Genomic DNA, 102,210 nt, shown 5'->3' with positions numbered 1-102,210 from the left:
CGCCATCCCGCCGAGCATACAGGCCTCGGAAGAACCAATGGTGTTGGTGCCAACGGCCTGGCCGTTTTTCGGTGCAGGCGCGTGCCACAGGTCAGCAACCATATTTACACAGCGCAGGTCGATGGCTGCGGATTGCGGATATTCTTCTTTGTCGATCCAGTTTTTATTGATCGACAGGTCCATCAATTTATGGACATTTTCGTCGTCCCAGGTCTGGCAAAAAGTTGCCAGGTTCTGACGAGCGTTACCGTCGAGAAATAATTCATCATTGATAATTTGAAATGCGACATCATCACGCATTTCATGCAGCGGAAAATGTTTCGATTCAGCGATGGTGGAAATAGATTTTGTACCAAAACGTGAATCGAGAAGTTCCGACCTTAAATCCGTTACTTGCTTCTTATCCATTTCAAACTCCTTAAAATGATTGGATCGCAATAAAAAAGTAGGATTTATCGATAAAGTAAGCAAGCTCAATGGTCTGGGTTTTAAATAACAAAATCCTAATCTTGTTTGGTTTTTGACAATAATTGCATTATGTTTTTTTAAGTAAAAACAAAAGGATGAGAAATATACTAATGATAATTTCGATCTTTTTAGCGTTATTTTAATGTGTTTTTTACCTGCCGTTATTATCACGTAAAAATTAGCCAATAAAATATCATTATTAGTTAGTGGTTAATTTTTTGAACGTTTTTAAAGATTATCGAATAAAAAAGAGATAATTACCAGAATCCCCGCCAACATTGTTGACGGGGTAATTTGTTATTTCGGCAGTAATACTACGATATAGGTAACAGCGTGAAGGAGTTGTTGCCCTGGATGTAAACTGATTTTTACCCTACGTGTCATATGGACGTTCACTTATTATCTTTGAAGGCCAGGCAAGATAACGTCAATACGGCGTTGGGGATCGTTTACACGCCAACTTCCGAAACTGATAAGTCTTCCTTTTAATTAATAGTGTAAAATTCAGGTATAACTCTGACAGGAGGAAATATGCGTAAATACATCACCAGCAGCGAATGGGCGCTTTTCTTTAATGCTATAACGGGTACGCGAAATGAAATCCGTGATAAAGCATTGCTACATATAACTTACATTCATGGACTTCGCGTCAGTGAGTTGATAGACCTTAGACTGGGAGATCTTGATATGACTGAAAAAATTGTTTTTATTAGGCGTCTGAAAAATGGATTATCAACTTCACATCCATTACAGCCAGAAACAATAGAATTATTGCAACGCTGGTTCCTGATTAGAAAAAGATACGCTAAAGGTAGTCAGGATGATTATCTTTTTCTGTCAAGCCATGGAAAAAAAATTTCCAGACAATGGATTTATAAACTCTGCGCACGATATAGTCAGCGTGCGGGTCTGAGAATTAAGGTTCATCCGCACATGTTGCGTCATGCCTGTGGTTATGCTCTTGCTAATCAGGGACTGGATACCCGTCTGATTCAGGATTATCTGGGTCACAGGAACATTCATCATACTGTACTGTATACGGCCAGTAATCCAGGTCGTTTTCATCGGGTCTGGCGCAGTTAAATTTTTACGCAAGGAGTGAGGAATTGCATATCCATAATATTTTTATTATCTGTTCTGTGAAATAGTGTATATATAGGTCCTCTTTTTAAAACACATTTATTAATACACAGCGCCCCCATGGCATCATATATATGAAAATCAAAAATCTCTTTGTATGTCCCAGTAAATTTCTGGCTGGCATATAAACCATCAGGAAGAAGTGTCTCTGGCAGGGAAAAACTGTTTATTTCTTTAAAAGTATAAATTAATTCAGAATCTGTTTCTCTGGAGGGTATCATTTCACCTGAAATCATAAAATCAGACATTTCATTAACAGGATCATAAATTGATACTATGGACTGAAAAAGGTTACGGTTATAAATAAAATGATCGCCGCTCTGGGTATGGATAAAGTCCATTCCCAGATTCACAGGCATTTTAAGGTTTGGAACAGAAGGATGATTGCCCTCAGCTATCTCAATCATTCTGAATTTTGTGCACAGTGTGGTTCTGTACAATACGGGCTGGGCATACTGCATATCCCAGGCATCCGCATTGCGATACTGTACTGGTGACACCTTGAACTGTTGCCTGAAAGCACGGGAAAAAGCCTGGGGCGAACTGAACTCATACATTAGTGATATATCTGTTATCCGGCGACTGGTATGACGCAAAAGTAAAGCGGCAAGTGTTAGTTTTCTGCGACGTATGTATTGCGCCACACTGATCCCCGTTACATCCTGAAACAGTTTGTACAACCAGCGTTCTGAATAGCCTGAACGTTCAGCAAGAACTTTTACTGACAGTGAGCTGTTCAGATTCCCTTCGATAATTCCCGCCAGTTGCTGGATTAAATTCATTTGCTATACCTGTGGGTCCATGCCAGTTGACTGTTCTTAAGAGCAATCGGTGTTTTATTCTGCTTTCCTGACTTTAGCACGTTTAGCCATAGCCTGATGGGGTCATCGTGTCACTCTTGAATGCTCTGTTTCATCTGACCGGAGCCATTAATGTCTTCCCGAAAATTTCTTACTCACCATGAAGTCAGCCTTTTGATACAGGCGGTGCTGAAGGGGCGCCACCCGGAACGTGATGCCTGCATGATTCTTCTTGCTTTTATCCACGGACTCAGGGTCAGCGAAATGCTTTCGTTACGTCTTGCTGACCTTGAGCTCGAGTCCCGAAAACTGTGCGTCCAGCGCCTGAAAAACGGCTTCAGCACCGTGCATCCCTTACTGACTGAAGAAGTACAATGTATCAGGAACTGGCTCAAAGCCCGGGAAACTATGAAATTACCTACAACAGAAGAAGAGAGGGACTGGCTGTTTATTTCCAGATCAGGGCGTCCGCTTACCCGTCAACGATTTTATAACTTGCTGGCTGAAGCAGGAAGAAATGCCGGGCTGGCTGTTGCTGTCCATCCACATATGCTGAGACATGGGTGTGGTTACGCGTTGGCTGATAACGGCATCGATACACGCCTGATTCAGGATTACCTGGGACACCGGAATATCAGGCATACGGTGATTTATACAGCTTCAAATTCGGCCCGCTTTGAACGGTTATGGAAGCCGTCAAAAAGGGCGAAAAAGCAACTTTTTGACCCAAACTGTAAACTGCCTGTATTGCGGTTGCAAATGTTAAAAAACACATGTTATGCAAACAACAATTAATTAAAGATCATTTGATTTAAATCAATAAAACCCCCGAATCAATTCCCTTCTGTAACAATATGGCATTGATGTCTGTCAGTTTTCTAAATTTTCCAAAACTCCATCAATAGTATAAATAGCCAAAAATATCACATAACTAAGAAAATAAAACCAGACAAAAACAAAAATTTAGTTTTTTAATCCAATGTTGTCAAAATGGGTCATTTTGACAACAACAGATCCTCTTCTTGTGCACCTGTACTGCGCGTTACTCAGCACTGATAACCCGACACAAGCGGCAACAGATGTCTGTTGTCATTATTGGGGGGAGGGATGTCAGTGCTTCTTAATTCATACTTCTGACGGAGAGATATTCAGGTGGCGGGTATGCCTGAGAGACGCAGACGAATAAAGAGACATTTTTTCTGTCCTGAGTGTGTTCAGGACATGCAGGCTCGACCACTGTATATCATCGTGACCTTCTGGGGGATGCGAACCGGCAGGTTACTGACAGTTGAGGCGGTCAGCCGGGAGTTTCATATTCCCCAGAGAACAGCAAAAGATATTCTGTATTACATTGAGCACGAGGGACGAAACCATATCCGCTGCAGGCGCTTTATACAGAACGAACCGACAACGGGACGAAGACGCGCCCTGCGGATCCTGGATATACAGGATCCGCAGGAAATCCCGGCCAGTTCAGGAGCAAAACTGGATGTTCAGTTGGAACCTGTTGCCCCCGCAGCAAAGCAGTCACTCAGGCCACAGACAAAATTTCAGAAACTACGTCAGTGGATGGTATCGAGAAAACAGAATGAACAGGCTCCTCAGGAGCTGACAGAATACGGATGAAACAGATATTTTTGATGAGTCAGTGTCAGTACACCCGCCTCGGGCTTTTTGCAGTGATGGAAAGTGCCGGGCAACATGCTGTTCAGGTTATTTCCGTGGAAACACCGGAGCAGATTGTGTCGCATATTCTGTCTGACAGACACCTCCCCGGGAAACAGCGTGTCATTGTGGTAGATCTCACCTGCCATGAGTCATCAGTGACTGTGAGGGCGCTGTGGTTTTTGTGGAATCTGTCAGTCATTTATTCTGAACGCCACGAACTGAGAGGGACTCCATGCATTTTAATTGGCCATCAGGGAGGGCAGAATAATATCAGATATCCTTTTACCTGGATTTCTCCGTCACAAAGCTTTCATCAATTGAAAAATATTTTTCTGCGCATTCTGGCCGTGCCTTCTCGCTATATAAGTAGTGGGTATAGATTTCAGCGTTTAAGTGCTAATGAGCGACATGTGATAAATGCACTTCTTGGCGGTGAAACTGTAAGTGATATTGCAAAGCGTATGCAGATACATTACAGCAATGTGTGTTACTACCGACAAAAGGCGATATTTAAAATCGGTCTGAGAAACCGGAATGATATTGCATGGATTATGAACAGGACGTTTTTGTAAGCGCTGTAACAGTACGTACTGACCGGATACACTTCCGAAATTGATAAGTCTTTCCGCACGTAAACTGTAAACTAACTCCTGCGCGTAGCCGGAAGTAATGCAGAGAGCATTTCATCGGCAACGACTAAAGTCGTTTTAACTATAATGGAATGCGCGAGGTATGACATCGTGAGAATGTCATATGTGAACTCATCTCTGCTATTACAGAAGAATATCAGAACCGTGCGATGGGTGTTACTCATCATAAGAAAGACACTTCAGTTATATTTTTAGCGTACTCATCGTGCTTTTCAACGCTTATATATTTTTGAAGGTGAAAATATGTCAACGCTGAAGAATACATTTTTTATCCCTCCGCCTGATACGCCAACGCAGGCAGGGCCTGAAAATATTTTTTATGACTTTAATGATGGTGCACGTGTATTGCTTCCTGAAGGGAAATGGCACGTGCGTCTGCTGGATGCGGATTCAGAAAATATTCTTTTCTGCTGCGATGTGGATAAAGGCTGGGTAACCAGCAGTAAGAAATATTTCGTGCGCTTTCGCATTCAGGTATTCCGTCAGGGGGAAGAAACGCCTCTGCTGGATGAAACCCTGAAATTAAAAGACCGGCCTGTACTGATTTCATTCCCGACCGGGACGCTGGGCGATTTGCTCGGCTGGTTTCCTTATGCGGAACGCTTCAAGTCCCTGCATAAGTGCCGTCTGGAATGCACGATGTCGCAGGACATTATTGATCTGCTGGCGCCTCAGTATCCGCAGATACAGTTTTCCACGCCGGATAAGCCGCGCACGGTGGCGCCTTATGCCACGTATCGCGTGGGGCTTTATTTCGGTGGCGATACAAACAATCAGCCGGTGGATTTTCGCAAGGTCGGTTTCCACCGTTCTGCAGGCTACATTCTGGGCGTTGACCCGCGTGAAGCCCCCGTCCGGCTTGACCTGTCCGCGCCCCGGGTTATCCAGGAGCCTTATGTGTGCATCGCCACACAGTCCACCTGTCAGGCGAAATACTGGAACAACGGCACTGGCTGGAGTGAGGTCATCGCACACCTGAAATCACTGGGTTACCGGGTGCTGTGCATTGACCGGGACGCCCACTATGGCCAGGGCTTTGTCTGGAATCACATCCCGTGGGGAGCCGAAGACTTTACCGGCAAGCTACCGCTGCAGGAGAGGGTGAACCTGCTGCGGCATGCCAGTTTCTTCATCGGCCTGCCAAGCGGTCTGTCATGGCTGGCCTGGGCTACCGGTATTCCGGTGGTGCTGATAAGTGGCTTCAGCCTGCCCAACAGCGAGTTTTATACCCCATGGCGGGTATTTAACTCCCATGGTTGCTACGGGTGCTGGGACGATACATCGCTGAATTTTGACCACCACGATTTTCTGTGGTGTCCGAGACATAAAAACACTGACCGGCAATTTGAATGTACTCGGCTGATAACTGGCGCTCAGGTCAATGGCGTCATCAATAAACTTCACCGTTCTTTAACTGAACAGGGTGTTGAGGACACTCTGGAGAAAGGAGTAAGCAATGAATAAGGTTTATAACACTGTCTGGAATGAATCCACAGGGATGTGGGTCGTTACCTCAGAACTGACCCGTAAAGGAGGTCAGCGCCCCCGGCAAATCAAGCGTACCGTGCTGGCAGGGCTGATTGCCGGCCTGCTTCTGCCATCACAGCCTGCGCTGGCGGCAGTCTATGACAATCAGACAATTGGAAGTGGTGGAACAAGTACGACGCTGAATATCTTCAGTGGTAGCAGTGCCACGGGTACTGTTATTAACAATAGCGGCTATTTGTGGATCGATACTGGCGGCAGTGCCACGAGTACCACTATTAACAGTGGCGGGAAGCAGTATGTCTCCACGGGTGCTATCGCTACTGACACTACCGTTCACAGCGGTGGTGAGTTGATGGTTTACACCGGAGGTAGCGCTGTTAATGTTATTCAGAACAGCGGCGGTATTATTGCAGCGAACACCAGTTCTATCCTCAACGGTAACAATACTAACGGCAGCTTCAGTGTTGCAGGAGGCAGTGCAAGCAATATGCTACTGGAGAATGGTGGTTATCTCAGGGTATTAAATGGGCATCAAGCCAAAGATACGACCCTAAACAGCGGTGGGAGTCTGCTTGTCGAGAATGGTGGCAGTGTCATGAATACCACCATTAACAGAAGTGGGCAGCAGTTCGTCTCGGGCGGCGGCAGTGCCACGAACACCACAATTAACGGTGGAAACCAGCATGTTTCCAGCGGCGCCAGTGCCACGAACACCACAATTAACGGTGGAAACCAGCATGTTTCCAGCGGCGCCAGTGCCACGAGTACCACTATTAACAGTGGGGTGCAGCGTGTTAATAGTGGCGGCAGCGTGACCGCTACAATAGTCAACGGTGGGTATCAGGCTGTCTACGGCAGTGCTACTGACACCACCATTAACAACGGAGGTGAGCAGGCTGTCTCCAGTGGCGGAAGCGTAACGAACACCATCATTAACAGCGATGGATTCCAGACTGTTTACAGCGGCGGTAGCGCCACTGGCACTACCATTCATAGCGGTGGTTCGTTGGTGGTGTTCTCTGGTGGGAGTGCTGTTGCAATTACTCAGAACAGCGGCGGCGCCATTAGCACTGACACTGACTCTTTCATGAATGGCACCAATGCTAAGGGTAGCTTCAGTATTGCCGCAGGCAGTGCCAGCAATATGCTGCTTGAGAACGGAGGCTCCCTTACGGTAGTCAGCGGACATAAGGCCAGTGATACGACGGTCGGCCAAGGCGGGGATATGTATATTAAGTCAGGCGCCAGCGCTACCGATACGACAGTTGACAATGGTATTCAGACTGTTGACGGGACAGTAGAGAATACCACCGTTTACGGCGGAACCCAGACTGTCAATGTCGGAGGGAGTGCCATTAACACTATCCTTAACCGAGCCCTGCAGTTCGTTAGTGGCATTGCAGATAAGACAATTCTCAATGATGATGCTAAACAGGCGATCTATGCAGGAGGAGTCGCCAGTAACACCACCGTTAACAGTAATTCTACCCAGACCATCTGGGCTGGTGCCAAAGCTACTGATTCAATCCTGAACACTGGCGGAAGTCAGGAAATTCTTACCAATGGTAGTGCAACCGGTACGACGATTGATGGTGGTCTCCAGAAGGTTAACGGTAGTGCAGACAATACCACTCTTAATGGAGGATATCAGGTGGTCTCTGCGGGAGGCGGCGCGAGTAACACCATTGTAAATGGAGGGGTGCAGCAAATTAAGTCAGGCGGCAGTGCCGCTGCTACTGTTCTGAATAGTAACGGAAGCCAGAATGTTTTTGCAGGCGGCAACGTCACCGGTACGACGATCGAGGGTGGCGTTCAGAATGTCAGCGGGAGCGCAGATAACACTACCATTAACGACGGCACCCAGATTGTCTGTACAGGAGGAACGGTTACTAACACTACTGTCAGCACTGGTGTTCAGGAGGTTCGTTCCGGGGGTACTGCAAGTGACACTACCCTTAACAATAAAGGTACTCAGAAGGTTTACGAAGGCGGTAGCGTGATCCGCACCACGATCAACAGTGGCGGTGTGCTGCAGGTGAGTGCCGGCGGTTCTGCCTCGCTGGTTACACAGAAAAGTGGGGGAGCAGTCGTAACTAATACCAGCGCCGTTATGGACGGGACTAACCAGAACGGCAGCTTCAGTATTGCCGCAGGCAGTGCCAGCAATATGTTGCTTGAGAATGGTGGTTCTCTCGCTGTACTCAATGGGCATCAGGCCACAGGTACCACTATTAACAGTGGTGGAGATGTGATAGTCGAGGGCATCGCTACTGGAACAACCATTAACAGCAATGGCTTACTGCATGTATCCAGCGGCGGTAGTGTCACTGGCACCATCGTTAATAACGGTGGCCGCGAGAATATCAATTCAGACGGCAGTGCTACGAGCACTACCCTTAACAGTGGTGGTGTCCAGGCTGTCTCCAGCGGCGGTGTTGCTACGAGCACCCTCGTTAACAACGGAGGCGTCCAATATGTCTACAGCGGCGGCAATGCGTTGAACGCCTCTGTTAATGACGGTGGGCGTCAGTTTGTCTCCAAAGGCGGTATTGCCATGGCAACTTCTGTTAATAGCGGCGGTCGCCAGTATGTCCGTATCGGCGGCAGTGCCACGGACACCGTAATTAACAATACTGGGCGCCAGTTTATCTCCAGCGGCGGCAGTACCACTAACACTACAATTAATTCCGGTGGGGGGCAGTATCTCTACGCCGGAAATGCCACGAAAACTACAGTTAACAACGGCGGACGCCAGTACGTCTCCAGTGGCGGCAGTGCCACTGACACAATCGTTAACAGTGGTGGACGTCAGCATGTTTACATCGACGGTAATGTCACAGAAACGATTATTACAAGCGGTGGCATGCTGCAGGTTGAGGCCGGTGGTTCAGCCTCTAAGGTTACCCAGAACATTGGCGGGGCAGTAGTCACCAATACCAGTGCATTCCTGAGTGGTATCAACGATAAAGGCAGTTTCAGTATCGCTGGCGGCAGTGCAGCCAATATGCTGCTGGAAAACGGTGGATACCTGACGGTGTTTGACGGTCATCAGGCCAGCGATACGATGGTTGGCAGTGACGGTACGCTGGATGTCCGCAGCGGCGGTGTGCTCTTTGGTACCACCACCTTGACTGATAAAGGGACGCTAGTCGGTGACGTTGTGACAAATGAAGGGGACCTGTATTTCCTCAACAACAGTGCTGCGACTTTCGCAGGCACCCTGACGGGGACCGGTACCCTGACGCAGGAAGGCGGTAGTACCCGTTTCAGCGGCCTGTTGTCTCAGGACGGTGGGATTTTCCTTAAGAGTGGCGGGGCCATGACGATGGATGCCCTTCAGGCGAACGCTAATGTGACGACACAGTCAGGTACCACCCTGACGCTGGATAACGGGACCATCCTGACAGGGAACTTTGCGGGAGACAACACCGGTGCAGGTGACATGGCGGTTAAAGGTGCTTCTGTCTGGCATCTCGATGGTGACTCCACTGTCGGCGCATTAACGCTGGATAACGGGACCGTTGATTTCCGTCCGTCAGCAACCACGCGTCTGACGCCAGCCTTCCAGGCGGTGTCGCTGGCGCTCGGGAGCCTGTCGGGTAGCGGGACGTTCCGGATGAACACGGATATCGCATCACATACCGGAGATATGCTGAATGTCGCGGGTAATGCCAGCGGTAACTTTGTGCTGGATATCAAAAACACCGGTCTGGAGCCAGTATCTGCTGGTGCGCCGCTTCAGGTGGTGCAAACAGGTGGCGGTGATGCTGCGTTTACCCTGAAAGGCGGGAAAGTCGATGCCGGTACCTGGGAATACGGCCTGAGCAAGGAAAATACCAACTGGTATCTGAAGGTTGATACTCCGCCTCCGGTTACTCCGCCGACTAACCCGGATGCAGGTAACCCAGGTACAGGTAACCCTGACGCAGGTAAGCCAGATGCAGGTACATCGTCGTCTCCGGTGCGTCGCACAACAAAATCGGCCGACGCAGTACTGGGCATGGCGACAGCACCGGCATACGTCTTCAACAGCGAGCTGGATAATCTGCGTTTCCGTCATGGTGATGTGATGCAGAATACCCGTGCACCAGGGGGCGTATGGGGCCGTTATACCGGGTCAGACAACCGCATTAGCGGCGGGGCCAGCTCGGGCTATACCCTGACCCAGAACGGTTTCGAAACCGGCGCCGATATGGTCTTTGACCTGAGTGACAGCAGTTTAGCGGTAGGTACTTTCTTCTCTTACAGCGACAACAGCATTAAACATGCCCGTGGAGGAAAGAGTAAAGTCGACAGCACCGGTGGTGGTCTGTACGCGACCTGGTTTGATAATGACGGCTACTACGTGGACGGTGTGCTGAAATACAACCGCTTTAATAATGAGCTGCGTACCTGGATGAGTGACGGCACGGCGGTGAAGGGCGATTACAGCCAGAACGGTTTCGGCGGTAGCCTCGAAGCGGGCAGAACCTTCAGTCTGAATGAGAATGCATGGGCGCAGCCATACGTGCGGACAACTGCATTCAGGGCGGATGAGAAGGATATTCACCTGAATAACGGTATGAAGGCCAAAGTCGGTGCGACCAAATCTCTGCAGGCTGAGGCTGGTGTGAAGCTGGGGATGACCCTTGACGTTGCAGGAAAAGAGGTCAAACCGTACCTGTCGGCGGCGGTGAATCATGAATTTTCGGACAACAACAAAGTCCGTATCAATGACACCTACGACTTCAGGAACGACATCTCCGGGACGACCGGGAAATACGGACTGGGTGTCAGTGCGCAACTGACCCCAAATGCTGGCGTCTGGGCTGAGGCTCGTTATGAAAACGGTAAACATACTGAGTCTCCGGTCACAGGCAGTGTCGGGTTCCGTTTTAATTTCTGAGACGTGTCCTGAACAGAGCAGGGATTAAACCATGCGGTGCGGGCGGAAGTTAAAAGGCTTCCGCCCGCGTTTAAATACTTGCTGCCAGAATTCGTAAAAAAATTTCACGGCCTGTAGCGATGCAAAGTAATATCTGAGGGGATAAAACAAGGGTAAACAGGTTTCCATGTCCATTAGAACTACTGGCTCAAAAAATATTCATCTCTCGATGCAGAATAAATTACCATTTGGGTTGGGTGATACTACGTAAGTGTGAAATTATTTAAAATGTTAATGTTTTTTTATCCTTTCGGTGTTTCTATATTTTAATGGTGGTAATTTGTATTTTTTAGAGAAAATCCGAGTAAAAGTCTGTTGTGAATCGAATCCATATTTATAGGCGATGCTCATCACAGACTCATTAGTCTCGACAAGATCTTTAGCTGCAAGACCAAGTTTTTTATCTTTGATATATTTCCCAAGGCTAACTTTTTTATCTGTACAAAAATCCGCTGAAGATGCCACTTAGAGTATCCAGCCCGCGTAGCAACATCGTCTATCTTCAGCGGTTTATGTATGTTTGAATCAATCCATTGAGTTACCTCATCGATAATATCTTCTGTTCTGGAGATAAGACGACGCTAACTATAAGAGGGCTGTGACATATATTGTTCAAAATGCTAATTACTTACTTGTAGATTTCAGCAACCCCGTGCAATCGGTTATTCCCCGCGGTTGACAGAATTTTGAATGATGTTGCTCCTTGATCATCAGCTTTACGAGAAAGCGCATTCGATAATTCATCAAGCGTCAGGGCATTACTGGCTGAGACTACACCAATCTTTTCTTTGCCATCTGCATGACGAATCTCCTCAGCAGCAGATGCAGTATTTACCGAAATGAATCCCATGAATAATGCAGTAATTAGTAGTGCTTTCATATCTGATACCTGTTTTAAACGATGTATTTGGAAGGTGACGAATATCAGAAGGAGCTTCCTCCTTCTTGATCTGTAAATATACAGTTCTAAGCTGTCATAAGACTGACTGTCATATGACAACGTTGTCAGATTTTTGAGTTTTTCGAATACAGATTCAGGTCGTTAATAATGCACTCAGGTTCTTCAGTAAGGGGCATATTGTCTATATCGAAAACCCCATCATTTTTTTGGGGATTATCACTCTGCAGCTCTGCAAACAGAGGGGTGAGATCCTGCTGTGCTTCTCCTTGCTCTGCGACCAGTTCGAACGTTTTATTTTTAGCCGCATCATTGCTCAAGGCCGTTACCAGTACCCGGGCGATTTGTTCCCGGGAGATAACACCATCTTCCGGCGTTCCCGCATGGCGTCTATCCCCCTGAAGCATGACGATTCTGTGCTCATCATCATTGTTGTAATCAAACCAGCCGGGTCTGACGATAGTGTAGATATGCCCACTGGCTCTGACCAGGCGTTCAGAGCGTCTCTTCCAGTCATGAACTTCAGTACGTTGATTCCAGCTACTGAGCCGCTCAGTAACGCCAATCGTTGTCATCAGGGCGATGCGAACAGGTGTATCCCTGAATATTCGCAAAATGTTACGTACACCGCCGTAATCTATCGCTCTGGCACCAATACGTCCCTGACCATCGGAGCCGAGTGTAAAAATGATGGCATCAATATCTTTCGGTAAATCGGTGAGTGTTTCAGGTATTGAAACATCCCCATAGAAAATATCTGTTCCACGAGGGAGTAACTTGATTTTCCGCCGATTCCTGACCAGAGCCACGGGCTGATGGCCCATTGCAATAGCAGTATTCACAACATGAATACCAATGCTTCCTGTTGCGCCAGCAACGAGTATTTTCATGATAAACCTTCTGATAATTCAGCCTTATATTTGATACAGCCAGAGAATATCAATTATCATTATTGCCAGTAACGAGGCTAAAATGATTGTGTCTATGAACACCCTTCATGAATGCGCTTTGAAGGGAATGCTTCTACAAGGAAATCGTCAATGCTTAAAGAAAACTTCAACGAACTGCAAATCTTTCTTGTGGTGGCAAGAGAGCGAAGTTTTACCAAAGCAGCGAGCAAACTCGGCGTCTCTCAGTCTGCACTTAGCCATGCAATGAAGGCACTGGAGGAAAGGTTAAATATCCGTCTCTTAACCCGAACTACCCGTAGCGTGGCCCCCACGGAAGCAGGGGAGAGAATAATTGCCTGTCTTGAGCCACGTATAGATGAGCTTGAGCGCGAGCTGGAATCACTTATCCAACTGAATGGCACGCCCTCCGGGAATATTCGTTTATCAGCCGGGGAACATGCTGCGCGCAGTCTGGTCTGGCCGAAGCTAAAACCGTTCCTCAGGGAATATCCCGAAATCAATGTCGAACTGGTGGTGGATAACGGTTTTGTCGATATTGTTGAAGGTCGTTTTGATGCCGGGATCCGTCTGGGTGAAAGTGTGGATAAGGATATGATTGCAGTGCGAATTGGGCCTGATATGCGGATGGCTATGGTGGGAGCGCCGGCGTATTTTGCTGCAAACCCTGCGCCTGAAACGCCTCACGAACTCCAAAATCATCGCTGCATCAATATGCGTCTGCCAACTGCCGGTGGACTTTATCACTGGGAGTTTGAACGCGAAGGGAAACCGTTACGGGTCAGAGTTGATGGGCAACTGACGTTTAATCTGCTGCCAGAAAGAATTGATGCCGCATTATCAGGATTTGGTATTGCCTGTGTTCCCGAAGACGTGATTCAGGATTATGTAAAGTCAGGCGAGCTTATTCAGGTTTTACAGGAGTGGTGTCCAACTTTTCCCGGATATTACCTTTACTATCCCAGCCGTAAGCAGCATCCGCCTGCTTTTGCGCTGTTGATTGATGCACTTCGCTATTCAGAGTAAAGGGCCCGCTTTTTGCTGTGGGCCCGTTTAGGTATTAACGGCATACGCATGCCTGGTATGGCTATTGCAGATTTTTCTCTTTCAAAAACCGACTCACCAAATCAGCGATCTGCACATTATTCAGGTCGGAAAACGGGAAGTGGGTATTACCTCTGATTCCAGCCTCAGGCAGATGCGTCACCGTCACATCCCCACCATGCTTGTTAACCACGTCACGCCACTTACGCGCCATTGCCAGCCGTACTCGCCAGCTGTCCTGTGCGGGCATAGCTACAGGTTTATCCGGTATGTTATCGCCGTAAATAATCAAAATCGGGATTTTAGTCAGCGCCATAAACTGTTCCATTGGCACTGGTTCACCCTTCAGCGTGTCGAACGCACTTGGCATAGGGGCAGGGAGTTCTTTTTCCGGGAACACAAAACCGCTGCCTGGCTCGAAGGCGACAATGGCTTTGACCTTGTTGTTTTTCATCGCGGTATACCAGCCTGGTCCACCACCCTGAGAGTGAGTAAAGAGGATTGCCGGGCCTGATTTATCCACTACGGCAGACATTGCATCAGAGATGACATTGACATCAAATGGTCCTGTATTCGGAGTCATCTGGCGGAAATACTGATTTAGTGCCTCTTTGTCGTGGGAAAACTGGACGCCTTTAAAATACTCTGGCCACACGCCAATACGGAACTGGTTAAACCACATCTGCTCATCAGGTTTTGGTGTAACCGTACCTTCTACAGTGGTACGTCCGGCATCACCCCGACGTGGCTGATCGACAATATACGTGGAGAATCCGCGGCGCAGGAATATGTTCTGGAACCCTTCACGACCATCTGGCGTACTTTCCCAGGTACGAGAAGACTGGCCCGCGCCATGCAGCATAACTATGGGATATTTATGCGGATTCTCCGGTATTTGATAGAACACCGACGCATGATCGCCATGATAAGTTTGACCTGCAGAGTCCAGCGGCTTTTTCGCGTCAAATGTTCCCGGGGCGGTGATGATGGTGCCTCCGGCAGAAAAACTTCCTTGCTCCTGAATGACCAATGGTTCGGCGTATACAGACTGCGCCCCCAGGCCACCTGCCATCATGCAAATGGCCAGCATTTTTAAGACCGTTTTCAAAATTACATCCTCTGTTATGGTTGCCGTTTAATCATATCTGAGTTGCCAGCGTTAATTATTTCGCCCCCTTGATTGCCTTTATTTGGCGGATTCATAAATGCGGAGGATGAATCACGTATGTGCACTGACCAGGGGGGAGTCTGCATGACGACCGTCTCTATTTGTTCCCAAACGCTTTTTGCAGTGCCTCTTCAGCTCTTGTGGCTGCATCATTGTCGCCATGTTCACGCAGAACCTGTGCTAGAGCAGGTCGCCGGATTATATGCCCAACGCCTGGCTGAACACGGATATATTACCATCGCCGCCGATGCTGCTTATCAGGGGGCCAGCGGAGGGCTGCCACGTAACGTAGACAAACCTGCGAATCGTATTGAAGATATCCACGGCATGGCTGATTTTATCAGCCAGTATCCCGGTGTTGATAGCACCCGTATTGGTTTGTTGGGGATTTGCGGGGGAGGAGGGTATTCACTTGCTGCCGCCGAGACGGACAAACGATTCAAATCGATTGCAACCATTAGCATGTTTAATTCAGGACTGGTACAGCGCAATGGTATGCAGGATTCACAGCTGGATACTATTCAGCAACGTCTTCAGCAGGCTTCAGATGCACGAGCTCAGGAAGTAGCCGGTGGCGAAGTGCTTTACTCCGGTGATGCCAACCTGACTGATGAACAGATCGCTAAATTACCTTTTGCGTTATATCGCCAGGGCTACGAGTACTACTGGAAAACCCACGCGCATCCAAACTCAACGTTTAAATACACCACAAGCAGTCTGTTAGACTTGATGAACTTTGACGTGACGGACCATATCAACCTGATCAATAAACCACTGCTAATGATTGCCGGTTCAAAAGCGGATACGCTCTATATGACTAAAGATGCGTTCGCTAAAGCTACCGGTACGAAGGACAAAGAACTCTTCCTGATCGATGGTGCTACCCACATTGAGACATATTGGGTGCCTGAATACGTTGACCAGGCGACGCAAAAGTTAGACGTTTTCTTCCATAAGAATATCTAGTTACCCTCCAGGCGATCCCCAGCCGTACAGGCTGGGGGATATCCATCAGCTGTACCCACTGTCCACTTGGCGAGGTAGTTAAAAAATCGAAAGAGAGCTCCAGCATTCTGGGGAATCAAGATTCCGACAATAGGGTAGTAATTTGCTGACTCTACGAGGCGAGACGTGGGTGTAAGACGTTGTTGATCCAACCCAATTCGTCATTTAACATAATATACATTATGCGCACCAACATTGTAACTACAATATTCTAATGTCACTTTTAACCCATTTAGTGATGTCACTTTTTATGGCATAAAGGATCAAGCCTTTGTGCCATGGAGACATCAGGATGCTAGTGACCATGTCAGATAAAGAACTGCACAGGATTAATGTCATTCAGTCAGTTGTAGAAAAGCGCATGCGCCGTCGTGACGCTGCACACCAACTTGCTCTGACCGAACGTCAGACGCAGCGTCTGATGAATCGCTTTCGTGAGTCTGGCGCTGCAGGACTGGCAAACCTTCGGCGTGGACGCCCCGGTAATCACAGGCTTCCTGAGTCACTTAAGCTGCGTGTTCTTTCTTTACTTCACGATCACTACAGCGACTTTGGACCCACACTTGCCGCAGAAAAATTGCGCGAACGCCATAACATCATGGTGTCTGTTGAAACGCTCAGAAAATGGATGACGGCTGATGGACTCTGGGTTCCATACTCACGTCGCAGGCCTCGTGTTCACCAACCCAGATACCGGCGTGACTGTCTCGGAGAACTTGTTCAGATCGATGGGTCCCCGCATGACTGGTTTGAAGGACGTGCGCCGAAATGCTGCCTGCTCGTCTTTATTGATGACGCTACTGGCCGCCTGATGCACCTGCGCTTTGGTGAGACTGAATCAGCCTTTGATTACATGATGGCCACTCGTGAGTATCTTGAGCAACACGGCAAACCCCTGGCGTTTTACAGTGATAAGCACGGTATTTTCAGGGTCAATAATGGTGGTTCTACCACGACCGGTGTTACGCAATTTGGCCGTGTACTTTCTGAACTGGGGATCGGGCTGATTTGTGCCAACAGTCCACAGGCTAAAGGTCGAGTGGAGCGAGCAAATCAGACACTTCAGGACAGGCTTATCAAGGAAATGCGCCTCGAAGGCATCAGCAGCATCGAGGAAGCCAATGCCTGGCTGGATACCTTCATTGCTGACTTCAATCGTCGCTTCGCAAGACCAGCAAAATACCCCAAAGATCTGCACCGACCCGTGGCTGAAAGCAACGAAGAGCTGGATGATATTTTTGCCTGGCAGGAATCACGTAAGCTGTCGAAAACGCTGACGTTCCGTTACGATAAGATGATATATCTTGTTGAACCTACAGAAGAAAATACCAGAATTGCGGGCGAAAAGATCACAGTTTACGATTACCCGGACGGCACTTTGGCATTTAAATACGGCTACCGTTCACTCAATTATCAGGTCTTCGACAAACTGGAATGCATCGACCAGGGGCAAATCGTTGATAACAAGCGGCTTGGTGCCGTACTGAAACTGGCTCAGGATAAGATGGATGATCTGGAGCGGGCTGGGAAGCGGGACCGAAGTAAAAAGATGCCCAAAAGACGGGCACAGGCCCGGGTTCAGGAGCAACTCAGGGCCATTAACCCGGTACTGGCTAATCCTGAAGAGTTCCGGGCCAGTTTGAAACGCTAGCCCCCTGCTCTGTTTGGACTTTTTATCTGTGCTTTCATGTCACTTCAGGTGACATTTAAAACTGGTTAAAACAGGTGACTTTTTAATCTTGCAATAACAAACATAAACAAAGGGAAAATCCAGTCTTTAGCGGTCATGATTGTCCTGCTCATTAACCACGATCAAAACCCTCATCTCACTTAATTCCGTATTCTCGGCTTAACCGACCGTGCAACCTCAACACATTGGTTTCAATTGCCGTCACCACATTCTCCGAAAAATCTGCCGGTAATGAAGTCTTCACGTTATCCAGTGCTGCGGGAGTCATTCTGGCAAAGTCACTCAGGATTTCATGCATCTGCACTTCCGGGAATTTCAGCGCCTTTGCTGTCGCCAAAAAATGTCGCGGATAAATTTTATCGATTGCCGTTTTTCTGCCTTTGGATGCGTTAAGCCCCATTGCCAGTTTGAGATCGCTGATGTGTATTCCCGCGCCACCCAATACCGGAAATGCTGAAATGATGTCGTAAAATGGCGTGAGTCGATAACTACCACCGGCCTGGATAAAAACCGAAAAATTTTTCGCATGGCCGTCCGTCGCGCCAATCAACCACTGGAATACCTGGAATTTCATAAAATCATAACGATCGCGAAGCGCCTCGCTGGACCCCATTAAAAACGCCATGATCCGCGCGATGCCTGGGCCTCCGTCAGATTCATATTTCACCGATGAAGGTAAACCGAATGTCTGACACATATCCTCCTGTGGCAAGCGAAGTAAAACCGTTCGTTCAGTACTCCAGCGCCTGTCAAAGCGTTCGACCGCTAACGCGCGCACTCTACCCGCTTTTATGATTTCTGCGTCCGGAACATTCAACCCGAGTTCTTTCGCCAGCAGCAGACAGTAATATTCATTATCCACGCTTTGACTGAGATCGAGCGTCGCGTTGGGCTGCCTGATTTCACCAATCGGTAATTTAATGATATGCGTCGTCGGCGTTATTCCTTTCGGAATGCACCAGTCATTGCCCATTCTGAGCAGCGCGGTCTTCTCCTGCGCGCCAGCAACCGAGATGCGAAAGTCATTTTCTTCTCTAATCATGCCTAGCGGAATATCTGCTTTATAAGCCGTTAATACTTCTTCAAGTCTGGCGTCAGTAAGCTTTTCCCATGCCATTATCGGGTGCGTTACGGTTTCATCTTCTGGTAATAACGTCACGGCGCCAACGCTGTCTCGCCCTATTTCTGACAATAAATCAAACGGTTGTCTGGATTTAGCATGATAACGTTTAACGATCCGGTCGCGTACAACCGGGCTATCGGGTAACAAGTTATCGAAGAAGTTAAACACGGCATCAGAGGTGATATTCCCCCTCTGCAATGGCAGCGATAGCGACAACGGCCTGGCATAACGGTTGGCTAACCACTCCGGCGCATACCTAAAAGTGTGCGCGCCATTGGCCAACTTCGTTAACTCGCCTACCCGCTGGTTGTTCATCCAAGTGACAAGTTTAGGCATTACCACTCCAGATCTTGCTGTTCTGTTGATTCTGGCGCAGCGTTTTTCGTGTCGCATAGCGTCATTGAGAGTTCAAGTGACTGTAATATCTTAAAAAATGTCGTCAGCGTGGTGTTATCGGGATTATTCTCGAAATTCGAAATCGTCGCCTGCTTAATGCCGATTTTTTTCGCCAGCTCGCTCTGCGTCCAGCCATTTTGCTGACGAACCAGTTTCATTGCATTCGCTAATTGCGTTGGGCTATAGATCATCGGAAAGCTTATCATGCCATACGTCCACAGAAAGTTTATCCGCTTAAGGGGATATTGTCAGTTTTATCCCTTAGTGAGGATAAAGTCAATCTGTAAACACATTTTATCCGCTATACGGGATAAATGCTGCGATATCCGCGATCGAGGATAAAAGGGAGAATTTAAAAAACGGCGCTGATGCGCCGGTTGAAAAGAAATAGGAATACCGATACTCAAAAATTAACAGCCACGGTTATCAGGATGTGACTGTCAATAAAACTATAACCCAGGCGCTTTCCATAACGATGTCGTCAGTCCGTGATCAACCAGCCCCAGTTGATCCTGATATACAGCCTGCCACTTATCGCGTGAATCTTGATAAAGTTCATGCTTTTCCGGGTCTGGTGTATGCGTTCGTTCCCAGCGTACAAGACGTTCTCCAGTTTCTGCCATTGATGAATAAATCCCGGCACCGACGCCAGCGGCAATGGCACATCCTAATGCGGTGGCTTCTTTGACCACCGGAATATTAACGGGTAATCCCGCGACATCAGCGAGAATTTGACTCCATAATTTCCCTTTTGAACCTCCGCCTGCAAAGACCAACGATGTAGGATGAATATTCGAAAAATCAGTAATTTGCTGCAAGTTACACGCGGATACAATCGTCGCATTTTCTTCCAGCGCACGGAACAATGTCGCTTTGTTACATTTATCCGGGTCAATGGACAAGTTAATAAAGGAAGGCGCAGCGTGATACCAGGTTTTAAAGCGCATTCTGTCGGAGAATATCGGCATCACGCCCCACGACCCAGGCGGCACCCGACTGGCCATCTCTTCCAGCAGCGTATAGGTGTCGATACCTAAACGTTCGGCAATCAGTTTTTCTTCGGCACAAAAGGCATCGCGGAACCAGCGCATGGTGAGTCCGGTAAAAAAACTAATAGATTCAGCTTGTACCATGCCAGGAATAACATGGGGATTAACGCGCACGTTCATTTCTGGATCGGTCACTGGTGCAGCTAAGTTCACTACTTGCTGCCAGAATGTGCCGCCAAGAACAGCGGTTTGTGCCGGACGCACAACGCCTAATCCAAGGCAACCGAGTTGCACGTCCCCTCCTCCCACGACCACCGGAGTGCCAGCCTTCAGGCCGCAAAGTTCCGCAGCTTGTGAACTTACCACGCCCAGCAATGTGCCGGTTTCTTTGACAGGAGAAAGAATATCAGCCCGCAGTCCGGCCATACCCAGCAATGCAGGTTTCCAGTCACGGGTGGTTAGATCAAGAAGTCCCGTGGTGCCTGCGTTAGACGGATCGACCGCCAGCTCCCCACTTAACATATAGGCCAGCCAGTCGCTGATCATGGTGATGGTCGACGCTTGTCGGTAGATATCAGAACGATGGTGCGCCAGCCAAAGTAATCTGGGAATGGCGCTTAAAGCCAACGTTTGTCCGGTCGCGCGATACACTTCGTTTTCAAAGGTATTGTTATGCAGTTCTTTTAGTTCGCTGACTTCCCGCGCCGCTCTGGCATCTACATTGGCGCAGGCCCAGATCGGTGTTCCTTCATTGTTATATAAAACAATGCCTTCGCGCATCGAACATGCCGAAACAGCAGCAATATATTCCGGCGCGATACCAGAATTATGTAACGCCTGGCGCATACATTCGCACGCCAGTTGCCAGTTCTTATTCAGATCAAATTCCATTGAACCGGGAACGTCAGGTACTGCCAGATGCCGCCACTCCGCCTGTCCTACCGCGATTTGATTGCCTTCCAGGTCGAAAATCACAGCCCGAATACTTCCGGTGCCTGCGTCCAGCGCCATCAGGTAATGCTTTGATTCTGAAGGGGTAAAGAGTCGAGCCATTAGATTGTCCTCGGCTTAAGCGTTCTGTCTGTTCCTCTATACGTTCTCCATCGTTCCCGGTAATAAGGTGATGCTAAATTAACCACGTAAAATCGCAGCGGCAGTATCCTGGTCGGTAACCAGCGCGTTGATGTAGCCGCCTTTCATCGCAGCGGCGATCGCTTCGGCTTTATTTTCGCCCCCTGCGACACCTACTCTAATTGGAATGGTTGTCATCGCGGTTAAAGGTAAGCCAATCAGTTCGTTATGTATTTTGATATCCGTGACAACGTCACCTTTAGCGTCAAAAAAGTAACCTAAAATATCGCCAATGGCCCCTTTTCGACCAATCATTAACTGTTCGCCCTGGCTGATATAACCGGAGCGAATAATCGTCGCATCCTCTTTTTGATTCACGGCGCCAATGCCGACAATTGCCACATCCGCAGCTTGCGCGGCTAACAGGACATCTTTGACGCAGTTTTCATTTTTGAGCGTTCGGGCAATTTCAGCCGAAGATGCCCGTAATGGCGCCGGAATGATGTTGACGCTGCACGCTGCGTTAAGTTGCCCGATACCTGTCATATAAGAGCCGACGCCACCGGAGAGCGTGACCAGGCGGATTTGCTGTGACGAAATAAAACCACTTAAGCGTTGCAGCGTGTTCATCGTTGCCTCGCCAAAGCCAATCGCCAGCATTTGCTGTGGCTGGAGCAATCCCATCAACATATGCGCTGCGCCGATTCCTAAGCGCCCGCCGACATCTGCATCTGCGAGTCCAGGGATCACCCGCACATGCTGTAATGAAAACTGGCGACGTAATTGCGTTTCATATTCCAGACAGCCTTCAAAGCGAGAATTAATCTGCACGCGAATAATGCCGGACTGATGCCCTTTCTCCAGTAACCGCGACACTTTCAAACGCGTTAGCCCTAGGCGATCGCTAATCTCGCTCTGGGTCAGCCCGTCGTGATAGTAAAACCACGCGATCCGCGCGACCTGTTCTTCTTCGCACATTCCCTGTTCTGAAATTACCGAATCGTTGATTGTCATAATTCATTCTTCACTTTGAACATATTTAAATCTTTAATGCAATTGTTCAGTTATTGCGCGCTTATATCTGTGATAGCCACCACAGTTTGGTCAAACAGCAATGAACAAACGCAACCATAAAAATCAAAATAGCATAAATTGTGATCTATTCGTCGGAAATATGTGCAATGCCCACCTAAGGTTATGAACAAATTAAAAGTAGAAACACATTTGTTCAAAACTCACCTGCAAAACTGAACGGGGGAAATATGCAAACGAGTGATACCCGCGCGTTACCGCTACTTTGCGCCCGCTCGGTTTATAAACAGTATTCAGGGGTTAATGTCCTGAAAGGCATCGATTTTACGTTGCATCAGGGGGAAGCCCACGCCCTGCTCGGCGGTAACGGTGCGGGTAAATCGACGCTAATGAAAATCATCGCCGGTATTACCCCTGCTGATAGCGGTACGCTGGAGATTGGTGGCAACAACTACACCAGATTAACGCCAGTTCATGCTCATCAGTTGGGTATTTATCTCGTTCCCCAGGAACCGCTGCTTTTCCCAAACCTGTCGATAAAAGAAAACATCCTGTTTGGGCTGGCAAAAAAACAGCTCTCCATGCAAAAGATGAACAACTTGCTGGCGGCTCTGGGCTGCCAGTTTGATCTCCATAGTCTGGCGGGCTCACTGGATGTTGCCGACCGACAAATGGTGGAAATCCTGCGCGGTCTGATGCGCGATTCGCAAATTCTTATTCTCGATGAACCTACAGCGTCGCTTACCCCTGCGGAAACCGAACGCTTGTTTGGCCGTTTGCGGGAACTACTCGCCACTGGTGTGGGTATTGTTTTTATCTCACATAAGCTGCCGGAAATTCGCCAGATTGCCGATCGTATTAGCGTGATGCGCGACGGAACTATTGCGTTAAGTGGCAAAACCAGCGAGCTGTCTACCGACGACATCATTCAGGCCATTACGCCAGCAACGCGGGAAAAATCCCTCTCAGCCAGTCAAAAGTTATGGCTGGAGTTGCCCGGTAATCGCCCACAACATGCAGCCGGAACATCGGTACTGGCGCTGGAAAATCTGACTGGCGAAGGTTTTATGAATATCAGTTTTACGCTGAATGCCGGAGAAATTCTTGGTCTGGCTGGGCTAGTGGGGGCCGGGCGCACTGAACTGGCAGAAACGTTGTATGGTCTGCGGCCTTTTCGTGGCGGGCGCATCATATTGAATGGTAAAGAGATCAATAAATTATCTACCGGAGAACGTTTGCATCGCGGTCTGGTTTATCTACCAGAAGATCGCCAGTCCTCAGGATTGAATCTCGATGCTTCGCTGGCGTGGAACGTCTGCGCCCTCACCCATAATCAACGCGGATTCTGGGCAAAAACCGCGAAAGATAACGCCACACTGGAACGATATCGTCGCGCGCTGAATATTAAATTTAACCAACCGGAACAAGCTGCACGGACATTATCCGGTGGCAACCAGCAAAAAATCCTGATTGCCAAATGTCTGGAAGCTTCGCCGCAAGTATTGATTGTTGATGAGCCGACGCGCGGCGTGGATGTCTCGGCGCGTAATGATATCTACCAGCTGTTGCGCAGCATCGCCGCACAAAATGTGGCTGTGCTGCTTATCTCCTCCGATCTGGAAGAGATCGAACTGATGGCTGACCGCGTGTATGTGATGCATCAGGGTGAAATTACCCACTCGGCACTGACCGGGCGCGATATTAATGTCGAGACTATTATGCGCGTTGCCTTCGGCGATAGTCAGCGTCAGGAGGCGTCATGCTGAAGTTTATTCAGAACAACCGTGAAATCACGGCACTGCTGGCGGTGGTGCTGCTGTTTGTATTACCCGGTTTTCTCGACCGTCAGTATTTAAGTCTGCAAACGCTGACCATGGTTTATAGCAGCGCACAAATCCTGATCCTGCTGGCAATGGGTGCGACGCTGGTGATGCTGACGCGCAATATTGATGTTTCGGTAGGCTCAATTACGGGTATGTGCGCGGTGCTGTTGGGGATATTACTGAACGCGGGGTATTCACTGCCGGTAGCTTGTGTCGCGACGCTACTGCTCGGCTTGCTCGCGGGATTTTTCAACGGTGTCCTGGTCGCGTGGCTAAAGATCCCAGCCATTGTCGCCACGCTCGGTACATTAGGGTTGTACAGAGGCATCATGTTGCTATGGACTGGCGGTAAATGGATTGAAGGATTACCCGCCGAACTGAAACAACTCTCCGCCCCGCTACTGTTTGGCGTTTCCGCGATTGGTTGGTTGACGATAATTCTGGTGGCATTTATGGCCTGGCTGCTGGCGAAGACGGCGTTTGGACGCAGTTTTTATGCCACGGGCGATAATTTGCAGGGCGCTCGTCAACTGGGCGTTCGTACGGAAGCCATTAGGATTGTGGCATTTTCGTTGAACGGCTGCATGGCGGCACTGGCGGGGATTGTGTTTGCTTCGCAGATTGGTTTTATCCCCAACCAGACCGGTACCGGGCTGGAGATGAAAGCGATTGCAGCCTGCGTGCTGGGCGGCATTAGTTTGCTCGGCGGTTCCGGTGCGATCATCGGTGCGGTACTCGGTGCCTGGTTCCTGACGCAGATCGATAGCGTACTGGTGCTGTTGCGCATTCCGGCATGGTGGAATGATTTTATCGCGGGCCTCGTGCTGCTGGCGGTGCTGGTGTTTGATGGACGCCTGCGTTGTGCGCTGGAACGTAATCTACGGCGGCAAAAATATGCCCGCTTTATGACGCCACCGCCATCCGTTAAACCCGCTTCGTCAGGTAAAAAACGGGAGGCCGTGTAATGCGTATTCGCTACGGTTGGGAACTGGCCCTTGCCGCACTGCTCGTTATTGAGATTGTCGCATTTGGTGCAATTAACCCACGGATGTTAGATCTCAATATGTTGCTGTTCAGCACCAGTGACTTTATCTGCATTGGCATTGTCGCCCTACCGCTGACGATGGTGATTGTCAGTGGCGGGATCGATATTTCGTTTGGTTCGACCATCGGCTTGTGCGCCATTGCATTGGGCGTACTGTTTCAAAGTGGTGTGCCGATGCCGCTGGCGATTCTTCTGACTTTACTGCTCGGCGCATTGTGCGGGCTGATTAACGCCGGATTAATTATCTATACCAAAGTTAACCCGCTGGTGATTACGCTTGGCACGCTGTATCTGTTTGCCGGAAGCGCTCTGCTGCTTTCCGGGATGGCCGGAGCGACGGGGTACGAAGGTATTGGTGGATTCCCGATGGCGTTTACAGATTTCGCTAACCTGGATGTGCTGGGACTCCCCGTTCCGCTGATTATCTTCCTGATATGTCTCCTCGTTTTCTGGCTGTGGCTGCATAAAACCCATGCCGGACGTAACGTGTTTTTGATTGGGCAAAGCCCGCGCGTGGCGGTTTATAGCGCGATTCCAGTTAACCGCACCTTATGTGCGCTCTATGCCATGACGGGGCTGGCGTCTGCGGTCGCCGCTGTGCTGCTGGTGTCGTATTTTGGTTCAGCACGTTCCGATCTCGGTGCGTCGTTTCTGATGCCCGCCATCACCGCCGTGGTGCTTGGCGGTGCCAATATTTATGGTGGTTCCGGTTCCATTATCGGCACCGCCATTGCGGTTTTATTAGTGGGATATTTGCAACAAGGTTTGCAAATGGCAGGAGTGCCAAATCAGGTGTCCAGCGCCCTTTCCGGTGCGCTACTTATCGTCGTTGTCGTAGGTCGTTCCGTTAGCCTGCATCGCCAGCAAATTAAAGAGTGGCTGGCGCGTCGGGCCAATAACCCATTGCCATAAAGGATATCTTCATGACACTTCATCGCCTTAAGAAAATCGCCTTACTTAGCGCCTTTGGTATTGCCGCAATCTCTATGAATGTGCAGGCCGCAGAGCGTATTGCATTTATTCCCAAACTGGTTGGCGTGGGATTTTTTACCAGCGGTGGCAACGGCGCACAACAAGCGGGTAAAGAGCTGGGCGTTGATGTGACCTACGATGGGCCAACAGAACCCAGTGTTTCTGGTCAGGTACAGTTGATTAATAACTTCGTCAATCAGGGATATAACGCCATTATCGTTTCTGCGGTTTCGCCAGATGGTTTATGCCCGGCACTGAAACGCGCCATGCAACGTGGGGTGAAAGTACTTACCTGGGATTCTGACACCAAACCGGAGTGCCGTTCTTACTACATTAATCAGGGAACGCCCGCCCAGTTGGGAGGTATGTTGGTGGATATGGCGGCGCGCCAGGTAAATAAAGACAAAGCCAAAGTCGCGTTTTTCTACTCCAGCCCCACCGTTACGGACCAAAACCAGTGGGTGAAAGAAGCGAAAGCGAAAATCGCCAAAGAGCATCCTGGCTGGGAAATTGTCACTACGCAGTTTGGCTATAACGATGCCACTAAATCGTTACAAACCGCAGAAGGCATATTAAAAGCGTATAGCGATCTCGACGCCATTATCGCTCCGGATGCCAACGCCCTGCCCGCCGCCGCGCAAGCCGCTGAAAACCTGAAAAATGACAAAGTTGCGATTGTGGGATTCAGTACACCAAATGTGATGCGCCCGTATGTAGAGCGCGGCACGGTGAAAGAATTTGGTCTGTGGGATGTGGTTCAGCAAGGCAAAATTTCAGTTTATGTCGCGGATGCATTATTGAAAAAGGATCAATGAAAACGGGCGACAAGCTGGATATTCAGGGCGTAGGTCAGGTTGAAGTCTCGCCAAACAGCGTTCAGGGCTATGACTACGAAGCGGATGGTAATGGCATCGTACTGTTACCAGAGCGCGTGGTTTTCAATAAAGAAAATATCGGCAAATACGATTTCTGATGTGCATTACTTAACCGGAGTAAGTTATGGCAGATTTAGACGATATTAAAGATGGTAAAGATTTTCGCACCGATCAACCGCAACAAAATATCCCTTTTACCCTGAAAGGTTGCGGTGCGCTGGATTGGGGAATGCAGTCTCGTTTATCGCGGATATTTAATCCGAAAACGGGTAAAACCGTGATGCTGGCCTTTGATCATGGTTATTTTCAGGGGCCGACTACCGGACTTGAACGCATCGATATAAATATCGCCCCGCTGTTTGAACATGCCGATGTATTAATGTGTACGCGCGGTATTTTGCGCAGCGTAGTCCCCCCGGCGACCAATAAGCCGGTGGTACTGCGGGCGTCAGGTGCGAACTCTATTCTGGCGGAATTAAGCAATGAAGCCGTGGCGTTATCGATGGATGACGCCGTGCGCCTGAACAGTTGCGCGGTGGCGGCGCAGGTTTATATCGGCAGCGAATATGAACACCAGTCGATCAAAAATATTATTCAGCTGGTCGATGCCGGAATGAAAGTGGGAATGCCGACCATGGCAGTCACTGGCGTGGGCAAAGATATGGTGCGCGATCAGCGTTATTTCTCGCTCGCGACCCGAATCGCCGCTGAAATGGGGGCGCAAATTATCAAAACCTATTATGTCGATAAAGGTTTTGAACGGATTGTTGCCGGATGTCCGGTACCCATTGTTATTGCTGGCGGTAAAAAATTACCAGAGCGCGAGGCGCTGGAAATGTGCTGGCAGGCTATCGATCAGGGCGCATCTGGTGTGGATATGGGGCGAAATATTTTCCAGTCTGACCATCCGGTGGCGATGATGAAAGCCGTACAGGCGGTGGTACACCATAACGAAACGGCTGATCGGGCATATGAACTCTATCTGAGTGAAAAACAGTAACTGCGGATTTAAGGAGAAGAATCATGCACGTCACACTGGTTGAAATTAACGTTCATGAAGACAAGGTTGACGAGTTTATCGAGGTCTTTCGCCAGAACCACCTGGGCTCGGTACAGGAAGAAGGTAATTTGCGCTTCGATGTCTTACAGGACCCGGAAGTGAATTCGCGCTTTTATATTTACGAAGCCTATAAAGATGAAGACGCAGTGGCGTTCCATAAAACCACGCCCCACTACAAAACCTGTGTCGCGAAACTGGAACCGCTAATGACCGGGCCGCGTAAAAAACGCGTGTTCAATGGGTTGATGCCGTGAGGCGAATTCATCAGTTTTATCTACAATTGGGGTAACGCGCTGACGGGAGTAAAAAAATGTCTGACTGGAACCCCTCTTTATATCTGCACTTTGCCGCTGAACGATCGCGTCCGGCGGTGGAGCTGCTTGCCAGAGTGCCGTTGGAAAATGTCGAATACGTTGCCGATCTTGGCTGTGGCCCAGGTAACAGCACCGCCCTGCTGCATCAACGTTGGCCTGCGACCAGGATAACGGGCATCGACTCGTCTCCGGCGATGATTGCCGAAGCGCGCAGTGCTTTGCCGGACTGCCAGTTTGTGGAAGCAGATATCCGCAACTGGCAACCTAAACAGGCACTGGATCTGATTTTCGCTAATGCCTCATTGCAATGGCTGCCCGACCACTACGAATTGTTTCCTCATCTGGTTTCGTTACTTAATCTCCATGGTGTGTTGGCAGTACAGATGCCAGATAACTGGCTGGAGCCGACCCATGTGCTGATGCGCGAAGTCGCCTGGGAACAAAATTATCCGGATCGCGGGCGTGAGCCGCTGGCTGGCGTTCATGCTTACTACGATATTTTGAGCGAAGCCGGATGCGAGATTGATATCTGGCGAACCACTTACTATCACCAGATGCCGTCGCACCAGGCGATTATCGATTGGGTGACCGCAACCGGATTACGTCCGTGGTTGCAGGATCTGACTGAGAGCGAACAGCAGCATTTTCTTACACGCTACCATCAGATGCTGGAAGAGCAGTATCCACTGCAAGAGAACGGACAGATACTGCTGGCATTCCCGCGACTGTTTATTGTTGCCCGACGTACGGAGTAATTATCACGTCAGCTGGTAATGGCGATCGGGAAGAATTTTTGCTGGAATTTCTGCTTCATCGTTCATCTGTAACAGGTCAATTTCAATAGCGTTGCAGATGGCATCCAGCGGTAAATCATTGTTTTCAGTACCGAACGGATCTTCCAATTCTTCCGCCAGACAATCCAGCGAAATAAAAGTGTAGGAAATCAGCACAGAGATAAAAGGCGTCATGTAATGCAGGTCCACGACCAGCGCGAACGGCAGCATGATACAAAACAGATAAACGGTACGATGCAAAATCAGGGTGTAGGCAAAGGGAATTGGCGTATAGGCAATGCGCTCGCAGCCTGCCAGAACCGCTGAAATATCATTAAGCCGATCGTTGAGGCTAATAAACAGAATATCTGAAAGTTGTCCATTGCGGCGCTGAACCGCCAACCACTCCCCCATTATCAACAAGATACGGTTAGCTGGAGAGTTCGAAGCCAGTACACGCTGAAGATCTTCGGCATTGAGATAATGTGCCAGCACTTCCGCCTGTGGTTGTTTGCGTAACGTCATGCGTAAACAGTGGGCGAAGGCGATTTGCAGTCGGGCAAACTCCCTTACCCTTGCCGAATCCGGCAATGTCGTTTTTACCTCACGCAATAATGACCGTGAAGCAATCATCAACTGCCCCCAAAGTTTGCGTGCTTCAACATAACGGGCGTAACCAGCGTTATTACGAAACCCCAGAAAGATGGCGATGGCGACACCAAGAATGCTGAACGGTGCGAGGGTGAATTTGATGCCCAGATGCGTGTACCAGGGCAGCATGAAAATAACAGCGATAGAAAAGAGAAAATTGAGTAGTAAGCGCGAGGATATCTTGGATAATACTGAACCGTGCCAGACAAAAATACGGCGCAGCCAGTGTTGTTGTGGACGAACAATCATGGTTATCTTCAGGCGTGGAAAAGTCACCCTATTAAACGTGATTACGATCACATTCTCAAGACAGTACTTACAAATTACCTACAAGACTACAACATTTACAGGTGCTACATATGGCACCTGGTTATGATAATTAGCATATAGGATGTTGTAACTAAAATAGCTAAATAAGAAACCCGGTCGAAACCGGGTTCAGATAACGAAGCTATTTAGCACAACGGACGTACAGCTTCGCGCATCCCTTTTTCCAGAATGGAATCCAGGTCATTAGCAACCAGTTCGACCAGGCCAGGCACTTGCGTCAGGTCCTGTTCCCAGTGGTCTTTTTCTGCCAGCACAATAGCGACCAGCTCCTGGGTGTCGATGATACGGTCACGATGCTGGCTCCAGAGTTGCTGATAACGTTCCAGCCAGTGGGCATCATCCTGTACCGGATACGCTTCCCCGTTACGTTCTCCACGATAGAATGCAATCAATGCCGCTAGCGCGAAGGTCAGTCGGGCCGGAAGTTTACCGTTCGCCTTCTGTCCTGCCAGCAACTGCGGCAGAATTCGGGTACGGAACTTGGTCATACCGTTGAGCGCGATGGAAAGCAGCTGATGCTTAATGTACGGGTTACGGAAACGCCCGGTGACTGCACTGGCGAAAGATTCCAGTTCATCACGAGGCAAATCCAGTACCGGAATAATTTCTTCGTAGATGGCTTTCTCAACGAATGCGCAAATTTCAGCATCGTTCATTGCTTCGCCTACAGTATCCAGCCCTGCCTGGAACGCAACTGGCACCAACGCCGTATGCGCACCGTTCAGGATTGCAACCTTACGCTCTTTGTATGGCTTAATATCATCTACAATCAATACGTTGAGCGGATATTTGTCCAGACGTAGTTCTGAAGCTAAAGATTTCGGCCCCTGAATTACAAACAGGTAAAAGTGTTCAGCGGTATCGAGGAAACCATCGTGATACCCCAGTTCTTCTTCCAGTTTCGCCACTTCATCACGCGGATAACCGGTAACGATACGGTCCACCAGCGTTGAACAGAAGCTGTTAGCCTGATCCAGCCATTGAATAAATGCTTCTGGTAGCGCCCACTCCTGCGCGTAGCGCAGAACCAGTTCACGCAGCGCATCGCCGTTATAGTCGATCAGTTCACACGGGATGATGATCCAACCTTTATCCAGCGCACCGTTGAAATGGCTAAAACGTTCGAACAACAGGCGAGTCAGTTTTGCCGGATAGCTTACCGCTGGCGCGTCATCAAATTTGTCGCCTGCATGGTAGCTGATACCTGCTTCGGTGGTGTTAGAGAAAACAAAGCGCATTTCCGGGTTGTGCGCCAGTTTCAGGAATTCATCGTATTCACTGTAGACGCTGATTTCACGATTAACAGAACGAATCAGACGCGCATCGCTAACCGCTTCGCCCTTCTCATTCAAACCACGAATGATGGTGGTGTACAGACCATCCTGAGTGCTCAGTGACGGCGGGAATGAAGTTTCAATCGGACGAACTACGACCACACCAGAATTCAGATCGGTGTGCTCATTCAGGAGATCAATTTGCCAGTCGACAAAGGCACGCAGGAAGTTACCTTCACCAAACTGAATGATACGTTCTGGATACTGTGCACCGGGAAAATCGCGACGATTTAGTGTTTTCACAATGGGTTCCCTTTTGATTAGTCATACAACCTGTTTGAATTGGTACGACAGGTTAGCAAACTTTGATACGCTGAACCCCTGTTTTGATCAACTCGCGGCGAACAATTCACGTTTTTTGGCGAAAAATGTGCTGTTGGTCAAGGTTCCGGAAAGTGAAAGCTTGTAATCATGATTCCTGGTAAAAATGGGAAATGACAAAATTGGTAGAACAAATCAGATGTTCACCGCCGAAAAATCACAACCTGTCAGACAACTTCCTCGCCATAATGCATAGTGCTGGTACGATTTCGCCCGTCTTTTTTCGAGCGATAAAGACAAGTATCGGCTTCTACCATCAGTTTGTTGAAATCATCGATTAACGTACGAAATGTTGCACTTCCACTTCCGACACCAATGCTAACCGTCAAATAAAGCGTTTTTTGTTGCCAGATAAACGGTTGCATTTCTACGCCTTTACGGATTTTTTCCGCCATCAGCAGACCATCCACAGGATTCACTGAAGGCACTGCAACAGCAAATTCTTCGCCGCCCATCCGCGCCACCAGCCCTTTATCACCAACTATCTTCTGTATATGCCGGGCAAACACGCTTAAAACTTTATCGCCACATTCATGACCATAGTTGTCGTTTATGCTTTTGAAATAGTCGATATCAAGCAGCATCACCGTCAGATGTTGTGTCTGTTGTAGTGACGGATTTTTTAACGCCTCAAAAAGACCTGAGCGCGAGTAAACCTGGGTGAGAAAATCAAAATCGGCACGCAGAGAAACTTGCTTAACCAGCGAATTAATTGCCGCCACGCTAAAGGAAACCATGATTGGGCAAATTGCCATGGTAGCAATCCCCAGACGAGCGGAGAACATTTGTGGGATAGAGAACAGCGAACCGACGGCGATATCTATCACCGAATTTGCCACCAGCACGATTTCCACCGCTCCCGTCAAAAAAGTCAGCAAACACGTTACCTGCGGGGTATAGCGTACCGCACACCAGATCAATGCAGGCAATGGGAACGCCAGACTCCCCGCACCGCCAATCACTACCGAGGCAATGACCGATACAATGAGCGCAATAAACGGCATCATCTGCTCTGCTTTAAAGCGTGGCAACGCCCTGGGGATCGCCAGCGTCAACATACACGGAACAATTAACACGCCCGTCGAAAACTGTTCGCTAAACCAGTCAGCAAGTAAGGGCCAGAAATCCAGACTATCAATACTTACTGAACCAACCGCCCCGACAATTGCGCATAATAATGCGGCTATAAGGCAATAATTAAACAAGCGTAAGGCACTTACTGGCTCATACTTATTTTTCCCCAGTCGCTTATCCCTCACCACTAACCGAGCCACGGTCACAATAAACATCATATTAGACAAGTTGATGACCAGTGAAACTAAACCCCATTCGGTAGTCATCGCATCATAAGCCATCATCGCTACGTAACTGATTGCATAGTAATGCAGTCGATTGAGCCAGACATACCGGGCAAAAACCCCTGCCATCACACCATTCAGCGGCCAGAAGAGAGAGAGTTCATGAACCAGACGTAACTCTGCACCAACAAAATAGAACAGCGTGGTTAGCGCAAAAATCGCGATGCTATTACGTAGCAAATGGCCTTCCAGGAACAAATGGAAAGTTGAGATGGGGTGTACACGCATTAATTATCTGTCCATACAATTGCAGGCTGCAATTATTTTAACGCAATAAGTAAATTCTCATAAAGGATAGCATGTTCACTGGCAGCGGTGACAAATAAAGATATTAATCCGATATGGCTTTGTCGAAATCTGACATTCTTATGGCTGATTCATCTGAATAACCAGCCAGTGGTAGATAACCGTCACAATATAACGTTGTTGTTCCTCACTTAACGAAACACCCTGCGGAATGTTGTGCCACTTAGCCAGACAGCCGCGACAACATGTTGCTGTAGCATGCTGGGCAATAAACACCGGATGCCCGCGCATGGGAGTTTGCTTGCCATCGTTCGCCGGTAAGGCCGGGGCAAGACGTTTAGCGACAAAATCCGCCGCATGTTGTTCGATAACCGGCGCGCCCTTCTCCAGACAATACTGACGCTCCTTCACGCCTAAACGAAAGCGGGAGCGAAATTTTGAACGGGATAAACGCGCGAAGAGTGGATCAAGAGACTGCATTAGTAAACCGAGCGTCCTAATTGTTTCGTCAATTGTTCAAGTACTGCAATACCGGCAAGAGAGTTACCTGCGTCATCCAGTTCCGGACTCCAGACCGCAATGGCCATTTCATGTGGGACGATCGCCACAATACCGCCACCAACGCCAGATTTCGCCGGAAGTCCCACCCGCCAGGCAAACTCGCCCGCGTTCTGGTACATACCACTGGTTGCCATCAGCGCGTTAATTTGTCGCGCCTGCATTGGCGTCACCACGGGCTCATCGATATGAATAGCCTTCCCCTGATTTGCCAGAAAGACAAACGTTCGGGCCAGCTCAACGCAGCTCATTTTTAGTGCACAGTAGTGAAAGTAGTTTTGCAGTACTGTTGTCACATCATGATGGAAATTGCCAAACGACTTCATCAGCCAGGCTATCGCCGCATTTCTCGCAGAATGCTCGAACTCTGAACGCGCTACCACCGTATCGTAGGCAATATCAGACACACCGCTTAGTCCACGCACCACTTCCAGCATACGTTGCCGTGGGGCGCTTAATCGCCCTTGCAGCATGTCGCAGACCACCAGCGCACCGGCATTAATAAAAGGATTTCGTGGAATACCCTGCTCCATTTCAAGTTGCACCAGAGAATTGAATGGCGATCCCGACGGATCTTTGCCTACACGTTGCCAAATCTCTTCTTCGGAGTAATGACGCATTGCAACAACGAGGCTGAGCACTTTGGAAATAGACTGAATTGAAAAACGCTCTTGCGCGTCTCCGGCCTGAAAAAGCTGCCCGTCAACGGTACAGATAGCAATGCCCAGTCGGGAACCCTCTACCGTTGCCAGTGCCGGAATATAATCCGCGACTTTCCCCTGACCAATTAGCGGACGTACTTGCCGCAAAATGTTTTCTAAAATTGCATTATCCATGGCGACTGCCACTCTCTGCTCCTTGCTCGCAGGTCTGAAAAGACCTGCGAGTATAACAGAGCTAAATATGTGACGTCAGATCCGGTCTTTCCATACCGTCTGGATATTACAGAACTCATGTAACCCAAAATGGGAAAGTTCACGACCAAAGCCGCTCTTCTTCACACCGCCAAACGCTACCCGTGCATCACTGGCGCTGAAACCATTGATAAACACCCCTCCACATTCCAGACGTGCTGCCATTTGTTTCGCCAGTGCTTCATCAGAGGTAATAATGGTTGCAGAAAGTCCAAACTCGCTGTCATTAGCCAGTTTAAGCGCATGTTCAGCATCTTTCGCAATGGTGATTGCCGCGACGGGTCCAAACAATTCTTCACGAAACGCGATCATTTCTGGCGTGACGTCTGCCAGAACCGTTGCCGGATAGTAGTTTCCTGCGCCTGCTACCTTTTCCCCTCCGAGTAACAGACGGGCGCCCTGTGCCAGTGATTTTTCAACCTGATGATGTAGCTCATCACGCAAATCGAAACGCGCCATCGGTCCGAGGTCGTTATCCTCATGACTCGGATCGCCCATTTTCAACGCCGATACCGCCGCCACAAAACGTTCGGTAAATGCAGAGGCAATCCCCTCTTCGATGATAAAGCGTTTTGCTGCTGCACAAACCTGCCCGGTATTCTGATAACGTCCGGCAACCGCGGCTTTCACGGCCAGGTCCAGATCGGCATCGTTAAGCACAATAAATGGGTCGGAACCGCCCAGTTCAAGCACACATTTTTTCAGCGCCGCCCCAGCCTGCGCGCCAATGGCTGCTCCCGCACGGACACTTCCGGTGACTGTAACCGCAGCAATGCGCGGGTCTTTAATCATCTGGCTTACACCGTCATTGTCGGCATTCAACCAGCCATATACGCCTTGTGGGATACCTGCATCGTTAAAGACCTGAGCAATTAACTGTGCACAGCCCATCACATTTGGCGCATGCTTAAGCAAATAACCGTTGCCTGCCAGGATAATGGGAACAGCCCCTCGCATCACCTGCCATAACGGAAAGTTCCACGGCATAATCGCCAGGATCGTCCCCATAGGACGATATTCAATAACCGCTTGCTGATTTTCTACCTGCGTAGGTTCGCTCTTCAGCATTGCCGGGCCATGCTCTGCATACCAGTCGCACAAGTTTGCCGATTTCGCCACTTCGGCACGCGCCTGTTTGATCGGTTTCCCCATTTCTCGAGTGATCATTTGCGCCATCTCTTCGCTACGGGCGCGCAAAGCCTTACCGAGATCACGCAGTTTTTCTGCGCGATAATCTACGTTTGTTACGCGCCAGTCGCGAAAGCCTGCCGCCGCGAGCCGAAGTGCGTGTTCAATATCGTCAGCGCCAGCCCACGGCAGTGCAGAAAGTTGTTCGCCATTGGCTGGATTTATTGAAATAGCATGGGTAAGCGGAGTAATGGTCATCCGGGTATCTCCTTCGTGAGTTATGGTGTGAAGATACGCAGATTTACTCTTTCGTGAAAATGAATAATATTAAGTCACTTATTCACGAATCGAGAATGTTATGGATCTGACCCAACTGGAGATGTTTAACGCCGTTGCCGAGGCTGGCAGCATTACCCAGGCGGCAGCAAAAGTGCATCGTGTGCCATCTAACCTGACTACCCGTATCCGCCAGCTGGAAACAGAACTCGGCGTTGAACTGTTTATTCGCGAGAATCAGCGTTTACGTCTCTCTCCTGCCGGGCATAATTTTTTGCGCTATAGCCAACAAATTCTCGCGTTGGTCGACGAAGCGCGAAATGTTGTTGCTGGCGATGAGCCACAAGGCTTGTTTTCTCTCGGTTCGCTGGAAAGCACCGCAGCGGTACGCATCCCAGCTACACTGGCAGAATTTAACCGTCGTTATCCTAAAATTCAGTTTTCCCTTTCCACTGGCCCTTCCGGAACTATGCTGGACGGTGTACTTGAGGGAAAACTGAATGCGGCATTTATTGATGGTCCGATTAACCATACCGCCATTGACGGGATGCCGGTGTACCGCGAGGAGTTGATGATCGTTACGCCGCAAGGACATACTCCCGTTACCCGCGCCAGTCAGGTTAATGGTTGTAATATCTATGCCTTCCGCGCTAACTGCTCGTATCGCCGCCACTTTGAGAGCTGGTTTCATGCCGACGGCGCAGCGCCGGGGACAATTCATGAGATGGAGTCATATCACGGTATGCTGGCCTGTGTAATCGCCGGAGCGGGAATTGCGCTTATTCCTCGTTCTATGCTGGAAAGTATGCCGGGGCATCATCAGGTTGAAGCCTGGCCATTAGGTGAGCAATGGCGTTGGTTAACGACATGGCTGGTCTGGCGTCGTGGCGCGAAGACTCGTCAGCTTGAGGCGTTTATTGAACTGCTTGACACATCGCTGGAACAGCATGAAGCGGCAAAATGAGATGTAGATCACAAAGTCATTGTATTCACATCATTAACCGTTTTAAGATCATTTCATCACCTTTTTGCAACCCACCCGATAATCTGTTATGACAACAAACACTGTTTCCCGCAAAGTGGCGTGGCTACGGGTAGTTACGCTGGCAGTAGCCGCCTTCATCTTCAATACTACCGAATTTGTCCCTGTTGGCTTGCTTTCTGACATTGCGCAAAGTTTTCACATGCAAACTGCTCAAGTCGGCATCATGTTGACCATTTATGCATGGGTAGTAGCGCTAATGTCATTGCCTTTTATGCTAATGACCAGTCAGGTTGAACGCCGCAAATTGCTGATCTGCCTGTTTGTGGTGTTTATTGCCAGCCATGTGCTGTCATTTTTATCGTGGAGCTTTACCGTTCTGGTGATCAGTCGAATCGGCGTTGCTTTCGCACATGCTATTTTCTGGTCGATAACGGCGTCTCTGGCGATTCGCATGGCGCCAGCAGGTAAACGAGCGCAGGCGTTGAGTTTAATCGCTACCGGTACAGCACTGGCAATGGTATTAGGTTTACCCATTGGTCGAATTGTGGGGCAATATTTCGGCTGGCGAACGACGTTTTTTGCCATTGGTATTGGAGCGCTTATCACCCTGCTCTGCCTGATTAAGTTACTTCCATTACTCCCCAGCGAGCATTCCGGGTCGTTGAAAAGTCTTCCGCAGCTGTTCCGCCGCCCGGCATTGATGAGCATTTATTTGTTGACGGTAGTGGTGGTTACCGCGCATTACACGGCATACAGCTATATCGAGCCTTTTGTGCAAAACGTAGCGGGGTTCAGCGCCAATTTTGCCACCGCATTGCTGTTAATGCTCGGAGGCGCAGGCATCATTGGTAGCCTGATTTTCGGCAAACTCGGCAATCAGTATGCGTCTACGCTGGTGAGTGCGGCAATTGCGTTATTGCTGGTGTGCCTGGCGCTACTGTTACCTGCGGCGAACAGTGAGATGCACCTCGGCGTACTGAGCGTTTTCTGGGGGATTGCGATGATGATCATCGGCCTTGGGATGCAGGTAAAAGTGCTGGCGCTGGCACCGGATGCTACCGACGTTGCGATGGCGCTATTTTCGGGAATATTTAATATTGGTATCGGCGCCGGGGCGCTGGTGGGTAATCAGGTGAGTCTTCACTGGTCGATGTCGATGATTGGCTATGTTGGCGCGGTGCCTGCTCTCGCTGCGTTAATATGGTCAATTGTCATATTCCGCCGCTGGCCAGTGAAACTCGAAGAACAGACACAATAGTTGAAAGGCCCATTCGGGCCTTTTTTAATGGTACGTTTTAATGATTTCCAGGATGCCGTTAATAATAAACTGCACCCCCATACACACCAGTAAGAAGCCCATCAGGCGGGAGATCGCTTCAATTCCCCCCTTGCCCACCAGCCGCATAATTGCGCCAGAGCTACGTAGGCTTCCCCACAAAATGACCGCAACCAGAAAAAAGATCAGCGGCGGCGCAACCATCAGAACCCAGTCTGCGAAGGTTGAACTCTGACGTACTGTGGACGCCGAACTGATGATCATCGCAATGGTCCCCGGTCCGGCGGTACTTGGCATTGCCAGTGGAACAAAGGCGATGTTGGCACTGGGTTCATCTTCCAGCTCTTCGGATTTGCTTTTCGCCTCTGGTGAGTCAATCGCTTTTTGCTGGGGGAAGAGCATACGGAAACCAATAAACGCGACAATTAAGCCGCCAGCAATACGCAGACCGGGAATCGAAATCCCGAATGTGTCCATCACCAGTTGTCCGGCATAGTACGCCACCATCAAGATGGCAAAAACATATACCGAGGCCATTAATGACTGACGATTACGTTCGGCGGTGTTCATGTTACCCGCAAGCCCGAGAAACAACGCTACGGTAGTTAACGGGTTAGCTAACGGCAATAACACCACCAGCCCCAGGCCTATCGCTTTAAACAAATCTAACATTGGTGGTTGTCATCCTGTGTCGCTAGTTATCTGCGAAAAGTATAAAGGGTAAACAAGGAGAAAGTTTCACTCTTTAACTAATCTTGCAGCACACTGCGCAATACTTGAACCGATTTAGCAAATCGTGGCATCGAGGGATTCATTCGTTTGACTTATACTTGCCTGGGCAATATTATCCCCTGCAACTAATTACTTGCCAGGGCAACCATTGTGAAAAGTACCAGCGACCTGTTCAATGAAATCATCCCATTAGGTCGCTTAATCCATATGGTTAATCAGAAGAAAGACCGTCTGCTTAACGATTATCTGTCACCGCTCGATATCACCGCGGCACAGTTTAAGGTGCTCTGCTCTATCCGCTGCGCGGCGTGCATTACTCCCGTTGAGCTGAAAAAAGTCCTTTCGGTTGACCTTGGCGCGCTGACCCGCATGTTGGATCGCCTGGTTTGCAAAGGCTGGATTGAGCGGTTGCCGAACCCGAATGACAAGCGTGGCGTGTTGGTGAAACTTACCAGCAGCGGCGCGGCAATATGTGAACAATGCCATCAATTAGTTGGCCAGGACCTGCATCAAGAATTAACAAAAAACCTGACGGCGGACGAAGTGGCAACGCTTGAGCATTTGCTTAAGAAAGTCCTGCCGTAAACAAAAAAAGAGGTATGACGATGTCCAGACGCAATACTGACGCTATTACCATTCATAGCATTTTGGACTGGATCGAGGACAACCTGGAATCACCACTGTCACTGGAAAAAGTGTCAGAGCGTTCAGGTTATTCCAAATGGCACCTGCAACGGATGTTTAAAAAAGAAACCGGCCATTCATTAGGTCAATACATCCGCAGCCGTAAGATGACAGAAATCGCGCAAAAGCTGAAAGAAAGCAACGAGCCAATCCTCTATCTGGCAGAACGTTATGGTTTCGAGTCACAGCAAACGCTGACTCGCACCTTCAAAAATTACTTTGATGTTCCGCCACATAAATATCGGATGACCAATATGCAGTGCGAGTCGCGGTATTTGCATCCATTGAATCATTACAACAGTTAATAAAAATGTGACAACGTCACTGAGGCAATCATGAAACCACTTTTATCCGCAATGGTAACCGCGCTTATTCTCTTTTCCGCGCAGAGCTTTGCGGAGCAAACCTCGCAACCGGTCGTTACTTCCTGTGGCGATGTGGTGATTGTTCCCCCATCGCAGGAACAACCACCGTTCGATTTAAATCACATGGGTACAGGCAGTGACAAATCGGATGCGCTGGGCGTGCCCTATTATAACCAACACGCCATGTAGTTTATTCAGGCCCCGGCATATCGGGGCTTGTTAGCCTCTCACCTTCACCGCTTTACGCCACCGCAAACCAAACACATTGATATACAGTCCGGTCATAATAAGCACGGCACCTAAGAATTGCAGACCTGTTAGGCGTTCATCCAGCAGTAACGCTGCACTTGCCAGACCGACTACCGGCACCAGTAATGATAATGGTGCGACACGCCATGTTTCATAGCGTCCAAGCAGCGTACCCCAGATCCCATAACCAACTATCGTCGCCACAAATGCCAGATACATCAACGCCAGAATGGTGGTCATGTCGATAGTGACCAGACTGTGAATCATTGTTTCCGAGCCATCGAGAATGAGCGAGGCGACAAAAAACGGGATTATAGGGATTAATGCGCTCCAGACGACCAGAGACATCACTGCCGGACGGGATGAATGAGACATGATCTTTTTATTGAAGATATTGCCACTCGCCCAACTAAATGCCGCCGCCAGGGTCAAAATAAAACCGAGCATCGCCACATGCTGACCGTTAAAGCTATCTTCGATTAACACCAGTACGCCAAAAATCGCTAACGCAATCCCCGCCAGTTGCTTACCGTGCAGTCGTTCGCCAAAAGTAAAAGCACCAAGCACGATAGTAAAAAACGCCTGAGCCTGTAAGACCAGCGAGGCTAGTCCTGCCGGCATACCGAAGTTAATGGCGCAAAAGAGAAAGGCAAACTGCGCAAAACTGATGGTTAAACCATACCCCAGCAGTAAATTCAGCGGTACTTTTGGCCGCGCCACGAAAAAGATTGCCGGGAAGGCGACCAGCATAAAGCGTAAACCGGCCAGCATCAGCGGTGGCATGTTATGGAGCCCCACTTTGATGACCACAAAATTAAGCCCCCATACAACGACGACTAATAGCGCCAACAACCCATCTTTCCGCGACATTTTCCCGCCTCTGAATTTTCATTTTTTGTCAGCAATCAACTTAGCTGAATTTACTTTTCTTTAACAGTTCATTCGTTAATCACCGTTTACCACGGCATTAATGGCAAATAAGTCGCTATACTTCGGATTTTTGCCATGCTATTTCTTTACATCTCAAAAACAAAACATAACGAAATGCATTGTCGGACAGCCAAATGAACTTATCTCTGAGACGCTCTACTTGCGCCCTTCTCGCCTCGTCGTTGTTATTAACTATCGGACGCGGCGCTACGCTGCCATTTATGACTATTTACTTGAGTCGCCAGTACAGCCTGGGTGTCGATCTCATTGGTTATGCGATGACAATTGCGCTCACTATTGGCGTCGTTTTTAGCCTCGGTTTTGGTATCCTGGCGGATAAGTTCGACAAGAAACGCTATATGTTACTGGCAATTACGGCCTTCGCCAGCGGTTTTATCGCCATTCCCCTGGTGGACAGCGTCACACTGGTGGTACTTTTTTTCGCACTCATCAACTGTGCCTATTCCGTTTTTGCCACTGTATTGAAAGCCTGGTTTGCCGACAATCTTTCATCTACCAGCAAAACGAAGATCTTCTCGATCAACTACACCATGCTCAACATTGGCTGGACCGTCGGCCCACCACTCGGCACCCTGTTAGTCATGCAGAGCATCAATCTGCCCTTTTGGCTGGCAGCTATCTGCTCTGCGTTTCCCATGTTATTCATTCAAATTTGGGTAAAGCGCAGCGAGAAAATCATCGCCACAGAAACAGGCAGCGTCTGGTCGCCAAAGGTTTTGTTACGGGATAAAGCACTGCTGTGGTTCACCTGCTCTGCCTTTCTGGCTTCTTTCGTGAGCGGTGCCTTTGCCTCTTGTATCTCGCAATATGTGATGGTCATAGCGGATAGTGGTTTTGCTGAAAAAGTGGTCGCAGTGGTCCTGCCTGTTAATGCCGTGATGGTGGTTACGTTGCAGTATTCCGTTGGGCGACGAATTAACCCGACCAACATCCGCGCGCTGATGACGGTAGGCACACTCTGTTTTGTCGTCGGTCTGGTCGGTTTTATTTTTTCCGGAAACAGCCTGCTATTATGGGGAATTTCAGCCGCGGTATTTACTGTTGGTGAAATTATTTATGCTCCCGGTGAGTATATGTTGATTGACCATATTGCGCCGCCTGGAATGAAAGCCAGCTATTTTTCCGCTCAGTCATTAGGCTGGTTGGGTGCAGCGGTAAATCCATTAGTGAGTGGTGTGGTACTGACCACTCTCCCGTGTTCCTCGCTGTTTATCATCCTGGCGGTAGTCATCATTGCCGCATGGGCGCTGATGTTAAAAGGTATTAACGCCAGACCCCAGGGGCAGCCAGCACTCTGTTGACATTCGTGCCGTGCCACTGCTGGCACGGCTTTGCTAATCATTTTGCTAATCATTATTTTGAGGCAAAGGCATAGTCTTCCCTCGCCGAGCGGGTAAATATGAGTCCGCGCACTTTTTTGAGACGTTTTGAGGCGTTAACCGGCATGACGCCCGCCCGCTGGCTGCTCAATTAGCGCTTAATACGAGTACAGGATTATCTGCAAAATTCGGCTTTTAACATCGATAAAATTGCCGAGCTGACGGTTTTTGGCAATTCAGCGTTATTGCGTCATCACTTTCACCAACGTTTTTTATTATCCCCTTCGCAATATCGTAAAAACAGTCGCTCCCCATCACAATAACCGCCTGATTCAGCCTTTGTTTAGGTAATATCTGCTAATATCTTTCTCATTGAGATGAAAATTAAGGTAAGCGAGGAAACGCACTACACAATAAACGGAGGAAAATAATGTTGGGTAATATGAATGTTTTTATAGCTGTTCTGGGAATAATTTTATTTTCTGGCTTTCTGGCCGCATATTTCAGCTACAAATGGGATGACTAATGAACGGAGATAATCCCTCACCTAACCGGCCCCTTGTTACAGTTGCGTGCAAGGGGCCTGATTTTTTGACGGCGAAAAAAAAACCGCCAGTAAACCGGCGGTGAATGCTTGCATGGATCGATTTGTGTTTTGCTTTTACGCTATCAGGCATTTCTCTGCGCTGGTAACGGTTCTTTGACACAGTAGCATTATTTTTCTCAATGAATGTTAAACAGAGCTTAAACTCGGGCAATCACGTTTTGTTCGTCAATAAACATGCAGCGATTTCTTCCGGTCTGCTTGCCTTCGTACATTGCTCTGTCAGCCCTTCCAATAACCACATCCAACGGTTCTTCAGGAAATGCGCGGCTCACGCCAGCGGTCACTGTTATTGGGATATGTCCGCCAGGATGCGCTATGGCATGGTTATCGACTAACTGACAAATACGTAGCCCAGCACGACACGCCTCATCATCATTTTGCGCTTTGATGATAATAATAAACTCTTCACCACCATAGCGATAAACCGTATCGTAGTCACGGGTCCAACCGGCTAAGTAAGTCGCCAGGGTTCGTAATACCACATCACCGATTAAATGCCCGTAGGTATCATTAACCAATTTAAATCGGTCTATATCCAGCAGCATTAAATAAAGATTTAATGGTTCAGCATTACGTAATTGATGATCAAAGGATTCATCAAGTACCCGACGACCAGGTAATCCCGTCAATACATCCATATTGCTACGAATAGTCAGCAAATAAATTTTGTAATCTGTTAATGCTGCGGTAAAAGAAAGCAACCCTTCTTGAAATTCGTCAAAATGAGCGTCCTGCCAGCGATTTTCAACAATAGCCAGCATTAATTCCCGACCACAGTTATGCATATGTTGATGGACAGAATCTATTAGCCGAACGTAAGGTAATTCATCGTTATCGAGTGGCCCCAGATGATCAATCCACCGACCAAACTGGCACAGCCCATAAGAATGGCTATCCGTTATTTCTGGCTTACTGGCATCTCTCGCGACCACGCTATGAAACATACTCACCAGCCATTGGTAGTGGGCATCGATAGCCTTATTGAGATTTAACAAGATGGCATCGATTTCCGTTGTCTTCTTGATCATTGCCACTCCTTTTTCACAGTTCCTTGTGCGCTTTATTCTAACTGGAGAAAAGAAAACTTACGTCAATATTTTAATAGAAATCCTAATCCGGAAGTGTTGTTAAAGATAACATTGTGATTTAGAACTAAATTGCCAGAGAAAAAAGTGTTTAACTCTGTAACTGCCTCTGCACTTTAGCTGGTAAAACGCAGATAAACAGCCAAAACAACAAAAGCCCAGTGACCCAACATATTGGGCCATAAGGCTAATTTATTTTTATGACTATTTCTGCAGATGAGTGACCCATACGACTGCTGGGGAGCTTTTTTTATCCAGACTCCCGCTAATGTTGATCATCTGGTCAGGCTGAACTTCTCGCCCATCAAAGACAGCGGCAGGAATAACAACATTAACTTCACCGCTCTTATCGCGGAAAACGTAACGGTCTTCTCCCTGATGAGAAATCAAATTACCCCGTAATGAAACTGAAGCGCCATCATGCATCGTTTTCGCGAAATCAACGGTCATTTTTTTCGCATCGTCGGTTCCGCGATAGCCATCTTCTATTGCATGCGGCGGCGGTGGCGCCGCATCCTGTTTTAAACCACCCTGTTCATCTGCCAACGCATAAGGCATGACAAGAAAACTCGCTAATATAATAGCCTGAAATTTCATACTGACTCCTTAATGGCCTTTAGTTTAACTTATTAAGTCTGGTTGTTGTTTTGTGAAATGGCCACTAAGAATTAGTCTAATTATCATAACTCGGTTAAAATCAGCCGATTAAAACCTAAAATTTATTGAGTGATGATAATTATCATCAACAACATAATATTGCAGAATAAATAATAAACTTAAGATAATTCCCCGACCACAGGTTATTATCGATAAAAATTTACAACGACATTAATTTGTAAGCCGGATTGCAATCAATCCGACTCACTCTTGCAAAATTATACGTTCAAGCCGCGATGTTGCAGCATCGGTGTAATCTGTGGTGCCTTACCTCGCCATTGGCGATACAGGTGTTCTAAATCTTCGCTATTACCTTTGGAAAGGATAGCGTCGCGAAAACGTTGCCCATTTTCACGCGTTAAACCGCCTTCCTCGACAAACCATTGATAACCATCGTCTGCCAGCATTTGCGTCCACAGATACGCGTAGTAACCCGCCGCATATCCGCCACCAAAAATGTGAGCGAAATAACTGCTGCGATAACGCGGCGGTACCGCGGGAAGATCCATGTTTTCCGCCGCCAGCGCCCGAAGTTCGAAATCGTTCACGTCGTGGCGTGCTTCATTCTCTTCCAGACAATGCCAGCGCATATCAAGAAGCGCAGCGCTAAGTAACTCGCTCATCTCGTAGCCTTTATTGAACAGGCTGGCATTGCGCATTTTCTGTTGTAACTCTTCCGGCATGGTTTCTCCGGTTTGGTAATGCCTCGCATAGCGAGAGAATACCTGCGGATTTGTCGCCCAGTGTTCGTTGATTTGTGAAGGGAACTCGACGAAATCACGCGGCGTGTTGGTGCCAGAAAGCGTCGCATAACGTTGGCTGGCAAACAGGCCGTGCAGCGTATGACCAAATTCATGGAATAAGGTTATAACATCGTCCCACAATAACAATGCAGGTTCGCCTGTCGTTGGTTTCTGATAATTGCAAACATTGTAAATAACGGGACGTGTGTCATTAAGCGTAGATTGCTCAACAAAATTCCCCATCCACGCGCCGCCGCTTTTGGAATCACGAGCAAAGAAATCACCGTAAAATAGCGCAAGACCGACTCCGTTATGGTCAAATATTTCCCATACGCGCACATCCGGGTGATAGACCGGTATATCAAAGCGCTCGACAAATTTAATGCCGAAAAGCTGATTTGCAGTCCAGAATACCCCCTCATTCAACACTGTGTTCAATTCGAAATAAGGCTTGAGCTGCGCTTCATCGAGATCGAATTTCTCGCGTCTTACCTGCTCGGCATAAAATGCCCAGTCCCACGGCTGGACGCTAAATCCGCCTTGCTGCTTTTCGATAACCGCCTGAATAGACGCCAGTTCATCGTCTGCTCGCTTACGCGCGGCCGGGACAATTTCACGCATGAAGTTAAGTGCTGCTTCGGGGGTTTTTGCCATCTGGTCGGCGATTTTCCACGCAGCATAATGAGGGAAACCAAGCAGTTTCGCCTGCTGCGCGCGGATCTCCACCAGCCGTTGAATAATGGCACGGGTATCGTTAGCGTCTTTTTTTTCTGCCCGAGTCCAGCCCGCAGTGAACAGTTTTTCACGCGTCGCGCGATCGCGCAGTTCGGCAAGCGCCGGTTGCTGGGTGGTATTCAGCAGTGGGATAAGCCACTTGTTATCCAGACCTTTCTCACGCGCTGCATCCGCCGCCAGGGCAATATCTTGCTCACTCATCCCGGCCAGTTGCCCAATATCGTCAACCACCAGCCCACCGGATTTGTTCGCCGCTAATAACCGCTGGTTAAACTGACTGATAAGGGTCGCCGCCTCTGTATTCAGCACTTTTAATTTTGCTTTGTCGGCCTCTGCAAGTTTGGCCCCGGCAAGAACAAAACGTTGATGAATCACCTCGACCAGTCGAATAGATTCGCTATCAAGACGCAGAGATTCACGGCGCTGCCAGATGGCATCGACCCGAGCGAACAATTCGCCGTTCAGGTAAATGTCATTAGCCAGTTCTGCAAGTTCTGCCGAGAACTGTTCATCAAGACGCTGTAATTCATCGTTGGTATGCGCCGAGGTCATAGCGAAGAAGACGCTAGTCACACGTGTGAGTAATTCCCCGCTCTTTTCAAGAGCCAGAATAGTATTAGTAAAATCGGGCGTCTGTGGGTTTAACGCTATCGCTTCTATCTCAACCCGCTTTTGCCGCATCCCCTCGTCGAATGCCGGGCGATAGTGATGATTTGCAATCTGATCAAAATGGGGCGCCATATAAGGCAGCGTGCTCTGCGTAAGAAAAGGATTCGTCGTTGACATTTTCTACTCCTGAAAACGAGGTGTTCCATAGCGTAGGCTTACTGATAACGGAGTGCAATGTTGCAAACCAGTATTACCCGCTCTTAAGCATCACGTGCTATGTTAGTGACACACAAAAGCGTTGAGGAACAGTGAGATGATCGTTTTAGTAACTGGAGCAACGGCAGGTTTTGGTGAATGCATTACTCGTCGTTTTATTCAACAAGGGCATAAAGTTATCGCCACTGGTCGTCGTCAGGAGCGGTTGCAGGAGTTAAAAGACGAGCTGGGCGATAATCTGTATATTGTCCAACTGGACGTCCGTAACCGCGCCGCCATTGAAGAAATGCTGGCATTGCTTCCTGCCGAGTGGAGTGACATTGATATTCTGGTGAACAATGCTGGACTGGCGCTGGGTATGGAACCTGCACATAAAGCGAGCGTTGAAGACTGGGAAACCATGATTGATACCAACAATAAGGGCCTCGTGTATATGACGCGCGCAGTCCTGCCTGGCATGGTTGAGCGCAATCGTGGTCACATTATTAACATTGGTTCAACGGCGGGTAGCTGGCCATATGCAGGTGGCAACGTCTACGGCGCGACAAAAGCGTTTGTTCGTCAGTTCAGCCTGAATCTACGCACAGATCTGCACGGTACGGCAGTACGTGTCACAGACATCGAACCAGGGCTGGTGGGTGGCACCGAATTTTCCAATGTCCGCTTTAAAGGCGATGACGGCAAAGCAGAAAAAACCTATCAAAATACCGTTGCACTGACGCCAGAAGATGTCAGTGAAGCCGTCTGGTGGGTAGCCACTCTCCCCGCTCACGTTAACATCAATACCCTGGAAATGATGCCGGTTACCCAAAGCTATGCCGGGTTGAATGTCCATCGGCATTAATTTTTATACCCGGCCTCACCGCCGGGTTATTGCTTGTCACAAAAAAGTGGTAGACTCTTGCAGTTAACCCACTCAAAAGCAATAACGAATGACCGTCGAAACACAACTTAATCCCACACAGCCTGTCAATCAGCAAATTTACCGTATTCTTCGCCGCGACATTGTGCATTGTCTGATTGCACCAGGTACGCCATTGTCGGAAAAAGAAGTTTCTGTTCGTTTCAATGTGTCACGCCAGCCGGTTCGCGAAGCCTTCATTAAACTGGCTGAAAACGGCCTGATTCAAATTCGCCCGCAGCGTGGCAGCTACGTCAATAAAATATCCATGACCCAGGTTCGCAATGGCAGTTTTATTCGACAGGCCATTGAGTGTGCGGTGGCACGGCGGGCAGCGAGCATGATCACTGAAAGCCAGTGCTACCAACTTGAGCAAAATCTTCACCAGCAACGCATTGCCATTGAGCGCAAACAACTAGATGATTTTTTTGAACTTGATGACAACTTCCATCAACTCCTTACCGATATTGCTGACTGTCAGCTCGCGTGGGACACCATTGAAAACCTGAAAGCGACCGTTGACCGGGTGCGCTACATGAGTTTTGACCACGTTTCGCCGCCGGAAATGCTGCTTCGCCAGCACATGGATATTTTCTCTGCGCTGCAAACACATGATGGTGACGCCGTTGAAAAGGCAATGGCATTGCACTTGCAGGAGATTAGCGAGTCCGTACAGCTAATACGCCAGGAAAATAGCGACTGGTTCAGCGAAGAGTAATTCTTTTCCTCTCATCCCATTCGGGGTGAGAGTTCATCCCCTTCTTCTGGTTTATGCAAGCATCAAAAAAGATGTGAACTTGATCATAAACAAAAAAAAATTCACTCGACAGGAGTATTTATATTGCGCCCGTTACGTGGGCTTCGACTGTAAATCAGAAAGGAGAAAACACCTATGACGACCTACGATCGTAACCGTAACGCAATCACTACTGGCAGCCGTGTTATGGTTAGCGGCACCGGTCACACTGGCAAGATCCTGTCGATTGATACTGAAGGTCTGACCGCAGAGCAAATCCGCCGCGGTAAAACCGTAGTAGTTGAAGGTTGTGATGAAAAACTCGCACCTCTGGACCTGATTCGTCTCGGCATGAACTAAGCGTGTGAATGCCGCCATCGGCGGCATTGCTGTCACTTATCACTTCACCGCATATTTCGCCACGGTCGCTTTCGCACCATGCGCTAATAAAGACAAATACGCTTCCGTCACCTTTGCAGTGAACAACGCATTGTTCGGCAAATCATCACCAAATATCGCATTAATCGCCATCAAGGACTGCACGCGCACTTGCCCTTCTGCACTACTTTGCACGGCCTTCTGAATGGTCGGTAATAACGGGTCGCTGATTTCGATGGGATTACCCTGCTCATCAACACCGCCGACATATCGCATCCAACCAGCGACGCCAAGCGCCAACAAATCGAACGCGCTGCCCTGTTTCAGATGCCAGCGAATGGAATCCAGCATGCGCTGTGGGAGTTTCTGACTGCCATCCATCGCAATCTGCCAGGTTCGATGGCGTAACGCTGGATTACTGTAGCGTTCAATCAGTCGATCCGCATAATTTTGCAGATCCACGCCCTGCACTTTCAGCGTCGGCGCCTGTTCCTGCAACATCAAGGCATGTGCCGCACGGCGATAATTTTCATCTTCCATGCAGTCGTTAATATGCTGATATCCGGCCAGATAGCCCAGATACGCCAGGAATGAGTGGCTGCCATTGAGCATACGCAGTTTCATCTCTTCATAAGGCAGCACATCGCTGACCAGTTCAGCACCTGCTTTTTGCCATTCCGGACGTCCGGCAACAAAGTTATCTTCAATAACCCACTGACGGAACGGTTCACAGGCAACACCTGCTGGATCGCGCATGCCGGTAAGGTGCTCAATTTTATTCAGCGTTTCTGCCGTCACCGCCGGAACAATGCGATCAACCATTGTCGAAGGAAAAGTCACGTTTTCGACAATCCATTGCGCCAGTTCTGTATCGACTGCATGCGCGTAAGAAGTGACAACGTCACGCATCACATGACCATTTTCCGGCATATTGTCGCACGACATTACCGTAAATGCCGGTAAGCCTGCGGCCTTGCGCCGGGTCAGCGCCTCCACAATAACCCCTGCTGCCGTTTTCGGCTGGTGGGGATTATTTAGATCGTCAACGATCATCGGGTGATCCAGCATTAACTGCCCAGTCGCCGGAGAGTGAAAATAGCCTTTCTCTGTAATAGTCAGAGAAACAATTGCAATTTGCGGTTCGCACATGGCAGCAAGCACAGCTTCTAAACCGTCTATTTGCACGTGCAACGCTTTTTTCACTACCCCCACAACACGAGCGGTCCAGGCATCGGCCGACATTTCCGCAACGGTATAGAGATTATCTTGCTGTTTTAGATCGGCGATTTGTTGTTCACCGCCAATCAGGTTCACTTCATAGTAGCCCCAATCGCTGTGATGCTGGGCAGCCAGGATATCGGCATACACGCCCTGATGCGCGCGATGAAATGCGCCAAAACCTAGATGAACAATTTTGGGCGCCAGGTTATTACGATCATAAACAGGGAGTGTCGCTTTTGCTGATAACAAATTATTTCCCATGACAATTCCTTTAATTTCAATATGGCAAGCTGAATGGTTTGTTATATGAATAAAAAATCCCTCCTCACTAAGAGAAGGGATTCTGGATTTACAGACTTGTTGAAGGTTGCGCAGCTCTTACAACGCGCGGTTGATCTTCTGCCGCATCTTCCAGCGCACTCAAATCGCGGTCTTTAACTTCTGGCATTTTCAGCGCGGAGATTAAACCGATAACAGAATAAGCCATAATCATTATCGCAATCGGATACCAGGATTCAGTCATGGTGCAGAAAATACCCGCCAGGATAGGACCGAAACCTGAGGCAATAAGACCACCAATTTCTTTAGAAATTGCCATCCGGGTAAAGCGGTTTTTACAGCCGAACATCTCTGCCATGGTAATGTTTTCCAGGGCAAATAATCCCAACACCGCACAGTTATGAATCACAATCAACGCAACCATGATGGTGCTCGGGGCATAGCTTTTATCGACGATAATAGACAGCATTGGCCACGCCAGCACAATGGCTGAAGTATTCATAATAATGTAGGGAATACGACGACCAATTTTATCGGACAACCATCCCAGGAATGGAATAGTCATAAAACCGATAATTGAGCTGATCATTAAGGCATCTGTCGGAATCGCTTTATTAAACAGCAACGTCTGTACTAAATAACCTGCAAGGAAAGTTTGAATCAGGCCGGAGTTTCCTGCTTGCCCAAAACGAAGACCCGTTGCCAGCCAAAAAGATTTGCTCTGGAACATACTACCAGAAGGCACAGCTTTTGGCGCAGGTTGCTGACTGTCATTAACCTTCTCAAATACCGGGCTTTCTTTCAGGTTCATACGCAGCCAGATAGCAAAGACCATTACTACCACACTCGCCAGGAACGGTATACGCCATCCCCATGCCAGCAGTTCTTCTTTACTGAGAATAAAGAACATAAAGGCCCAGATTGCCGTTGCGCTCAAGGTTCCGCAGTTCGTTCCCATCGCGACGAACGAGGAGATAATTCCGCGCTTTCCTTTCGGTGCATATTCAGCAAGCATAGTACCTGCACCAGAAATTTCCGCGCCGGCTCCCAACCCCTGAATAATACGCAGCGTCACCAGCAAGATTGGCGCAAAAACACCAATCTGCGCATAGGTCGGCAACACGCCAATTAGGGTGGTACAGATCCCCATCATGGTGATGGTAATAAAGAGTACTTTTTTACGCCCTATTCTGTCGCCCATTTTGCCGAAAATAAATGCTCCGACAATACGTGCCACATAGCCTGCACCGTAGGTTCCCATTGCCAGAATTAACGCCATCGCGGTTGATGATTCCGGGAAAAATATTTCATGAAACACTAACGCTGCGCCGAGCGAATATAGCTGAAAATCCATGAATTCAAGCGCAGTCCCCAACCATCCCGACACTGCTGCTTTCACCAAATCCTTAGTGCTTCTTTCGTGTTTTTCTATTGTCATAATAGATATCTCTAAATAAGAGGTAAGATGCGTACTACTTACTCGCTGTTATTGGTATTATTCAGAAAAAGTGAGTAAGACTTTGCAGCAATGTTTTTGATCCTGTTCAAATAAACTTATGGCATCAGCAACATGCTGAAAATCAAACGTGTGGGTAATTAATTTTTCTGGTTTAATTAACCCTTTGCTTAACCAGTCGATCACGACCGGGAATTTGTTAGCATTTAACCGGGATGAGAAAATAGAAAGTTCTTTTCCGGTAATTCCCTGCTGAATGACTTCAGACGGTTCACTGGAGAAGCCCATTAACACAATACGTGCCGCTGGAGAAGCCAATGTAACCGCTTCTTTCAAAATTGACGGATGGCAAGCAGCATCAATAATTAATGTTGGCTTGATTCCTTTTTCAGCGAATATTTCACCAAGCGGAGTCTGACCATTATTAATCGCCCAATCCGCCCCGCTCTCTTTCGCTTTTTCCAGTCGTTCATCAATGCGATCGGCAACAATCACGTTTTTGACGTTATAAACACCCTTTAATACCTGAACAATAGTCAGGCCAATCGGACCTGCGCCATAAACCAGCACGGTGTCATCTTCAGTAGGTTTACCGTGTCCGGTTACGTTCGCCGCAATGGTAAAGGGCTCGATCATTACCGCAAATTTATCTGCCACTGCATCGGGGATTTTCCACGCATTTTTTGCCGGAACAACGGCATATTCACTGAAACCACCGTCAGCGTGAACACCTAATACAGCTAGCATTGTACAAACATTCGGTTTACCAATTGAGCACGGATAGCAATGCCCACAGCTCACTACCGGATCTACCGCAACACGTTCACCGATCCGGCTGTTTTCAATACCTTCGCCGACGGCATCAATCACGCCAAAAAATTCGTGGCCAATGACGCGCGGATATTTTGCAAACGGATTATGACCGCGATAAATATGGCTATCAGAGCCACAAATCCCAGCCAGTTTCACTTTTACCCGTACTTCACCCGCAGACGGGTTGGGTATTTCACGTTCGATAATTGCCAGTTGATTTGGTTTTTCAATTAAAATACTTTTCATTATTTTTCTCCTTACCAGTTCCACAGCGTGCCATCTTCCAGACGTGCGACTGGCAGATAAGCGGGTTCGTAGGGGTATTTTGCTGCCAGCTTTTCATCAAACTCGATGCCAAGACCCGGTTTGTCGCCCGGATGCATATAGCCGTTATCGAAAGTCCAGTTATGCGGGAAGACTTCGAGCATTTGTTCTGAATAGCCCATATATTCCTGAACACCGAAATTCGGCACCCACAGATCAAAGTGCAGCGCCGCAGCCATGCAGACAGGCGACAAATCAGAAGGACCGTGTGAGCCAGTGCGTACCTGATACAGGGATGCGAAATCAGCGATCCGACGCATACCGGTGATGCCACCCGCATGAGTCAGCGTAGTGCGGATATAGTCGATGAGTTGTTCTTCTATCAGTTGTTTGCAGTCCCAAATGCTATTGAAGACTTCACCCACCGCAATTGGCGTGACGGTGTGTTGGCGAATGAGGCGGAAACACTCCTGGTTTTCCGCAGGCGTCGGGTCTTCCATCCAGAACATGCGATAATCTTCAATGCTTTTACCAAAACGCGCCGCTTCAATAGGCGTTAAACGATGGTGCATGTCATGCAGCAGATGTTCATCAAAACCAAACTTGTTACGTACCGCGTCGAACAGTTTTGGCATGAAGTCGAGATATTTTTCCGTCGACCACAACTGCTCCTCCGGCCACTGCCCTTTTGTCGCAGGTTCATAAGCCAAACCTTTGCCTTTGGACATGCCATAGGTGGTCTTCATACCTGGAATGCCGCACTGTACGCGGATGGCTTTGAACCCCAGTTCCTGATGACGAGCATAATCATCCAGTGCCTCATCAATGGAGTGACCGGTTGTGTGACAATAAACCATAACCCCTTCGCGAGACGCGCCACCCAGTAACTGATAAAGCGGCATGTTGGCGGCTTTGGCTTTAATGTCCCACAGCGCCATATCAACAGCCGAAATGGCCGACATGGTGACTGGACCGCGACGCCAGTACGCCCCTTTATAGAAAAACTGCCAGATATCTTCGATACGGTGAGCATCGCGGCCTATAAGCTGCGGACAAAGGTGATCTTGCAGATAAGACGCAACGGAAAGCTCGCGTCCATTCAGTGTGGCATCGCCAAGACCGGTAATACCGTCCTCGGTGGTGATTTTTAAGGTGACGAAATTACGCCCCGGACAGGTAACAAAAACTTCAGCCCTTACGATCTTCATGTTCGATTCCTTGCATCGCTTGTCGTGATGCATGAAATCTACGCAACCGAGCTACTACCATACAAGTATAAATGTTGGAAAAGGGAAGCGTGATCACAAAAATAAGCGCGTATTTGCGCCGTGAATAAATCTAAAAAAAGCCAGACTTTGCTGTTATCCTGGACACCGGGTAGAGCATATCTTATTAATAATAAAAGACATTGGTCATTCCCGACAAAATCAAGCTCGTCCCCAGCCAGCAACAATAATCAACATCCCACATAGCGCGACCAATGCTCCAGTCCAGTCGTAGAGACTGAGTTTTACGCCATCCACAACCCGCAGCCACAGCAGCGCCGTGCAAACATAAACGCCACCATAAGCTGCATACACTCGCCCACTGGCCGCCGGATGCAATGTTAACAGCCAGACGAAAAGCGCCAGGGAAATCCCCGCCGGAACCAGCAGCCATACGCTGGCGTTCCGTTTAAGCCATAGCCAGGGCAGGAAGCATCCGACAATTTCACACAAGGCGGTAGCAAAAAACAGTAACGTTGTTTTAATCATCTTTGTCACTCATTGACATCATGTATATTTATGGCTCGACATAATATCATCACCCTATACATCCTTCTGGTACGTTTTGCGTTCGCAGTGGATCGTGTAAAATCCCCTTTAAACATTCATGTAAGGAATGAATCATGAATATTACTTTCTGCAAACGGCTCGGACTGCTCGCTTTTCTGCTACCTTGCGCACTGGCATTTAGCGCAACGACTCATGCAGAAACCAATAAACTGGTGATTGAGTCTGGCGACAGCGCACAGAGTCGCCAACAGGCGACAATGCAAAAAGAGCAATGGAATGAAACTCGCAATCTGCGTCAAAAAGTCAATAAACGCACCGAGAAAGAATGGGATAAGGTTGACGCCGCATTCGATAGCCGCGATAAATGCGAACAAAGTGCCAACATTAATGCCTACTGGGAACCGAATACTTTACGTTGCCTGGACCGTCGTACTGGCCGCGTAATTACCCCCTAACCTGTTATTGATATAAGGAATGTAAGGACACGTTATGACAAGCGCCCACAGTGTTAAGCTACGTCCGCTGGAGCGTGAAGATTTACGCTATGTGCATCAACTCGACAATAACGCCAGTGTGATGCGTTACTGGTTTGAGGAACCCTACGAAGCCTTTGTTGAACTCTCTGATCTGTACGATAAACATATTCACGATCAGAGTGAGCGTCGTTTCGTGGTGGAGTGCGATGGTAAAAAAGCGGGTCTGGTGGAACTGGTTGAAATTAACCATGTCCACCGCCGCGCAGAATTTCAGATAATCATCTCCCCGGAATACCAGGGTAAAGGTCTGGCAACACGCGCAGCAAAATTAGCAATGGATTATGGCTTCACTGTTCTTAATCTCTATAAGCTGTATCTGATTGTCGATAAAGAAAATGAAAAAGCGATTCACATTTACCGTAAGCTCGGTTTTACGGTCGAAGGTGAACTGATGCATGAATTCTTTATTAATGGTCAATATCGCAATGCCATTCGCATGTGTATATTCCAGCATCAGTATCTGGCGGAACATAAAACGCCGGGTCAGGCAATGCTGAAGCCGACCGCGCAATAGCGTTAATAATAATCAATGGTATTTTTGATAGTGTAAACCCGTTCGACGGCGGGTTTTTCCGCTTCATCAACAATGATCAATTGGCAGTCCACCGGATTGGCGTGACTGTCATATTCACAGCTTTGCTTAACATTACCAACTTGTTGATTATTCAGTAAAGTAACTGCCGTGTAATCGAGTTTTTTGATCGGATCAGGTGACGGTGTTGCAGTGACTGATAACGTTTTGTCGTTGCTTACTGTGGTTTTACCCAGCGGATAGCCCTGTTCATCATACCTATAATCCACCTTCATCTGTTTACTGCTGGCTTTAACTACAAAGCCATTATCATCGGTTTCCCAACTCACTCCGGCGGAAGGTAATTCTGCTAACTGACATTTACCCTGTAAACGTACTTTTTTCTCCAGTGTCTGCGCGTCACGGTAATAATTCGCATCCAGCACTAAGGCAACCACGGTATTATTTTCCAGATCCAATAATTCAAGCGAATCGAAGCAACCTTCTTCCGATAAGCTGCCTGAAACACGTTTCGTCACTTCCCCTTGTTCATTCATCAATGTCTGGGTGAAATCTTTAACCGGACCACGCAGCGGATCAAAATCAAATTCATTAGAGAAACTGGCCATCTCTGGCGTAAAAGAAAACGTCACTTCTGCGCGATCGCATCCTGTAAGCATTATCGCGAGCAAACATGGCAGTAATTTGAAATTCACTTTAGTCACCAGACAGTCGAGATTATTATCAATCATAGTAGTAAATACAGTAATTTACACGTGAAATGCTATGCTTAGTGAGTAATATTCATTTAAGGAGCCAATGATGAAAATCTCAACTTATTGCGCCGCGCTACTGCTCACAATTGCCTCACCCGCCGTGCTGGCCGCGCCAGATTCTTGTGAACGGATAAAGAGCGATATTTCACAGCGTATTATCAATAACGGTGTGCCAGAAAGTAGCTTTACTTTAAGTATTGTGCCAAATGATCAGATCGATCAACCTGACACCAGGGTGGTTGGCCATTGTGCCAATGATACTCATAAAATTCTCTATGACCGCACCACCAGCGGTAACAATTCTGCCCCTGCACAACCGACTCAAGATGGCGCGCCTGCCGAACCGCAGTAAAAAGTATGATGGACGCTGGCGCGTCTTATCAGGTCTACATACTGCAACGTGCTTGTGTCTCATACCGGGCGGTGAGATGATCGGGCGAGCGCGATTTTATGGCCTGCATATGACGGTAGGAATGGCCGTCGCAGGTTAACAACTTGGTGCGGGGCAAGCCGCACGTTTCAGGATGATAAGAATGACGCATTTTTCACAACAAGATAATTTTTCTGTCGCGGCGCGTGTGCTGGGGGCGCTGTTTTATTACGCCCCAGAAAGCGAGGAAGCCGCGCCTCTGGTTTCTGCAATGACCAGCGATGGCTGGGAAACTCAGTGGCCTCTGCCGCAAACTTCTTTAGTGCCGCTGGTAACGGCTTTTCAGCAACAGAGTGAAGAGTCGCGTACGCAGGCCTGGCAGCGTTTATTCGTTGGCCCGTGGGCGTTGCCGTCCCCGCCGTGGGGATCGGTCTGGTTGGATCGTGAATCGGTACTGTTTGGCGATTCGACGTTGGCGCTTCGTCAATGGATGCGCGAAAAAGGCATTCAGTTTGAGATGAAGCAAAACGAACCTGAAGATCATTTTGGTTCCTTGCTACTGATGGCGGCCTGGCTGGCGGAGAGCGGTCGTCAGACTGAGTGCGAAGAGTTGCTGGCGTGGCATCTTTTACCGTGGTCGACGCGCTTTCTCGAGGTGTTTATCGAAAAAGCAGAATACCCTTTTTACCGCACGCTTGGTGAACTGGCTCGCTTAACGCTGGCTGAGTGGCAGTCACAATTGCTGATTCCCGTCGCAGTTAAGCCGCTGTTTCGTTAAGGTTCCCGTAGCATTACCGGATGGCGACATTAGCGCGCCATCCCATATTAAATAAGTTACAGTGTCACACCATTTCCCCACATAAAGCACGTACAGCTTTTGCGCCTGACGTCTTTTCCCGCAAAATAGATGCCCGTGTTTAAATTGCCATTTCTACTCATGCATCATCTACACCTTTACCCGGATCTGCGCACCCTGTTTCGTCGTCTGCTTATCGCAACGATAATCGGTATTCTCGCGGCGTTTGCCGTTGCCGGATTCCGTCATGCCATGCTGTTGCTGGAGTGGTTGTTCCTGAGCAATGATTCCGGGAGTCTGGTCAATGCTGCAACAAACCTTTCTCCGTGGCGACGCTTGTTAACTCCTGCGCTCGGCGGTCTGGTGGCAGGTTTATTGCTCATGGGCTGGCAGAGAGTTACGCAGCAACGACCCCATGCGCCGACCGATTATATGGAAGCGTTGCAGAGCGAGGGGCAGTTCGATTACGCAGCAAGCCTGGTAAAATCACTTGCCTCTCTGCTGGTGGTGACCAGCGGTAGCGCAATTGGCCGTGAAGGCGCGATGATTCTGCTGGCAGCTCTTGCTGCATCCTGGTTTGCCCAACGTTTTACGCCGCGTGAAGAGTGGAAATTATGGATTGCCTGCGGTGCTGCGGCAGGCATGGCTGCAGCCTATCGCGCACCGCTTGCCGGGAGTTTATTTATTGCCGAAGTGCTGTTTGGCACCATGATGCTGGCCTCTCTTGGCCCAGTGGTGATTTCAGCCGTGGTGGCATTGCTTGTCAGCAATCTTATTAATCACAGCGATGTATTGCTCTACAGCGTTCAGCTCGAGGTGACGCTGCATGTGCGGGACTATGCGCTAATTATCAGTACCGGCGTGCTGGCTGGTCTTTGCGGACCATTACTGTTGAAAATGATGAGCGCCAGTCATCAAGGTTTTGTTCACCTAAAACTGACGCCGCCCTGGCAGTTGGCGTTAGGGGGGTTGATCGTCGGCCTGCTTTCCCTGCTCACGCCTGCGGTATGGGGCAATGGTTATAGTACGGTGCAATCCTTTTTAACCACCCCACCACTGTTTACGGTCATTGCTGCGATCTTCATCTGCAAACTTTTTGCCGTGCTGGCCAGTAGCGGTTCCGGCGCGCCTGGCGGCGTGTTTACGCCAACGCTATTTATCGGGCTTGCAATTGGCATGCTGTATGGACGTAGCCTGGGGTTATGGCTTCCAGGCGGCGAAGAAATGACGCTTCTACTCGGACTAACAGGGATGGCAACACTGCTGGCTGCGACCACGCATGCGCCAATTATGTCAACATTGATGATATGTGAAATGACCGGGGAGTATCAGCTACTCCCCGGTTTATTGATTGCCTGCGTGATCGCGTCGGTAATGTCGCGGACCTTACACCCTGACTCTATCTACCGACAGCACACTACGCAGCATGGCTAAGCGGATGTATTGACCCAGTTCTCGCTGTTCAGCTCGGGGCAGATAAGGCAGTTCACCAATGAGCGGTGCCGGGAGTTTTTTACCCAGCACATCAATGATTTCAGCATAATGCGCTAACCCAGGGTTAATACGATTAGCCACCCAGCCAATGAGCGGCAGACCGTCGTTCGCAATCGCTTGTGCGGTCAGAAGCGCATGGTTAATACAGCCTTCCTGAATGCCCACCACCATCAACACCGGTAGCTGCTCCTGGACCACCCATTCAGAGAGCGGACGCAGATCATTCATCAGGCTGCGCCATCCGCCAGTCCCCTCAACGACAACATGATCAACTTTGTCAGTCAGGTTAGCCAGACCATTTGAAATGAGCGTGTAATTGATTGGACAACTGTGCGCCACGCTACTTTCTTCTTCGCTTAACGCAATGGGATTGACTGCTTCATAAGGCAGTTCAATTGATGAAACACTCTGCAACACCAGGGCATCTTTATTACGCAGCCCCTCAGGTGTCTCTTTGCTCCCCTTCGCTACGGGTTTGTATCCCGCAACCGTTTTTCCCTGGGAGGCTAACGCTTGTAGCAATGCGCGGGAAACCACCGTTTTCCCTACAGAAGTGTCTGTACCTGTTATAAAGAAACGCTTCAGCATCACTAACTCCACCGTTATGCTTCACTAATATAAGCCAGGAAAATAATTCAACGTGGAAAGTCTAAGTTATGCTTTCTGCACTCAATTTGAGATAGCGCAAATTTTGGTAGAACAGTTAAAAAATGTTAACCCTGCAACAGACGAATCAGCAAAGATCCATTATATAGCGCATCTTTTACCAGCGCGGCCCCTGCCATTGTCCCCTGATTGGTGAACTGAGTGCTCTCAACGCTAATATGCTGGCTGTATGCTGGAAGCGCCTGCTGGCGGATGCTGTCAGAAATCACAGGGAACAGAATATTTGCCGCTTTGCTTAACGGCGAGCCAATCAGTATTTTTTGTGGGTTAAATAAATTCACCATGATGGCCAGAATGCGCCCAACATGCGCGCCTACGCCAGTGATAATATCCTTTGCCAGCAAGTCACCCTGCAACGCCGCATGGCATAATGAATCCACGCTCAAAGGCTGCCCGTGCAACATCGAACTCATTGACTGATTAAGGCGTAATTGCGCCAGTTCGAGGATGCTGTCCACACTGGCGATGGTTTCCAGACAACCGTGGTTACCGCAATAACAGCGTTTACCATACGGATCCACCTGGGTATGACCAATTTCTACCAGGCTACTGCTTCCGGCATGTAACAAGTGACCGTCGGTAATCACGCCCGCGCCAACATTGTGATCAATTACCACCTGAATCACATCGCGAGCCCCGCGAGAGGCTCCAAATAATGCCTCGGCCATCGTCCATGCACTAATATCATGCTGAATGTAAACCGGTACACCCGTGTGCTGCTCCAGCGCTTCGCCGAGCGGCATCTCTTTCACATCCTCGTAAAACGGCATCCGGTGCACAATACCATTTTCCGTATCAATAATTCCCGGCAAAGTAATGGCGATGGATGTCAGGCGTTCGAGTTTTTTCTGATGACGGATAAAAAACTGATCAATATGCGCAATGATACGTTCCAGCAAAGGCAATTCATCCTGAAGCGCCAGCTCCAGTGTCTCTTCCACCACCAGCTTGCTGCTTAAATCACGCAGGGCAAGAAAAATTAAACCACGACTGATGCGCAGAGAAAGATAATGCCAGGCTTCTGTTTCCACCACCAACCCCACCGCAGGGCGGCCACGGTTTCCCCCTTCTTTAATTTCTAACTCTTGCACCAGGTGCGCTTCTAGCATTTCGCGGACAATTTTGGTGATACTGGCGGGAGCCAGTTGCGCCATGCGGGAAAGGTCGATACGCGAAATGGGACCAAGCTGATCAATCAGGCGATAAACAGCACCCGCGTTGGTCTGCTTTATTTGATCAATATGTCCAGGCTGGTTTTCTGCAACCACCTTATACTCCCTATATTTTCGCGCTCCGAAATAATCTGTAGGCTATGGTGAAACACTTCAATGCGTGCCGTCAAATTTTTACTTAGCCATGTGATTAACAGCACACTTTTCGGGTTTTTTAGCTGAATTTTACCTCACCTGAGAGCATTCAGCAGCTGAATACGAAAGTTTCGCGCTGCAGGACTTTGTTCATGATGTGTCGGCCAGACCAACCACATTTCAGAAACCGCATCTTCTTCAGCAATAGGTATCCAACGCATTTCATTAAGCTGAACACGCTTAAATGAGGCGGGCAAAATCGAAACGCCCAAACCGGCAGACACAAGGCCAATGATGGTCATCGCCTCGCCCACTTCCTGGGTAATAACCGGTGTAAGATTGTAGCGTCGCATCAGGCCCAGAATGTCATCATAAAGCCCTGTCCCGACGTGAGGATCAAAGAAAACAAACGGCTCTTTTGCCAGTTCCGCCAACGTAACTACAGATTTACTGGCTAACGGATGATCGTGCGGAATCATCGCCATAAGCGGTTCATGCACAATTACCGCATGGTTCAACGTCTCCGGCAGCAAAGTATTGCGTAACAGTCCCATATCGAGCGTCCCTTCGATAAGGGGCGCAATTTGCTCGCGGGTATTCATCTCGCGCGTCTGCAAATGGACATCAGGAAATTCGCGGCGAAATAACGATAAGGTATCTGACACTGCGCGAATGAATGGCGCCGATGAGGTAAAACCAATGCGTAACTCTCCCGCCTCCCCCTGATGCAGTCGTTCTGCCCGCGCTGCGGCATCGTCTACCAGAGAAAGAATTTGACGACTATCGGCAAGAAATTGTTTGCCTGCAGCGGTGAGCGCGACGCTTCGATTGGTCCTGGCCAGCAGGCGCGCGCCAATTTGTTGCTCCAACGCCTGAATCTGTTGGCTTAGTGGCGGTTGAGAAATATTCAGGCGCGCAGCAGCACGACCAAAATGCAGTTCTTCCGCAACAGCAATGAAGTAACGTAGGTGACGCAATTCGATATTCATATTTCATACATATTATTTGAGACTATTAATATATTAGACATAACAATTCGATTTTCCTACTCTATTCCTGAGCTAACACAACGCGCATATTTAGTAAGGATTTCAAGTGAGTCGTACCACAACTGTTGATGGCGCTCCGGCAAGCGCCACTGACAAGCAAAACGTTTCCCAGCCAAACCTATTCATCAAACGCGGTACGCCGCAATTTATGCGCGTGACCCTGGCGCTTTTTTCTGCCGGACTGGCAACCTTCGCTCTTCTCTATTGTGTGCAACCTATCCTTCCGGTTCTTTCGCAGGAGTTTGGCTTAACACCCGCAAACAGTAGTATTTCACTGTCAATTTCAACGGCAATGTTGGCTATCGGATTGCTGTTTACTGGCCCGCTTTCCGATGCCATTGGTCGCAAGCCAGTGATGGTTACGGCGCTGTTATTGGCCTCCATCTGCACGTTACTTTCGACGATGATGACCAGCTGGCACGGCATTTTGGTGATGCGCGCCTTGATTGGCCTTTCATTAAGCGGCGTGGCTGCGGTGGGCATGACCTACCTTAGCGAAGAGATCCACCCGAGTTTTGTCGCCTTTTCGATGGGGTTGTACATCAGCGGTAACTCGATTGGCGGCATGAGCGGACGCTTAATTAGCGGTGTCTTCACCGATTTCTTCAACTGGCGAATTGCACTGGCAGCGATTGGCTGTTTCGCACTGGCCTCGGCGTTAATGTTCTGGAAAATTCTTCCAGAATCTCGCCATTTCCGCCCTTCCTCACTGCGCCCTAAAACACTGTTTATCAACTTCCGTCTGCACTGGCGCGACCAGGGATTGCCTTTATTATTCGCAGAAGGTTTTTTGCTGATGGGCTCATTCGTCACCCTGTTTAATTATATTGGCTATCGCTTGATGCTTTCCCCGTGGCATGTCAGCCAGGCGGTGGTGGGTTTATTATCGCTGGCCTATTTGACCGGTACCTGGAGTTCACCAAAAGCCGGAACCATGACCACCCGCTTCGGACGCGGTCCGGTGATGTTGTCTTCGACAGGTGTCATGCTTGTTGGCCTATTAATGACATTGTTCAGCTCGATATGGCTGATTTTTGCCGGGATGTTGCTCTTCTCCGCCGGATTCTTTGCTGCTCACTCGGTCGCCAGCAGCTGGATTGGCCCCCGTGCTAAACGCGCCAAAGGCCAGGCTTCCTCGCTGTATCTGTTCAGTTACTACGTGGGTTCAAGTATTGCCGGAACATTAGGTGGGGTCTTCTGGCATAACTACGGCTGGAACGGCGTTGGCGCCTTTATTGCGTCGATGCTGGTGGTCGCGATTATAGTGGGTACACGTTTGCACCATCGATTGCACGCCTGAAAAAATAAGCCCGGGCTGAGTAAAATACCCACACGGGCTTATTGTCTGCTCAACTCAACGTTAATAACCATCCTAAAATAGACGAAGCGCCAGCCAATTCCCGCAGCGCATCTAATGTCATCAGGATAATAAATACCCAAATTAGCGGATTCATTTACTGTGTGTCATTTATTGATGATGCAAAGTAATTCTACCGTTTTGGGAACAGAGAAATAGTAAACTTGATCAAGACTACTGATATTAGTAGGGAATTTACCTTAAGTCACATCGCGTTATTATTTACCAATTTACTTTGTACATATCGTTACATGCCGAAACCAACCACTCACGGAAGCCTCTCATTACCCGAGATATAGTCATTACATCGGCCCCGTAGTGGGGTTGCATAAAAAAACCAAATTGAGGGTATGACAATGAAAAAAGTATTAGCTCTGGTTGTTGCCGCTGCGATGAGTCTCTCTTCTGCCGCTTTTGCCGCAGAGACTGCGACCACACCTGCCCCTGCAACTACTGCCACCAAAGCTGCACCTGCAAAAACCATGCATCATAAAAAACAGCATAAAGCAGCACCTGCCCAAAAAGCGCAGGCGGCTAAAAAGCATCATAAAAAAGCGAAAACTGAACAGAAAGCTCCGGAACAAAAAGCACAAGCTGCGAAAAAACACACCAAGAAACACAGCCATCAGCAACCTGCAAAACCAGCTGCCCAACCAGCAGCTTAAGTTTTCAACAGCAATAATGGCGCGCCCCCTCGCGCCTGAAAATTACGGCGCTAGACGGATAACGTTTAGCGCCGCCTTAAGCGGAGGGTACTATGGTGGGCCGTTATCGCTTTGAGTTCATTCTTATCATCCTTATTTTATGCGCATTGATTGCCACTCGCTTTTATCTTTTCTGATCGTAGTTATCTGATTTCACTCCCACTTTAATCCCGTCCCAGCTATAGTATTTATGAGGGTTTGCTTTTAATAATCATAATTACCCACCAGAGTGTGATATGCGTACAACCATTGCTGTAGTACTGGGTGCAATTAGTTTGACATCTGCATTGGTATTTGCAGATAAACCTGACAGTCCTGAATCGGCTAATGATGAAGTCAGCACCCTTTTTTTTGGTCATGATGATCGAGTGCCAGTAATTAACACGACCCAATCTCCGTGGGATGCGGTTGGGCAACTGGAGACTGCCAGTGGAAATCTCTGCACGGCCACCCTGATTGCGCCCAATCTCGCATTAACGGCGGGTCACTGTTTATTAACGCCGCCAAAAGGCAAACCAGACAAAGCAATTGCGCTGCGTTTTGTGTCGAATAAGGGGCTATGGCGCTATGAGATCCACAACATTGAAGGCCGCGTTGACCCGACATTAGGTAAACGGTTAAAGGCTAATGGAGATGGCTGGATTGTCCCGCCTGCTGCCGCGCCGTGGGATTTTGGTTTGATTGTGCTGCGCAATCCGCCTTCTGGCATTACACCCTTACCACTTTTCGAGGGAGACAAAGCAGCACTCACCGCCGCATTAAAAACGGCAGGTCGTAAAGTGACCCAGGCAGGCTATCCCGAGGATCACCTGGATACGTTGTACAGTCATAAAAATTGCGAAGTGACTGGCTGGGCGCAAACGTCGGTGATGTCGCATCAGTGCGATACCCTACCGGGTGACAGCGGTTCGCCGCTAATGCTGCATACTGATGAGGGCTGGCAGTTGATTGGCGTGCAAAGTTCGGCGCCTGCGGCTAAGGATCGCTGGCGGGCTGATAACCGGGCTATCTCTGTTACCGGCTTTCGCGACAAACTGGAAGAGTTATCCCGGCAATAGCGTTTAAATGCTGCCCGAAAATACGGGCAGCATAAACATCAGGCGAGTTTCACCATGATCATTCCGGCTAACAACAGGACCAGACCAACCCAGCCTTTGCGGTTTAACCGCTGACCAAACAGGACCCAACCGGCTGCTAATGTGGCGACAATACCAAACCCACCCCACAGCGCATACGCCACTGACAAGTCGATCCCTTTCACTGCCTGGGATAGTGCACTAAAAGCAGCAAGTACCGCCGCCAGCGACAACAAGCCATAGACTTTACGGCGAAAGCCATCAGAAAATTTCAAAAAGACGTTAGCAATAATTTCCAGCACTATCGCCAATGCCAACCAGGCGGCGTGAATCCATTCAAACTGAGCCATGATTCTGCTCCAGCGTAGATTTACGCACTTTACGTGTACCCGATTTGATCAAGACAATCCCGGCAACCAGAGTTGTTAACCCGACAATTTTCATCAGCGATAAACTTTCATCAAATAACAGAACGCTAAACAGCGTAATAAATAAAATACCGATACCTTCCCACAGCGCATAGGCAACGCCTAACGCAATTTTTTTAACGGCGAAAGAGAGAAGTATATATGACAGAGAAATCATCACCAGCATTAAAATAAACCCACTGTTTCCATCACTGACGCTAGCCCATTTCATAGATAACGTACCGGTAATTTCTGTGGCAATAGCCAGACCTAATAAAAACCAATAAAAATACATTACCCTTCTCCTGCAAGAGAATTATTTTAATATTCGCTTAATTCAGCGAAAGTAAAGTGGTCAAGCCCAGCGCATAGCGCAAGCTTCGGCAGAAGAAAGGACTAAAGCGCGTTGCGCCAGTGCTGCTCACCTGCGAGCAAGATAGTGGATGAGGTACGAAGATGGGTAAATGTAGAAAATAACGTCCTGAACAAATTGTCCATAAAATTACAATTATCCGCAGTGTTGCTTCTCGTCATCGCGGATGATAATTGTCCTCGGTAGTTGAACACGTCTGATTTGTATCATAGCTTAAGAATTAACTCAAAACATTTTCATTTCTTTACCTGAGTGGTTTGATTTTCGTTATAATGCCGCAGCAAAAAAGAAAATATTATTAGCGAAGGAAGAATATACGGGGATAAGCATGGCAAAGCCGATCATCACACTCAATGGTCTAAAAATCGTCATAATGTTGGGAATGCTGGTCATTATTCTGTGCGGTATCCGGTTTGCCGCCGATATCATCGTCCCCTTTATCCTCTCGCTATTTATCGCGGTAATACTTAATCCTCTGGTACAACGCATGGTTCGCTGGCGAGTGCCGCGCGTACTGGCGGTGTCAATTTTGATGACCATTATCGTGATGGCGATGGTGTTAATGCTGGCCTATCTCGGTTCAACACTCAATGAACTGACCCGCACTTTGCCACAGTATCGCAGCTCAATCATAAAACCCCTGCAGGCTCTGGAACCTTTATTACAGCGCGTGGGGATTGATGTCTCAGTTGACCAACTGGCGCATTACATTGATCCGAACTCGGCAATGACGTTGCTCACCAACTTACTGACTCAGTTATCTAATGCCATGTCGTCAATATTTTTATTGTTGCTGACGGTGTTGTTTATGCTGCTCGAAGTGCCGCAACTGCCCGGTAAACTCCAGCAAATGATGGCGCGTCCGGTTGAAGGGATGGCGGCAATACAGCGCGCGATTGACAGTGTGTCGCATTACCTGGTACTAAAAACGGCTATCAGCATCGTCACCGGACTGGTCGCCTGGGCGATGCTCGCTGCACTGGATGTTCGCTTTGCTTTTGTCTGGGGATTGCTGGCCTTTGCGCTTAATTACATACCCAATATTGGTTCAGTTCTGGCAGCGATTCCCCCTATCGCTCAGGTACTGGTGTTTAATGGTTTCTACGAGGCGTTACTTGTACTGGCGGGATATCTGCTGATTAATTTGGTCTTCGGCAATATTCTGGAGCCACGCATTATGGGGCGCGGGTTAGGACTTTCCACACTGGTGGTTTTTTTGTCATTAATTTTTTGGGGATGGTTGTTAGGTCCCGTGGGAATGCTGCTTTCTGTGCCGTTGACGATTATTGTCAAAATTGCACTTGAGCAAACGGCGGGAGGCCAAAGCATCGCCGTTCTGTTAAGCGATCTCAATAAAGAGTGACGGCCTCCGTAGAGGCCGTTGAGGTTACAGAGCTTTGAGGATTGCATCCACGCTGGCTTTGGCGTCACCAAACAGCATGTGGGTGTTCTCCTTGAAGAACAGCGGGTTTTGCACGCCAGCATAGCCGGTGTTCATCGAGCGTTTAAAGACAATCACGTTCTGCGCTTTCCACACTTCCAGCACAGGCATACCAGCAATCGGGCTCTTCGGATCGTCCTGTGCCGCCGGGTTAACCGTATCGTTGGCACCAATCACCAGTACGGTATCGGTATCAGCGAAGTCATCGTTGATTTCGTCCATTTCCAGCACGATGTCATACGGTACTTTCGCTTCCGCCAGCAACACGTTCATATGCCCAGGCAAACGGCCCGCAACCGGGTGAATCCCGAAGCGCACGTTGATACCGCGCGCACGCAGTTTCTCGGTGATTTCTGCGACCGGATACTGTGCCTGCGCTACCGCCATGCCGTACCCTGGAGTAATGATTACTGAATGCGAGTTTTTCAGCAGCTCCGCCGTCTCTTCTGCGGTGATTTCGCGGTGCTCGCCCACTTCCTGATCATCGCCGGTAGAGGAACCATCAGTGCCGAAACCGCCCGCAATAACGCTGATAAAGGAACGGTTCATCGCCTTACACATAATGTAAGAAAGGATGGCACCAGAAGAACCGACCAGCGCACCGGTCACAATCAGCAGGTCATTACTGAGCATAAAGCCCGCCGCTGCCGCCGCCCAACCAGAGTAGGAGTTCAGCATCGACACCACCACTGGCATATCTGCACCACCGATGGAAGCCACCAAATGCCAACCGAAGACCAGCGCTATAGCGGTCATTATCAGCAATGCCAGCACCTGCAAGCCAACACTATCGGTACGAACAAACACCATCAACAGCAGGAAGGAAACGACCAATGCAGCCAGATTCATTTTATGGCGGTTTGGCAGCATCAACGGTTTAGACGAAATCTTTCCGCACAGCTTACCGAACGCCACAACCGAACCGGTAAAGGTTACCGCACCAATAAAGATGCCAAGGAACACTTCCGTCAGGTGAATATTGGCCAGAATCGGTGCCATTCCCGCGTCATGATGCAGATAGCTGTTAAAGCCAACCAGCACCGCCGCCAGCCCCACGAAGCTATGCAGGATCGCCACCAGTTCCGGCATTTCGGTCATTTCGACTTTCTTCGCCAGACGGATACCAATCGCGCCACCAATGACCATCGCAACCAGGATCCAGCCAACATTGCCAGTATCCGGCCCGAAGATAGTTGCAATTAACGCAATCGCCATCCCGGCAATACCGAGGTTGTTACCACGGCGAGACGTTTCATGTTTAGAAAGCCCGGCCAGACTGAAGATAAACAGGATCGCGGCAACAATGTATGCAGCTGTAACTAATCCTCCAGACATATGTTACCCCTTAGTTTTTGCGAAACATTTTCAGCATGCGCTGAGTCACGGTAAAGCCACCGAAAATATTAATGCTGGCGATAAGCACCGCGATAAAACTAAGGAAGCTAACCCAGCCGCCCTGGCCAATCTGCAATAGAGCTCCGACAACAATAATCCCTGAAATCGCGTTAGTAACCGACATCAGCGGCGTATGCAACGCGTGGGAGACATTCCACACCACGTAATAACCTACCACGCAGGCCAGCGCGAAAACGGTAAAGTGCCCGAGGAATTCTTTCGGTGCTACGCTTGCCAACCAGCCGAAAAGGATGATTGCCAGCGCCATCAGCGCATATTTACGCCACGGTGAGCAGGCGCATTTTTCTTCGGTTTTAACATCAGGTGCCGCTTTCTGTGCTGCCTGCGGTTGGACTGAAACCTGAATCGGCGGCGCCGGCCAGGTAATTTCGCCAGAACGGATCACGGTCACGCCGCGAATCACCACATCATCAAAATCAACTGTGATATTGCCGTCTTTCTCTTTGCACAACAGTTTCAGCAGATTGACAAGGTTGGTGCCGTAAAGCTGTGAGGATTGCGTCGGCAGGCGACCAGGAAGATCGGTGTAGCCAATCACTTTGACGCCATTCTCCGTGGTGAAGATTTCACCCGGCACGGTGTATTCACAGTTACCACCGTTTTGGGCTGCCAGGTCGACAATCACACTACCCGACTTCATAGAATCAACCATTTCACGGGTAATCAGTTTCGGTGCTGGTTTGCCTGGAATAAGCGCAGTGGTCACAATGATATCGACCTCTTTTGCCTGGGCGGCAAAGAGTTCCATTTCTGCTTTGATGAACGCTTCCGACATCACTTTGGCGTAACCATCGCCACTACCTGCTTCCTCTTTAAAATCCAGCTCGAGGAACTCCGCGCCCATACTTTGAACTTGTTCTTTCACTTCCGGGCGAGTATCAAATGCACGCACAATTGCGCCGAGGCTGTTTGCTGCGCCAATGGCGGCCAGACCAGCAACACCCGCACCAATCACCATCACTTTTGCGGGCGGCACTTTACCTGCTGCGGTTATTTGCCCGGTAAAGAAACGCCCAAACTCATGAGCCGCTTCAACAATGGCGCGATAGCCGGCGATATTCGCCATCGAACTTAATGCATCAAGCGATTGCGCGCGAGAAATGCGTGGTACAGAGTCCATCGCCATCACCGTCACGTTACGCTCCGCGAGTTTTTGCATTAACTCCGGATTCTGCGCGGGCCAGATGAAGCTCACCAGCGTGGTTCCCGGATTGAGTAACGCAATTTCATCATCTAACGGCGCATTGACCTTCAGAATGATCTCTGACTGCCAGACGTTATTCCCTTCTACAATTTCGGCGCCCGCTTGCACAAACGCTTTATCGTCAAAACTAGCCAGTTGACCTGCGCCGCTCTCTACCGCGACGGTAAAACCTAGTTTCAGCAACTGCTCCACTGTTTTTGGCGTTGCTGCAACACGGGTTTCATTGGTTAACCGTTCTCTTGGTATGCCAATTCGCATGATATTCCCTTCCATCGGTTCTATTGATGATGGTTTGCCTGTGTTTTTGATACACAAGCCGCTCATGTACGAGCTAAATGTTACTCCGTTAAAATAAATTAGTAACAAACGCCTATAACGTACTGAAAATAATGCCTGTGATCTAGCGTCAAAAATCAGTATTTCGGCGTGAACTCGCAAAATATTAACGATTCAGCCTTGATAGCGGGATAAACACCATAGAACACAGGATAATGGGCGATAATTGTCTTTGATAATCAGGTAAAACATGAGATATCACCGACGCCAGCCACCGGTTAACATTAAATTAACTTATACAATTCAGCCAGTTCAGTCATTCTTCTGTTATTGTGGCTATTTTTTAAGCACGGACGCTCATTCGAGCAGATTTAAAATCAAATCAAGAAGTCTGATATGAAAAAATCACGCAGACAGTTACACACTTTAAATGCAATAATCAGCCACGTTTCTCGTTAATAACAATACCAGTACCTGGTTTGCGCAAGGCGAAGGATTATTTTTATGAAGCTTAAGAACACCCTCCTGGCGTCGGCACTGCTTTCTGCTACGGCATTTTCCGTTAACGCAGCAACAGAACTGACACCGGAGCAAGCGGCAGCGGTTAAACCTTTTGACCGTGTAGTGGTTACCGGTCGTTTTAATGCCATTGGCGAAGCGGTTAAAGCCGTTTCCCGTCGCGCTGATAAAGAAGGCGCCGCCTCTTTTTATGTTGTCGACACTTCAGATTTCGGTAACAGCGGTAACTGGCGTGTAGTTGCCGATCTTTATAAAGCCGATGCTGAAAAAGCAGAAGCTGATAAGAATCGCGTTTTTAATGGCGTTATTGAACTGCCTAAAGACCAGGCTGTTTTGATCGAACCGTATGACACCGTTACCGTCCAGGGCTTCTTCCGCAGCCAACCGGAAGTGAACGATGCCATCACCAAAGCAGCAAAAGCGAAAGGTGCCTACTCTTACTACATCGTTCGCCAGATAGATGCCAACCAGGGCGGCAACCAGCGTATTACTGCGTTCATCTACAAACAAGATGCTAAAAAACGCATCGTCCAGAGCCCGGATGTGATCCCTGCGGATTCTGATGCTGGTCGCGCGGCACTGGCCGCAGGTGGCGAAGCCGCGAAGAAAGTTGAAATCCCGGGCGTTGCCACCACTGCATCACCAAGTGCTGAAGTTGGTCGTTTCTTTGAAACTCAGTCCTCAAAAGGCGGACGTTACACTGTCACGCTTCCTGACGGCACCAAAGTAGAAGAATTAAACAAAGCGACCGCAGCAATGATGGTCCCGTTCGATAGCATTAAGTTCTCGGGTAACTACGGCAACATGACCGAAGTCTCCTACCAGGTTGCTAAACGTGCCGCGAAGAAAGGTGCTAAGTATTACCACATTACCCGCCAGTGGCAGGAACGTGGTAACAACCTGACCATCAGTGCAGACCTGTATAAATAAATAACTATTCAGTATCACATTAAGGCGGCTTTATGCCGCCTTTCAGATTTTTAGCTACAAATTTTCCCGCAACCATTGCATGCCGCCACTTCTCTTCGTAAAATCCCGCGCTTTAGTGGCATTCACCATTTTTATGCGTTTTGCCCTAATATTTATTCTTCTGAACACGTTTTAAATACTGGATATCGATGGAAAAGAAACTGGGACTGAGCGCACTCACCGCGCTGGTATTAAGCTCAATGCTGGGCGCGGGTGTTTTCAGTCTGCCGCAAAATATGGCGGCGGTTGCCAGCCCGGCAGCACTGCTCATCGGCTGGGGTATTACTGGCGCTGGCATCTTATTGCTGGCCTTTGCCATGCTGATCCTGACACGCATTCGTCCCGACCTTGACGGCGGTATTTTTACCTATGCACGGGAAGGATTTGGCGAGTTAATCGGCTTCTGCTCCGCATGGGGATACTGGCTATGTGCGGTTATCGCCAACGTCTCTTATTTGGTTATCGTCTTTTCCGCATTAAGTTTCTTCACCGATACGCCGGAACTACGCCTGTTTGGCGATGGTAACACCTGGCAATCGATCGTCGGTGCATCGGCATTGTTGTGGATTGTTCACTTTTTGATTCTGCGCGGCGTACAAACCGCCGCCAGCATTAACCTGGTGGCGACATTGGCAAAATTATTGCCGCTTGGTTTGTTTATTGTGCTGGCGATGATGATGTTCAAACTGGACACCTTCAAGCTCGACTTTACTGGCCTTGCGCTTGGCGTGCCGGTATGGGAACAGGTGAAAAACACCATGCTAATCACACTGTGGGTATTCATTGGTGTGGAAGGTGCGGTGGTTGTTTCTTCACGCGCGCGGAATAAACATGATGTTGGCAAAGCAACGCTTCTGGCGGTGCTTTCTGCACTGGGCGTTTATTTATTAGTCACGCTGCTTTCGCTGGGGGTGGTTGCTCGTCCTGAACTGGCTGAGATTCGTAACCCGTCTATGGCCGGTCTGATGGTGAAAATGATGGGGCCGTGGGGCGAGATTATCATCGCTGCCGGATTGATCGTTTCTGTTTGTGGCGCGTATTTAAGCTGGACCATTATGGCGGCAGAAGTCCCCTTCCTGGCAGCTACCCATAAGGCATTCCCGCGTATTTTTGCGCGCCAGAATGCACAAGCAGCGCCGTCTGCCTCGCTGTGGCTGACCAACATCTGCGTGCAAATTTGTCTGGTGCTGATTTGGCTGACCGGCTCTGATTACAACACGTTGCTGACCATCGCCTCAGAGATGATTCTGGTGCCCTATTTCCTGGTTGGCGCATTCTTGTTGAAAATCGCTACTCGTCCACTGCACAAAGCGGTAGGTGTCGGTGCCTGCATTTATGGCTTATGGTTATTATACGCTTCAGGACCAATGCACCTGTTGTTGTCCGTCGTTCTGTATGCGCCAGGGCTGCTGGTTTTCCTGTACGCGCGTAAAACGCATACACATGATAATGTACTGAATCGTCAGGAAATGGTGCTGATTGGCATGCTGTTAATTGCCGCAGTTCCGGCAACCTGGATGCTGGTGGGATAACGTTCGTCCCATCGTATGCTTGCAAAGGAGATTAACGATGGGGAAAACCCAGCCCTTGCCAATATTAATCACTGGTGGAGGCCGTCGCATCGGCCTCGCTCTCGCCTGGCATTTCATTAATCAAAAGCAACCGGTGATTGTCAGCTATCGAACGCACTATCCTGCCATTGATGGACTGGTTAATGCAGGTGCGCAGTGTATTCAGGCTGATTTTTCAACGAACGACGGCGTGATGGCGTTTGCCGATGAAGTGTTAAAAACCACTCACGGCCTGCGTGCCATTTTGCATAACGCCAGTGCGTGGATGGCAGAAAAACCAGGTACGCCACTGACTGATGTTCTGGCCTGCATGATGCAGATCCATGTTAATACCCCTTACCTGCTCAACCATGCGCTGGAAAGATTACTGCGCGGTCACGGACACGCCGCCAGCGATATCATTCACTTCACCGATTATGTGGTGGAGCGCGGAAGCGACAAACATATTGCCTATGCTGCAAGTAAAGCGGCACTGGATAATATGACCCGTTCGTTTGCCCGCAAACTGGCACCGGAAGTGAAAGTGAATTCTATTGCACCATCGCTGATCCTGTTTAACGAGCATGATGATGCCGAGTATCGCCAACAGGCGCTGAATAAATCACTGATGAAAACCGCGCCTGGTGAGAAAGAAGTTATCGATCTTGTCGATTACTTACTCACCAGTTGCTTTGTAACCGGACGCAGTTTCCCGCTTGATGGCGGCCGTCATTTGCGTTAATGCAGCTTCATCCAGCAAATAATTAGCACCCATGCGCTTAACCCCCAGCACGCAACAGAACCCACAAAAGCAGCGGGCAAGCGCATGATTCCGGTGAAATACCACAATGACGCCAGATAAACAAAATAGGGAATAATCGACCACATACTGAAAACGATTGTGGCGCGTAAAGCTTCAATGCCGCGTTCACTGACAACAATATAATGCGCGATGAGCGCAAAGGTCGGGAAAAGCGGGATCAGCCCGGCGATATAGTAATTTTTCGTTTTTGCTAATACACCAATCAACACCACCACCAGCGCACCAAGCGCGGCTTTGATTACCAGCCCCATTTTTTTACCTTAACACTTCCATAACAAGTCATCTGTAGAATACCCGATGCAACCTTGTTTAGAAACGATTGATAGTAAGTAAAATCAGCGCGGTGTATTGTGACGTTTTTATATCTGCCGTGAATAATATGAACACTATCGTATTTGTGGAAGATGACACAGAAGTCGGTTCACTGATTGCTGCGTACCTGGCAAAGCATGATATGCAGGTTACCGTGGAACCGCGCGGCGACCATGCCGAAGAGACAATTTTGCGGGAAAATCCGGATCTGGTGCTGCTCGATATCATGCTGCCTGGCAAAGACGGAATGTCCATCTGCCGCGATTTACGCGCAAAATGGTCCGGGCCGATTGTTCTGCTGACCTCTCTCGATAGCGATATGAACCACATTCTGGCGCTGGAAATGGGCGCCTGCGACTATATTCTCAAAACAACGCCCCCCGCTGTTCTGTTGGCGCGTTTACGTTTACATTTGCGCCAGAACGAACAAGCGACGCTGACCAAAGGTATTCAGGAAACGTCTCTGACACCTTACAAACCATTGCATTTCGGTACGTTAACTATCGACCCCATCAACCGCGTAGTGACACTTGCTAACCATGAGATTTCACTCTCGACGGCTGATTTTGAATTGCTATGGGAATTAGCCACCCATGCCGGACAAATTATGGACCGCGATGCGCTGCTGAAGAATTTACGCGGCGTCAGTTATGACGGGCTGGATCGTAGCGTGGATGTAGCTATTTCGCGGTTACGAAAAAAACTGCTCGATAACGCTGCCGAACCCTACCGCATTAAAACCGTGCGTAACAAAGGTTACCTTTTTGCGCCTCATGCGTGGGAATAAACGATGAAAAAACTGTTTATCCAGTTTTATCTTTTGCTGTTTGTCTGCTTTCTGGTGATGTCTCTGCTGGTTGGCCTGGTGTACAAATTTACCGCCGAACGTGCAGGCAAACAGTCGCTGGATGATTTGATGAACAGTTCGCTGTATCTGATGCGTAGCGAATTACGCGAGATCCCTCCGCACGACTGGGGAAAAACGCTGAAGGAGATGGATTTAAATCTCTCTTTCGATCTGCGCGTCGAGCCGCTGAGTAAATATCATCTCGATAATAACGCCATGCACCGATTGCGTGGCGGAGAGATTGTTGCTCTGGATGATCAGTACACTTTTTTACAGCGTATCCCGCGCAGCCACTACGTGCTTGCCGTGGGTCCCGTTCCTTATCTTTATTTCCTCCATCAAATGCGTTTGCTGGATATCGTGCTGATCGCCTTTATTGCCATCTCCCTCGCCTTTCCGGTGTTTATCTGGATGCGTCCGCACTGGAAAGACATGTTAAAACTGGAAGCGGCGGCGCAACGATTCGGCGATGGGCATCTCAATGAACGTATTCACTTTGATGATGGTTCAAGCTTTGAACGACTTGGCGTGGCGTTTAACCAGATGGCGGACAATATCAACGCGTTGATTGCCAGTAAAAAGCAGCTTATCGATGGCATTGCCCATGAACTGCGAACGCCATTAGTGCGCCTGCGTTATCGGCTGGAGATGAGCGACAACCTGAACGCCGCAGAATCCCAGGCCTTGAATCGCGATATCAGTCAACTGGAAGCCTTAATTGAAGAACTACTGACTTATGCCCGGCTCGACCGCCCACAAAATGAACTGCATCTTAGCGAACCAGACCTGCCGGTGTGGCTGTCAACACATCTGCAAGATATTCAGGCCGTGACCCCCGACAAAACGGTACGGATAAAAACGATCACGCCAGGTAATTACGCGGCACTGGATATGCGCTTAATGGAGCGCGTGCTGGATAACTTGCTCAACAACGCCCTGCGCTACTGCCATTCAACCGTTGAAACCAGCCTGCTACTGGCAGGAAACAGAGCAACATTGATTGTTGAAGATGATGGTCCGGGAATTGCGGCAGAAAATCGCGAGCATATCTTTGAACCCTTTGTTCGCCTCGATCCCAGCCGGGACCGTGCAACTGGTGGCTGTGGGCTGGGGCTGGCGATTGTCCACTCCATCGCTCTGGCAATGGGCGGTACGGTCAATTGTGACACTAGCGAACTGGGGGGCGCCCGCTTCTCGTTCAGCTGGCCACTGTGGCACAACATCCCGCAATTCACTTCTGCCTGACACCAAACGCACGGTGGTTAAGTTGTCGTCAATGTGCTATAAATAAAGTATGTTGTAACTAAAGTGGTAATTTTATGGCCCGTTACGATCTTGTTGACCGACTCAATACGACTTTTCGCCAGATGGAACAAGAACTGGCAGCGTTTGCCGCTGAACTTGAACAGCACAAGTTGCTGGTTGCCCGCGTGTTCTCGTTACCGGAGGTCAAAAAGGAGGATGAGCATAATCCGCTTAATCGCATTGAGGTTAAGCAACATCTCGGGAAAGAAGCGCAGGCGCTGGCACTACGTCATTTCCGCCATTTGTTTATTCAACAACAGTCCGAAAATCGCAGCAGCAAGGCGGCTGTTCGTCTGCCTGGAGTGTTGTGCTATCAGGTCGATAACCTTTCACAAACGGCGCTGGCAAGTCATATACAGCGCATCAATCAACTTAAAACCACTTTCGAGCATATTGTCACGGTTGAGTCAGAACTGCCTACGGCAGCACGTTTTGAATGGGTACATCGTCATTTGCCGGGGCTGATTACCCTTAATGCTTATCGCACGCTCACCGTTCTGCACGACCCCGCCACTTTACGTTTTGGCTGGGCGAATAAACATATCATTAAAAATTTGCATCGTGATGAGGTGCTGGCGCAGTTGGAAAAGAGCCTGAAATCGCCACGTAGCGTTGCACCGTGGACGCGCGAGGAGTGGCAGGGAAAACTGGAACGCGAGTATCAGGATATTGCCGCCCTGCCACAGGACGCGAAGTTAAAAATCAAACGTCCGGTGAAGGTTCAGCCAATTGCCCGTGTCTGGTACAAGGGGGATCAAAAACAAGTTCAGCACGCCTGCCCGACACCGCTTATCGCGCTGATTAATCGGGATAATGGCGCAGGCATGCCAGACGTTGGTGAGCTGTTAAATTACGATGCCGACAATGTTCAGCATCGTTTTAAACCCCAGGCGCAGCCGCTTCGTTTGATCATTCCCCGGCTGCACCTGTATGTTGCAGATTAACGCCCTGCTTTCATACTGCCGACCATCTGTTCTGGTCGTACCCAGCTATCAAACTCGGCTTCGCTAAGATAGCCCAGCGCAAGGGCGGCAGCTTTTAAGGTCAGCCCTTCTTTGTGCGCTTTTTTGGCGATCTCCGCAGCTTTGTCATAGCCAATATGGGTGTTTAGCGCGGTCACCAGCATCAGCGATTCATTGAGTAATTGGTTGATACGCTCGCGATTTGGCTCTATTCCCACCGCGCAGTGTTTGTTAAAACTTTCCATGCCATCTGCCAGCAAGCGCACCGATTGCAGGAAATTGTGGATAACCATCGGACGGAAGACGTTCAGTTCGAAGTTACCAGAAGCGCCGCCGATGTTGATTGCCACGTCATTCCCCATCACCTGGCAGCAAAGCATGGTTAATGCTTCACACTGCGTTGGGTTCACTTTTCCCGGCATGATTGAACTGCCCGGCTCGTTTTCCGGGATTGAGATTTCGCCAATGCCGCAACGCGGGCCAGAGGCCAGCCAGCGGACGTCATTGGCAATTTTCATCAGTGACGCCGCCAATCCTTTTAACGCACCGTGCGCCTGAACCAGCGCATCACAGGTCGCCAGTGCTTCAAATTTGTTCGGTGCGGTAACAAACGGCGCACAGGTAATGACCGAAAGCTCGTCCGCCACGCGACGGGCATACTCCGGATGGGTGTTCAGCCCCGTCCCTACTGCGGTCCCCCCCAGCGCCAGTTCCGCTACGTGAGGCAGGCTGTATTCGATATGTTTGAGGTTATGCTCCAGCATCGCTACCCAGCCGGAAATCTCCTGCCCTAAGGTCAGCGGCGTGGCGTCCTGCAAGTGGGTACGACCGATTTTGACGATATCGGCAAACGCACGGGATTTCTCATTCAGAGTTTGTGTCAGGGTTTTAAGCTGCGGAATGAGTTGCTTGCGCAGCGCCAGCAGCGCCGCAACGTGCATCGCCGTCGGAAAGACATCATTGGAACTCTGGCTTTTGTTCACATCGTCGTTAGGGTGAACTTTACGCTCCATCCCGCGCACGCCGCCGAGCAGTTCACTCGCCCGATTGGCCAGCACTTCGTTCATATTCATATTGCTTTGCGTGCCGGAACCGGTCTGCCAGATTGCCAGTGGAAATTCGTCGTCATGCTGTCCCGCCAGCACTTCATCTGCCGCCTGACGAATGGCGCTCGCTTTCTCTTCAGACAGCAAGCCTAAATCTTCATTAACTTTTGCCGCTGCGCGCTTGGTTAGCGCCAGCGCATGAATCAGTGAGGTGGGCATTTTCTCCGTCGAAATGCGGAAATGCTCCAGCGAGCGTTGAGTTTGTGCGCCCCACAGCTTATCTGCCGGGACATCGATCGCACCCATCGAATCTTTTTCGCTGCGTACTGTTTTCATGGCCTGCTCCTCACCTGATTAATTTTTTTCTTCTTTGCTTACGTTAAGCAACTTTTAGCTCACTCATTATTTACTATTTGATAACAAATGTTTGGTATTTCGTGCCATGTAAAAAAGCCGCCTCGAAGGGCGGCTCTGCTTATTTCACGCAGCGGCTACACTGCGTGAGTTGTATCTGCTGGAAGAAGTCATTTCCTTTATCATCCACCAGGATAAACGCAGGGAAATCTTCCACTTCGATTTTCCAGATGGCTTCCATTCCCAGTTCCGGATATTCAACACATTCCAGACTCTTAATACTCCCCTGCGCCAGCACTGCCGCAGGCCCGCCGATACTGCCGAGATAGAAACCGCCATGTTTTTTACAGGCATCCGTCACCTGCTGGCTGCGGTTACCTTTCGCCAGCATGATCATGCTGCCGCCCTGCGCTTGCAGTTGATCGACGTAAGAATCCATACGTCCGGCAGTCGTTGGGCCAAGAGAACCGGAGGCATAACCTTCCGGCGTTTTGGCCGGACCCGCGTAGTAAATTGGATGATCTTTAATGTACTGTGGCAGCCCTTCACCGTTATCCATCCGCTCTTTCAGTTTGGCATGAGCGATATCACGACCGACGATAATCGTGCCGTTAAGCGATAAGCGTGTAGAAACGGGATACTGCGACAACTGTGCGAGGATCTCTTTCATTGGACGGTTAAGGTCAACGCGTACCGCTTCGCCTTCTCCCGCTTTACGCAGTTCTTCAGGGATGTATTTGCCAGGATTATGTTCCAGTTTTTCGATCCAGATCCCCTGACGGTTAATCTTCGCTTTGATATTACGGTCAGCAGAACAAGAGACGCCCATACCAATCGGGCAGGATGCGCCGTGGCGTGGCAGGCGAATCACGCGAATGTCATGGGCGAAATATTTCCCGCCAAACTGCGCGCCCAGACCGAGATTTTGCGCTTCAATCAGCAATTCGTTTTCCAGTTCCACATCGCGGAACGCCTGACCGTGCTCGTTCCCTTCCGTTGGCAGTTCGTCATAATATTTAGCGGAAGCCAGCTTCACCGTTTTAAGGTTAGTTTCCGCAGAAGTTCCGCCAATAACGAACGCAATATGATACGGAGGACATGCCGCCGTACCCAGTGTGCGCATTTTCTCAACCAGATAATTTTTCAGTTTCCCCGGTGTCAGTAACGCTTTGGTTTCCTGATAGAGATACGTCTTGTTTGCCGAACCGCCACCTTTGGCGATACAGAGGAATTTGTACTCGTCGCCATCAACGGCATAAAGATCGATCTGCGCTGGCAGGTTGGTGCCGGTATTCACCTCTTTATACATATCCAGCGGCGCGTTTTGCGAGTAGCGCAGGTTATCTTCGATATAGGTGTTATAGACACCGCGCGCCAGCGCCGCTTCGTCACCGCCACCGGTCCATACTCGCTGCCCTTTTTTACCAACGATAATCGCGGTGCCAGTGTCCTGACAGGTTGGCAGAACGCCTTTTGCGGCGATATCGGAGTTTCGCAGGAATTGCAGTGCCACATACTTGTCGTTTTCGCTGGCTTCCGGGTCACGCAAAATATCGGCTACCTGCTGTTGATGGGCCGGACGCAGCATGAATGACGCATCATGAAACGCCTGACGCGCCAGAAGAGTTAACGCTTCTGGTGCAACTTTCAAAATCTCCTGCCCTTCAAATTCAGATACGCTGACATGTTCGCTGGTCAGCAGGTAATACTCGGTATCATCTTTTTTGAGTGGGAAAGGAGCCTGATAATGAAAGGGTTTGTTTGACATTGTTCTCTCACTTACTGCCTGGTTTGGTTATGCTTTAGGCGGGTGTTCCATTGCCCTGTTAAAAGCGAGTTACATTATCCTACACACTTTTTTAACAAAAACTGAGACTAGTACGACTTTTTGCGGCTCCAGGTTACTTCCCGTAGGATTCTTGCTTTAATAGCGGGATTAATTTCCACATTTAAACAGGGATTGATCATGCAAAAACTCATTAACTCAGTGCAAAACTATGCCTGGGGCAGCAAAACGGCGTTGACTGAACTTTATGGCATGGAAAATCCGTCCAGCCAGCCGATGGCCGAGTTGTGGATGGGCGCGCATCCAAAGAGCAGTTCACGTGTGCACGATGCCGCAGGAGATATCGTTTCACTGCGTGATGTGATTGAGAGTGATAAAGCGACTCTTTTGGGAGATGCCGTTGCCAAACGCTTTGGCGAGTTGCCTTTCCTGTTCAAAGTATTATGCGCAGCCCAGCCGCTCTCCATTCAGGTGCATCCAAACAAACGCAATTCTGAAATCGGTTTTGCCAAAGAAAATGCCGCAGGTATTCCGATGGATGCCGCCGAGCGTAACTATAAAGATCCTAATCACAAGCCTGAGCTGGTTTTCGCCCTGACCCCTTTCCTCGCGATGAACGCATTTCGTGAGTTTTCCGACATCGTCTCCCTGCTTCAGCCCGTCGCGGGCGCACATCCGGCCATTGCTCACTTTTTGCAGCAGCCCAATGCCGAACGTTTAAGCGAACTGTTTGCCAGCCTGTTAAATATGCAGGGTGAAGAGAAATCCCGCGCGCTGGCGATTTTGAAATCGGCGCTCGACAGCCAGCAGGGCGAACCGTGGCAAACGATTCGTTTAATTTCTGAATTTTACCCGGATGACAGCGGTCTGTTCTCCCCGCTGTTGCTGAATGTCGTGAAATTGAATCCTGGCGAAGCGATGTTCCTGTTCGCTGAAACACCGCACGCTTACCTGCAAGGCGTGGCACTAGAAGTGATGGCGAACTCCGATAACGTGCTGCGTGCGGGTCTGACGCCTAAATACATTGATATTCCAGAGCTGGTTGCCAACGTGAAGTTTGCAGCCAAACCGGCCAACCAGTTGTTGACCCAGCCGGTGAAACAAGGCTCAGAGCTGGACTTCCCGATTCCGGTGGATGATTTTGCCTTCTCGCTGCATGACCTTAGCGATGAAGAAACCACCATCAGCCAGCAGAGTGCCGCCATTTTGTTCTGCGTCGAGGGCGATGCAACGCTGTGTAAAGATTCTCAGCAGTTACAGCTTAAACCGGGTGAATCAGCGTTTATTGCCGCCAACGAGTCACCGGTGACGGTCATAGGCCACGGCCGTTTAGCCCGTGTTTACAACAAGCTGTAAGAGCTTACTGAAAAAATTAACATCTCTTGCTAAGCTTATTAAAGGCTTATAACACCTTCAGGCGGCCAGTCCGCCTGATTTTATTTTATGGATAATCATTATGAATAAATCGCTGGTAGCGGTAGGCGTCATTGTTGCGCTCGGCGTAGTCTGGACAGGCGGCGCATGGTACACAGGCAAGAAGATTGAAACCCATCTCGAAGACATGGTCGCGCAGGCAAACGCGCAACTCAAACTGACAGCTCCTGAATCCAACCTGGAAGTAAGTTATCAAAACTATCATCGCGGCGTATTCAGCAGCCAGTTGCAACTGGTGGTGAAACCCATTGCCGGGAAAGAAAATCCGTGGATTAAAAGCGGTCAGAGCGTCATCTTCAACGAATCGGTTGATCATGGTCCCTTCCCCCTTGCCCAGCTTAAAAAACTGAACCTGATTCCGTCGATGGCATCAATTCAAACCACGCTGGTCAATAACGAAGTAAGCAAACCACTGTTTGATATGGCAAAAGGTGAAACGCCTTTTGAGATTAACTCCCGCATTGGTTACAGCGGTGATTCCAGTTCCGATATTTCACTCAAGCCACTGAATTACGAGCAAAAGGATGAAAAGGTCGCCTTTAGCGGCGGCGAGTTCCAGTTAAATGCAGACAGAGACGGCAAAGCTATCTCCCTTTCCGGGGAGGCGCAAAGTGGTCGGGTGGATGCGGTTAATGAGTATAACCAGAAAGTACAGTTGACCTTTAATAATCTGAAAACTGACGGTTCCAGCACGCTGGCAAGTTTTGGTGAGCGCGTAGGTAACCAAAAACTGTCGCTGGAAAAAATGACCATTTCAGTGGAAGGCAAAGAACTGGCACTGCTGGAAGGCATGGAGATCAGCGGTAAATCGGATCTGGTCAATGATGGTAAAACGATCAATAGCCAACTGGATTACTCGCTAAATAGCCTGAAGGTTCAGAATCAGGATCTGGGCAGCGGCAAGCTGACCTTAAAAGTCGGCCAGATTGATGGCGAGGCCTGGCATCAGTTTAGCCAGCAATATAATGCGCAAACTCAGGCGCTGCTGGCACAGCCAGAGATTGCCAACAATCCCGAACTTTATCAGGAGAAAGTGACAGAAGTCTTCTTTAGCGCCCTGCCGCTGATGTTGAAAGGCGATCCGGTGATTACTATCGCGCCGCTAAGCTGGAAAAACAGTCAGGGTGAAAGTGCGCTGAATCTGTCGCTGTTCCTGAAAGATCCGGCAACGACTAAAGAAGCGCCGCAAACGCTGGCACAGGAAGTGGACCGCTCGGTCAAATCTCTGGATGCGAAACTGACCATTCCGGTGGATATGGCAACTGAGCTGATGACTCAGGTAGCAAAGCTGGAAGGATATCAGGAAGATCAAGCGAAAAAGCTGGCGAAACAGCAAGTTGAAGGTGCATCAGCAATGGGGCAGATGTTCCGTCTGACCACCTTGCAGGACAATACCATCACCACCAGCCTGCAATATGCTAACGGTCAGATCACGTTAAACGGACAGAAAATGTCGTTAGAAGATTTTGTTGGCATGTTTGCGATGCCAGCTCTTAACGTTCCGGCTGTACCGGCAATTCCGCAGCAGTAATTCACAGCCAAAACGCCGGAGAATTTTCACTCCGGCGTATTCGTCTGATTACAAACCAGAGATTGCCTGATGCGCTACGCTTATCAGGCCTACCTTTTCCTGCAACATCCTGAATTTATGAGCTTTTGTAGGCTGGATAAGGCGTTTACGCCGCATCCGGCATAAAAAACGCGCACTTTGTCAACAATCTGAAACGCCGGAGAATTTTCACTCCGGCTTTTTTTCTCACTTCAGCATAAAGTCATACTGGATACTCATTTTCACATCCCAGTAATTCAGGCGATCGCCCAGCGCACTGCCATCGCGCTTTTCCCGCCCTTTATCGGCAGCAAGAAAGAAATTCATCCCTTGTAGCGGCCCTTCGCTAACCCGATAGTTCACGCCACCTAAGATACCCGCGCCTTCAATCCGCACGTCTCGTTTACTGGATTCATAGCCGCGGGTCACAATCGGTGCAAATGTCAGCGTAAATTGCGGGGTTAAACGATAGTTGACGCCCAATTGCCAGGACTGCATTCCTTCGCGGTTACGATCAAGACTTAATGAAAAGGGATAGCCAATGTCGGTGTCCACCACGGCTCCATTCATCGCATGACGCAAATAACCGCCACTGCCAAATACGCTTCCCCACGGCGCGCTCCAGGTCAATTGTCCACTAACCAACGCCGTTTCATTGGGCTGGCTGGTATTACGACTTAGGCCTTCGAGTTGCGCATAAAAGCCGAGCAACTCCCCTTTCAACGTATAATTCGGGTCGAGCGGTATGCTTTTCTCGAGAATACTTTGTATCTGATTGGAAACATCTTTCTGTACCGATGCTCCCAGAGAATAGCGACTGGTATCATCATGCCAACTGGCGGCTAAAAAAGAACGTGCGCGATGTTTATCGTATTTTCCCGTCTGGCTGTTATAAACCCCTTCATCACGAATACCGGTTGTTGAATCGGTCCATAAAAATACTCGTGAACGCCACATTCCCCACAATTCAATATTTGGCGTTAAAGCCCAGTAACCTAATACTCCTTCGGAAACAGTCGGCAATGTCCGTTGCGAACTACCAGCAATTAACGGAATACGATAAGGTAAGCTGCCATAACTATAATCTGTTCCGAAGCGACCTAATTTAAGCAGGCTATTTTCACTGGGTTTTATTTTTACTGCCCCCAGGGCAAAGCCAAAACTTTTATCACCATCAAGATACCAGCGGGTACTCATATCAGCACGAGCACCTAATTTATAAACATAATACGCCCCGCCTTCGACACCAATAATATTAGAATAATAGCCACTATTAAAATCAAGTAATCCTCCCTGTACCCACGCGTAAATGTCTCTTCCCGCGCCAGCACTAGGTTTATCAGCCCTGCGTAATTCATTTTTCAGTCTGATGCGTAGTCCCGCTTCATCGTCAGCCAGTTGTGCAGCGTAAGCGGTGGTAAGGCCAGAGGCAGCCGTCAGGCAAATAACGGCCATGGCCACTATTTTTCTCATAGTTGCACCTTTGATGTTCTGATTATTTTTATGGAATATTAATTAGTGATATCGCTGATTAATTGCTGCTGCATTTGTTTGCGATTATCAATTTCAACTACGATTTCTTTGAATTTTTTATCCGTGAGCGGATAAAACCAGATTATTATAAATGCCAGTAGCATAAACCCGCAGGGTACTAAGGCAATTGATGTGCGGATCCCCATAATAACTTCCGGTGTTTGCACCTGATTGGCAATATATCCGCTTAATCCCAAAATAAAGGCGGGAATTGATCCTCCTATTGCCTGGCCGCATTTGCGCGTAAATGAGAATAGCGAATAGGTAAGTCCTTCAATCCGCACACCAGTCAGGTATTCACCATATTCTACGGTATCGGCTTCCAGCGCCCACATCACCGTCATGGTAACGCCCTGACCAATTGAGGCAATGGCTAACGCAACCAGTGCCACCGGCAGCGACCAGACGGATACCCAGAAGAACAGCAGGTAACCACAAGTCCCCAGCAGCGCGCCAATCAGGAAGGTATTCTTTTTACCGATCCTGGCGACCATCCCCGGTACCAGCGGTGCCGACGCCACTGTACCGACCAGGTTCTGTACCAGCACTAACACCGTGAACAATCCTGCATCATTCAAAACGTAGCGTACGTAAAATAACGATGAGGCACTGACCGCGAAGGTCGAGATCAGCACACACAGCGCCCCAATGCACAACATAAACAGCGGGCGATTTCGTTTCAGCGTTTGCAGACTGATCTTCAACGAAGGCTGCGCCACAATACGCACCACATTTTCACGCGTCGATTTGAAGCAGATGAAGTAAAGCACCATTCCAGCAATCGCCAGCACAACCGTCCAGAAATGGTATACCGACACCATCTCCTCCGGGCTGGAGTTCTTAATGCTCGGTCCTATCAGAAATGCCAGGCAGACAAAGGTCAATGAAGCGGCAATCCCGCGAGCCGCGCCCAGACGGGCGCGGGATTGTGGTTGTTGGGTCATCGCGGTAGCAAGTGAACCATAAGGAATATTCACCAGGCTGTAGCAAAGCCCGAGGCCCATGTAGGTCAAATATGCATACACCACTTTGCTGCTATGGCTCCAGTCGGTCGGCACCCAGAATACCAGCACGCTGAAGATCATTAACGGCGCAGTACCGAAGAGTAAAAATGGGCGGAATTTTCCCCAGCGGGTATTCACACTGTCCACCACTCGTCCGGCGAGGACGTCGGCGAAGGCATCAAATACCCGCACCAGTAACAGCATGGTGCCCGCCGCAGCGGCACCGACGCCTGCGACGTCGGTGTAGTAACTCAACAAGAAGAGCGCCCCCATTGCGAAGGCGAAGTTATTGGCGACGTCACCGAGGCTGTAGCCGACGATGGTGCGCCAGGAGAGTTGTTGATTCATTGTTTGCCTCCCTGCTGCGGTTTTTCACCGAAATTCATGCCAGTCCAGCGTTTTTGCAGCAGGAAAGCCGCCGATTTCGGTTTGCGGTCGCGAGTGAAGATCCCTTTCTTGTTGCCACCAACGCGCATAATGCCCTGCGAGGTCGCAAAATCAGCGAAGTTCCATACCTGTTCACCGACGACGGCGCTGACGCGATCAAAGACGCGGTGATACATATCCAGCCATGCGCACTGATACTCTTCACTCCACATGTCGGTGTACATCGAGTGCAGACCCGCTAACGTATCTACGCCGTATTCGGTGATGATAATCGGCTGATGCAGTTTCTCCTGCCAGGCAAGCAGTTCTTTTTCCAGTACCTTCTCTGCCGTTTCCAAATCGCCGCTTTGGACATACCAACCGTAATAACGATTCAGGCACAGCACATCAAAGAGATCGCTGATGGTATCGGTGTGAGCGTCGCAGAACATTACATTGACGCAGGTGATCGGTCGCGTCGGGTCCAGTTTACGCGTTGCCTCTGCCAGTGGTGCGAAATATTCCCGTGCACCTTGCGGGCGAGTATCCGGTTCGTTGGCAATGCTCCACATCACCACGCTGGGGTGGTTTTTGTCACGCGCAATCAGTTCTTTAATCGCCTGTAAGTGCGCCTGCTGAGTTTCCCCGTTGACTGCCTCTTCGCTGTAGAGTTCTTTTGGCTTGTTACCCGCTTCAAATCCAATGCCTAAAGAGAGGTTAAAGCCGACGGCAGCAGTTTCATCAATCACCACAATGCCATTTTCATCAGCCCAGTCGAGCATCTCTTCAGCGTAAGGGTAATGCGAGGTACGGTAAGAGTTGGCACCAATCCAGTCCATCAATGCGTGATCGTGCACCATCAGCACGTTATCGAATCCTTTACCGCGTAAATCCGCATCTTCATGGCGACCAAAACCAGTGAAGTAGAACGGTTTGTGGTTGATCAGGAACTGTTCACCCTTCACTGCCACTGACCGGATGCCGACGCGCAGCGGGTAGATATCACACTCTGTCTGGCTTTTGGCTGTGACGCACAGTTCATAGAGATAACCTTCACCCGGTTGCCAGAGGTGCGGATTCACCACTTGCAAAGTCCCGCTGGTACCTTGTCCAGTTGCAACAACCTGTTGATCTGCATCACGCAGTTCAACGCTGACATCACCATTTGCCATCACCTGCCAGTCAATAGACGCGTGGTTATAGTCTTGCGCGACATGCGTCACCACGGTGATATCGCCCACCCAGGTGTTCGGTGTGGTGTAGAGCATTACGCTGCGATGGATCCCGGCGTAGTTAAAGAAATCATGGAAGTAAGACTGCTTTTTCTTGCCGTTTTCGTCGGTAATCACCATTCCCGGCGGGATAGTCTGCCAGTTCAGTTCGTTGTTCACACAAACGGTAATACGTACACTTTTCCCGGCAATAACATACGGCGTGACATCGGCTTCAAACGGCGTATAGCCGCCCTGATGCTCCATCACTTCCTGATTATTTACCCACACTTTGCCGTAATGAGTGACCGCATCGAAACGCAGGACGATACGCTGGCCCGTCCAACCTTTCGGTATAAAGACTTCGCGCTGATACCAGACGTTGCCCACATAATTACGAATATCTGCATCGGCGAACTGATCGTTAAAACTGCCCGGCACAGCAATTGCCCGGCTTTCTTGTAACGCGCTTTCCCACCAACGCTGAGAGATTCCGCAGTTTTCCCGATCCAGGCTGAATGCCCACAGGCCGTCGAGTTTTTTGATTTCACGAGTTGGGGTTTCTACAGGACGTAACATAAGGGACTCCTCATTAAGATAAAAATACTGGTCAACCTTTAATCTGATTAGTTAACCAATTCTGTGTTGAACACAGTTATCTGTGAGAAACCCATGGAAGAGAAATGGAAATAAAAAGAACTGACACCGCGATCAAAAAACCAAAAACTGCAATACCCACAGCGTGATATGGATCGCATTAATCTTTAAAACAGCGTTGACAGAAGACACAAAATAAGCAACCGAACGCTCGTTCGACTACTTATAAAGCGATAAATTCCCATGACATATGGTTTCGACGAATGTTTTAGTGGGATTTTTCGACCAGGGGAGAACGTTTTTTGTTCAGCCGTGTTGAGACATTGAACGCGGGCCCTCTCTTAACCGGCCCGCGGAAAGTGAGGATCAGGATGCGGTCAAGATACCGCCAATCATCGCGCGCAGCCCCTGGGCAAATAACGCTTCTCGCGCCAGGTCTTCCGCTTCGATATCGGCCAGCACGCCATAGGTCAGATCCAGCAGTAAACGAGAGGTCATTGCCGTGTTAATGTCAGGGCTTATCTCGCCTTTTTGCTGGGCATCCCTCATGCGCTGGGCAATACATTCCGTGATGGTCAGATGTTTATTCTTAAGCATGGTGGCAACCTGTGGATTGCGCATCCCTTCTGCCATAATTTCGACCACCAGCGCTCGTTGTCCAAAGGCTTCATGGGTGAGAGAGACTATCGACTCGACCATATAGTCAACGAAATGGATCCCTTCAATCGGTTCCCGGAAGCGGGCCAACGCCCTCTCCTGGTCCTGGAGAATAATCGCCTGAATCAAGGCTTCTTTCGAAATGAAGTGGTGATAAAGCGTCCCGGGACTGATAGCGCAGGATTTACAGATGGCTTTCATTGAGGCACTGTGAAATCCATTTTCTGAAAAAATCTCTCTGGCAGCATTGAGGATCCGGGTCCGTGTCGGTTGTGCTTCAGTTTGCATGTTATCCATCGTTAAACCAATATAGTTAGCATGAATAACTAGTTTACCGCGTTGTCCGGTGAGCGCCTATCATTGCAGTTGAATTGTGCGAAGGTACACCCGTTTCGTTTACTATTTGCACGATAATTGGTCAACCAGCAAGCGGAATTTGGCTACCAGTTGTCTGGCAGAGGTTTTTCCCTACTCTACAAGCGGTGTCGGTAAACAACACTCACTCGGTTGTTTACCGACCTGTTAGCGTATTAATTCAGTTCCTGTACCCCACCGCCGGAGACGGTGAGTATTTGCCCGCTTATCCAGCTGGCAGCTGGTGAACAGAGGAATAGCGCCGCGTTGGCAATATCTTGCGGTTGGCCCAGACGCCTGATTGGCGTGTGCTGCAACATTTTCTGTTCAATTTCTGGTGTAATAACGGATTTCAGGGCATCAGTTAATATTGCCCCAGGCGCTATGCCATTCACCCGAATATTTTTTTCACCCAGGTCAAACGCCATATTCCTGACCAGATGGCTGGCCGCAGCTTTAGATGACGCATAGGAGGTCATGTTTTTATTTTTATTTTCTGCCGCCATAGATGTGATGGTCAAAATAACGCCTCCGCCATTTTTTTCCATTTCAGGCGCTATGAGTTGTGACAGATGAAAAAAAGAAAACACATTCAGCTCATAAGCGCGGCGGAAATCCGCCATTGGCATATCAAACGGTTTAGGACCACCACCACCAGCATTGTTAACCAGAATATCAACTTTGCCCAGCTTACTGATGGCAAAGCCTGCCAGAGCAGATAACTCCTGTTCGGAAGTAATATCACAGCGCCAGGCAAATGCCTGCCCACCCAACTGTTGAATTTCATCTACAACATGATTAGCTGCATCGGCGTTAATATCACTGACCACCACAGATGCGCCAGCTGTCGCGAATGTAATGGCGATTTCTTTACCAATACCTGCACCCGCACCTGTGATGATGGCGCATTTTCCGTCGAGTCTCAGGTTGTCAGAATTAAACACATAAACCTCCTGTGAACTTCAGTAAAAATAAAAGGCACCGCCTGTGTGCCACATTTTTTATCATTAACTTTGAGGAAAGGACACTACCAGGTATAGCAGATAAAGAGAGGATTATTTCGCCGCAATGAGCCGGGCAGGAATAATAAGATTACGTGAATGCGTCTCTTCATGAGTGATTTTTTGCATCATGCGATCCGCAAGTGTCGTACCAAGTTCCCGCGCAGGCGTGCTGGCCCAGGTAACGGGTATATCATCAAGTGCAGTTGGCGTCGCATCGGTAAATGCCGCCAGTGAAACCTGTTGTTCAAAGTAACGATCGACGCCACTTTCCCCGCTTTGCCGCCCTGCTTTCAGCAAACCAAACCATGCCCCCATCGCAATAGTTTCGTTGTAACAAACCACGGCGCTGATGGTCGGGTTATGGCGCAAAAGCGCCGTAATGGCTTCCGCAGCTTGCTTCTGACTCGAGGCACACTCCAGTACCCAATCACTGTGAAACGGCAGGCTGAATTTTAATAGTGTCGCGCAATAGCCACCCACTCGTTCCGCACGGGTTAAAGAGGAACTTTGCCCTCCCAGCCAGGCAATACGCTGGTGTCCATTGCGAATGAGATGCTCCGTCAATAACTGCGCTGCCTGCATGTTATCCGGGCGAACAGTATCAACATCATCAAGATAACTGGCTCGTGAAGCGAAAATCACCGGGATACCTTTTTCTTCTGCCATGCGCCGCAGGTCATCACTGCTCCCTGCCGCACCGGCAATGACGACGCCATCGACGCCCTGGTTCAGTAGCAGTGAAAAGCGCTGGGTCAGTTGCTCACCGTCTTTACCGCCGTGGAGCAAAAAAACCATTCGCCCCTGCGCTTCCAGTGCCTCCGTCAGCCCGGCTGTTAATTCAGCGTAAAACGGCGCAGACAAGTCACGCACAATTAAGCCAACCACACCACTCTGCCCGCCGCGTAGTGCCGACGCCTGGCGATTGCGCACAAACCCCAGTTCTTCAATGGCGGCGTTAACACGTTCTCCTGTGGCGGTAGAGATTCGCCCTTTGCCACTAAGCACCAGCGAAACGGTACTGACCGACACGCCCGCAGCGAGCGCAACATCATGAATGGTGATTTTTTTGGCGGTAGCCATGCAGATGACCTACTCCCTGATTATGTGACAGATAAAACGTTTTACCTTTTATTTATCTTATACCCGCTATTATCGTTGCGTAATGTGATTTATGCCTCACTAAAATTTGATAAAACGTTTTATCTTCTCGCGCAATTTATTGAATCCAGATTGTTCTCTACGAGGAGTCGTTTTATGACGGCGAAAGCAGCACCGAAAGTCACGCTGTGGGAATTCTTCCAGCAGTTAGGCAAAACCTTTATGTTACCTGTCGCATTACTGTCGTTCTGCGGCATTATGTTGGGGATTGGCAGTTCCCTTAGTAGCCACGATGTCATCACACTGATCCCGGCATTGGGTAACCCTGTGTTGCAGGCCATCTTTACCTGGATGAGCAAGGTTGGTTCGTTCGCGTTTAGTTTCCTGCCAGTAATGTTCTGTATCGCCATCCCGCTGGGTCTGGCGCGCGAAAACAAAGGCGTCGCGGCGTTCGCTGGTTTTGTTGGTTACGCAGTGATGAACCTGGCGGTGAACTTCTGGTTGACCAATAAAGGCATTCTGCCGACCACCGATGCTGCCGTGCTGAAAGCCAATAACATCCAAAGCATTCTTGGGATCCAGTCGATCGACACCGGGATCCTCGGTGCGGTGATCGCCGGTATTATCGTCTGGATGCTGCATGAACGTTTCCATAATATCCGCCTGCCAGATGCGCTGGCGTTTTTCGGCGGTACGCGCTTCGTACCAATCATCTCCTCGCTGGTGATGGGCCTTGTCGGTCTGGTGATTCCATTGGTCTGGCCGATCTTCGCCCTGGGCATTAGCGGCTTAGGCCATATGATTAACAGCGCGGGTGATTTCGGACCTATGCTGTTTGGTACCGGTGAACGTCTGCTGCTGCCGTTTGGTCTGCATCACATTCTGGTGGCATTAATTCGCTTTACTGACGCAGGCGGCACGCAGGAAGTCTGCGGTCAAACCGTCAGCGGCGCACTAACCATCTTCCAGGCGCAATTGAGTTGCCCGACCACTCACGGTTTCTCTGAAAGCGCCACGCGCTTCCTCTCGCAGGGCAAAATGCCTGCATTCCTCGGTGGTCTGCCAGGTGCAGCGTTAGCGATGTATCACTGTGCGCGCCCGGAAAATCGCCATAAAATTAAAGGCCTGCTGATTTCTGGCCTGATCGCCTGTGTCGTTGGCGGCACTACCGAACCGCTGGAATTCCTGTTCCTGTTCGTAGCGCCAGTTCTGTACGTCATCCACGCGCTGTTAACCGGCCTCGGCTTCACCGTCATGTCTGTGCTCGGTGTCACCATCGGTAATACCGACGGCAATATCATCGACTTTGTGGTGTTCGGTATTCTGCATGGCCTGTCAACCAAGTGGTACATGGTGCCAGTGGTGGCGGCAATCTGGTTTGTTGTTTACTACGTTATCTTCCGTTTCGCTATTACCCGCTTCAATTTGAAAACCCCTGGCCGCGATAGCGAAATTGCCAGCTCAATCGAAAAAGCCGTTGCCGGTACGCCGGGTAAATCAGGTTACAACGTTCCGGCAATCCTCGAAGCCTTAGGCGGTGCCGACAATATTGTCAGCCTCGATAACTGCATTACTCGTCTGCGTTTGTCAGTGAAAGATATGTCCCTTGTTAATGTGCAGGCACTGAAGGACAATCGGGCAATTGGCGTAGTACAACTTAATCAACATAACCTGCAGGTTGTTATCGGGCCGCAAGTTCAGTCAGTCAAAGATGAAATGGCCGGTCTGATGCGTACTGTTCAGGCATAAGGATAAGATATGTTCGATTTTTCGAAGGTCGTGGATCGTCATGGCACATGGTGCACTCAGTGGGATTATGTCGCTGACCGTTTCGGCACTGCGGACCTGTTACCGTTCACGATTTCAGACATGGATTTTGCCACCGCTCCCTGCATTATCGAGGCGCTGAACCAGCGCCTGATGCACGGCGTGTTTGGCTACAGTCGCTGGAAAAACGATGAATTTCTCGCGGCTATCGCCCACTGGTTTTCCACACAGCATTACACCGCCATTGAAACGCAGTCGGTGGTATATGGCCCTTCCGTTATCTATATGGTGTCGGAACTGATTCGTCAGTGGTCCGCTGTCGGTGAAGGTGTGGTGATCCATACCCCGGCCTACGACGCATTTTACAAAGCCATTGAAGGTAATCAGCGCACTGTGATGCCCGTTGCTTTAGAGAAGCGGGTTGATGGCTGGTTTTGCGATATGGGCAAACTGGAAGCCGTGTTGGCGAAACCGGAGTGTAAAATTATGCTCCTGTGTAGCCCTCAGAATCCTACCGGTAAAGTCTGGACTTGCGATGAACTGGAAACAATGGCTGACCTGTGCGAACGCTATGGTGTGCGCGTTATCTCCGATGAAATCCATATGGATATGGTATGGGGTGAGCAACCGCATATTCCCTGGAGCAATGTAGCTCGCGGCGACTGGGCGCTACTAACTTCTGGTTCGAAAAGTTTCAATATTCCGGCTCTGACCGGGGCTTACGGGATTATTGAAAATAACGACAGCCGTGAAGCGTATTTATCGGCCCTGAAAAGCCGTGATGGGCTTTCCTCCCCTGCGGTACTGGCGTTAACCGCCCATATCGCCGCCTATCAGCAAGGCGCGCCATGGATTGATGCCTTACGCGTCTATCTGAAAGATAACCTGACGTATATCGCAGAGACGATGAACGCCGCGTTCCCTGAACTCAACTGGCAGATTCCCCAATCCACTTATCTCGCATGGCTTGATTTACGTCCGCTGAACATTGATGACAACGCGTTGCAAAAAGCCCTGATTGAACAAGAAAAAGTCGCAATCATGCCGGGATATACCTACGGTGAAGAAGGCCGTGGCTTTGTTCGGCTCAATGCCGGATGCCCACTTTCTAAACTGGAAAAAGGTGTCGCTGGATTAATTAACGCCATCCGAGCTGTACGCTAATTGCGATTGCGCAACGCAAATAATCGTTGCGCAATCGTAGATTTTTACCCTGCTTTGTTTTTATAATGGTGCGCACTTTTATATCCAGAAAAAGAGTGCGACCATGATTGATACCACCCTGCCATTAACTGATATCCATCGCCACCTTGATGGCAACATTCGTCCCCAGACCATCCTTGAACTTGGCCGCCAGTATAATATCTCGCTACCTGCACAATCCCTGGAAACGCTAATTCCACACGTTCAGGTCATTGCCAACGAACCCGATCTGGTGAGTTTTCTGACTAAGCTTGACTGGGGCGTTAAAGTTCTCGCCTCGCTCGACGCATGCCGTCGCGTGGCGTTTGAAAATATTGAAGATGCTGCCCGAAACGGTCTGCACTATGTCGAACTGCGTTTTTCGCCAGGTTATATGGCAATGACGCATCAGTTGCCTGTTGCGGGCGTTGTCGAAGCCGTTATTGACGGCGTACGTGAAGGTTGCCGCACCTTTGGTGTGCAGGCAAAACTTATCGGCATTATGAGCCGGACCTTTGGCGAAGCTGCCTGTCAGCAAGAGCTGGAGGCATTTTTAGCCCACCGTGATCAGATTACTGCACTGGATTTAGCCGGTGATGAACTTGGTTTTCCGGGGAGTTTGTTCCTCTCTCACTTCAACCACGCGCGTGATGCAGGCTGGCATATTACCGTCCACGCAGGCGAAGCTGCCGGGGCAGAAAGTATCTGGCAAGCCATTCGTGAACTGGGAGCTGAACGCATTGGGCATGGCGTAAAAGCCATTGAAGACCGGGCGCTGATGGATTTCCTCGCTGAGCAACAAATTGGCATAGAATCCTGCCTGACCTCCAATATTCAGACCAGTACCGTGGCATCTCTGGCGGCACATCCGCTGAAAATGTTCCTTGAGCATGGTATCTGCGCCAGTATTAACACCGACGACCCGGGTGTTCAGGGCGTCGATATCATTCACGAATATACCGTTGCCGCGCCCGCTGCAGGTTTATCTCGCGAGCAAATCCGCCAGGCGCAGATTAATGGTCTGGAAATGGCTTTCCTCAGCGCAGAGGAAAAACGCGCACTGCGAGAAAAAGTCGCAGCGAAGTAACAAAAATGGATGGTGCTAATTGCACCATCCCCTTTTCAAGCAAGGCACAAAGTCGAGCGATGTTTGGCGGATTCGATACCCAGCTCAATCAACTCCATTACCTGAATGGCCTGACTTGCTGGCACCGGGTTTTCACCGTCGCCATTCAACGCATCACGAATGGCAGCATAGTAAGCCGGATAATTCCCCGGCACGGTCAACAGCGTTTCTTCAACACGTTCCTCGCCTTCAACGTGGGTTAGTACACCGTCACGCATATCGTAGCCCCAGTCTTCCTGCGGCAGACGCTCACCATTTTTCAACCGCTCTTCCTGCGGATCGAGACCGTATTTAACATAGCTGCCACGGGAGCCATGCACGATATAACGCGCTGACTCAGCTGCCGCCAACATGGTGCCGTGTAAAATGACCCGCCGCTGTGGGTAGGACAAAATGGCGTGGAAATAATCAGTCGACTGCGCCCCCGGGCGCAACTGTGCTAAATCCACCGTCATACTGACAGGTAAGCCAAAAAGCGTAATAGCTTGATCGAGCAAATGCGGTGCCAAATCGTACCAGATACCGCTGCCAGGGCCGCCCTGTTCACGCCAGCGATCGCGCACCTGCGGCCGGAAGCGGTCAAAATGAGACTCAAAGTACGCAACTTCACCCAGCGAGCCTTCCGCGAGCAAACCTTTTAGTGTCAAAAAATCGCTATCCCAGCGACGATTATGAAACACCGACAATACGCGACCCAGACTTTTTGCTAACGCATCCAGTTCTCGAGCTTGTGACAGCGTCACGGTAAAAGGCTTGTCGACGACCACATGTTTACCCGCTTCAAGCGCCGCTTTGGCTAACGGGAAATGGGTATCATTTGGTGTGGGAATGACAATCAAGTCTATATTGGGATCATTAAAAAGATGCTTTGGTTCAGAGACAACCGTCACTGTTGGCCAGTCGGCTTTTACTTTTGTTTCGTCACTGCTGGAAATTACTGCCAGTTCTAGTCCGGGCGTGCCCGCTATCAGGGGCGCATGGAAGGTTTTGCTCGCATAACCATACCCAATCAACCCAACACGGATGTTGTCGCTCATGTCATTGCCTCTCAGAGAAGTACCATCGCTATTTGACACTATCCTTTACCCTCTCTCAACAGTTTAATAACCTGCCCGCAATAAGGGATGTTATTTAACTTAAGTCAAAGAAATGGCGAATTTTCTAATGATAAAAGCTAAATATCGCAAAAACCTCAGCAAAAATCTTGCTGGGGCAATTATTGCTAAGTAACATTTACCCCCTGAAGTTAATGGATCACTCAACATAGATGTGGGCAGTAATGAATCGTCTTATTGAATTAACAGGTTGGATCGTTCTTGTCGTTTCTGTCATTCTCCTTGGCGTGGCGAGTCACATTGACAACTACCAGCCGCCAGAACAGAGTACAACAGTACAACATAAGTAATACCTGCACTTGCAGACCAGCATGCAGCCCGTCCGGATGCATGTTTTAACTTGTCGGGTATTAAACCAGGAATTTATTATCTTGTGGTGTGTTGTCGGCGATTGGCAGGGATAGTAAAGCGCGTTACTCTTTTCATGACAGTATTTTATCCCTGAATATTTACCATCAGCACATTCTTATTATTGTTATTACATAAGCGTTCACTTTTGGTGAAGTTTTATCATTACATATAATACCTACCACTTTGGTATTAATTATTTTATGGGCCTTTTATGACTGTTCAGGACTACTTATTAAAATTTCGCAAAATCAGTTCACTCGAAAGCCTGGAAAAACTCTACGATCATCTTAATTACACACTGACCGACGATCAGGACCTTATCAACATGTATCGCGCCGCCGATCACCGCCGCGCAGAGCTGGTGTCTGGCGGGCGTTTGTTTGACCTGGGCCAGGTGCCGAAGTCCGTCTGGCATTATGTCCAATAAAGAAAGTAGCGATTGATAATAAAAACCTTATAATAACGCCCCTAAAATTAGATTTGCCTGTTTGCTGTCGCTATTCTGGAGAACCTATGACCACCACAACGCCACAACGTATTGGAGGCTGGTTGCTTGGCCCTTTGGCCTGGCTGTTAGTCGCTCTATTGAGTACGACGCTGACGCTGTTACTGTATACCGCAGCGTTATCTTCTCCTCAAACATATAAAACGATCGGCGAACAAGCACTGACAACGCAAATCTTATGGGGCGTTTCTTTTATTACCGCCATCGCCATGTGGTATTACACTTTGTGGTTGACCATCGCTTTCTTTAAACGTCGGCGTTGTGTTCCTAAACACTATATTATCTGGCTACTGATCTCCGTATTACTGGCTGTTAAAACCTTCGCTTTTTCGCCAGTTGCAGATGGCGTAGCCGTGCGCCAGTTGTTGTTTACTTTGCTGGCAACCGCATTGATAGTCCCCTATTTCAAACGCTCGTTGCGGGTCAAAGCGACGTTTGTGAATCCGTAATAACCTTACAGTTAACCTGTTGTCGCCTGCTCTGGATTAACGGATAATAGGCGGCTTTTTTATTTCAGGCCGAAAAATGACTGACTACCTGTTACTGTTTGTCGGAACTGTACTGGTCAATAACTTTGTACTGGTTAAGTTTCTGGGCCTCTGTCCGTTTATGGGCGTTTCCAAAAAGCTGGAAACTGCAATGGGGATGGGGCTGGCAACAACATTTGTGATGACGCTGGCGTCAATTTGCGCCTGGCTTATCGACACGTGGATCTTGATTCCACTCAATCTGATTTACCTGCGCACGCTAGCGTTTATTTTAGTGATCGCTGTTGTCGTGCAGTTCACCGAGATGGTAGTGCGTAAAACCAGCCCGGTGCTTTATCGTCTGCTGGGGATTTTTCTGCCGCTTATTACCACCAACTGTGCAGTGCTTGGTGTCGCGTTGCTGAATATTAATCTCGGGCATAATTTCTTGCAGTCGGCGCTGTACGGTTTTTCAGCAGCTGTCGGCTTCTCGTTGGTGATGGTGCTTTTCGCAGCCATCCGCGAGCGCCTGGCTGTGGCTGATGTCCCGGCACCTTTTCGTGGTAATGCCATTGCGCTGATTACCGCAGGTCTTATGTCTCTGGCCTTTATGGGCTTTAGTGGTTTGGTGAAGTTGTAATGAATGCTATCTGGATTGCCGTTGCCGCCATAAGCCTGCTGGGCCTGGCGTTTGGCGCCATTCTGGGTTATGCCTCCCGCCGTTTTGCGGTGGAAGACGATCCGGTCGTTGAGAAAATTGACGAAATTTTACCGCAGAGCCAGTGTGGTCAATGCGGTTATCCTGGCTGTCGCCCGTATGCGGAGGCTATCAGTTGCAACGGTGAAAAAATCAACCGCTGCGCCCCTGGTGGCGAAGCAGTAATGCTGAAAATTGCCGAGTTGCTCAACGTCGAACCGCAGCCGCTGGATGGCGAAGCGCAAGAGTTGACGCCTGCGCGTATGGTAGCGGTTATCGATGAAAATAACTGTATTGGCTGCACTAAGTGTATTCAGGCGTGTCCGGTGGACGCCATTGTCGGCGCTACCCGAGCAATGCATACCGTCATGAGCGATCTGTGCACAGGTTGTAATCTGTGTGTAGACCCATGCCCAACGCATTGCATCTCCTTACAACCGGTTGCAGAAACGCCAGACAGCTGGAAATGGGATCTGAACACCATTCCCGTGCGCATCATTCCCGTGGAACACCATGCTTAAGTTATTCTCTGCTTTCAAAAAAAATAAAATCTGGGACTTCGATGGCGGCATTCATCCACCGGAGATGAAAACTCAGTCCAACGGTACTCCCCTGCGCCAGGTTCCGCTGGCGCAGCGATTTGTTATTCCACTGAAACAGCATATTGGTGCTGAAGGCGAGCTGTGCGTTAACGTTGGTGATAAGGTACTGCGCGGACAGCCACTCACCCGTGGACGCGGCAAAATGCTACCGGTTCACGCGCCCACCTCGGGTACCGTTACGGCTATTGCGCCCCACTCTACGGCTCATCCTTCAGCTTTAGCTGAATTAAGCGTGATTATTGACGCCGATGGCGAAGATTGCTGGATCCCACGTGACGGTTGGACCGATTACCGCTCACGCACTCGGGAAGAATTAATCGAACGCATTCATCAATTTGGCGTCGCCGGACTGGGTGGTGCTGGCTTCCCTACTGGCGTTAAATTGCAGGGCGGCGGCGATAAAATCGAAACGTTGATCATTAATGCCGCAGAATGCGAGCCGTATATTACCGCCGATGACCGCCTGATGCAGGATTGCGCCGCCCAGGTCGTGGAAGGTATTCGCATTCTTGCGCATATTCTACAGCCACGCGAAATTCTGATCGGAATTGAAGATAACAAACCGCAGGCAATTTCCATGCTGCGTGCGGTGTTGGCGGATTCTCACGATATTTCTCTGCGAGTTATTCCGACCAAATATCCTTCTGGCGGCGCCAAACAGTTAACCTACATCCTGACCGGAAAGCAGGTTCCACACGGCGGTCGTTCATCAGATATCGGCGTGTTAATGCAAAACGTCGGCACGGCTTACGCAGTGAAACGTGCCGTTATTGATGGCGAGCCGATTACCGAGCGTGTCGTGACGCTGACTGGCGAAGCAATTGCACGCCCCGGCAACGTCTGGGCACGACTGGGTACGCCGGTCCGTCATTTATTGAACGATGCAGGATTCTGCCCTTCTGCCGATCAAATGGTGATTATGGGCGGCCCGCTAATGGGTTTTACCTTGCCGTGGCTGGATGTTCCGGTCGTAAAAATAACCAACTGTTTACTGGCACCGTCTGCCAATGAACTTGGCGAACCACAGGAAGAACAAAGCTGCATCCGTTGTAGCGCCTGTGCTGATGCCTGCCCTGCAGATCTCCTGCCGCAACAGTTGTACTGGTTCAGCAAAGGTCAGCAGCACGATAAAGCCACCACACATAACATTGCAGATTGTATTGAATGCGGGGCCTGTGCGTGGGTTTGCCCAAGTAATATCCCTCTTGTGCAATATTTCCGTCAGGAAAAAGCCGAGATTGCCGCCATTCGTCAGGAAGAAAAACGCGCAGCCGAAGCAAAAGCACGCTTTGAAGCTCGTCAGGCACGTCTGGAACGTGAAAAAGCCGCGCGTCTTGAACGACACAAGAACGCGGCGGTTCAACCTGCGGCCAAAGACAAAGATGCGATTGCTGCCGCACTGGCACGCGTAAAAGAAAAACAGGTCCAGGCCACACAACCTATTGTGATAAAAGCTGGCGAACGCCCGGATAACAGCGCGATTATTGCGGCCCGGGAAGCGCGTAAAGCGCAAGCCAGAGCGAAACAGGCTGAATTGCAACAGACTAACGAAGCCGCAACCGTTGCCGATCCGCGGAAAGCGGCAGTGGAAGCCGCAATTGCTCGCGCCAAAGCACGCAAGCAGGAGCAACAGCCTGCTAACGAAGAGCCGCAGGAACAGGTTGCCCCGCGTAAAGCTGCCGTCGAAGCCGCTATCGCCCGTGCTAAAGCGCGCAAGCAGGAGCAACAGCCTGCTAACGAAGAGCCGCAGGAACAGGTTGACCCGCGTAAAGCTGCAGTCGAAGCCGCTATCGCCCGTGCTAAAGCGCGCAAGCTGGAACAACAGCCTGCTAACGAAGCGCCGCAGGAACAGGTTGATACGCGTAAAGCTGCCGTCGAAGCCG

General features: G+C 49.3%; 95 protein-coding genes and 7 pseudogenes. 57 read left to right on the top strand and 45 right to left on the bottom strand.

Annotated elements, in window-relative coordinates:
• Positions 1-408 (bottom strand): pyridoxal-dependent decarboxylase (locus D9741_RS22745; protein WP_130219597.1); only part of this gene is annotated, 408 nt, incomplete at its 3' end.
• Between the two features lie 591 nt (positions 409-999).
• Between D9741_RS22745 and D9741_RS22740 the strand changes: the two genes are divergently transcribed.
• Positions 1,000-1,551, top strand: a complete 552-nt coding sequence (locus D9741_RS22740) for a tyrosine-type recombinase/integrase (RefSeq protein ID WP_130219595.1) — start codon at positions 1,000-1,002, stop codon at positions 1,549-1,551.
• On the opposite strand, the gene D9741_RS22735 is transcribed toward D9741_RS22740, so the two are convergent.
• On the bottom strand, positions 1,548-2,390 hold the full coding sequence (locus tag D9741_RS22735) for a helix-turn-helix transcriptional regulator (protein ID WP_130219593.1): 843 nt from the start codon (positions 2,388-2,390) through the stop codon (positions 1,548-1,550). The genes D9741_RS22740 and D9741_RS22735 overlap by 4 nt on opposite strands.
• Before the next feature lie 150 nt (positions 2,391-2,540).
• On the opposite strand from D9741_RS22735, the gene D9741_RS22730 reads away from it, so the two are divergent.
• From D9741_RS22730 to tibA, 6 genes and pseudogenes are all read left to right on the top strand, one after another.
• Positions 2,541-3,203 (top strand): tyrosine-type DNA invertase, encoded by a 663-nt coding sequence (locus D9741_RS22730; protein WP_130219592.1) that lies wholly within the window; start codon positions 2,541-2,543, stop codon positions 3,201-3,203.
• A gap of 366 nt (positions 3,204-3,569) precedes the next feature.
• On the top strand, positions 3,570-4,034 hold the full coding sequence (locus D9741_RS22725) for a CaiF/GrlA family transcriptional regulator (protein WP_130219590.1): 465 nt from the start codon (positions 3,570-3,572) through the stop codon (positions 4,032-4,034).
• On the top strand, positions 4,031-4,648 hold the full coding sequence (locus D9741_RS22720) for a LuxR C-terminal-related transcriptional regulator (protein WP_130219588.1): 618 nt from the start codon (positions 4,031-4,033) through the stop codon (positions 4,646-4,648). The genes D9741_RS22725 and D9741_RS22720 overlap by 4 nt, the downstream gene beginning before the upstream one ends.
• Before the next feature lie 321 nt (positions 4,649-4,969).
• The gene (locus D9741_RS22715; protein WP_130219586.1) at positions 4,970-6,190 is read left to right on the top strand and encodes an autotransporter strand-loop-strand O-heptosyltransferase; all 1,221 of its coding nucleotides are present in this window, start codon (positions 4,970-4,972) and stop codon (positions 6,188-6,190) included.
• Positions 6,183-7,493, top strand: a pseudogene (locus D9741_RS23730) (AIDA repeat-containing protein); the annotation flags it as partial. The gene D9741_RS22715 and the pseudogene D9741_RS23730, both read left to right, overlap by 8 nt.
• The gene (tibA, locus tag D9741_RS22710; protein ID WP_276319977.1) at positions 7,491-11,099 is read left to right on the top strand and encodes an autotransporter adhesin/invasin glycoprotein TibA; all 3,609 of its coding nucleotides are present in this window, start codon (positions 7,491-7,493) and stop codon (positions 11,097-11,099) included. The pseudogene D9741_RS23730 and the gene tibA, both read left to right, overlap by 3 nt.
• Before the next feature lie 270 nt (positions 11,100-11,369).
• On the opposite strand, the pseudogene D9741_RS22705 reads toward tibA, so the two are convergent.
• The 3 genes and pseudogenes from D9741_RS22705 to D9741_RS22695 all read right to left on the bottom strand — a co-directional run bounded on the left by D9741_RS22705 (position 11,370) and on the right by D9741_RS22695 (position 12,926).
• Positions 11,370-11,710, bottom strand: a pseudogene (locus D9741_RS22705) (helix-turn-helix domain-containing protein).
• 56 nt (positions 11,711-11,766) lie between these two features.
• Positions 11,767-12,018, bottom strand: coding sequence for a DUF1471 domain-containing protein (locus D9741_RS22700; RefSeq protein ID WP_130219599.1), 252 nt, complete (start codon positions 12,016-12,018; stop codon positions 11,767-11,769).
• A 125-nt stretch (positions 12,019-12,143) separates the two neighbouring features.
• Positions 12,144-12,926: an SDR family oxidoreductase gene (locus D9741_RS22695; RefSeq protein WP_130219582.1), complete on the bottom strand. Its 783-nt coding sequence runs from the start codon at positions 12,924-12,926 to the stop codon at positions 12,144-12,146.
• A gap of 150 nt (positions 12,927-13,076) precedes the next feature.
• Between D9741_RS22695 and D9741_RS22690 the strand changes: the two genes are divergently transcribed.
• Positions 13,077-13,970, top strand: a complete 894-nt coding sequence (locus D9741_RS22690; RefSeq protein WP_130219580.1) for a LysR family transcriptional regulator — start codon at positions 13,077-13,079, stop codon at positions 13,968-13,970.
• Between the two features lie 61 nt (positions 13,971-14,031).
• On the opposite strand, the gene D9741_RS22685 is transcribed toward D9741_RS22690, so the two are convergent.
• Both D9741_RS22685 and D9741_RS23725 read right to left on the bottom strand, forming a co-directional pair.
• Entirely contained in the window at positions 14,032-15,096 is a 1,065-nt protein-coding gene (locus D9741_RS22685; protein WP_130219578.1) for an alpha/beta fold hydrolase, read from the bottom strand.
• A gap of 157 nt (positions 15,097-15,253) precedes the next feature.
• Positions 15,254-15,340: pseudogene (locus D9741_RS23725) on the bottom strand (carboxymuconolactone decarboxylase); the annotation flags it as partial.
• Between D9741_RS23725 and D9741_RS22675 the strand changes: the two are divergent.
• Together D9741_RS22675 and D9741_RS22670 are read left to right on the top strand one after the other, a co-directional pair.
• Positions 15,340-16,122: pseudogene (locus D9741_RS22675) on the top strand (alpha/beta hydrolase); the annotation flags it as partial. The pseudogenes D9741_RS23725 and D9741_RS22675 sit on opposite strands and share 1 nt — an antisense overlap.
• Positions 16,123-16,465: 343 nt before the next feature.
• On the top strand, positions 16,466-17,812 hold the full coding sequence (locus D9741_RS22670) for an ISNCY family transposase (protein ID WP_130219576.1): 1,347 nt from the start codon (positions 16,466-16,468) through the stop codon (positions 17,810-17,812).
• A gap of 175 nt (positions 17,813-17,987) precedes the next feature.
• On the opposite strand, the gene hipA is transcribed toward D9741_RS22670, so the two are convergent.
• From hipA to lsrR, 4 genes are all read right to left on the bottom strand, one after another.
• Positions 17,988-19,310 carry a type II toxin-antitoxin system serine/threonine protein kinase toxin HipA gene (gene hipA, locus D9741_RS22665; RefSeq protein WP_130221282.1) on the bottom strand — a complete coding sequence of 441 codons (1,323 nt, stop codon included), beginning with the start codon at positions 19,308-19,310 and terminating at the stop codon, positions 17,988-17,990.
• The gene (gene hipB, locus D9741_RS22660; protein WP_130219125.1) at positions 19,310-19,576 is read right to left on the bottom strand and encodes a type II toxin-antitoxin system antitoxin HipB; all 267 of its coding nucleotides are present in this window, start codon (positions 19,574-19,576) and stop codon (positions 19,310-19,312) included. Before hipB ends, hipA begins: the two co-directional genes overlap by 1 nt.
• A 243-nt stretch (positions 19,577-19,819) precedes the next feature.
• On the bottom strand, positions 19,820-21,412 hold the full coding sequence (lsrK, locus tag D9741_RS22655) for an autoinducer-2 kinase (RefSeq protein WP_130219123.1): 1,593 nt from the start codon (positions 21,410-21,412) through the stop codon (positions 19,820-19,822).
• Between the two features lie 78 nt (positions 21,413-21,490).
• Positions 21,491-22,444 carry a transcriptional regulator LsrR gene (lsrR, locus tag D9741_RS22650; RefSeq protein ID WP_130219121.1) on the bottom strand — a complete coding sequence of 318 codons (954 nt, stop codon included), beginning with the start codon at positions 22,442-22,444 and terminating at the stop codon, positions 21,491-21,493.
• Between the two features lie 248 nt (positions 22,445-22,692).
• Between lsrR and lsrA the strand changes: the two genes are divergently transcribed.
• From lsrA to tam, 7 genes and pseudogenes are all read left to right on the top strand, one after another.
• On the top strand, positions 22,693-24,228 hold the full coding sequence (gene lsrA, locus D9741_RS22645) for an autoinducer 2 ABC transporter ATP-binding protein LsrA (protein ID WP_130219119.1): 1,536 nt from the start codon (positions 22,693-22,695) through the stop codon (positions 24,226-24,228).
• Positions 24,222-25,250 (top strand): autoinducer 2 ABC transporter permease LsrC, encoded by a 1,029-nt coding sequence (gene lsrC, locus D9741_RS22640; protein ID WP_130219116.1) that lies wholly within the window; start codon positions 24,222-24,224, stop codon positions 25,248-25,250. Before lsrA ends, lsrC begins: the two co-directional genes overlap by 7 nt.
• Positions 25,250-26,242 (top strand): autoinducer 2 ABC transporter permease LsrD, encoded by a 993-nt coding sequence (lsrD, locus tag D9741_RS22635; RefSeq protein ID WP_001222725.1) that lies wholly within the window; start codon positions 25,250-25,252, stop codon positions 26,240-26,242. The genes lsrC and lsrD overlap by 1 nt, the downstream gene beginning before the upstream one ends.
• Before the next feature lie 11 nt (positions 26,243-26,253).
• A pseudogene (gene lsrB / locus D9741_RS22630) lies at positions 26,254-27,275 on the top strand (autoinducer 2 ABC transporter substrate-binding protein LsrB).
• A 26-nt stretch (positions 27,276-27,301) separates the two neighbouring features.
• Positions 27,302-28,177: a 3-hydroxy-5-phosphonooxypentane-2,4-dione thiolase gene (gene lsrF, locus D9741_RS22625; RefSeq protein WP_000774178.1), complete on the top strand. Its 876-nt coding sequence runs from the start codon at positions 27,302-27,304 to the stop codon at positions 28,175-28,177.
• A 23-nt stretch (positions 28,178-28,200) separates the two neighbouring features.
• The gene (gene lsrG, locus D9741_RS22620) at positions 28,201-28,491 is read left to right on the top strand and encodes a (4S)-4-hydroxy-5-phosphonooxypentane-2,3-dione isomerase (protein WP_130219114.1); all 291 of its coding nucleotides are present in this window, start codon (positions 28,201-28,203) and stop codon (positions 28,489-28,491) included.
• Between the two features lie 56 nt (positions 28,492-28,547).
• On the top strand, positions 28,548-29,306 hold the full coding sequence (gene tam / locus D9741_RS22615; protein ID WP_130219112.1) for a trans-aconitate 2-methyltransferase: 759 nt from the start codon (positions 28,548-28,550) through the stop codon (positions 29,304-29,306).
• A gap of 3 nt (positions 29,307-29,309) precedes the next feature.
• Here tam and D9741_RS22610 read toward each other — a convergent pair whose 3' ends face one another.
• The 6 genes from D9741_RS22610 to sad form a co-directional block, all read right to left on the bottom strand.
• Positions 29,310-30,224, bottom strand: coding sequence for a bestrophin family protein (locus D9741_RS22610; protein ID WP_130219110.1), 915 nt, complete (start codon positions 30,222-30,224; stop codon positions 29,310-29,312).
• Positions 30,225-30,430: 206 nt separating this feature from the next.
• The gene (gene uxaB / locus D9741_RS22605; RefSeq protein WP_130219107.1) at positions 30,431-31,882 is read right to left on the bottom strand and encodes a tagaturonate reductase; all 1,452 of its coding nucleotides are present in this window, start codon (positions 31,880-31,882) and stop codon (positions 30,431-30,433) included.
• A 245-nt stretch (positions 31,883-32,127) separates the two neighbouring features.
• Complete coding sequence (locus D9741_RS22600; protein ID WP_130219105.1) at positions 32,128-33,546, bottom strand: diguanylate cyclase; 1,419 nt, start codon at positions 33,544-33,546, stop codon at positions 32,128-32,130.
• 138 nt (positions 33,547-33,684) lie between these two features.
• Positions 33,685-34,044 (bottom strand): DUF4186 domain-containing protein, encoded by a 360-nt coding sequence (locus D9741_RS22595; protein ID WP_001191034.1) that lies wholly within the window; start codon positions 34,042-34,044, stop codon positions 33,685-33,687.
• Entirely contained in the window at positions 34,044-34,970 is a 927-nt protein-coding gene (glsB, locus tag D9741_RS22590) for a glutaminase B (protein WP_064529958.1), read from the bottom strand. The genes D9741_RS22595 and glsB overlap by 1 nt, the downstream gene beginning before the upstream one ends.
• Positions 34,971-35,033: 63 nt before the next feature.
• Positions 35,034-36,422 (bottom strand): succinate-semialdehyde dehydrogenase, encoded by a 1,389-nt coding sequence (gene sad / locus D9741_RS22585; protein WP_130219103.1) that lies wholly within the window; start codon positions 36,420-36,422, stop codon positions 35,034-35,036.
• Between the two features lie 100 nt (positions 36,423-36,522).
• Here sad and D9741_RS22580 point away from each other — a divergent pair, with 100 nt between their 5' ends.
• Both D9741_RS22580 and ydeA read left to right on the top strand, forming a co-directional pair.
• Positions 36,523-37,404 carry a LysR family transcriptional regulator gene (locus tag D9741_RS22580; protein ID WP_130219101.1) on the top strand — a complete coding sequence of 294 codons (882 nt, stop codon included), beginning with the start codon at positions 36,523-36,525 and terminating at the stop codon, positions 37,402-37,404.
• A gap of 88 nt (positions 37,405-37,492) precedes the next feature.
• Entirely contained in the window at positions 37,493-38,683 is a 1,191-nt protein-coding gene (gene ydeA, locus D9741_RS22575; RefSeq protein WP_130219099.1) for an L-arabinose MFS transporter, read from the top strand.
• 24 nt (positions 38,684-38,707) lie between these two features.
• Here the strand turns inward: ydeA and marC are convergent, their stop codons facing one another.
• Positions 38,708-39,373, bottom strand: coding sequence for an NAAT family transporter MarC (gene marC, locus D9741_RS22570; protein ID WP_130209251.1), 666 nt, complete (start codon positions 39,371-39,373; stop codon positions 38,708-38,710).
• 210 nt (positions 39,374-39,583) lie between these two features.
• Between marC and marR the strand changes: the two genes are divergently transcribed.
• The 3 genes from marR to marB are packed head-to-tail and all read left to right on the top strand — an operon-like array spanning position 39,584 to position 40,671.
• The gene (gene marR, locus D9741_RS22565; protein ID WP_130209253.1) at positions 39,584-40,018 is read left to right on the top strand and encodes a multiple antibiotic resistance transcriptional regulator MarR; all 435 of its coding nucleotides are present in this window, start codon (positions 39,584-39,586) and stop codon (positions 40,016-40,018) included.
• 20 nt (positions 40,019-40,038) lie between these two features.
• Positions 40,039-40,422: an MDR efflux pump AcrAB transcriptional activator MarA gene (gene marA, locus D9741_RS22560; RefSeq protein ID WP_130209255.1), complete on the top strand. Its 384-nt coding sequence runs from the start codon at positions 40,039-40,041 to the stop codon at positions 40,420-40,422.
• A 30-nt stretch (positions 40,423-40,452) separates the two neighbouring features.
• Positions 40,453-40,671 (top strand): multiple antibiotic resistance protein MarB, encoded by a 219-nt coding sequence (marB, locus tag D9741_RS22555; RefSeq protein WP_130209257.1) that lies wholly within the window; start codon positions 40,453-40,455, stop codon positions 40,669-40,671.
• A gap of 30 nt (positions 40,672-40,701) precedes the next feature.
• Here marB and eamA read toward each other — a convergent pair whose 3' ends face one another.
• Positions 40,702-41,601: an O-acetylserine/cysteine exporter gene (gene eamA, locus D9741_RS22550; RefSeq protein WP_130219097.1), complete on the bottom strand. Its 900-nt coding sequence runs from the start codon at positions 41,599-41,601 to the stop codon at positions 40,702-40,704.
• A gap of 194 nt (positions 41,602-41,795) precedes the next feature.
• On the opposite strand from eamA, the gene ydeE reads away from it, so the two are divergent.
• From ydeE to D9741_RS23720, 4 genes and pseudogenes are all read left to right on the top strand, one after another.
• Positions 41,796-42,983, top strand: a complete 1,188-nt coding sequence (ydeE, locus tag D9741_RS22545) for an efflux MFS transporter YdeE (RefSeq protein ID WP_130219095.1) — start codon at positions 41,796-41,798, stop codon at positions 42,981-42,983.
• Positions 42,984-43,057: 74 nt separating this feature from the next.
• Positions 43,058-43,324 (top strand): annotated as a pseudogene (locus tag D9741_RS22540) (helix-turn-helix domain-containing protein); the annotation flags it as partial.
• Between the two features lie 107 nt (positions 43,325-43,431).
• Positions 43,432-43,527, top strand: coding sequence for a protein MgtS (mgtS, locus tag D9741_RS22535; RefSeq protein ID WP_064529968.1), 96 nt, complete (start codon positions 43,432-43,434; stop codon positions 43,525-43,527).
• Positions 43,527-43,631, top strand: a complete 105-nt coding sequence (locus tag D9741_RS23720) for a hypothetical protein (RefSeq protein ID WP_240725485.1) — start codon at positions 43,527-43,529, stop codon at positions 43,629-43,631. The genes mgtS and D9741_RS23720 overlap by 1 nt, the downstream gene beginning before the upstream one ends.
• A 114-nt stretch (positions 43,632-43,745) precedes the next feature.
• Here the strand turns inward: D9741_RS23720 and dgcZ are convergent, their stop codons facing one another.
• From dgcZ to dcp, 3 genes are all read right to left on the bottom strand, one after another.
• Positions 43,746-44,636, bottom strand: coding sequence for a diguanylate cyclase DgcZ (gene dgcZ, locus D9741_RS22530; protein WP_130219093.1), 891 nt, complete (start codon positions 44,634-44,636; stop codon positions 43,746-43,748).
• A 261-nt stretch (positions 44,637-44,897) separates the two neighbouring features.
• A complete protein-coding gene (ydeI, locus tag D9741_RS22525; protein ID WP_130219091.1) occupies positions 44,898-45,290 on the bottom strand; it encodes a YdeI family stress tolerance OB fold protein in 393 nt (130 codons plus the stop codon).
• A gap of 278 nt (positions 45,291-45,568) precedes the next feature.
• Positions 45,569-47,614 (bottom strand): peptidyl-dipeptidase Dcp, encoded by a 2,046-nt coding sequence (dcp, locus tag D9741_RS22520; RefSeq protein WP_130219089.1) that lies wholly within the window; start codon positions 47,612-47,614, stop codon positions 45,569-45,571.
• A gap of 136 nt (positions 47,615-47,750) precedes the next feature.
• On the opposite strand from dcp, the gene ydfG reads away from it, so the two are divergent.
• The 3 genes from ydfG (at position 47,751) to ydfZ (ending at position 49,650) form a co-directional block, all read left to right on the top strand.
• Complete coding sequence (gene ydfG / locus D9741_RS22515) at positions 47,751-48,497, top strand: bifunctional NADP-dependent 3-hydroxy acid dehydrogenase/3-hydroxypropionate dehydrogenase YdfG (protein ID WP_130219087.1); 747 nt, start codon at positions 47,751-47,753, stop codon at positions 48,495-48,497.
• A gap of 88 nt (positions 48,498-48,585) precedes the next feature.
• The gene (gene rspR / locus D9741_RS22510; RefSeq protein ID WP_130219085.1) at positions 48,586-49,272 is read left to right on the top strand and encodes a DNA-binding transcriptional regulator rspR; all 687 of its coding nucleotides are present in this window, start codon (positions 48,586-48,588) and stop codon (positions 49,270-49,272) included.
• Between the two features lie 174 nt (positions 49,273-49,446).
• A complete protein-coding gene (ydfZ, locus tag D9741_RS22505) occupies positions 49,447-49,650 on the top strand; it encodes a putative selenium delivery protein YdfZ (protein WP_000214710.1) in 204 nt (67 codons plus the stop codon).
• Between the two features lie 39 nt (positions 49,651-49,689).
• Here the strand turns inward: ydfZ and D9741_RS22500 are convergent, their stop codons facing one another.
• The 5 genes from D9741_RS22500 to D9741_RS22480 all read right to left on the bottom strand — a co-directional run bounded on the left by D9741_RS22500 (position 49,690) and on the right by D9741_RS22480 (position 55,455).
• The gene (locus tag D9741_RS22500; RefSeq protein ID WP_130219083.1) at positions 49,690-51,150 is read right to left on the bottom strand and encodes a mannitol dehydrogenase family protein; all 1,461 of its coding nucleotides are present in this window, start codon (positions 51,148-51,150) and stop codon (positions 49,690-49,692) included.
• A gap of 88 nt (positions 51,151-51,238) precedes the next feature.
• A complete protein-coding gene (ydfJ, locus tag D9741_RS22495; protein ID WP_130219081.1) occupies positions 51,239-52,606 on the bottom strand; it encodes an MHS family MFS transporter YdfJ in 1,368 nt (455 codons plus the stop codon).
• A 57-nt stretch (positions 52,607-52,663) separates the two neighbouring features.
• Positions 52,664-53,683, bottom strand: a complete 1,020-nt coding sequence (locus D9741_RS22490; protein ID WP_130219079.1) for a Zn-dependent oxidoreductase — start codon at positions 53,681-53,683, stop codon at positions 52,664-52,666.
• Positions 53,684-53,694: 11 nt separating this feature from the next.
• Positions 53,695-54,909, bottom strand: coding sequence for a starvation-sensing protein RspA (gene rspA / locus D9741_RS22485; RefSeq protein ID WP_064529975.1), 1,215 nt, complete (start codon positions 54,907-54,909; stop codon positions 53,695-53,697).
• A gap of 219 nt (positions 54,910-55,128) precedes the next feature.
• Positions 55,129-55,455, bottom strand: coding sequence for a YnfA family protein (locus D9741_RS22480; RefSeq protein WP_064529976.1), 327 nt, complete (start codon positions 55,453-55,455; stop codon positions 55,129-55,131).
• A 134-nt stretch (positions 55,456-55,589) separates the two neighbouring features.
• Between D9741_RS22480 and D9741_RS22475 the strand changes: the two genes are divergently transcribed.
• Positions 55,590-55,931 carry a DUF1283 family protein gene (locus D9741_RS22475; protein WP_130219077.1) on the top strand — a complete coding sequence of 114 codons (342 nt, stop codon included), beginning with the start codon at positions 55,590-55,592 and terminating at the stop codon, positions 55,929-55,931.
• A gap of 34 nt (positions 55,932-55,965) precedes the next feature.
• The gene (gene speG, locus D9741_RS22470) at positions 55,966-56,526 is read left to right on the top strand and encodes a spermidine N1-acetyltransferase (protein ID WP_130219075.1); all 561 of its coding nucleotides are present in this window, start codon (positions 55,966-55,968) and stop codon (positions 56,524-56,526) included.
• A 2-nt stretch (positions 56,527-56,528) separates the two neighbouring features.
• On the opposite strand, the gene D9741_RS22465 is transcribed toward speG, so the two are convergent.
• Entirely contained in the window at positions 56,529-57,239 is a 711-nt protein-coding gene (locus D9741_RS22465) for a YnfC family lipoprotein (protein ID WP_130219131.1), read from the bottom strand.
• Positions 57,240-57,345: 106 nt separating this feature from the next.
• On the opposite strand from D9741_RS22465, the gene D9741_RS22460 reads away from it, so the two are divergent.
• From D9741_RS22460 to clcB, 4 genes and pseudogenes are all read left to right on the top strand, one after another.
• Positions 57,346-57,651: a DUF1161 domain-containing protein gene (locus D9741_RS22460; protein ID WP_130219129.1), complete on the top strand. Its 306-nt coding sequence runs from the start codon at positions 57,346-57,348 to the stop codon at positions 57,649-57,651.
• A gap of 52 nt (positions 57,652-57,703) precedes the next feature.
• Positions 57,704-57,790 (top strand): annotated as a pseudogene (locus D9741_RS23715) (hypothetical protein); the annotation flags it as partial.
• A gap of 42 nt (positions 57,791-57,832) precedes the next feature.
• A complete protein-coding gene (gene dmsD, locus D9741_RS22450; protein WP_130219073.1) occupies positions 57,833-58,447 on the top strand; it encodes a Tat proofreading chaperone DmsD in 615 nt (204 codons plus the stop codon).
• Between the two features lie 159 nt (positions 58,448-58,606).
• Positions 58,607-59,899 (top strand): voltage-gated ClC-type chloride channel ClcB, encoded by a 1,293-nt coding sequence (clcB, locus tag D9741_RS22445; RefSeq protein ID WP_130219071.1) that lies wholly within the window; start codon positions 58,607-58,609, stop codon positions 59,897-59,899.
• Here the strand turns inward: clcB and bioD are convergent.
• From bioD to D9741_RS22430, 3 genes are all read right to left on the bottom strand, one after another.
• A complete protein-coding gene (gene bioD, locus D9741_RS22440) occupies positions 59,852-60,547 on the bottom strand; it encodes a dethiobiotin synthase (RefSeq protein ID WP_130209293.1) in 696 nt (231 codons plus the stop codon). The two genes, clcB and bioD, sit on opposite strands and share 48 nt — an antisense overlap.
• Before the next feature lie 125 nt (positions 60,548-60,672).
• Entirely contained in the window at positions 60,673-61,893 is a 1,221-nt protein-coding gene (gene mlc / locus D9741_RS22435) for a sugar metabolism global transcriptional regulator Mlc (RefSeq protein ID WP_130219069.1), read from the bottom strand.
• A 134-nt stretch (positions 61,894-62,027) separates the two neighbouring features.
• Positions 62,028-62,921 carry a LysR family transcriptional regulator gene (locus D9741_RS22430; protein WP_130219067.1) on the bottom strand — a complete coding sequence of 298 codons (894 nt, stop codon included), beginning with the start codon at positions 62,919-62,921 and terminating at the stop codon, positions 62,028-62,030.
• A gap of 106 nt (positions 62,922-63,027) precedes the next feature.
• On the opposite strand from D9741_RS22430, the gene D9741_RS22425 reads away from it, so the two are divergent.
• The 4 genes from D9741_RS22425 to D9741_RS22410 all read left to right on the top strand — a co-directional run bounded on the left by D9741_RS22425 (position 63,028) and on the right by D9741_RS22410 (position 66,100).
• On the top strand, positions 63,028-64,281 hold the full coding sequence (locus D9741_RS22425) for an MFS transporter (RefSeq protein WP_130219065.1): 1,254 nt from the start codon (positions 63,028-63,030) through the stop codon (positions 64,279-64,281).
• Positions 64,282-64,694: 413 nt separating this feature from the next.
• Positions 64,695-65,003 (top strand): acid resistance repetitive basic protein Asr, encoded by a 309-nt coding sequence (gene asr / locus D9741_RS22420; RefSeq protein ID WP_214678558.1) that lies wholly within the window; start codon positions 64,695-64,697, stop codon positions 65,001-65,003.
• 92 nt (positions 65,004-65,095) lie between these two features.
• A complete protein-coding gene (locus D9741_RS22415; protein ID WP_000233091.1) occupies positions 65,096-65,179 on the top strand; it encodes a hypothetical protein in 84 nt (27 codons plus the stop codon).
• A 99-nt stretch (positions 65,180-65,278) separates the two neighbouring features.
• Complete coding sequence (locus tag D9741_RS22410) at positions 65,279-66,100, top strand: serine protease (protein ID WP_130219063.1); 822 nt, start codon at positions 65,279-65,281, stop codon at positions 66,098-66,100.
• A 38-nt stretch (positions 66,101-66,138) separates the two neighbouring features.
• Here the strand turns inward: D9741_RS22410 and mdtI are convergent, their stop codons facing one another.
• Together mdtI and mdtJ are read right to left on the bottom strand one after the other, a co-directional pair.
• A complete protein-coding gene (mdtI, locus tag D9741_RS22405) occupies positions 66,139-66,468 on the bottom strand; it encodes a multidrug/spermidine efflux SMR transporter subunit MdtI (protein WP_130219061.1) in 330 nt (109 codons plus the stop codon).
• Positions 66,455-66,820 carry a multidrug/spermidine efflux SMR transporter subunit MdtJ gene (gene mdtJ, locus D9741_RS22400; protein ID WP_130219059.1) on the bottom strand — a complete coding sequence of 122 codons (366 nt, stop codon included), beginning with the start codon at positions 66,818-66,820 and terminating at the stop codon, positions 66,455-66,457. The genes mdtI and mdtJ overlap by 14 nt, the downstream gene beginning before the upstream one ends.
• A 406-nt stretch (positions 66,821-67,226) precedes the next feature.
• On the opposite strand from mdtJ, the gene tqsA reads away from it, so the two are divergent.
• Entirely contained in the window at positions 67,227-68,261 is a 1,035-nt protein-coding gene (gene tqsA / locus D9741_RS22390; RefSeq protein ID WP_130209311.1) for an AI-2 transporter TqsA, read from the top strand.
• A 24-nt stretch (positions 68,262-68,285) separates the two neighbouring features.
• Here tqsA and pntB read toward each other — a convergent pair whose 3' ends face one another.
• Together pntB and pntA are read right to left on the bottom strand one after the other, a co-directional pair.
• Positions 68,286-69,674: a Re/Si-specific NAD(P)(+) transhydrogenase subunit beta gene (gene pntB, locus D9741_RS22385; protein WP_130219057.1), complete on the bottom strand. Its 1,389-nt coding sequence runs from the start codon at positions 69,672-69,674 to the stop codon at positions 68,286-68,288.
• Positions 69,675-69,684: 10 nt separating this feature from the next.
• The gene (gene pntA / locus D9741_RS22380) at positions 69,685-71,217 is read right to left on the bottom strand and encodes a Re/Si-specific NAD(P)(+) transhydrogenase subunit alpha (RefSeq protein ID WP_130219055.1); all 1,533 of its coding nucleotides are present in this window, start codon (positions 71,215-71,217) and stop codon (positions 69,685-69,687) included.
• A gap of 522 nt (positions 71,218-71,739) precedes the next feature.
• Here pntA and ydgH point away from each other — a divergent pair.
• The 3 genes from ydgH (at position 71,740) to folM (ending at position 75,015) form a co-directional block, all read left to right on the top strand.
• A complete protein-coding gene (ydgH, locus tag D9741_RS22375; protein ID WP_130209317.1) occupies positions 71,740-72,684 on the top strand; it encodes a DUF1471 family protein YdgH in 945 nt (314 codons plus the stop codon).
• A gap of 188 nt (positions 72,685-72,872) precedes the next feature.
• The gene (locus D9741_RS22370) at positions 72,873-74,255 is read left to right on the top strand and encodes an amino acid permease (RefSeq protein ID WP_130209319.1); all 1,383 of its coding nucleotides are present in this window, start codon (positions 72,873-72,875) and stop codon (positions 74,253-74,255) included.
• A gap of 37 nt (positions 74,256-74,292) precedes the next feature.
• Positions 74,293-75,015 carry a dihydromonapterin reductase gene (gene folM, locus D9741_RS22365; protein WP_130219053.1) on the top strand — a complete coding sequence of 241 codons (723 nt, stop codon included), beginning with the start codon at positions 74,293-74,295 and terminating at the stop codon, positions 75,013-75,015.
• On the opposite strand, the gene D9741_RS22360 is transcribed toward folM, so the two are convergent.
• Positions 75,012-75,347, bottom strand: coding sequence for a GlpM family protein (locus tag D9741_RS22360; RefSeq protein WP_130209323.1), 336 nt, complete (start codon positions 75,345-75,347; stop codon positions 75,012-75,014). The two genes, folM and D9741_RS22360, sit on opposite strands and share 4 nt — an antisense overlap.
• A gap of 128 nt (positions 75,348-75,475) precedes the next feature.
• On the opposite strand from D9741_RS22360, the gene rstA reads away from it, so the two are divergent.
• The 3 genes from rstA (at position 75,476) to tus (ending at position 78,504) form a co-directional block, all read left to right on the top strand.
• Positions 75,476-76,195, top strand: a complete 720-nt coding sequence (gene rstA, locus D9741_RS22355) for a two-component system response regulator RstA (protein ID WP_130209325.1) — start codon at positions 75,476-75,478, stop codon at positions 76,193-76,195.
• 3 nt (positions 76,196-76,198) lie between these two features.
• Positions 76,199-77,500 (top strand): two-component system sensor histidine kinase RstB, encoded by a 1,302-nt coding sequence (gene rstB / locus D9741_RS22350; RefSeq protein WP_130219051.1) that lies wholly within the window; start codon positions 76,199-76,201, stop codon positions 77,498-77,500.
• A gap of 74 nt (positions 77,501-77,574) precedes the next feature.
• Positions 77,575-78,504 carry a DNA replication terminus site-binding protein gene (gene tus / locus D9741_RS22345; protein ID WP_130219049.1) on the top strand — a complete coding sequence of 310 codons (930 nt, stop codon included), beginning with the start codon at positions 77,575-77,577 and terminating at the stop codon, positions 78,502-78,504.
• Here tus and fumC read toward each other — a convergent pair.
• Together fumC and fumB are read right to left on the bottom strand one after the other, a co-directional pair.
• Positions 78,501-79,904 carry a class II fumarate hydratase gene (fumC, locus tag D9741_RS22340; protein WP_130219047.1) on the bottom strand — a complete coding sequence of 468 codons (1,404 nt, stop codon included), beginning with the start codon at positions 79,902-79,904 and terminating at the stop codon, positions 78,501-78,503. The two genes, tus and fumC, sit on opposite strands and share 4 nt — an antisense overlap.
• 139 nt (positions 79,905-80,043) lie before the next feature.
• Positions 80,044-81,690 carry a class I fumarate hydratase gene (gene fumB / locus D9741_RS22335; protein ID WP_130209333.1) on the bottom strand — a complete coding sequence of 549 codons (1,647 nt, stop codon included), beginning with the start codon at positions 81,688-81,690 and terminating at the stop codon, positions 80,044-80,046.
• 198 nt (positions 81,691-81,888) lie between these two features.
• On the opposite strand from fumB, the gene manA reads away from it, so the two are divergent.
• Both manA and D9741_RS22325 read left to right on the top strand, forming a co-directional pair.
• Positions 81,889-83,064 (top strand): mannose-6-phosphate isomerase, encoded by a 1,176-nt coding sequence (gene manA, locus D9741_RS22330; RefSeq protein ID WP_130219045.1) that lies wholly within the window; start codon positions 81,889-81,891, stop codon positions 83,062-83,064.
• Positions 83,065-83,164: 100 nt separating this feature from the next.
• Positions 83,165-84,673 carry a YdgA family protein gene (locus D9741_RS22325; RefSeq protein WP_130219043.1) on the top strand — a complete coding sequence of 503 codons (1,509 nt, stop codon included), beginning with the start codon at positions 83,165-83,167 and terminating at the stop codon, positions 84,671-84,673.
• Positions 84,674-84,898: 225 nt separating this feature from the next.
• Here the strand turns inward: D9741_RS22325 and uidC are convergent, their stop codons facing one another.
• The 6 genes from uidC to malI form a co-directional block, all read right to left on the bottom strand.
• Entirely contained in the window at positions 84,899-86,164 is a 1,266-nt protein-coding gene (gene uidC / locus D9741_RS22320) for a glucuronide uptake porin UidC (RefSeq protein WP_130219041.1), read from the bottom strand.
• A 38-nt stretch (positions 86,165-86,202) separates the two neighbouring features.
• Positions 86,203-87,576: a glucuronide transporter gene (gene uidB, locus D9741_RS22315; RefSeq protein ID WP_130219039.1), complete on the bottom strand. Its 1,374-nt coding sequence runs from the start codon at positions 87,574-87,576 to the stop codon at positions 86,203-86,205.
• Entirely contained in the window at positions 87,573-89,384 is a 1,812-nt protein-coding gene (gene uidA / locus D9741_RS22310; protein WP_130219037.1) for a beta-glucuronidase, read from the bottom strand. The genes uidB and uidA overlap by 4 nt, the downstream gene beginning before the upstream one ends.
• A gap of 384 nt (positions 89,385-89,768) precedes the next feature.
• Positions 89,769-90,356 carry a DNA-binding transcriptional regulator UidR gene (gene uidR, locus D9741_RS22305; protein WP_130209345.1) on the bottom strand — a complete coding sequence of 196 codons (588 nt, stop codon included), beginning with the start codon at positions 90,354-90,356 and terminating at the stop codon, positions 89,769-89,771.
• Between the two features lie 233 nt (positions 90,357-90,589).
• Positions 90,590-91,357: a 7-alpha-hydroxysteroid dehydrogenase gene (gene hdhA, locus D9741_RS22300; protein ID WP_130219035.1), complete on the bottom strand. Its 768-nt coding sequence runs from the start codon at positions 91,355-91,357 to the stop codon at positions 90,590-90,592.
• Positions 91,358-91,468: 111 nt separating this feature from the next.
• A complete protein-coding gene (gene malI, locus D9741_RS22295; protein ID WP_130219033.1) occupies positions 91,469-92,497 on the bottom strand; it encodes a mal regulon transcriptional regulator MalI in 1,029 nt (342 codons plus the stop codon).
• 174 nt (positions 92,498-92,671) lie between these two features.
• Between malI and malX the strand changes: the two genes are divergently transcribed.
• From malX to add, 3 genes are all read left to right on the top strand, one after another.
• Positions 92,672-94,264: a PTS maltose transporter subunit IICB gene (malX, locus tag D9741_RS22290; RefSeq protein WP_130219031.1), complete on the top strand. Its 1,593-nt coding sequence runs from the start codon at positions 92,672-92,674 to the stop codon at positions 94,262-94,264.
• Positions 94,265-94,273: 9 nt separating this feature from the next.
• Positions 94,274-95,446 carry a bifunctional maltose regulon transcriptional repressor/cystathionine beta-lyase MalY gene (malY, locus tag D9741_RS22285; protein ID WP_130219029.1) on the top strand — a complete coding sequence of 391 codons (1,173 nt, stop codon included), beginning with the start codon at positions 94,274-94,276 and terminating at the stop codon, positions 95,444-95,446.
• Between the two features lie 103 nt (positions 95,447-95,549).
• Positions 95,550-96,551, top strand: coding sequence for an adenosine deaminase (gene add / locus D9741_RS22280; protein ID WP_130219027.1), 1,002 nt, complete (start codon positions 95,550-95,552; stop codon positions 96,549-96,551).
• Positions 96,552-96,586: 35 nt separating this feature from the next.
• Here the strand turns inward: add and D9741_RS22275 are convergent, their stop codons facing one another.
• Positions 96,587-97,627 carry an oxidoreductase gene (locus tag D9741_RS22275; protein ID WP_130219025.1) on the bottom strand — a complete coding sequence of 347 codons (1,041 nt, stop codon included), beginning with the start codon at positions 97,625-97,627 and terminating at the stop codon, positions 96,587-96,589.
• 242 nt (positions 97,628-97,869) lie between these two features.
• Between D9741_RS22275 and blr the strand changes: the two genes are divergently transcribed.
• The 6 genes from blr to rsxC all read left to right on the top strand — a co-directional run.
• Complete coding sequence (gene blr / locus D9741_RS22270) at positions 97,870-97,995, top strand: division septum protein Blr (RefSeq protein WP_001296096.1); 126 nt, start codon at positions 97,870-97,872, stop codon at positions 97,993-97,995.
• A gap of 272 nt (positions 97,996-98,267) precedes the next feature.
• On the top strand, positions 98,268-98,483 hold the full coding sequence (gene ydgT / locus D9741_RS22265; protein ID WP_064530017.1) for a transcription modulator YdgT: 216 nt from the start codon (positions 98,268-98,270) through the stop codon (positions 98,481-98,483).
• An 86-nt stretch (positions 98,484-98,569) separates the two neighbouring features.
• Positions 98,570-99,010 carry a DUF2569 domain-containing protein gene (locus tag D9741_RS22260; protein ID WP_130209359.1) on the top strand — a complete coding sequence of 147 codons (441 nt, stop codon included), beginning with the start codon at positions 98,570-98,572 and terminating at the stop codon, positions 99,008-99,010.
• 76 nt (positions 99,011-99,086) lie between these two features.
• On the top strand, positions 99,087-99,668 hold the full coding sequence (rsxA, locus tag D9741_RS22255) for an electron transport complex subunit RsxA (RefSeq protein WP_000133193.1): 582 nt from the start codon (positions 99,087-99,089) through the stop codon (positions 99,666-99,668).
• Positions 99,668-100,246 carry an electron transport complex subunit RsxB gene (rsxB, locus tag D9741_RS22250; RefSeq protein WP_130209361.1) on the top strand — a complete coding sequence of 193 codons (579 nt, stop codon included), beginning with the start codon at positions 99,668-99,670 and terminating at the stop codon, positions 100,244-100,246. The genes rsxA and rsxB overlap by 1 nt, the downstream gene beginning before the upstream one ends.
• Positions 100,239-102,210 (top strand): electron transport complex subunit RsxC (rsxC, locus tag D9741_RS22245; RefSeq protein WP_130238360.1); only part of this gene is annotated, 1,972 nt, incomplete at its 3' end. The genes rsxB and rsxC, both read left to right, overlap by 8 nt.

Source organism: Escherichia sp. E14V7 (assembly GCF_004212225.1).
In the GTDB taxonomy this organism is placed as follows: Bacteria; Pseudomonadota; Gammaproteobacteria; order Enterobacterales; family Enterobacteriaceae; genus Escherichia.
Note: the sequence above shows the minus strand (reverse complement) of the source record. Positions and strands in the feature narration are given on the sequence as shown.

Excerpts from the sequence above, each read along its gene's own strand:
- D9741_RS22695 (WP_130219582.1), bottom strand. The coding sequence starts at position 12,926 with ATGAAAATACTCGTTGCTGGCGCAACAGGAAGCATTGGTATTCATGTT.
- malY (WP_130219029.1), top strand. The coding sequence starts at position 94,274 with ATGTTCGATTTTTCGAAGGTCGTGGATCGTCATGGCACATGGTGCACT.
- blr (WP_001296096.1), top strand. The coding sequence starts at position 97,870 with ATGAATCGTCTTATTGAATTAACAGGTTGGATCGTTCTTGTCGTTTCT.
- D9741_RS22700 (WP_130219599.1), bottom strand. The coding sequence starts at position 12,018 with ATGAAAGCACTACTAATTACTGCATTATTCATGGGATTCATTTCGGTA.
- tam (WP_130219112.1), top strand. The coding sequence starts at position 28,548 with ATGTCTGACTGGAACCCCTCTTTATATCTGCACTTTGCCGCTGAACGA.
- marB (WP_130209257.1), top strand. The coding sequence starts at position 40,453 with ATGAAACCACTTTTATCCGCAATGGTAACCGCGCTTATTCTCTTTTCC.
- D9741_RS22715 (WP_130219586.1), top strand. The coding sequence starts at position 4,970 with ATGTCAACGCTGAAGAATACATTTTTTATCCCTCCGCCTGATACGCCA.
- speG (WP_130219075.1), top strand. The coding sequence starts at position 55,966 with ATGACAAGCGCCCACAGTGTTAAGCTACGTCCGCTGGAGCGTGAAGAT.
- marA (WP_130209255.1), top strand. The coding sequence starts at position 40,039 with ATGTCCAGACGCAATACTGACGCTATTACCATTCATAGCATTTTGGAC.
- mdtI (WP_130219061.1), bottom strand. The coding sequence starts at position 66,468 with ATGGCTCAGTTTGAATGGATTCACGCCGCCTGGTTGGCATTGGCGATA.
- D9741_RS22415 (WP_000233091.1), top strand. The coding sequence starts at position 65,096 with ATGGTGGGCCGTTATCGCTTTGAGTTCATTCTTATCATCCTTATTTTA.
- uidA (WP_130219037.1), bottom strand. The coding sequence starts at position 89,384 with ATGTTACGTCCTGTAGAAACCCCAACTCGTGAAATCAAAAAACTCGAC.
- bioD (WP_130209293.1), bottom strand. The coding sequence starts at position 60,547 with ATGCTGAAGCGTTTCTTTATAACAGGTACAGACACTTCTGTAGGGAAA.
- D9741_RS22360 (WP_130209323.1), bottom strand. The coding sequence starts at position 75,347 with ATGGGGCTGGTAATCAAAGCCGCGCTTGGTGCGCTGGTGGTGGTGTTG.
- D9741_RS22410 (WP_130219063.1), top strand. The coding sequence starts at position 65,279 with ATGCGTACAACCATTGCTGTAGTACTGGGTGCAATTAGTTTGACATCT.
- rstB (WP_130219051.1), top strand. The coding sequence starts at position 76,199 with ATGAAAAAACTGTTTATCCAGTTTTATCTTTTGCTGTTTGTCTGCTTT.
- rspR (WP_130219085.1), top strand. The coding sequence starts at position 48,586 with ATGACCGTCGAAACACAACTTAATCCCACACAGCCTGTCAATCAGCAA.
- sad (WP_130219103.1), bottom strand. The coding sequence starts at position 36,422 with ATGACCATTACTCCGCTTACCCATGCTATTTCAATAAATCCAGCCAAT.
- D9741_RS22740 (WP_130219595.1), top strand. The coding sequence starts at position 1,000 with ATGCGTAAATACATCACCAGCAGCGAATGGGCGCTTTTCTTTAATGCT.
- eamA (WP_130219097.1), bottom strand. The coding sequence starts at position 41,601 with ATGTCGCGGAAAGATGGGTTGTTGGCGCTATTAGTCGTCGTTGTATGG.
- lsrC (WP_130219116.1), top strand. The coding sequence starts at position 24,222 with ATGCTGAAGTTTATTCAGAACAACCGTGAAATCACGGCACTGCTGGCG.
- uidR (WP_130209345.1), bottom strand. The coding sequence starts at position 90,356 with ATGGATAACATGCAAACTGAAGCACAACCGACACGGACCCGGATCCTC.
- ydgH (WP_130209317.1), top strand. The coding sequence starts at position 71,740 with ATGAAGCTTAAGAACACCCTCCTGGCGTCGGCACTGCTTTCTGCTACG.
- rstA (WP_130209325.1), top strand. The coding sequence starts at position 75,476 with ATGAACACTATCGTATTTGTGGAAGATGACACAGAAGTCGGTTCACTG.
- rsxA (WP_000133193.1), top strand. The coding sequence starts at position 99,087 with ATGACTGACTACCTGTTACTGTTTGTCGGAACTGTACTGGTCAATAAC.
- hipB (WP_130219125.1), bottom strand. The coding sequence starts at position 19,576 with ATGATAAGCTTTCCGATGATCTATAGCCCAACGCAATTAGCGAATGCA.
- clcB (WP_130219071.1), top strand. The coding sequence starts at position 58,607 with ATGCATCATCTACACCTTTACCCGGATCTGCGCACCCTGTTTCGTCGT.
- lsrG (WP_130219114.1), top strand. The coding sequence starts at position 28,201 with ATGCACGTCACACTGGTTGAAATTAACGTTCATGAAGACAAGGTTGAC.
- D9741_RS22260 (WP_130209359.1), top strand. The coding sequence starts at position 98,570 with ATGACCACCACAACGCCACAACGTATTGGAGGCTGGTTGCTTGGCCCT.
- rsxB (WP_130209361.1), top strand. The coding sequence starts at position 99,668 with ATGAATGCTATCTGGATTGCCGTTGCCGCCATAAGCCTGCTGGGCCTG.
- D9741_RS22480 (WP_064529976.1), bottom strand. The coding sequence starts at position 55,455 with ATGATTAAAACAACGTTACTGTTTTTTGCTACCGCCTTGTGTGAAATT.
- D9741_RS22430 (WP_130219067.1), bottom strand. The coding sequence starts at position 62,921 with ATGAATATCGAATTGCGTCACCTACGTTACTTCATTGCTGTTGCGGAA.
- ydeI (WP_130219091.1), bottom strand. The coding sequence starts at position 45,290 with ATGAAATTTCAGGCTATTATATTAGCGAGTTTTCTTGTCATGCCTTAT.
- D9741_RS22595 (WP_001191034.1), bottom strand. The coding sequence starts at position 34,044 with ATGCAGTCTCTTGATCCACTCTTCGCGCGTTTATCCCGTTCAAAATTT.
- D9741_RS23720 (WP_240725485.1), top strand. The coding sequence starts at position 43,527 with ATGAACGGAGATAATCCCTCACCTAACCGGCCCCTTGTTACAGTTGCG.
- D9741_RS22500 (WP_130219083.1), bottom strand. The coding sequence starts at position 51,150 with ATGGGAAATAATTTGTTATCAGCAAAAGCGACACTCCCTGTTTATGAT.
- ydfG (WP_130219087.1), top strand. The coding sequence starts at position 47,751 with ATGATCGTTTTAGTAACTGGAGCAACGGCAGGTTTTGGTGAATGCATT.
- ydfJ (WP_130219081.1), bottom strand. The coding sequence starts at position 52,606 with ATGACAATAGAAAAACACGAAAGAAGCACTAAGGATTTGGTGAAAGCA.
- D9741_RS22460 (WP_130219129.1), top strand. The coding sequence starts at position 57,346 with ATGAAAATCTCAACTTATTGCGCCGCGCTACTGCTCACAATTGCCTCA.
- malI (WP_130219033.1), bottom strand. The coding sequence starts at position 92,497 with ATGGCTACCGCCAAAAAAATCACCATTCATGATGTTGCGCTCGCTGCG.
- pntA (WP_130219055.1), bottom strand. The coding sequence starts at position 71,217 with ATGCGAATTGGCATACCAAGAGAACGGTTAACCAATGAAACCCGTGTT.
- D9741_RS22580 (WP_130219101.1), top strand. The coding sequence starts at position 36,523 with ATGGATCTGACCCAACTGGAGATGTTTAACGCCGTTGCCGAGGCTGGC.
- tus (WP_130219049.1), top strand. The coding sequence starts at position 77,575 with ATGGCCCGTTACGATCTTGTTGACCGACTCAATACGACTTTTCGCCAG.
- ydfZ (WP_000214710.1), top strand. The coding sequence starts at position 49,447 with ATGACGACCTACGATCGTAACCGTAACGCAATCACTACTGGCAGCCGT.
- lsrD (WP_001222725.1), top strand. The coding sequence starts at position 25,250 with ATGCGTATTCGCTACGGTTGGGAACTGGCCCTTGCCGCACTGCTCGTT.
- D9741_RS22490 (WP_130219079.1), bottom strand. The coding sequence starts at position 53,683 with ATGAAAAGTATTTTAATTGAAAAACCAAATCAACTGGCAATTATCGAA.
- mdtJ (WP_130219059.1), bottom strand. The coding sequence starts at position 66,820 with ATGTATTTTTATTGGTTTTTATTAGGTCTGGCTATTGCCACAGAAATT.
- D9741_RS22725 (WP_130219590.1), top strand. The coding sequence starts at position 3,570 with ATGCCTGAGAGACGCAGACGAATAAAGAGACATTTTTTCTGTCCTGAG.
- dmsD (WP_130219073.1), top strand. The coding sequence starts at position 57,833 with ATGACGCATTTTTCACAACAAGATAATTTTTCTGTCGCGGCGCGTGTG.
- lsrR (WP_130219121.1), bottom strand. The coding sequence starts at position 22,444 with ATGACAATCAACGATTCGGTAATTTCAGAACAGGGAATGTGCGAAGAA.
- uidC (WP_130219041.1), bottom strand. The coding sequence starts at position 86,164 with ATGAGAAAAATAGTGGCCATGGCCGTTATTTGCCTGACGGCTGCCTCT.
- D9741_RS22735 (WP_130219593.1), bottom strand. The coding sequence starts at position 2,390 with ATGAATTTAATCCAGCAACTGGCGGGAATTATCGAAGGGAATCTGAAC.
- malX (WP_130219031.1), top strand. The coding sequence starts at position 92,672 with ATGACGGCGAAAGCAGCACCGAAAGTCACGCTGTGGGAATTCTTCCAG.
- D9741_RS22610 (WP_130219110.1), bottom strand. The coding sequence starts at position 30,224 with ATGATTGTTCGTCCACAACAACACTGGCTGCGCCGTATTTTTGTCTGG.
- D9741_RS22690 (WP_130219580.1), top strand. The coding sequence starts at position 13,077 with ATGCTTAAAGAAAACTTCAACGAACTGCAAATCTTTCTTGTGGTGGCA.
- tqsA (WP_130209311.1), top strand. The coding sequence starts at position 67,227 with ATGGCAAAGCCGATCATCACACTCAATGGTCTAAAAATCGTCATAATG.
- lsrA (WP_130219119.1), top strand. The coding sequence starts at position 22,693 with ATGCAAACGAGTGATACCCGCGCGTTACCGCTACTTTGCGCCCGCTCG.
- add (WP_130219027.1), top strand. The coding sequence starts at position 95,550 with ATGATTGATACCACCCTGCCATTAACTGATATCCATCGCCACCTTGAT.
- D9741_RS22370 (WP_130209319.1), top strand. The coding sequence starts at position 72,873 with ATGGAAAAGAAACTGGGACTGAGCGCACTCACCGCGCTGGTATTAAGC.
- lsrK (WP_130219123.1), bottom strand. The coding sequence starts at position 21,412 with ATGGCTCGACTCTTTACCCCTTCAGAATCAAAGCATTACCTGATGGCG.
- marC (WP_130209251.1), bottom strand. The coding sequence starts at position 39,373 with ATGTTAGATTTGTTTAAAGCGATAGGCCTGGGGCTGGTGGTGTTATTG.
- D9741_RS22670 (WP_130219576.1), top strand. The coding sequence starts at position 16,466 with ATGTCAGATAAAGAACTGCACAGGATTAATGTCATTCAGTCAGTTGTA.
- folM (WP_130219053.1), top strand. The coding sequence starts at position 74,293 with ATGGGGAAAACCCAGCCCTTGCCAATATTAATCACTGGTGGAGGCCGT.
- D9741_RS22730 (WP_130219592.1), top strand. The coding sequence starts at position 2,541 with ATGTCTTCCCGAAAATTTCTTACTCACCATGAAGTCAGCCTTTTGATA.
- dgcZ (WP_130219093.1), bottom strand. The coding sequence starts at position 44,636 with ATGATCAAGAAGACAACGGAAATCGATGCCATCTTGTTAAATCTCAAT.
- dcp (WP_130219089.1), bottom strand. The coding sequence starts at position 47,614 with ATGTCAACGACGAATCCTTTTCTTACGCAGAGCACGCTGCCTTATATG.
- ydeE (WP_130219095.1), top strand. The coding sequence starts at position 41,796 with ATGAACTTATCTCTGAGACGCTCTACTTGCGCCCTTCTCGCCTCGTCG.
- ydgT (WP_064530017.1), top strand. The coding sequence starts at position 98,268 with ATGACTGTTCAGGACTACTTATTAAAATTTCGCAAAATCAGTTCACTC.
- D9741_RS22325 (WP_130219043.1), top strand. The coding sequence starts at position 83,165 with ATGAATAAATCGCTGGTAGCGGTAGGCGTCATTGTTGCGCTCGGCGTA.
- asr (WP_214678558.1), top strand. The coding sequence starts at position 64,695 with ATGAAAAAAGTATTAGCTCTGGTTGTTGCCGCTGCGATGAGTCTCTCT.
- D9741_RS22720 (WP_130219588.1), top strand. The coding sequence starts at position 4,031 with ATGAAACAGATATTTTTGATGAGTCAGTGTCAGTACACCCGCCTCGGG.
- D9741_RS22475 (WP_130219077.1), top strand. The coding sequence starts at position 55,590 with ATGAATATTACTTTCTGCAAACGGCTCGGACTGCTCGCTTTTCTGCTA.
- manA (WP_130219045.1), top strand. The coding sequence starts at position 81,889 with ATGCAAAAACTCATTAACTCAGTGCAAAACTATGCCTGGGGCAGCAAA.
- fumC (WP_130219047.1), bottom strand. The coding sequence starts at position 79,904 with ATGAAAACAGTACGCAGCGAAAAAGATTCGATGGGTGCGATCGATGTC.
- uidB (WP_130219039.1), bottom strand. The coding sequence starts at position 87,576 with ATGAATCAACAACTCTCCTGGCGCACCATCGTCGGCTACAGCCTCGGT.
- D9741_RS22600 (WP_130219105.1), bottom strand. The coding sequence starts at position 33,546 with ATGCGTGTACACCCCATCTCAACTTTCCATTTGTTCCTGGAAGGCCAT.
- mgtS (WP_064529968.1), top strand. The coding sequence starts at position 43,432 with ATGTTGGGTAATATGAATGTTTTTATAGCTGTTCTGGGAATAATTTTA.
- lsrF (WP_000774178.1), top strand. The coding sequence starts at position 27,302 with ATGGCAGATTTAGACGATATTAAAGATGGTAAAGATTTTCGCACCGAT.
- pntB (WP_130219057.1), bottom strand. The coding sequence starts at position 69,674 with ATGTCTGGAGGATTAGTTACAGCTGCATACATTGTTGCCGCGATCCTG.
- D9741_RS22275 (WP_130219025.1), bottom strand. The coding sequence starts at position 97,627 with ATGAGCGACAACATCCGTGTTGGGTTGATTGGGTATGGTTATGCGAGC.
- fumB (WP_130209333.1), bottom strand. The coding sequence starts at position 81,690 with ATGTCAAACAAACCCTTTCATTATCAGGCTCCTTTCCCACTCAAAAAA.
- rspA (WP_064529975.1), bottom strand. The coding sequence starts at position 54,909 with ATGAAGATCGTAAGGGCTGAAGTTTTTGTTACCTGTCCGGGGCGTAAT.
- hipA (WP_130221282.1), bottom strand. The coding sequence starts at position 19,310 with ATGCCTAAACTTGTCACTTGGATGAACAACCAGCGGGTAGGCGAGTTA.
- ydeA (WP_130219099.1), top strand. The coding sequence starts at position 37,493 with ATGACAACAAACACTGTTTCCCGCAAAGTGGCGTGGCTACGGGTAGTT.